115 protein-coding genes, 1 tRNA gene and 1 other RNA gene (2 of these 117 running past the window's edge) are annotated in these 114,197 nt (G+C 56.9%); 55 read left to right on the top strand and 62 right to left on the bottom strand.

Annotated features, from left to right (window positions below; genetic code table 11):
- From CU102_RS10045 to cbiE, 3 genes are all read right to left on the bottom strand, one after another.
- Positions 1–479 carry the 5' portion of a mechanosensitive ion channel family protein gene (locus CU102_RS10045; protein ID WP_106710956.1) on the bottom strand. The gene continues 319 nt to the left of window position 1, outside the view, so only the first 479 of its 798 coding nucleotides appear in the window; it begins with the start codon at positions 477–479; its stop codon lies beyond the left edge, outside the window.
- An 86-nt stretch (positions 480–565) separates the two neighbouring features.
- Complete coding sequence (locus CU102_RS10040; protein ID WP_106710955.1) at positions 566–1,612, bottom strand: DUF475 domain-containing protein; 1,047 nt, start codon at positions 1,610–1,612, stop codon at positions 566–568.
- A 187-nt stretch (positions 1,613–1,799) separates the two neighbouring features.
- Positions 1,800–3,014: a precorrin-6y C5,15-methyltransferase (decarboxylating) subunit CbiE gene (gene cbiE, locus CU102_RS10035; protein ID WP_106711066.1), complete on the bottom strand. Its 1,215-nt coding sequence runs from the start codon at positions 3,012–3,014 to the stop codon at positions 1,800–1,802.
- A gap of 80 nt (positions 3,015–3,094) precedes the next feature.
- On the opposite strand from cbiE, the gene cobG reads away from it, so the two are divergent.
- The 5 genes from cobG to purU all read left to right on the top strand — a co-directional run bounded on the left by cobG (position 3,095) and on the right by purU (position 8,352).
- Entirely contained in the window at positions 3,095–4,567 is a 1,473-nt protein-coding gene (cobG, locus tag CU102_RS10030) for a precorrin-3B synthase (RefSeq protein ID WP_106710954.1), read from the top strand.
- The gene (locus CU102_RS10025; RefSeq protein ID WP_106710953.1) at positions 4,560–5,186 is read left to right on the top strand and encodes a precorrin-8X methylmutase; all 627 of its coding nucleotides are present in this window, start codon (positions 4,560–4,562) and stop codon (positions 5,184–5,186) included. Before cobG ends, CU102_RS10025 begins: the two co-directional genes overlap by 8 nt.
- Positions 5,186–5,926 (top strand): precorrin-2 C(20)-methyltransferase, encoded by a 741-nt coding sequence (locus tag CU102_RS10020; RefSeq protein WP_106710952.1) that lies wholly within the window; start codon positions 5,186–5,188, stop codon positions 5,924–5,926. Before CU102_RS10025 ends, CU102_RS10020 begins: the two co-directional genes overlap by 1 nt.
- Positions 5,923–7,347 (top strand): precorrin-3B C(17)-methyltransferase, encoded by a 1,425-nt coding sequence (cobJ, locus tag CU102_RS10015; RefSeq protein WP_106710951.1) that lies wholly within the window; start codon positions 5,923–5,925, stop codon positions 7,345–7,347. Before CU102_RS10020 ends, cobJ begins: the two co-directional genes overlap by 4 nt.
- A 150-nt stretch (positions 7,348–7,497) precedes the next feature.
- Positions 7,498–8,352 carry a formyltetrahydrofolate deformylase gene (gene purU, locus CU102_RS10010; protein ID WP_106711065.1) on the top strand — a complete coding sequence of 285 codons (855 nt, stop codon included), beginning with the start codon at positions 7,498–7,500 and terminating at the stop codon, positions 8,350–8,352.
- Between the two features lie 11 nt (positions 8,353–8,363).
- On the opposite strand, the gene CU102_RS10005 is transcribed toward purU, so the two are convergent.
- The gene (locus CU102_RS10005; RefSeq protein WP_106711064.1) at positions 8,364–9,287 is read right to left on the bottom strand and encodes a 2-hydroxyacid dehydrogenase; all 924 of its coding nucleotides are present in this window, start codon (positions 9,285–9,287) and stop codon (positions 8,364–8,366) included.
- Positions 9,288–9,499: 212 nt separating this feature from the next.
- Here CU102_RS10005 and CU102_RS10000 point away from each other — a divergent pair, with 212 nt between their 5' ends.
- Positions 9,500–10,702, top strand: coding sequence for an alpha-hydroxy acid oxidase (locus tag CU102_RS10000; RefSeq protein ID WP_106710950.1), 1,203 nt, complete (start codon positions 9,500–9,502; stop codon positions 10,700–10,702).
- A 2-nt stretch (positions 10,703–10,704) separates the two neighbouring features.
- Here the strand turns inward: CU102_RS10000 and CU102_RS09995 are convergent, their stop codons facing one another.
- The gene (locus tag CU102_RS09995; protein WP_166648493.1) at positions 10,705–11,619 is read right to left on the bottom strand and encodes a glycosyltransferase family 2 protein; all 915 of its coding nucleotides are present in this window, start codon (positions 11,617–11,619) and stop codon (positions 10,705–10,707) included.
- A gap of 378 nt (positions 11,620–11,997) precedes the next feature.
- Here CU102_RS09995 and CU102_RS09990 point away from each other — a divergent pair, with 378 nt between their 5' ends.
- The gene (locus CU102_RS09990) at positions 11,998–12,699 is read left to right on the top strand and encodes a glycosyltransferase (RefSeq protein WP_106710948.1); all 702 of its coding nucleotides are present in this window, start codon (positions 11,998–12,000) and stop codon (positions 12,697–12,699) included.
- Between the two features lie 50 nt (positions 12,700–12,749).
- Here the strand turns inward: CU102_RS09990 and CU102_RS09985 are convergent, their stop codons facing one another.
- The 3 genes from CU102_RS09985 to CU102_RS09975 all read right to left on the bottom strand — a co-directional run bounded on the left by CU102_RS09985 (position 12,750) and on the right by CU102_RS09975 (position 14,153).
- Entirely contained in the window at positions 12,750–13,283 is a 534-nt protein-coding gene (locus CU102_RS09985; protein ID WP_245425279.1) for a membrane-anchored protein, read from the bottom strand.
- Positions 13,284–13,588: 305 nt separating this feature from the next.
- Positions 13,589–13,663 (bottom strand) — tRNA-Glu (locus CU102_RS09980).
- A gap of 91 nt (positions 13,664–13,754) precedes the next feature.
- The gene (locus CU102_RS09975; RefSeq protein WP_106710946.1) at positions 13,755–14,153 is read right to left on the bottom strand and encodes a fimbrial protein; all 399 of its coding nucleotides are present in this window, start codon (positions 14,151–14,153) and stop codon (positions 13,755–13,757) included.
- A 54-nt stretch (positions 14,154–14,207) separates the two neighbouring features.
- Between CU102_RS09975 and CU102_RS09970 the strand changes: the two genes are divergently transcribed.
- Together CU102_RS09970 and rpoH are read left to right on the top strand one after the other, a co-directional pair.
- Positions 14,208–15,212, top strand: a complete 1,005-nt coding sequence (locus CU102_RS09970; protein WP_106710945.1) for an RluA family pseudouridine synthase — start codon at positions 14,208–14,210, stop codon at positions 15,210–15,212.
- A 241-nt stretch (positions 15,213–15,453) separates the two neighbouring features.
- Entirely contained in the window at positions 15,454–16,365 is a 912-nt protein-coding gene (rpoH, locus tag CU102_RS09965; protein WP_106710944.1) for an RNA polymerase sigma factor RpoH, read from the top strand.
- 57 nt (positions 16,366–16,422) lie between these two features.
- Here rpoH and CU102_RS09960 read toward each other — a convergent pair whose 3' ends face one another.
- A complete protein-coding gene (locus CU102_RS09960; RefSeq protein WP_106710943.1) occupies positions 16,423–18,000 on the bottom strand; it encodes a transcriptional regulator in 1,578 nt (525 codons plus the stop codon).
- 54 nt (positions 18,001–18,054) lie between these two features.
- On the bottom strand, positions 18,055–19,347 hold the full coding sequence (locus CU102_RS09955; protein ID WP_106710942.1) for an adenylosuccinate synthase: 1,293 nt from the start codon (positions 19,345–19,347) through the stop codon (positions 18,055–18,057).
- Positions 19,348–19,539: 192 nt separating this feature from the next.
- Between CU102_RS09955 and CU102_RS09950 the strand changes: the two genes are divergently transcribed.
- Positions 19,540–20,451, top strand: a complete 912-nt coding sequence (locus tag CU102_RS09950) for a DMT family transporter (RefSeq protein ID WP_106710941.1) — start codon at positions 19,540–19,542, stop codon at positions 20,449–20,451.
- Here the strand turns inward: CU102_RS09950 and CU102_RS09945 are convergent.
- From CU102_RS09945 to ybgC, 14 genes are all read right to left on the bottom strand, one after another.
- The gene (locus CU102_RS09945; RefSeq protein ID WP_106710940.1) at positions 20,429–20,938 is read right to left on the bottom strand and encodes a GNAT family N-acetyltransferase; all 510 of its coding nucleotides are present in this window, start codon (positions 20,936–20,938) and stop codon (positions 20,429–20,431) included. The genes CU102_RS09950 and CU102_RS09945 overlap by 23 nt on opposite strands.
- An 18-nt stretch (positions 20,939–20,956) precedes the next feature.
- Entirely contained in the window at positions 20,957–22,552 is a 1,596-nt protein-coding gene (gene serA / locus CU102_RS09940) for a phosphoglycerate dehydrogenase (RefSeq protein ID WP_106711063.1), read from the bottom strand.
- 75 nt (positions 22,553–22,627) lie between these two features.
- Positions 22,628–23,803: a phosphoserine transaminase gene (locus tag CU102_RS09935; protein ID WP_106710939.1), complete on the bottom strand. Its 1,176-nt coding sequence runs from the start codon at positions 23,801–23,803 to the stop codon at positions 22,628–22,630.
- A 207-nt stretch (positions 23,804–24,010) separates the two neighbouring features.
- Positions 24,011–24,787: an outer membrane protein gene (locus CU102_RS09930; RefSeq protein ID WP_106710938.1), complete on the bottom strand. Its 777-nt coding sequence runs from the start codon at positions 24,785–24,787 to the stop codon at positions 24,011–24,013.
- 225 nt (positions 24,788–25,012) lie between these two features.
- Positions 25,013–26,356: a phosphoglucosamine mutase gene (gene glmM, locus CU102_RS09925; protein WP_106710937.1), complete on the bottom strand. Its 1,344-nt coding sequence runs from the start codon at positions 26,354–26,356 to the stop codon at positions 25,013–25,015.
- A gap of 216 nt (positions 26,357–26,572) precedes the next feature.
- Positions 26,573–28,507, bottom strand: coding sequence for an ATP-dependent zinc metalloprotease FtsH (gene ftsH / locus CU102_RS09920; protein WP_106711062.1), 1,935 nt, complete (start codon positions 28,505–28,507; stop codon positions 26,573–26,575).
- A gap of 95 nt (positions 28,508–28,602) precedes the next feature.
- Positions 28,603–29,967: a tRNA lysidine(34) synthetase TilS gene (tilS, locus tag CU102_RS09915; RefSeq protein ID WP_106710936.1), complete on the bottom strand. Its 1,365-nt coding sequence runs from the start codon at positions 29,965–29,967 to the stop codon at positions 28,603–28,605.
- On the bottom strand, positions 29,942–30,943 hold the full coding sequence (ybgF, locus tag CU102_RS09910) for a tol-pal system protein YbgF (RefSeq protein WP_106710935.1): 1,002 nt from the start codon (positions 30,941–30,943) through the stop codon (positions 29,942–29,944). Before ybgF ends, tilS begins: the two co-directional genes overlap by 26 nt.
- Before the next feature lie 163 nt (positions 30,944–31,106).
- Positions 31,107–31,610, bottom strand: a complete 504-nt coding sequence (gene pal, locus CU102_RS09905) for a peptidoglycan-associated lipoprotein Pal (protein WP_106710934.1) — start codon at positions 31,608–31,610, stop codon at positions 31,107–31,109.
- 233 nt (positions 31,611–31,843) lie between these two features.
- The gene (tolB, locus tag CU102_RS09900; RefSeq protein WP_208113850.1) at positions 31,844–33,157 is read right to left on the bottom strand and encodes a Tol-Pal system beta propeller repeat protein TolB; all 1,314 of its coding nucleotides are present in this window, start codon (positions 33,155–33,157) and stop codon (positions 31,844–31,846) included.
- A 39-nt stretch (positions 33,158–33,196) separates the two neighbouring features.
- Complete coding sequence (locus tag CU102_RS09895; protein ID WP_106710932.1) at positions 33,197–34,255, bottom strand: energy transducer TonB; 1,059 nt, start codon at positions 34,253–34,255, stop codon at positions 33,197–33,199.
- Between the two features lie 5 nt (positions 34,256–34,260).
- Positions 34,261–34,713, bottom strand: a complete 453-nt coding sequence (tolR, locus tag CU102_RS09890) for a protein TolR (protein WP_106710931.1) — start codon at positions 34,711–34,713, stop codon at positions 34,261–34,263.
- Between the two features lie 42 nt (positions 34,714–34,755).
- Positions 34,756–35,463, bottom strand: coding sequence for a protein TolQ (gene tolQ / locus CU102_RS09885; protein WP_106710930.1), 708 nt, complete (start codon positions 35,461–35,463; stop codon positions 34,756–34,758).
- 232 nt (positions 35,464–35,695) lie between these two features.
- On the bottom strand, positions 35,696–36,172 hold the full coding sequence (gene ybgC / locus CU102_RS09880) for a tol-pal system-associated acyl-CoA thioesterase (protein ID WP_106710929.1): 477 nt from the start codon (positions 36,170–36,172) through the stop codon (positions 35,696–35,698).
- Between the two features lie 151 nt (positions 36,173–36,323).
- Here ybgC and CU102_RS09875 point away from each other — a divergent pair, with 151 nt between their 5' ends.
- A complete protein-coding gene (locus CU102_RS09875) occupies positions 36,324–37,481 on the top strand; it encodes a glycoside hydrolase family 5 protein (RefSeq protein WP_133624602.1) in 1,158 nt (385 codons plus the stop codon).
- Positions 37,482–37,483: 2 nt separating this feature from the next.
- Here the strand turns inward: CU102_RS09875 and ruvB are convergent, their stop codons facing one another.
- The 5 genes from ruvB to CU102_RS09850 all read right to left on the bottom strand — a co-directional run bounded on the left by ruvB (position 37,484) and on the right by CU102_RS09850 (position 41,224).
- Complete coding sequence (gene ruvB / locus CU102_RS09870; protein ID WP_106710927.1) at positions 37,484–38,524, bottom strand: Holliday junction branch migration DNA helicase RuvB; 1,041 nt, start codon at positions 38,522–38,524, stop codon at positions 37,484–37,486.
- Positions 38,525–38,564: 40 nt separating this feature from the next.
- Positions 38,565–39,182, bottom strand: a complete 618-nt coding sequence (gene ruvA / locus CU102_RS09865) for a Holliday junction branch migration protein RuvA (protein WP_106710926.1) — start codon at positions 39,180–39,182, stop codon at positions 38,565–38,567.
- A complete protein-coding gene (gene ruvC / locus CU102_RS09860; RefSeq protein ID WP_106710925.1) occupies positions 39,179–39,703 on the bottom strand; it encodes a crossover junction endodeoxyribonuclease RuvC in 525 nt (174 codons plus the stop codon). Before ruvC ends, ruvA begins: the two co-directional genes overlap by 4 nt.
- Positions 39,704–39,789: 86 nt before the next feature.
- Positions 39,790–40,323, bottom strand: a complete 534-nt coding sequence (gene rcdA / locus CU102_RS09855) for a protease adaptor protein RcdA (protein ID WP_106710924.1) — start codon at positions 40,321–40,323, stop codon at positions 39,790–39,792.
- A gap of 370 nt (positions 40,324–40,693) precedes the next feature.
- On the bottom strand, positions 40,694–41,224 hold the full coding sequence (locus CU102_RS09850; protein WP_106710923.1) for an Lrp/AsnC family transcriptional regulator: 531 nt from the start codon (positions 41,222–41,224) through the stop codon (positions 40,694–40,696).
- An 84-nt stretch (positions 41,225–41,308) separates the two neighbouring features.
- On the opposite strand from CU102_RS09850, the gene CU102_RS09845 reads away from it, so the two are divergent.
- Complete coding sequence (locus CU102_RS09845) at positions 41,309–41,695, top strand: RidA family protein (protein WP_106710922.1); 387 nt, start codon at positions 41,309–41,311, stop codon at positions 41,693–41,695.
- An 11-nt stretch (positions 41,696–41,706) separates the two neighbouring features.
- Here CU102_RS09845 and CU102_RS09840 read toward each other — a convergent pair whose 3' ends face one another.
- The 3 genes from CU102_RS09840 to CU102_RS09830 form a co-directional block, all read right to left on the bottom strand.
- Positions 41,707–43,356 (bottom strand): acyl-CoA synthetase, encoded by a 1,650-nt coding sequence (locus tag CU102_RS09840; RefSeq protein WP_106710921.1) that lies wholly within the window; start codon positions 43,354–43,356, stop codon positions 41,707–41,709.
- A gap of 126 nt (positions 43,357–43,482) precedes the next feature.
- Complete coding sequence (locus tag CU102_RS09835) at positions 43,483–44,676, bottom strand: OpgC family protein (RefSeq protein WP_245425278.1); 1,194 nt, start codon at positions 44,674–44,676, stop codon at positions 43,483–43,485.
- Positions 44,677–44,814: 138 nt separating this feature from the next.
- A complete protein-coding gene (locus CU102_RS09830) occupies positions 44,815–45,582 on the bottom strand; it encodes a sulfite exporter TauE/SafE family protein (RefSeq protein ID WP_106710920.1) in 768 nt (255 codons plus the stop codon).
- Positions 45,583–45,858: 276 nt separating this feature from the next.
- Here CU102_RS09830 and CU102_RS09825 point away from each other — a divergent pair, with 276 nt between their 5' ends.
- The 7 genes from CU102_RS09825 (at position 45,859) to CU102_RS09795 (ending at position 52,592) form a co-directional block, all read left to right on the top strand.
- The gene (locus CU102_RS09825; RefSeq protein WP_106710919.1) at positions 45,859–46,515 is read left to right on the top strand and encodes a thiamine phosphate synthase; all 657 of its coding nucleotides are present in this window, start codon (positions 45,859–45,861) and stop codon (positions 46,513–46,515) included.
- Positions 46,516–46,521: 6 nt separating this feature from the next.
- The gene (locus tag CU102_RS09820) at positions 46,522–47,610 is read left to right on the top strand and encodes a tetratricopeptide repeat protein (RefSeq protein WP_245425277.1); all 1,089 of its coding nucleotides are present in this window, start codon (positions 46,522–46,524) and stop codon (positions 47,608–47,610) included.
- A 64-nt stretch (positions 47,611–47,674) separates the two neighbouring features.
- Positions 47,675–48,838: a M20 aminoacylase family protein gene (locus tag CU102_RS09815; RefSeq protein ID WP_106711061.1), complete on the top strand. Its 1,164-nt coding sequence runs from the start codon at positions 47,675–47,677 to the stop codon at positions 48,836–48,838.
- 147 nt (positions 48,839–48,985) lie between these two features.
- Positions 48,986–49,549 carry an elongation factor P gene (gene efp / locus CU102_RS09810; RefSeq protein WP_106710917.1) on the top strand — a complete coding sequence of 188 codons (564 nt, stop codon included), beginning with the start codon at positions 48,986–48,988 and terminating at the stop codon, positions 49,547–49,549.
- Positions 49,550–49,609: 60 nt separating this feature from the next.
- A complete protein-coding gene (locus tag CU102_RS09805) occupies positions 49,610–50,401 on the top strand; it encodes an inositol monophosphatase family protein (RefSeq protein WP_106710916.1) in 792 nt (263 codons plus the stop codon).
- Between the two features lie 134 nt (positions 50,402–50,535).
- Positions 50,536–51,558, top strand: a complete 1,023-nt coding sequence (locus CU102_RS09800) for a MotA/TolQ/ExbB proton channel family protein (RefSeq protein WP_106710915.1) — start codon at positions 50,536–50,538, stop codon at positions 51,556–51,558.
- Positions 51,559–51,560: 2 nt separating this feature from the next.
- Positions 51,561–52,592, top strand: coding sequence for a peptidoglycan -binding protein (locus tag CU102_RS09795; RefSeq protein WP_106710914.1), 1,032 nt, complete (start codon positions 51,561–51,563; stop codon positions 52,590–52,592).
- Between the two features lie 3 nt (positions 52,593–52,595).
- Here the strand turns inward: CU102_RS09795 and CU102_RS09790 are convergent, their stop codons facing one another.
- Entirely contained in the window at positions 52,596–52,946 is a 351-nt protein-coding gene (locus CU102_RS09790) for a DUF1304 domain-containing protein (protein ID WP_106710913.1), read from the bottom strand.
- 64 nt (positions 52,947–53,010) lie between these two features.
- Positions 53,011–54,816, bottom strand: a complete 1,806-nt coding sequence (locus tag CU102_RS09785) for an ABC transporter transmembrane domain-containing protein (protein WP_166648492.1) — start codon at positions 54,814–54,816, stop codon at positions 53,011–53,013.
- 204 nt (positions 54,817–55,020) lie between these two features.
- On the opposite strand from CU102_RS09785, the gene rpmE reads away from it, so the two are divergent.
- Both rpmE and CU102_RS09775 read left to right on the top strand, forming a co-directional pair.
- Entirely contained in the window at positions 55,021–55,242 is a 222-nt protein-coding gene (gene rpmE, locus CU102_RS09780) for a 50S ribosomal protein L31 (protein ID WP_106710912.1), read from the top strand.
- A 181-nt stretch (positions 55,243–55,423) separates the two neighbouring features.
- Positions 55,424–56,848 carry an APC family permease gene (locus CU102_RS09775; RefSeq protein ID WP_106710911.1) on the top strand — a complete coding sequence of 475 codons (1,425 nt, stop codon included), beginning with the start codon at positions 55,424–55,426 and terminating at the stop codon, positions 56,846–56,848.
- A gap of 71 nt (positions 56,849–56,919) precedes the next feature.
- On the opposite strand, the gene CU102_RS09770 is transcribed toward CU102_RS09775, so the two are convergent.
- From CU102_RS09770 to ssrS, 7 genes are all read right to left on the bottom strand, one after another.
- On the bottom strand, positions 56,920–57,669 hold the full coding sequence (locus CU102_RS09770; RefSeq protein ID WP_106710910.1) for a YebC/PmpR family DNA-binding transcriptional regulator: 750 nt from the start codon (positions 57,667–57,669) through the stop codon (positions 56,920–56,922).
- 167 nt (positions 57,670–57,836) lie between these two features.
- Positions 57,837–58,262: a DUF1284 domain-containing protein gene (locus CU102_RS09765; protein ID WP_106710909.1), complete on the bottom strand. Its 426-nt coding sequence runs from the start codon at positions 58,260–58,262 to the stop codon at positions 57,837–57,839.
- A complete protein-coding gene (locus CU102_RS09760; protein ID WP_106710908.1) occupies positions 58,259–58,840 on the bottom strand; it encodes a biotin transporter BioY in 582 nt (193 codons plus the stop codon). The genes CU102_RS09765 and CU102_RS09760 overlap by 4 nt, the downstream gene beginning before the upstream one ends.
- A 28-nt stretch (positions 58,841–58,868) precedes the next feature.
- Positions 58,869–59,624 (bottom strand): TerC family protein, encoded by a 756-nt coding sequence (locus CU102_RS09755; RefSeq protein WP_106710907.1) that lies wholly within the window; start codon positions 59,622–59,624, stop codon positions 58,869–58,871.
- A 76-nt stretch (positions 59,625–59,700) separates the two neighbouring features.
- A complete protein-coding gene (locus CU102_RS09750) occupies positions 59,701–60,525 on the bottom strand; it encodes a TIGR00282 family metallophosphoesterase (RefSeq protein ID WP_106710906.1) in 825 nt (274 codons plus the stop codon).
- A 64-nt stretch (positions 60,526–60,589) separates the two neighbouring features.
- Positions 60,590–61,207 carry a 5-formyltetrahydrofolate cyclo-ligase gene (locus tag CU102_RS09745; protein ID WP_106710905.1) on the bottom strand — a complete coding sequence of 206 codons (618 nt, stop codon included), beginning with the start codon at positions 61,205–61,207 and terminating at the stop codon, positions 60,590–60,592.
- Positions 61,208–61,255: 48 nt separating this feature from the next.
- Positions 61,256–61,412: non-coding RNA, 6S RNA (gene ssrS, locus CU102_RS09740), on the bottom strand.
- Positions 61,413–61,527: 115 nt separating this feature from the next.
- On the opposite strand from ssrS, the gene CU102_RS09735 reads away from it, so the two are divergent.
- The 3 genes from CU102_RS09735 to CU102_RS09725 are packed head-to-tail and all read left to right on the top strand — an operon-like array spanning position 61,528 to position 64,008.
- A complete protein-coding gene (locus CU102_RS09735; protein ID WP_106711059.1) occupies positions 61,528–62,367 on the top strand; it encodes an AAA family ATPase in 840 nt (279 codons plus the stop codon).
- A complete protein-coding gene (locus CU102_RS09730; RefSeq protein WP_106710904.1) occupies positions 62,368–62,814 on the top strand; it encodes a GNAT family N-acetyltransferase in 447 nt (148 codons plus the stop codon). It abuts the gene before it with no gap.
- A gap of 3 nt (positions 62,815–62,817) precedes the next feature.
- Positions 62,818–64,008 (top strand): vWA domain-containing protein, encoded by a 1,191-nt coding sequence (locus tag CU102_RS09725; RefSeq protein ID WP_106710903.1) that lies wholly within the window; start codon positions 62,818–62,820, stop codon positions 64,006–64,008.
- Here the strand turns inward: CU102_RS09725 and phoB are convergent.
- The 6 genes from phoB to CU102_RS09695 form a co-directional block, all read right to left on the bottom strand.
- Positions 64,005–64,691 (bottom strand): phosphate regulon transcriptional regulator PhoB, encoded by a 687-nt coding sequence (phoB, locus tag CU102_RS09720; protein WP_208113847.1) that lies wholly within the window; start codon positions 64,689–64,691, stop codon positions 64,005–64,007. The genes CU102_RS09725 and phoB overlap by 4 nt on opposite strands.
- A gap of 17 nt (positions 64,692–64,708) precedes the next feature.
- A complete protein-coding gene (gene phoU / locus CU102_RS09715) occupies positions 64,709–65,440 on the bottom strand; it encodes a phosphate signaling complex protein PhoU (protein WP_106710902.1) in 732 nt (243 codons plus the stop codon).
- Positions 65,441–65,562: 122 nt separating this feature from the next.
- Complete coding sequence (pstB, locus tag CU102_RS09710; protein ID WP_106710901.1) at positions 65,563–66,384, bottom strand: phosphate ABC transporter ATP-binding protein PstB; 822 nt, start codon at positions 66,382–66,384, stop codon at positions 65,563–65,565.
- Between the two features lie 17 nt (positions 66,385–66,401).
- Complete coding sequence (gene pstA, locus CU102_RS09705) at positions 66,402–67,718, bottom strand: phosphate ABC transporter permease PstA (protein ID WP_106710900.1); 1,317 nt, start codon at positions 67,716–67,718, stop codon at positions 66,402–66,404.
- Positions 67,715–69,181, bottom strand: a complete 1,467-nt coding sequence (gene pstC, locus CU102_RS09700) for a phosphate ABC transporter permease subunit PstC (RefSeq protein ID WP_106710899.1) — start codon at positions 69,179–69,181, stop codon at positions 67,715–67,717. The genes pstA and pstC overlap by 4 nt, the downstream gene beginning before the upstream one ends.
- A gap of 88 nt (positions 69,182–69,269) precedes the next feature.
- Entirely contained in the window at positions 69,270–70,316 is a 1,047-nt protein-coding gene (locus CU102_RS09695; protein ID WP_106710898.1) for a substrate-binding domain-containing protein, read from the bottom strand.
- Between the two features lie 432 nt (positions 70,317–70,748).
- On the opposite strand from CU102_RS09695, the gene CU102_RS09690 reads away from it, so the two are divergent.
- The 4 genes from CU102_RS09690 (at position 70,749) to ligD (ending at position 76,194) form a co-directional block, all read left to right on the top strand.
- The gene (locus tag CU102_RS09690; RefSeq protein ID WP_106710897.1) at positions 70,749–71,423 is read left to right on the top strand and encodes a FadR/GntR family transcriptional regulator; all 675 of its coding nucleotides are present in this window, start codon (positions 70,749–70,751) and stop codon (positions 71,421–71,423) included.
- Positions 71,420–72,709 (top strand): CynX/NimT family MFS transporter, encoded by a 1,290-nt coding sequence (locus CU102_RS09685; RefSeq protein ID WP_106710896.1) that lies wholly within the window; start codon positions 71,420–71,422, stop codon positions 72,707–72,709. Before CU102_RS09690 ends, CU102_RS09685 begins: the two co-directional genes overlap by 4 nt.
- 83 nt (positions 72,710–72,792) lie before the next feature.
- Positions 72,793–73,626 carry a non-homologous end joining protein Ku gene (ku, locus tag CU102_RS09680; protein WP_106710895.1) on the top strand — a complete coding sequence of 278 codons (834 nt, stop codon included), beginning with the start codon at positions 72,793–72,795 and terminating at the stop codon, positions 73,624–73,626.
- A gap of 12 nt (positions 73,627–73,638) precedes the next feature.
- Positions 73,639–76,194 carry a DNA ligase D gene (gene ligD / locus CU102_RS09675; protein WP_106710894.1) on the top strand — a complete coding sequence of 852 codons (2,556 nt, stop codon included), beginning with the start codon at positions 73,639–73,641 and terminating at the stop codon, positions 76,192–76,194.
- Positions 76,195–76,332: 138 nt separating this feature from the next.
- Here the strand turns inward: ligD and ku (CU102_RS09670) are convergent, their stop codons facing one another.
- Positions 76,333–77,139 carry a non-homologous end joining protein Ku gene (gene ku, locus CU102_RS09670; protein WP_106710893.1) on the bottom strand — a complete coding sequence of 269 codons (807 nt, stop codon included), beginning with the start codon at positions 77,137–77,139 and terminating at the stop codon, positions 76,333–76,335.
- 70 nt (positions 77,140–77,209) lie between these two features.
- Positions 77,210–77,509 carry a putative quinol monooxygenase gene (locus CU102_RS09665; RefSeq protein WP_106711057.1) on the bottom strand — a complete coding sequence of 100 codons (300 nt, stop codon included), beginning with the start codon at positions 77,507–77,509 and terminating at the stop codon, positions 77,210–77,212.
- A gap of 134 nt (positions 77,510–77,643) precedes the next feature.
- Here CU102_RS09665 and CU102_RS09660 point away from each other — a divergent pair, with 134 nt between their 5' ends.
- Together CU102_RS09660 and CU102_RS09655 are read left to right on the top strand one after the other, a co-directional pair.
- Complete coding sequence (locus CU102_RS09660; protein WP_166648491.1) at positions 77,644–78,654, top strand: DNA topoisomerase IB; 1,011 nt, start codon at positions 77,644–77,646, stop codon at positions 78,652–78,654.
- Between the two features lie 254 nt (positions 78,655–78,908).
- Entirely contained in the window at positions 78,909–79,208 is a 300-nt protein-coding gene (locus tag CU102_RS09655; protein ID WP_106710891.1) for a hypothetical protein, read from the top strand.
- A 16-nt stretch (positions 79,209–79,224) separates the two neighbouring features.
- Here the strand turns inward: CU102_RS09655 and CU102_RS09650 are convergent, their stop codons facing one another.
- Positions 79,225–80,982, bottom strand: a complete 1,758-nt coding sequence (locus CU102_RS09650; RefSeq protein WP_106710890.1) for a putative bifunctional diguanylate cyclase/phosphodiesterase — start codon at positions 80,980–80,982, stop codon at positions 79,225–79,227.
- A 250-nt stretch (positions 80,983–81,232) separates the two neighbouring features.
- Between CU102_RS09650 and CU102_RS09645 the strand changes: the two genes are divergently transcribed.
- The 7 genes from CU102_RS09645 (at position 81,233) to CU102_RS09615 (ending at position 86,364) form a co-directional block, all read left to right on the top strand.
- A complete protein-coding gene (locus CU102_RS09645; RefSeq protein ID WP_106710889.1) occupies positions 81,233–81,412 on the top strand; it encodes a hypothetical protein in 180 nt (59 codons plus the stop codon).
- Positions 81,413–81,532: 120 nt separating this feature from the next.
- Positions 81,533–82,294, top strand: a complete 762-nt coding sequence (locus tag CU102_RS09640) for a transporter substrate-binding domain-containing protein (RefSeq protein ID WP_106710888.1) — start codon at positions 81,533–81,535, stop codon at positions 82,292–82,294.
- Between the two features lie 14 nt (positions 82,295–82,308).
- Positions 82,309–83,673: a GGDEF domain-containing protein gene (locus CU102_RS09635; RefSeq protein ID WP_106710887.1), complete on the top strand. Its 1,365-nt coding sequence runs from the start codon at positions 82,309–82,311 to the stop codon at positions 83,671–83,673.
- Positions 83,674–83,712: 39 nt separating this feature from the next.
- Positions 83,713–84,342, top strand: a complete 630-nt coding sequence (locus tag CU102_RS09630) for a CDP-alcohol phosphatidyltransferase family protein (RefSeq protein ID WP_106710886.1) — start codon at positions 83,713–83,715, stop codon at positions 84,340–84,342.
- On the top strand, positions 84,335–84,757 hold the full coding sequence (locus CU102_RS09625; protein WP_106710885.1) for a hypothetical protein: 423 nt from the start codon (positions 84,335–84,337) through the stop codon (positions 84,755–84,757). The genes CU102_RS09630 and CU102_RS09625 overlap by 8 nt, the downstream gene beginning before the upstream one ends.
- A 19-nt stretch (positions 84,758–84,776) precedes the next feature.
- Positions 84,777–85,433 (top strand): lysophospholipid acyltransferase family protein, encoded by a 657-nt coding sequence (locus CU102_RS09620; protein WP_106710884.1) that lies wholly within the window; start codon positions 84,777–84,779, stop codon positions 85,431–85,433.
- Positions 85,426–86,364 (top strand): phosphatidate cytidylyltransferase, encoded by a 939-nt coding sequence (locus tag CU102_RS09615; protein ID WP_106711056.1) that lies wholly within the window; start codon positions 85,426–85,428, stop codon positions 86,362–86,364. Before CU102_RS09620 ends, CU102_RS09615 begins: the two co-directional genes overlap by 8 nt.
- Positions 86,365–86,372: 8 nt before the next feature.
- Here CU102_RS09615 and CU102_RS09610 read toward each other — a convergent pair whose 3' ends face one another.
- Positions 86,373–87,527 (bottom strand): fumarylacetoacetate hydrolase family protein, encoded by a 1,155-nt coding sequence (locus CU102_RS09610; protein ID WP_106710883.1) that lies wholly within the window; start codon positions 87,525–87,527, stop codon positions 86,373–86,375.
- A gap of 218 nt (positions 87,528–87,745) precedes the next feature.
- Here CU102_RS09610 and CU102_RS09605 point away from each other — a divergent pair, with 218 nt between their 5' ends.
- From CU102_RS09605 to CU102_RS09570, 8 genes are all read left to right on the top strand, one after another.
- Positions 87,746–88,642, top strand: a complete 897-nt coding sequence (locus tag CU102_RS09605) for a DMT family transporter (protein WP_106710882.1) — start codon at positions 87,746–87,748, stop codon at positions 88,640–88,642.
- Between the two features lie 102 nt (positions 88,643–88,744).
- Positions 88,745–89,365: a cupin domain-containing protein gene (locus CU102_RS09600; protein ID WP_106711055.1), complete on the top strand. Its 621-nt coding sequence runs from the start codon at positions 88,745–88,747 to the stop codon at positions 89,363–89,365.
- 163 nt (positions 89,366–89,528) lie between these two features.
- Positions 89,529–90,467 (top strand): ABC transporter substrate-binding protein, encoded by a 939-nt coding sequence (locus CU102_RS09595; RefSeq protein ID WP_106710881.1) that lies wholly within the window; start codon positions 89,529–89,531, stop codon positions 90,465–90,467.
- Between the two features lie 82 nt (positions 90,468–90,549).
- The gene (locus tag CU102_RS09590; RefSeq protein WP_166648490.1) at positions 90,550–91,353 is read left to right on the top strand and encodes an ATP-binding cassette domain-containing protein; all 804 of its coding nucleotides are present in this window, start codon (positions 90,550–90,552) and stop codon (positions 91,351–91,353) included.
- Positions 91,350–92,381: an ABC transporter permease gene (locus CU102_RS09585; protein WP_106710880.1), complete on the top strand. Its 1,032-nt coding sequence runs from the start codon at positions 91,350–91,352 to the stop codon at positions 92,379–92,381. Before CU102_RS09590 ends, CU102_RS09585 begins: the two co-directional genes overlap by 4 nt.
- Before the next feature lie 2 nt (positions 92,382–92,383).
- Positions 92,384–93,472, top strand: a complete 1,089-nt coding sequence (locus tag CU102_RS09580; protein WP_106710879.1) for a phosphotriesterase family protein — start codon at positions 92,384–92,386, stop codon at positions 93,470–93,472.
- A gap of 27 nt (positions 93,473–93,499) precedes the next feature.
- Positions 93,500–94,270, top strand: a complete 771-nt coding sequence (locus CU102_RS09575; protein WP_106710878.1) for a glutamine amidotransferase — start codon at positions 93,500–93,502, stop codon at positions 94,268–94,270.
- Between the two features lie 11 nt (positions 94,271–94,281).
- Positions 94,282–95,559, top strand: coding sequence for a Zn-dependent hydrolase (locus tag CU102_RS09570; RefSeq protein WP_106710877.1), 1,278 nt, complete (start codon positions 94,282–94,284; stop codon positions 95,557–95,559).
- On the opposite strand, the gene CU102_RS09565 is transcribed toward CU102_RS09570, so the two are convergent.
- A complete protein-coding gene (locus tag CU102_RS09565) occupies positions 95,532–96,278 on the bottom strand; it encodes a response regulator transcription factor (RefSeq protein WP_425351539.1) in 747 nt (248 codons plus the stop codon). The two genes, CU102_RS09570 and CU102_RS09565, sit on opposite strands and share 28 nt — an antisense overlap.
- Before the next feature lie 242 nt (positions 96,279–96,520).
- On the opposite strand from CU102_RS09565, the gene CU102_RS09560 reads away from it, so the two are divergent.
- From CU102_RS09560 to CU102_RS09540, 5 genes are all read left to right on the top strand, one after another.
- Positions 96,521–97,609 carry an ABC transporter ATP-binding protein gene (locus CU102_RS09560; RefSeq protein ID WP_106710875.1) on the top strand — a complete coding sequence of 363 codons (1,089 nt, stop codon included), beginning with the start codon at positions 96,521–96,523 and terminating at the stop codon, positions 97,607–97,609.
- Between the two features lie 27 nt (positions 97,610–97,636).
- The gene (locus CU102_RS09555; protein ID WP_106710874.1) at positions 97,637–98,797 is read left to right on the top strand and encodes a polyamine ABC transporter substrate-binding protein; all 1,161 of its coding nucleotides are present in this window, start codon (positions 97,637–97,639) and stop codon (positions 98,795–98,797) included.
- Between the two features lie 73 nt (positions 98,798–98,870).
- Positions 98,871–99,737, top strand: coding sequence for an ABC transporter permease (locus CU102_RS09550; RefSeq protein ID WP_106710873.1), 867 nt, complete (start codon positions 98,871–98,873; stop codon positions 99,735–99,737).
- Complete coding sequence (locus tag CU102_RS09545; RefSeq protein ID WP_106710872.1) at positions 99,737–100,549, top strand: ABC transporter permease; 813 nt, start codon at positions 99,737–99,739, stop codon at positions 100,547–100,549. The genes CU102_RS09550 and CU102_RS09545 overlap by 1 nt, the downstream gene beginning before the upstream one ends.
- A gap of 13 nt (positions 100,550–100,562) precedes the next feature.
- Positions 100,563–101,324 (top strand): SDR family NAD(P)-dependent oxidoreductase, encoded by a 762-nt coding sequence (locus CU102_RS09540; protein ID WP_106710871.1) that lies wholly within the window; start codon positions 100,563–100,565, stop codon positions 101,322–101,324.
- A 1-nt stretch (position 101,325) separates the two neighbouring features.
- Here CU102_RS09540 and CU102_RS09535 read toward each other — a convergent pair whose 3' ends face one another.
- Positions 101,326–102,273 carry a GlxA family transcriptional regulator gene (locus tag CU102_RS09535; protein WP_106710870.1) on the bottom strand — a complete coding sequence of 316 codons (948 nt, stop codon included), beginning with the start codon at positions 102,271–102,273 and terminating at the stop codon, positions 101,326–101,328.
- 103 nt (positions 102,274–102,376) lie between these two features.
- Here CU102_RS09535 and CU102_RS09530 point away from each other — a divergent pair, with 103 nt between their 5' ends.
- On the top strand, positions 102,377–103,174 hold the full coding sequence (locus tag CU102_RS09530; protein WP_208113849.1) for an SDR family NAD(P)-dependent oxidoreductase: 798 nt from the start codon (positions 102,377–102,379) through the stop codon (positions 103,172–103,174).
- 111 nt (positions 103,175–103,285) lie between these two features.
- Here CU102_RS09530 and CU102_RS09525 read toward each other — a convergent pair whose 3' ends face one another.
- A complete protein-coding gene (locus CU102_RS09525; protein WP_208113848.1) occupies positions 103,286–104,134 on the bottom strand; it encodes an aldo/keto reductase in 849 nt (282 codons plus the stop codon).
- A gap of 123 nt (positions 104,135–104,257) precedes the next feature.
- Positions 104,258–104,545, bottom strand: a complete 288-nt coding sequence (locus CU102_RS09520; RefSeq protein ID WP_106710868.1) for a hypothetical protein — start codon at positions 104,543–104,545, stop codon at positions 104,258–104,260.
- A 182-nt stretch (positions 104,546–104,727) separates the two neighbouring features.
- Here CU102_RS09520 and CU102_RS09515 point away from each other — a divergent pair, with 182 nt between their 5' ends.
- Positions 104,728–105,300 carry a MarR family transcriptional regulator gene (locus tag CU102_RS09515; RefSeq protein WP_106710867.1) on the top strand — a complete coding sequence of 191 codons (573 nt, stop codon included), beginning with the start codon at positions 104,728–104,730 and terminating at the stop codon, positions 105,298–105,300.
- A 13-nt stretch (positions 105,301–105,313) separates the two neighbouring features.
- Here the strand turns inward: CU102_RS09515 and CU102_RS09510 are convergent, their stop codons facing one another.
- On the bottom strand, positions 105,314–106,234 hold the full coding sequence (locus tag CU102_RS09510; RefSeq protein WP_106710866.1) for a GGDEF domain-containing protein: 921 nt from the start codon (positions 106,232–106,234) through the stop codon (positions 105,314–105,316).
- A 278-nt stretch (positions 106,235–106,512) separates the two neighbouring features.
- On the opposite strand from CU102_RS09510, the gene CU102_RS09500 reads away from it, so the two are divergent.
- Positions 106,513–106,929 (top strand): hypothetical protein, encoded by a 417-nt coding sequence (locus tag CU102_RS09500; RefSeq protein ID WP_106710864.1) that lies wholly within the window; start codon positions 106,513–106,515, stop codon positions 106,927–106,929.
- Between the two features lie 55 nt (positions 106,930–106,984).
- Here the strand turns inward: CU102_RS09500 and CU102_RS09495 are convergent, their stop codons facing one another.
- From CU102_RS09495 to CU102_RS09470, 6 genes are all read right to left on the bottom strand, one after another.
- Complete coding sequence (locus tag CU102_RS09495) at positions 106,985–107,773, bottom strand: DUF481 domain-containing protein (RefSeq protein WP_106710863.1); 789 nt, start codon at positions 107,771–107,773, stop codon at positions 106,985–106,987.
- Between the two features lie 26 nt (positions 107,774–107,799).
- A complete protein-coding gene (locus CU102_RS09490; RefSeq protein WP_106710862.1) occupies positions 107,800–108,729 on the bottom strand; it encodes a DUF2950 family protein in 930 nt (309 codons plus the stop codon).
- Positions 108,730–108,773: 44 nt separating this feature from the next.
- On the bottom strand, positions 108,774–110,258 hold the full coding sequence (locus CU102_RS30805) for a DUF3300 domain-containing protein (protein ID WP_106710861.1): 1,485 nt from the start codon (positions 110,256–110,258) through the stop codon (positions 108,774–108,776).
- A 76-nt stretch (positions 110,259–110,334) separates the two neighbouring features.
- A complete protein-coding gene (locus CU102_RS09480) occupies positions 110,335–110,640 on the bottom strand; it encodes a hypothetical protein (protein WP_106710860.1) in 306 nt (101 codons plus the stop codon).
- A 50-nt stretch (positions 110,641–110,690) separates the two neighbouring features.
- On the bottom strand, positions 110,691–111,383 hold the full coding sequence (locus CU102_RS09475; protein ID WP_106710859.1) for a L,D-transpeptidase: 693 nt from the start codon (positions 111,381–111,383) through the stop codon (positions 110,691–110,693).
- A complete protein-coding gene (locus CU102_RS09470; protein ID WP_342588748.1) occupies positions 111,380–112,423 on the bottom strand; it encodes an ABC transporter substrate-binding protein in 1,044 nt (347 codons plus the stop codon). Before CU102_RS09470 ends, CU102_RS09475 begins: the two co-directional genes overlap by 4 nt.
- Positions 112,424–112,600: 177 nt before the next feature.
- Here CU102_RS09470 and CU102_RS09465 point away from each other — a divergent pair, with 177 nt between their 5' ends.
- A complete protein-coding gene (locus tag CU102_RS09465) occupies positions 112,601–113,233 on the top strand; it encodes a response regulator (RefSeq protein ID WP_106710858.1) in 633 nt (210 codons plus the stop codon).
- Between the two features lie 154 nt (positions 113,234–113,387).
- Positions 113,388–114,197, top strand: the 5' portion of a protein-coding gene (locus CU102_RS09460; protein ID WP_106710857.1) for an alpha/beta hydrolase. The gene runs 444 nt beyond the window's last position; only the first 810 of its 1,254 coding nucleotides appear in the window; it begins with the start codon at positions 113,388–113,390; its stop codon lies off the right edge, out of view.

Below are 114,197 nucleotides of genomic sequence, written 5' to 3'. Positions count from 1 at the left end.
CCGTCAGCTGCGCGCAGCCTTGTTGCAAAGAGCCCGATTTCCTCGACTGTCCCTGCAACACTGCCCACTTCGACATACTCGCCAATACGCAGCGGGCGCAGGGCGAGAAGCATGATCCCCGCTGCAATATTCTGCAGCGTGCCCTGGAGAGCCAGACCGATAGCAAGACCGACGGCACCGATCGCGGCTATGACCGAGGCCGTCTGGATACCAAACTGGCCGAGCACCATGACCACGATGAGACCGAGCACGATATAGCGCGCAATCTTCGAAAAGAAGCGTCTCAGCGTCAGGTCAAAGCCGCTTACCTGTCCAAGTCCAGCATAGACCCAGCGCTCCACGAGGCCAGCAACGACAAACCCGATGACTAGCAGGAGAATCGCTCCAAGAACCGAAAACGAATAGGTTACAATCAGGGTGCTTGCCTGCTGAATGCCCGTTTGGATAGCGGAAATTGCATTCTCGGGATCAAGTTCCATAAGACAATTCTCCGTTTCGGCAAGAAGGGCCCGGTTGCTGAGGAGCCATTGGTTCCTCCAGGCCGAGCCTTCTTGTTAGCGGACCATCAGGCTTCCTGTGCCTCTCCATTTCGCCGGCGATAGACGATCGACGACCAAAGCGAAAAGAAGATCAGGGCAGCACCAATGAGGCCCGTAATTACTTCCGGGATGTGGAACAACGTTTGGCAATACATGATTACAGCCAGAACCAGGATGGCGTAGAAGGCCCCATGCTCGAGGTACCGGTACTGACCAAGCGTTTCCTTGTCCACCATCATGATGGTGAGCGCTCGCACGTAAAACGCGCCAATACCAAGACCTATCGCGATCACAAACAGATTGGTCGACAGTGCGAAGGCGCCGATGACGCCGTCAAATGAGAAGCTGGCATCGAGCATTTCCAGATAGAGGAAAGCGCCAAGGCCGCCCTTGTGAATGCTGTCCATCTGTTCCTGCGTCGCATCGAGTATGGCACCCAATCCTTCGACGACAAGGAAGGTCAGCAGCCCGTAAATTGCGGACGTCAGGAAAGTAATGGACTCCTCTCCTTCCAGCTGCTGCGAAAAGAAAATGATGAGGATGAGAGCTACGGCAACCTCGATGCCTTGCACCGATGCAAAACGCGACGCATGGGCCTCGACCACTCGAATCCAGTGCACGTCTTTCTCATGGTCGAAAAAGAACTTAAGTCCGACCATCAACAAAAACGTGCCGCCAAAAGCAGCAATGCCGACATGTGCCTCCTGCATGATCCGCGCATATTCTTCCGGGTTGGAGACCGCGAGCTTCAATGCGGAGATGGGATCGATCCACGCGGCGATCGCCACGATCGCCAGCGGAAATATGATTCTCATTCCGAACACCGCAATGATGATGCCCCACGTCAGGAAGCGATGCTGCCAGACAGGCGTCATGTCACGCAGTATCTTGGCATTGACGATCGCGTTGTCGAAAGACAGCGAAATTTCAAGAATACCAAGGACAGCACATATAAATAGAACCGAAAGCGCGCCCTGCACTGTTCCGGAATAGACGAAGCCTATCCATGTGCCGAGCACCAGTCCTACAAATGTAAAAACAATCGGCCATGTGAAATATTTATAGGTTGCCATATATAGATCCTGCTTGAGACTCCCTGATTGCTTTCAAAGATGGGAATTCAGCACAGCGATATCCACCGGAAGGCGGTGCTTATGCGCCGTTTGAACATGAATTCACATCAGATTGCAATCTCCCACCACCCTTAGACGCCACAAACCTGTCTTCATCCTGTCGTGTCGTTGGATTCAATCGATTCGATCAATCTGGCTTGTTCACTGAATAGACCGTCACCGGTAAGACGGCGCGCCACGTATCAAAGCTTCCAAGCGGCTGAGCATGCGAAACACCGAGTTTTGTCAGATCGCCGCCATAGGTATCGCGCCAACGGATCAGCGTCATTTCACTCTGGATCGTTACGGCATTGGCTACCAGCCGCCCGCCCGGTTTCAAACATTCCCAGCATGTTTGCATCACGCCATCATCCGTGACACCGCCACCGATGAAAATTGCGTCGGGAGCCATGAGACCCGCGAGCGCAGCCGGTGCTTTCCCCCGGACCAGTTTCAGATCGGGTACGCCGAGCGCGTGACTGTTGCGAAGGATCAGTTCCTGACGCTTGCTATCTGCTTCGATGGCCAGCGTCCGGCAGGCGGGATGGGCGCGCATCCACTCGATGCCGATTGAACCGCAACCAGCGCCAACATCCCAAAGCAATTGGCCCGGAAGCGGTGCAAGATGCGCCAACGTGACTGCGCGAATATCCCGCTTGGTCAATTGTCCGTCATGTTCAAAGGCGTCGTCTGGCAGTCCGGCCAATGTCGAATAGGCCCGAGCCGACGAGGCAGTAAATCCGCAATCCACCGCCAGAACGTTAAGGTCTGCGCAGCGAGGATGTCCCCATGCGCTGGCCATGCCCTCGATGTGCCGCTCCGCATCGCTGCCCATGTGTTCAAGCACGGTGAGACGCGCGGATTGAAATCCACTTTGGCTCAGCATTCGGGCCACCTGTTCCGGTGTACCTCCATCGTTGCTGAGAATGAGCAATCTAGCGCCCGGTACAAACGCCTTGAACAGTGTTTCTACAGGCCTGCCATGCACACTGAGCAGTTGGATATCCTGTATCGGCCACCCCATCGCTGCAGCTGCGAGCGAGAATGCAGAGGGTGCCGGAAGGATCCGCATTTCCTCAGCTTCGACATACCGCGTTAGCGCTGCGCCCATGCCGAAATGCATCGGGTCGCCGCTGGCCAGTACCGCAACAGGCTCCCCCCGCAGGGCAAGCAGCATGGCGTAGGCATCGGAAAATGGTGTCGGCCAGGTCACACGCCTGGCGACCACCTCAGCCGGCAGGAGTTCAAGATGACGCTTGCCGCCAAACACCGTCCTTGCACCGGCCAGGACTTGCCGGGCATTCTGGCCAAGACCGTCATACCCATCTTCACCAATCCCGATAACCGTCAGCCACTGCGTCATAATGCGTTCCATTGATTTAAAGCAATTCCAGGAAAAGTGTGAAGCGGTTTTCCGTCCGGAACTGCGTGAAAATAGTCGCTATGCATGCCCGAAAGCATCCTATGGGTCAACGAAGTGCTCAACGAGAACGATTGGCATGCCCCAAGCGATCCTGTAAAACCATGAACACCATGGACCAGCTATCCAGACATGCCCTGCCTTATTCCGTCGAAGACCGGCGTTCCGCCTGTCCGGGACTATTCCGGATGGCGAAAGCGCTCGACGGTTCGATCTGCCGGGTCAAGCTGACGTTCGGCAACCTTAGCGCCGGTCAAGCGCGGAGCGTGGCGGACGCGGCGCAACGTTTTGGAAACGGCGTCATTGAAATTACCAATCGCGCCAATCTACAGATCCGGGGGGTCCGTCCGGAGACAGAGAACGCGCTGATCGCACAGCTGTTGGCTGCAGGCCTTGGTCCACTGACTGACAAGGGCGATGATGTCCGCAACGTCATGATCAGCCCGATCGCCGGTCATAGCAAAGGCAAGATCGACGTAAGGCCACTGGCGACGCGCCTCTTGACCGAACTGCAAACCAATCCACGCTATGAAGGGCTGTCGCCAAAATTCTCTCTGCTCATCGATGGTGGCGAAGACCTCGCCATGGTTGATCACCCGCATGATCTCTGGTTGTGCCCGATCGATCCGGACAACCCATCATCCGCTTATGCCTTTGGTGCTGCCGGCGCACCGCCGACGCAGGCAGAAGACCAGCCTGCTCTCGGAGTTGTCGCTGGCAGCCAAGCATTTGATCTCATGACCATCACTCTCGATGCGTTCGTCGATTGGAACAAACGCCACCCGGCGGCTTCGCGCATGCGCCACATGATCACAGGCGCCAGAACCGAGGGCCTTGCCGAGCGCATCGAAACATGTGCCGGTTTCCCGGTCCGGAGCGAAGAACTTGCCGGTTGGCGAAGAGCATTGCCGAAGCCTAACGGTCATCTTGGTATCTGGAACGAATGCGATGGCGCGACCCGGCTAGTAGGAGCCATGCCCAAACTCGGTCGGCTGAATCCGGACCTCCTGCGATCGCTCGCCGGCCTCGCCGACAGATACAGCAACGGCATATTGCGCATGACACCCTGGCAGAGCGTCCTGTTGCCGGAAGTCTCTCGCGACGACGCGACAGCCGCCCTCACCGATCTCGTTTCGCTTGGGCTCGGCGCCGATCCAGAGCAGCCCCTCGCAACCATGATAAGTTGCTCCGGGTCAGCGGGATGCGGGTCGGCCCTCGCAGCAACGCAGGCCGACGGATTGAAACTTGCGGCATTGTTGGACGGGGAAGCGGACATTCCGCCTATTCATATGAGCGGCTGCAGCAAATCATGCGCCTCGCCATCGGCGAGACCGGTCACACTGGTCGCAACGTCAACTGGACATTATGACATCTTTCTTCGCGCGACCAATGGACCGTCGCGTTTTGGCAAGCTATTGGCTGCGAATGTTACTATCGAGGAAGCCGCCGAACTGATCGGCCGAAATTCCGGCTCTGGGGGGCCACTGCATGCTTGACTATATTCGCGACGGTCAGGCGATCTACGATCGTTCCTTCGCCATCATTCGTTCCGAGGCCGATCTTAGCCGCATCCCGGCCGATCTTGAGAAACTCGCTGTTCGCGTTGCCCATGCGTGCGGCATGGTCGATGTGATTCAGGACCTGGCATTTTCCGACGGAGCCGCAACGGCGGGTCGCAATGCGCTGCTCATTGGCGCACCGATCCTTTGTGATGCGCGCATGGTAGCGGAAGGCGTCACCCGTTCACGCTTGCCCGTCAACAACGAAGTGATCTGCACATTAAGCGATCCCTCGGTTACGACTCTGGCGAGCGATATGGGCAATACACGTTCGGCCGCAGCGCTGGAATTGTGGCGCCCGCATCTGGGGGGAGCCGTTGTCGCGTTCGGAAATGCGCCAACCGCTCTGTTCCGCCTCCTGGAAATGATCGATGACGGCGCTCCGAAGCCCGCACTTATTCTTGGCTTTCCCGTCGGTTTTGTCGGCGCGATGGAGTCCAAGGTTGCACTTGCCGAGAATAGCCGCGGTGTTCCCTATGTTGTTGTCCATGGGCGACGCGGTGGTAGCGCCATGGCGGCCGCAGCGATCAACGCGCTTGCTTCGGAGAAGGAATAATGCCGCAGAAGGGCCGGCTCTTCGGGCTGGGCGTTGGCCCCGGCGATCCTGAACTCATTACCTTGAAAGCCTTGCGCCTGCTACAGGCAGCGCCGGTGGTTGCCTACCATGCAGCGAAGGGCAAGAAGGGCAACGCCCTGACGATCGTTGAACGCTATCTCGACGAAAAGCAGCTGCTCGTGCCGCTCATCTACCCGGTGACGACGGAAATATTGCCCGCTCACATGAACTACGAATCCATCGTCAGTGATTTCTATGGCGAGATCACCGGTCTTCTGCGCGAGTATCTGGATGCTGGTAACGATGTGGCAGTCATCGCCGAAGGTGATCCATTTTTCTACGGCTCGTTCATGTACATCCATGACCGGTTGGCCGAGGACTATGAGACCGAAGTCGTGCCAGGCGTCTGCTCAATTCTGGGCGGCGCAGCTGTCCTAGGCGCCCCGCTCGTTTACCGTAACCAGACACTGACGGTCCTGTCGGGGGTATTGCCCGCCGAAGACTTGAGAACCAAACTCGCCGCGACCGAGGCTGCTGCCATCATGAAACTCGGCAAGAACCTTGCAAAGGTGCGCAGCGTGATTGGAGAACTTGGATTGATGGACCGCGCACTTTACGTCGAGCGCGCAACCATGGATGCTCAACGCATAGTGCCCCTGGCGGATGTCGACCCCGAATCCTCTCCTTATTTTTCGCTCATTCTGGTGCCTGGCGATAGATGGCAAGGTGGTGGCGAATGACCGCTGGACCAGTCATCCTTGTCCTATCAGCACTCGGCATGGAAACGGCGCTGCGTATCAAGGCGGATCTGCCCGAGGCGAGCATCCACGGGCTTGAGGGGCGCGTCGTCGGAGCCGACGTCCACTTCGGCAATTTTGGCGAGACCATCCGCCAGCAGTATCAGACGGGCCATCCAATCATCGCCCTGTGTTCTGCTGGTATTACCATCCGGTCATTGGCTTCAGTGTTAGGAAACCAGGGGGCAGAACCGCCCGTGCTCGCTGTTGCCGATGACGGCAGTGCCGTCGTGCCGCTATTAGGCGGAACAACAGGCGTCAACGTGCTCGCCCGGGAAATTGGGCGAACCCTCGAGGTAGCTCCTGCTATCACGACCTCGGGTGAACTCCGGTTTGGCACCTGTCTCTTGAACCCGCCTTCTGGTTTCCAATTGCAGAATCCTGGGGACGCCAAGACCTTCATCGCAGATATGCTTGCAGGCAAGACAGTCAGGATCGAGGGGGATGCGCCTTGGCTCCGGGACGCGCGCCTGCCTTTGGATGATCATGGCGAACTCCTTATCCGTGTGACTACGGAAAAGGTGACGCCACTAAAGGGTGAGCTGATTTTCCAGCCGGAAGCGTTCGCAGACCCCAGCGATGCCGGCCGCAAAAACGGAAGGCTTGCAGTCGTTGGTTTAGGCCCGGGTGATCCCAGTCTCATGGTTCCTGCCGTCAAACAGGAATTGCAGCGCGCCGAAGTCGTGCTCGGCTACGAAACATATGTACGGATGGCCGGCCCATTCCGCCCCGACCAGACTGTTCACATGACCGACAATCGCGAGGAGATGCAGCGGGCACGCCATGCGTTCGAACTTGCTGCAGCAGGTAGGTTTGTGGTGATGATTTCCTCTGGTGATCCTGGTGTGTTCGCCATGGCGGCCGCTGTAGTCGAAGCGCTGCACGAATCTGAAAATCCCGCCTGGCACGCAGTCGAGCTTGAGATCATTCCCGGTGTTTCGGCAGCCCTCGCGGCGGCGAGCCGCAGCGGCGCGCCACTTGGCCATGATTTCTGCATTCTATCCCTGTCCGACAATCTCAAGCCGTGGGACATCATCGAAAAGCGCATTGCGCTGGCGGCCGAAGCCGATCTCGCCATGGCTTTCTACAATCCGATATCGAAGCCCCGGCCATGGCAGTTGCCGCGCGCCATCGAGATCCTGCGCCATTACCGTAGTCCCGACACGCCAATCGTCCTTGGCCGCGATATAGGCCGGCCAGGAGAAACTTTGCGAGTCATTACACTTGCGGAACTGACACCGCAGCAGGTGGACATGCGGACGGTGATCATCGTCGGCTCTTCCCTCACCCGTAGCTTCGACCGCACCGAGGGCGGCAAATGGGTCTATACGCCGCGCTGGTACGGGACCAAGCCGAAGACCTGAGGCAAAGCTCATGATCTATTGAAGAAAGATCATTTGAGCCGTCCGCCAGATGCCGGAAAAAGGACTGAGCGCTTCGCTTTTGTGTCGACGCCGTTCAAAACCGCTCACTATGATCTCTCAAAGATCAGATCGGCTGCATCCGGAGTTCCCATGCCAGACAAGAATTACGTGCTTACTCTCTCCTGTGAAGATCGTCCCGGCATCGTCGCTTCGGTGACGACGGAACTTGCTGGTATGGATGCCAATATTGCCGAGAGCAACCAGTTCTGGGACCGGCAGACCAACCGCTTCTTCATGCGCATTGCCTTTACCGCTGCCGAAGGCACGACCAAGGACGACGTGGAACGGGCGCTCAAGCCGGCCATTGACCGCTTCGACATGAAGACGACCCTGGTCGATCAGGCCAAGAAGCCGAAGATCATCATCATGGTGTCGAAGTTCGACCATGCACTGCTGCACCTGTTCTACCAGATCAAGGTCGGCTGGCTCGATGCCGAGGTGGCGGCGATCGTCTCCAACCATGAGGACAGCCGCCGCTTTGCCGAGCATGAGGGCATCCCCTATCACGTCTTGCAGGTGAATAAGGACAACAAGAAGGAGCAGGAAGAGACGCTCTTGAAGATCGTCAAGGACAGTGGCGCCGATCTCGTCATCCTTGCTCGCTACATGCAGGTGCTGTCCGACAATCTCTCCAAGCGGCTTTACGGCAAGGTGATCAACATCCACCACTCCTTCCTGCCGAGCTTCAAGGGGGCGAAGCCCTATCACCAGGCGCATGAGCGCGGGGTGAAGCTGATCGGTGCCACGGCGCACTATGTCACCCCGGATCTCGACGAGGGTCCGATCATCGAGCAGGAGACCGAGCGGGTCAGCCATGCCATGAGCGCCGAGGATTTCGTCGCCACAGGCCGCGACATCGAAAGCCGGGTGCTGGCACGGGCGGTGAAGAAACACCTCGAATCCCGCGTCATGCTCAACGGCCACAAGACGGTGGTTTTCGGCTAGGGCGTTCGGCCTTATTTGGCCCCGAAATAGTTCTCGAGGTTGGAAACGACCCGGTCGGCCATGGCCTCCCGGGTTTCTACCGTAGCGCTGCCCATGTGCGGTTGAAGGACAACATTATCGAGGGCGAACAGCGCTTCAGGCGCCCTCGGTTCATCGGCGAACACGTCGAGACCCGCGCGGCCAAGTCCGCCCGATTGTAGCAATTCCACCAGCGCCACCTCATCCACCACGCTTCCACGGGCGATATTGATGAAGGTCCCCTTGGACCCAAGTGCCTGCAGGACCTCTCGAGAAATTATTCCCTGTGTCGCGTCGCCGCCCGGCAAAATCGCGATCAGCACTGCACAATCACGGGCCATCGCGACCAGATCAGCACAATGATTATATGACACGTCGGGCTTCTTGTTGCGGGTGTGGTAGGTGACATCACAGCCGAAAGCCAATAGCTTCTCGGCAATAACACTGCCAATGCGGCCGAGACCGACCAATCCGACCTTCTTGCCTTCTATCCCTTGCGCTAGCGGTGGAGTTTCGCCCCTCGCCCACCGCCCTTCCCGCACGAAACGGTCATTGGCAACGATATCGCGGGTCGTGGCGAGCAACAGCGCAATTGCCATGTTTGCCGTGTCCTCATTCAGTACATCTGGCGTGTTGGCGACCTTGATTCCCTTCTTGTTTGCATAGGCTACATCCAGCGAGTCCGTACCAACACCAAAGGAAGAGACAATTTCAACGGCGGGCAGCAGGTCGATCATGTCAGCCTTCAGTCCCGTAAACGTACTGGTCACCGCTGCGCGAAAACGTGCTGCATTCTGCTGCAAAAAGCCAAGGGCATCCTTCTCCTCGTACAGTCTCTCGACCGCATAGCGCCTTTCCAGCTCTTCGAGCAGATAGGGCATAAGCGGGCCGAGCACGAGAACCGGATGTTTTGCCATCGAATCACATTCCTTTGCAGCACAATTCAGCGTAGCGCCGACCATAGCGAAACTTCTGCGATGAACACAAATCCTTGTTTGTTGAATTTACCCATGAAGTGTGTCCCCGCATATGATTAATTGGACTGGATAGCAGGAATTTCCCGCTGGCACTTGCATTGCGGCATCCATTAGTATGAGAACAACAGACCAGAAGGCTTCGGGACGGAAAAATGCCAAAGACAGTTGAGATCGCTGACCTGAAAAGAATTGCGCAGCGCCGCGTACCAAAAATGTTCTTCGACTATGCGGATTCAGGTGCTTGGACAGAAAGCACCTACCGGGCCAATGAGGAGGACTTCCGCAAGATTCAGTTGCGCCAGCGCGTCGCTGTCGACATGACCGACCGGACGCTCGAAAGCACTATGATCGGTCAAACGGTTTCCATGCCCGTCGCCCTTGCTCCGACCGGTCTGACCGGCATGCAGCATGCGGATGGTGAGATGCTGGCGGCCCAGGCAGCCGAAGAGTTCGGCGTTCCATTTACACTTTCAACCATGAGCATTTGTTCCATCGAGGACGTTGCGTCTGCCACGACCAAGCCATTCTGGTTCCAGCTCTACGTGATGCGGGATCGTGATTTCATCTACAACCTGATTGACCGCGCCAAGGCAGCCAAATGTTCTGCTCTGGTGCTGACGCTCGATCTGCAAATTCTTGGCCAGCGCCACAAGGACATCCGCAACGGTCTTTCAGCTCCACCGAAGTTCACGCCGAAACACATCTGGCAGATGGCCACACGTCCCCGATGGTGCATGGGCATGCTCAAGACCGAGCGCCGCACATTCCGCAATATTGTCGGCCACGCCAAAGGCGTCGCGGATCTGTCGTCATTGTCGACCTGGACGGCCGAGCAGTTCGACCCGCGCCTTTCCTGGAACGACGTTGCCTGGATCAAGGAACGCTGGGGCGGCAAGCTGATCATCAAGGGCATTCTCGACGTCGAAGACGCAAAATTGGCTGTCACTACAGGTGCTGATGCAATCATCGTATCCAATCACGGTGGCCGCCAGCTCGACGGCGCCCCGTCGTCGATTTCCGTCCTGGCCGACATTGTCGATGCGGTTGGCGACAAGATCGAAGTCCTTTTCGATGGTGGTATACGCTCGGGACAAGACGTGCTGAAAGCGCTCGCTATCGGCGCCAAGGGCACCTTCATCGGTCGTGCATTTCTTTACGGTCTGGGTGCAGGCGGTAAGCAGGGTGTAACCGAAGCGCTGGAGATTATCCGCAAGGAACTGGACACCACCATGGCTCTATGCGGCGAAAGAGACGTGAAGAATCTCGATCGGAACAATCTTTACAAGAGCGGTCTGGAGACCAAGCCGCGTATTGCCGAAGTCAAGAAGAAGCGGGCGCGATCTGCTGAGGCGTAATCTCAGAATGCGCTTTTAAAGAAACCGAGGTCCAGCAACTGCTTTGAACCTTGGTATTGAACCGACACATTCGAGTTGAGGTTGTCGAGCTTACCGGCCGTAATAGCCTCCAGCATGGTCTTGTAGGCGCGAGAACCTTTAAAGTATTGACCGCCCGCTATCGCCTTCTTGACGAATTCCTCCGTTTCACTGAAAAACTTGAAGTGCAGGAGTGACCCGTAGATTGGCGAAAAGTTTCGATCGAACGGCCATGGCTTGTGGATGCTGATCGTGAACGCTATCTCATGCTCAACGAAGAGAAGCGGGTATTTCATCAATTCATCGTAGTGCTCAGGGTCATCCAGCAACCTGTCTCTAGGCCCTCCCATCATAGTCATGGCCGAACTGGTCCGGAACAGACGGTATCCTTGCCGGTCAAACGAATTGGCGATTTGCCAGGGCATGATATCCGTGGAGCCATCGAAAACCGCCGATTTGATTGAATTCGATGGATAACAATCGATCATTGGTGCCGGACAGTGCAGCACGCCCTTGGCTTCCAACGCGGCGATCAACTCAGGTAGTTTTCTCGTCTCACACCCGTCATAGACAAGATACTCATCGCAATCGACGTTCATGTACCAGCGTTTGGTTCCAAAAATGCGGACCAATGCCTCGCGCCAGAGATTTCCTCCATTTGCCTGGCGGTACCTTACATCCGAACCAAAAACGTCGACATCTTTCTCCTTGAGCAGGTTTTCTCGCGTGCCATCTGTCGACTGGTCATCCACACATAGGAACCGCGTAACACCCAGATTGCGGTAGTGTGCAAGAAATGACGGCAGAAACTGAATGCTGTTATGCGTCAGAAAAATGAGCGGTATGTCTTCCGGGCCCAGCGGACGGATATCGCCTGTTCGCAGCGGATATATCTTCACCGGATCGTGACGCTTCCTTACATTGATGTTGCGCCAACGCGTAAGCAGCGAATGGCTCTTGCTTTTAGGGAAAGCGGAGGGGCTGTCAGAACGGTACGGAAAAGGAATTTCCATCCTTGGGAACAAGAAAGATTGGTGTCGTTTCAATAGGTAATTCCGCCTTGAAAGAGAGCCGGTCCTTGCTCGATATGACCCCAGGAGATCGACCGATTAAACATGCGGGCGTGCAACGTCAAGTGTGACCGATGACCGTGGTTATATATCTGAACTGGTGTAAAAGCGGCAACGTCCACCCCAATTTGGCGGCAAGGAGGGTTTTTCTTTTCAGCATTTCGTTTAAAACCCTACTCGGACTCTCAGAATAAGAAGCGAGGCATTATGCAGAATGATCTTGATATCTACGTCGGATGGGACTCTCGCGAACCGATTGCCTATGACGTCGCCAAGAGCACCGTATTGAAGCATGCGACCATCCCCGTCCGGGTAGTACCGATCAAACTGGACGAACTCGTAGAAAAAGGCGCCTATACGCGTGATATCGATCCGCTGGCCTCAACCGAGTTCACCTACTCACGTTTCTTCACACCTTGGCTCGCCGGATATAAGGGCTGGGCATTGTTCTGCGATTGCGATTTTCTGTTCTTTGGCGACGTGGCCAAATTACTTGAATACCGGGACAAAACGAAAGCTGTGATCTGCGTCAAACACGACTACACGCCGAAGGAAGGCACGAAGATGGACGGCAAGGTCCAAACCAGTTACCCGAGGAAGAACTGGTCGTCGTTCATGCTGTTCAATTGCGACCATCCATCCACACGTAAGCTCACGCCGGAACTGATCAACCGCGAGAGCGGCGCCTACCTGCACCGGATGCAATGGGCTCAGGACGATGAGATCGGCGAGGTTCCGGTTGAATGGAACTGGCTGGAGGGTTGGAATGAAAAGCCGGCGACTGGCTATCCAAACGCTGTGCATTTTACCAACGGCGGGCCGTGGTTCAAGGATTGGCAGAATGTGGACTATGCCGACGAGTGGCGCGCTGCCGCTACCGCCGTCGATCCAAACTGGAAAATCATTTGATGGTTGAATAGGCTGATCTGAAATAAAGGTCGCCCGGCGGGCGGCCCTTTTTATGGTCCAGATCGTTCCCTTGGGCTGGCCGCGCCGAATCTCATGAGAGCCTCCTCTGTCCATAACGGCACGCCAGACGCCGTGGCAACTTCGAGATCTGCCGTGTAGATGGGGTAACCTCGATCAATGAGGGCCTGCAAAATCTGTTTGTCAGTGCCGGCATGCAGACGCTTGAGATTGGCATCGTTATAAACGTGTCCCGAGGAATCGGGATTGATGCCACTGATGATCACTGCCTTGGCACCGCTGATGATGGCATAGAACACCGCCGTGATGCCGTTCGAGAATTTCATATCATCATCGATTTCAACGTTGAGGCCTCCCATCACCGCCTCATACATCGCCATGCGCTTTAAGCGGTTGACCATTTTCACATCATCGTAGGCGTAGTTGAACGCGGCGATCCCTTGCTGAAGCGCGTCAAAGCTTTTGGGCCAGCGTACGACGTAAAGGAGCCCAGTCCGTCTTCCGTTCAGAACCTTGCGTACGTGGATGGCATTGGTTGTTTGCCCCTCGACCTGATTGAATTGCATGAAGGTCGCATCTGGAACGTCAATTCCCCACCGATCGAGGATGCTTTGCGACCCGTTGACCGTGATTACATGAAACTGGTTGCTGAACCCGACGGGCACCGTCGAAACGGGTGCCGACCCAACAACGACAACTGGTCCAGTGAACGCGACGGGATGCGAAGGCGCGCGAGGTCGCAATATTCTGTAGACCACAGACCGGCGAATTTTTGTTAGGATTTCAGACCAAGGCAACCTCATCGGGGTGCCGCCTTCCGAAAAGTCGTTTTGATCATCATTATCTTGGCAAGGACAATGTGAGGGAAGCCTGGTACGCCCAAGGGGAATCGAACCCCTGTTTGCGCCGTGAGAGGGCGCCGTCCTGACCGCTAGACGATGGGCGCGTAGCCGGTTGATCAGGCGGGTATAATCAAGCTCCCGAGAAAGTGCAATGGTGATTTGCTTGCCATTGACGTAAACACGCCGCCACTCGATCTAATTACCGGCGGCCTCCGATATACGCGCGACGACACGCTTGCTCGCCAAATCGTAGAGCAGAACCTGGCGGGTGCCATCTCCGAGCCTTGTTTCAAGGGACAGCGTATTGTCCGAAAGGTTATGCGAAAGTATGCGGGTACCGGGATCAAGTGTGATCGCCTCACCGGCAAGAGCCGCACCAAGTGGTTGCTCCGGGATATCGGAACGCGCAGCTGTCGCCACTTCCTGCACCGGCTGGTTAATCTTGTAGACAATGGCGGCAAGCACCGCCATAAGACCAATCACCATAATGCCGATGGAAACAGCGAGAAGCCGGATCATTTTGCGGCGTACCCGCTCCATAGTTGGATCGAGAGGTGCTTCTTCCGCATCCAAGTCTGGATTGATGTTGGCCATATAGGCATCTCCGAGGTTTCGAAACCAAGCCTCTGTAACGAAGGGACGAGGTCTTTGAAAGAGTTAATTACCGACAATGAAGCTTCCGGCAAAAGGCTGGACGCCTGGCTCTCAGCCCAATTGGCGCCGGACCTGTCGCGGAACCGCATTCAATCACTGATCAATGAGGGCCAAGTCAGTGTTGAAGGCAGGATCGTCACGGAGACCAAGCACAAACTGCGTGAAGGTCTTAATATTACTATCCAGATCCCCGAACCCGAAGATGCCACCCCGAAGGGCGAGGAAATTGCGCTTGATATTCTCTATGAAGATACTGACCTCATTGTCATCAACAAGCCTGCAGGGCTCGTCGTGCATCCGGGCAACGGCAATTGGACCGGCACGCTCGTCAACGCACTGATTCACCATTGCGGTGACACATTGTCGGGCATCGGCGGTGTCAAGCGACCCGGTATTGTGCATCGCCTCGACAAGGAAACCAGCGGCGTCATGGTCGTAGCCAAGAATGATCTTGCCCATCGTCACCTGAGCGCGCAATTTGCCGATCATGGTCGTACAGGCGATCTGGAGCGCGCATACCTTGCGATCGTCTGGGGCACCCCCGACCGGACGACCGGGACCATCGATGCCCCGCTCGGCCGCTCCCATCGCGACCGTACCAAACAGGCTGTGGTCCATGAAGAGCGTGATGATGCCCGCCACGCCGTAACGCATTTTGAGGTGCAGGAACGTTTTGGGGCAAAGGAAGATGCCACGGCCCTCGCTTCCCTTGTGGAATGCGTCTTGGAAACAGGCAGAACACATCAGATACGCGTGCACATGGCCCATATTGGTCATCCACTCGTAGGTGATCTGGAGTATGGCAGTGCCTACAAGACCAAGGCCAACAAACTCGCTGAACCGCTCCAAAGCATTGTCAAAGGATTTACGCGGCAGGCATTGCACGCCAGACTTCTCGCTTTCGAGCACCCATCAACCGGCGAGATTCTGCATTTCGAGGCTCCGCTACCGGATGATATGGCAGCATTGCTGGAAGCGTTTCAAAGCAGTATGGTCTAGAAAAAATGCAACAACAATGGAACCATTCAGCCGCTCGAGCATTTACACATCGCATGCGCAAAATCCTGACTGTATCGTTCACGTTTATGTGACAGATTATTTCGTCGCTTAACGCACCGTGTTTTTGACAAAATGCTACCTATATATTGATGGCACTACTCTGTTCGCGCCAAGCTATGGGCGGGCCGGTGGTGCGGCCTGCCGATAATGGGGGCTATTCCAAAATGAGGAGGGGTGCTCTGTGGCCCAAAGTCTTCCAAGTATCTTAGGTGGTGACGGTGGTTTGACCCGCTACCTTGAAGAAATCCGTCGTTTTCCCATGCTCGAACCGCAGGAAGAGTACATGCTCGCCAAGCGGTATCTGGAGCACGCTGATCCCAAAGCGGCGCACAAACTTGTTACAAGTCATCTAAGGCTCGTCGCCAAAATTGCGATGGGGTATCGCGGCTATGGCCTGCCAATTGGCGAGGTCATCTCCGAAGGTAATGTCGGCCTGATGCAGGCTGTAAAGCGGTTTGAGCCGGAACGCGGTTTCCGCCTCGCCACCTATGCCATGTGGTGGATCAAGGCATCCATCCAGGAATACGTGCTGCGCTCATGGAGCCTGGTCAAGATGGGCACGACTGCCAATCAGAAACGCCTGTTCTTCAACCTGCGCAAGGTCAAGAGCAAGATCCAGGCGTTGGACGATGGCGACCTCAACCCCGAACAGGTCAAGGAAATCGCGACGCGCCTCAGCGTATCTGAAGATGAAGTGATTTCGATGAACCGTCGCTTGTCCGGCGATGCGTCTTTGAACGCGCCAATTCGTTCTTCCGACGGTGAAGCTGGTGGCGATTGGCAGGACTGGCTCGTTGACGACCACGACAGCGCTGAAGAGATGCTGATCGAACAGGACGAACTGGAAAACCGCCGTGAGATGCTTTCCGGTGCCATGTCGTCACTCAACGAACGGGAACGCCGTATTTTCCAGGCGCGGCGCCTCGCCGACGATCCGGTAACGCTTGAAGACCTGTCAACGGAATTTGGCATCAGCCGTGAACGCGTTCGCCAGATCGAGGTGCGGGCCTTTGAGAAAGTCCAGGACGCAGTGAAGGCGGCCGCGGCAAAACAGCAGAAGGCCCTGGTTTCTACGGGCTCTGATGCCCGTTGATACATATGCCATCCGACTAAGAAAAAGGCCGCTTGATGCGGCCTTTTTTGTGACTTGCTAGCCCCCGGCCTTGGCGGCCCAGGCTTTCAACACATCATCAAAGGCCTTCTCCCCGGGGAGACCCTTTTCAAGCGTGATCAAAGCGCGACGCCCGGTCTTGTAAGCGATTGGAATATCGATCCATGACTGGCGGCGCATCAAGGACATGTTCGTGTCGATTGCCGTCTTGGCATCGTTCATCGCTATGATGAAGAAATTATCGGCGATCTTGGCCGGGATACCGACGAGCGGGCTACCCGGCGATTGCTCGGTATCTTTGAACGTCATGCGCGAGACATTATCAATCGAACCACCGGCAAAACCATCAGGAACGGTAAAGATCATCTCGACCAGATGACTTGCAGGGAGTGATTTATCGCCATTGCGCCGGATAATCATGCGCAGATTGATTCCACGGTCTGGGACCGTGACTTCCGCCCGGATGGCGGGTTCGGGTGGAAGATCGTTGCCAGGTGATTCCTGGACGACCGACCAGACAACGCCACCTGCGTCCGCTGTACCCGCGTCTTGGCCTGAACGCTCCTCGTAAAAGAACGCTTTCTGGCCAATCGGTAGCGCTGCGGGCGGTTGCGCTTGACCAGCGGCCTGCTGCTGACCGGGCGCCGCGGGTGGCTTTGCAGCCTGATCAGGCGTTGAGGCAGCAACGGACGTGCCTTCGCCGAGCGACGGGGTGTCATTGGCCGGCCCCGGATTGATCTCCTGACCGTCGGGCAACAGTCTTTGCGTCAGTTTTGGCTCGGGTTTCGGCTCCGCTGGTCCGGTTGCTGATGGAGCTGGCGCAGGCTGAGCTGGCTGCGCGGGCTCCGCTGGTTTGTTCGCTGCCGTATCCTCCGGCTTTGGCTGTTCCGGCGAGTTTGAGCTCGTAAGGCCCGCCAGATAGTCTTTCACCGCACTTGCCTCCTCGACAAGCTTGCCACGATAGGTCCAGCCCGCATAACCCGCTCCCGCAATCACGAGGAGCATGGCAAAGATACTAAGCAAAGGGACTAGCGAGCGCTTCAGCGCCGGCTCCTTGATAGTCCCGCGTCGCGTATAGACGCCATAGTCACTTGAATGGCTATCGTCAGTGGAGGTGTTTAGATTTGCTTCGTCACTGTTTTCGGCTTGAGGACCGCTCACGGCGTCGTTTTGACCAAAATTTTCCGCCTCGAGCTCGGCTTTGGCCTCGCTTGGGGTGTGGCTGATCAGAAAATCTTCAAGTGCATCCGGTTGCGAGCCCACTCTAGTGAAGGACGGGGCGGAGTTCGGCACCGATTTTTCTGGAATTGCAATTGACTGCGTAGAAGCCTCCACCGGAGGCGCTGATACCTCTGGCACGGGCGGCGACGCTGGAATGGGTGCAGGCGCTGCTGGTATAAAATCTTCGACGGCCGGCACGAAATCGGATTCGACCTCCGCAATTGCATCCTCGAGCGCCTTTACCTGACGCTTCGCCACAGCTTCGGTAGCATTCAACGCCGCAAGCTTCTGCTCAATCGTTGCGCGAGCCTTTGCATATACACGTTGACGAAGCTCCGGTGTTGGGTCCGCAAGCCCGCCAATTGTTTTCCTCAATACTGCAACGAAATCTGCCATTCACCCAAACCTATGGTTTTGTTGTGAGATTAACCTCGGGACGTGTTCGCGACTCTAATCATGAAACGGGTCGGTAACAAGTATTGTGTCATCGCGTTCCGGGCTCGTAGACAAAAGTGCGATCGGCGCACCGATTAATTCTTCCACATAGCGAACATATTTGACGGCCTGCGCCGGAAGTTCGCTCCAGCTGCGTGCGCCCGCAGTCGTCCCCTGCCAGCCTTCCAGTGTTTCGTATACGGGTTTGACGCGAGCCTGCTGCCCCTGTCCTGCTGGAAGGTAATCAATAATTTCGCCATCGAGTTCGTAACCTGTACAAACCTTGATTTCCTCGAGACCATCGAGCACATCGAGCTTGGTCAACGCGATACCGCTGATGCCGTTGTTCGCAACAGCCTGGCGCACGAGCACCGCATCGAACCAGCCGCAACGGCGCTTGCGTCCAGTTACTGTCCCGAATTCATGGCCACGTTCGCCGAGAAATTGTCCGACTTCGTTCTGCTGTTCTGTCGGAAACGGACCTTCGCCAACACGGGTTGTGTATGCCTTGGTGATGCCGAGAACGTAGTGAAGGGAACCTGGTCCAATGCCTGAACCTGCCGAGGCCTGTCCGGCAACGGTATTCGATGAAGTTACGAAGGGATAGGTGCCGTGGTCGATATCGAGCAGCGTTCCCTGCGCACCCTCGAACAGAATCCGTTCGCCGGCACGCTTCTTCTGGTCAAGGACGTACCAGACGCGATCCATAAAGGGCAAGATATGCGGCGCGGCTTCCTGGAGCTCTTCAAGCAGCTTCGCACCATCGACTTCCTCGATGCCGAGGCCGCGACGAAGCGGGTTGTGATGCGCCAGAAGTCGCTCGATTTTTGCCGGTAGCGTATCAGGATCGGCAAGATCAAGGACGTGGATTGCCCGGCGGCCAACCTTGTCTTCATAGGCTGGGCCGATACCGCGCCCCGTCGTGCCGATCTTGGTGCCTGCATTGGACGCTTCACGTCTGCGATCCAGTTCACCATGAATCGATAGGATCAACGTGGTGTTTTCGGCAATCTTCAGCGTGTCTGGTGTAATGACGACGCCCTGCGCTTCGAGCTTCTTTTTTTCCGCGATGAAAGCATGCGGGTCGAAAACGACACCGTTTCCGATGATGGACAGCTTACCCTGACGTACCACACCGGACGGCAACAGCGACAGTTTATAAGTTACGCCATCGACGACCAGCGTATGACCTGCGTTGTGACCGCCCTGAAAGCGGACAATGACATCGGCCCGTTCGGAGAGCCAATCGACAATCTTTCCCTTGCCTTCGTCACCCCATTGGGAACCAATCACAACAACATTCGCCATTCAAAACTCCTCGAGCCATAACCTCGTCGCGCATTTTTCCATAAATGCGGTGCTTCTATACAGGCTGGTTCACAAAAGCGCGACCATTCTTTCGGATATAGGCGAACCAATTTGCCTTTATTTACGGAATAAACCTATTGTCCGCACGTCCGCAAAGTCCATCGCTCCCCAGCTGGAAAAGTCTGCTGCATCATGAACCGCACTGCTTATGTTTTTCTCCTGATAACTGCCCTTTTCTGGGGCGGAAACGCGGTCGCGGGCAAATTTGCAGTTGGACACGTCTCACCGATGCTTCTGACTCTATTGCGCTGGCTTCTGGCTTTTCTGCTTGTTGCTGCGATCAGTTTCAGGCAGATCCGCCGCGACTGGAACGTCGTGCGCGAGCATCTCTGGCTGCTCGCCGCACTGGGCGCGTTCGGTTTCACCTTCTTCAATATGGCACTTTACAGCGCTCTGAACTACACATCAGCCATCAATGTTACGATCGAGCAGGCAGGCATGCCCATGGTGATTTTCGTCGCCAATCTATTGCTCTTTGGCACAGCCGTTAGGCTCGGCCAAATTCTTGGTTTCGGCCTTTCCCTCATTGGTGTTGCATTGACGGCCGGTCATGGAAGCTTCGCACAACTTGCGAGCTTGGACGTCAATTACGGTGATGCATTGATGCTTCTCGCTGTGCTTCTGTATAGCGGCTATACCGTCGCCCTGCGTTTTCGACCCGCCATCAACTGGCAAAGCCTGATGACTGTCATGACTTTCTTTGCCTTTGTGACAGCCATCCCCTTCACGATCTGGGAATGGCAAAGCGGTACACTGACCCCGCCGGATCTGACCGGAACCATTGTCGTGCTTTACACCGCCATCCTGCCGTCGCTCGCAGCACAAGTGCTGTTCATCAAGGGTGTCGAATATATCGGTGCGAACCGGGCCGGCCTGTTCATTAATACTGTGCCAATATTCGGTACGTTGCTGGCGGTTGCCCTGCTTGGCGAAGATTTCCGCCTCTATCACGCGATCGCGCTGGTTCTCGTTCTAGGCGGTATTTGGATTGCAGAACTCAGCGGTCGCAAGCACGCCGCGACTAGCGAAGCTGGCGCAGCATAAAGCAGGCATCGTCCGAGTAAGTCCTCAGTTTTTGCTGAAGAACCTGCCGGTTAACGATGTCAAATCCGTGCTTCTGCCAAAAGCCCGATGACCCGTTGACCGCCACGAGCGACATAGTCTGAAAGCCGGCGGCGGCCGCATGGGTGGCTAGAATAGCGACGATCCTGCCCGCCGCCCCACTGCCACGGGCCGCATCGAGCAATGCAATGTCGTGAATGTAGTAGGTATCGTATCCCAGCAGGGCTGGCAGCACTGTGTTCAGGGCAGGAACATCAAAGCTCTTCCAGGGATGCGTGATCGCATATCCGACGATTGATGTCCCGTTCTCAAGGACATGAGCACCTTGTCCATAAAGCGCGAGCCGATTGACGAATACGGCATCCTCTTCCGGAAAATCGGGATGGGCCACCGCGGCTACAGCGCTGACAGAAGCGAGATCGCCCGCCTCCATCAACCGCCAAATCAACGTATTTCCATCGGATGCCATTATGCGACATCCGTACTATCAAGCGATGTCAAATTCCAGCGGCTTGGCTGACACGATTGCCTTGTTAACCCGCAATTCTTCCAGAACATGTTCTGGAATGCGCTCGTCAAGATAGAGCATGGCAATAGCGTTGCCGCCGGGATGATCACGACCAAGCGAGAAATTGGCGATATTGACGTTGTTTTTCCCGCAAATCGTACCCAGCAGGCCGATCATACCGGGCGTGTCATTGTTGGTCGTGTAGAGCATGTGCTGACCAACCTCGGCATCGAGATTGATACCCTTGATCTGGATGAATCGCGGCTTGCCATCGGAGAAACAGGTGCCGGCAATCGAGCGTGTCAGTGAATCCGTCTTGACTGTGAGCTTGATGTAGCCATCAAACACACCGGATTTGTCGCGTCTGACCTCGGAGAGAATAATGCCCCGTTCCTTCACCATGATCGGTGCGGAGACCATGTTCACATCAGCAACCTGCGGACGGATGAGACCCGCCAAAGCTGCGCTCGCCAGTGCACGTGTATTCATGGACGCAGTCGATCCGTCGAAGAGGATCTCAACTTCCTGAATCGGATCTTCCGTGACCTGACCAACGAAAGCACCAAGGACTTCGGCAAGTTTCACGAAGGGCTTGAGCCGCGGCGCTTCCTCCGCCGTGATGGACGGCATGTTGATCGCGTTCGAAACCGCGCCCTTGATCAGGTAGTCGGACATTTGCTCCGCGACCTGCAGGGCAACGTTTTCCTGTGCTTCACTTGTGGAAGCACCGAGATGCGGCGTGCAGACGACGTTGGGAAGATGGAAGAGCTCATTCTCAGTTGCGGGCTCAACTTCAAAGACGTCAATACCGGCACCCGCAACCTTGCCGGATTTCAGCCCCGCTATCAGATCCTTTTCGACGATCAAACCACCACGCGCGCAATTGATGATGCGAACGCCATCCTTCATTTTGGCAATGGCATCTGCGTTGATGATTCCACGGGTCTTGTCTGTCATCGGTGTGTGCAAGCTGATGAAATCGGCTCGCGTCAAGAGCTCGTCGAGCTCGACCTTTTCCACGCCCAGCTCTTCTGCTCGTCCTTCCGAGAGGAACGGATCGAAAGCAACCACGTGCATTTTCAGTCCAATTCCGCGTGTGGCCACGATGGAACCGATATTGCCGCAGCCGATGACTCCGAGCGTCTTGCCCGTGATCTCGACACCCATGAAACGGTTCTTTTCCCACTTGCCGGCGCGGGTGGAAGAATCGGCCTCCGGCAATTCACGGGCAACGGCAAACATCAGGGCAACGGCGTGTTCGGCTGTGGTGATCGAATTGCCGAAGGGCGTGTTCATAACGATAATTCCACGGCGCGAAGCTGCGGGAATATCAACATTGTCCACGCCAATGCCGGCGCGGCCAATCACCTTGAGGTTTTTTGCGGCGGCGATCAGCTTTTCTGTGACCTTGGTCGCTGAACGGATGGCAAGGCCATCATATTGCCCGATCACTTCGAGCAATTTTTCCTTGTCCTTGCCGAGATCCGGCAAGTAGTCGACGTCCACGCCGCGATCCTTGAAGATCTGCACGGCAGTTGGCGAAAGTTTATCGGATACGAGTACGCGCGGTGCCATTATGGCCTCCATCGATGAAAGGAATGATTTGATTGAGGGTGGCCGCAATGTGTTGCGGCCACATTTGCCTAATGATCAGGCTGCCTGCTTCAGAGCAGCCTTCTGCAACTGGAAAGCCCAATCAAGCCATAGCGTGAGAACTTCGAGATCAGCCGATTCGACGGTTGCACCCGCCCAGATGCGCAGCCCTGAAGGAGCATCGCGGTAAGCGCCGATATCATAGGCGACGCCCTCCTTTTCGAGCACAGCCACAATATTCTTGGCGAAATTGGCTTGGGCATCGGCATCGAGAGCCGTGATCTCAGGATCCACGATGGTGAAACACACGGACGTATTGGACCGTGTTGCCGGCACCTTCGCAAGATTGGCGACCCAGGGTGTACGCTCTACGAATGCATCGAGGACAGCAAAGTTCCTGTCTGCACGCGCAACCAAACCATCAAGACCCCCGATCGACTTTCCCCAATTCAGGGCGTCGAGATAATCCTCGACGCAGAGCATTGATGGAGTGTTGATTGTCTCGCCGGCAAAAATACCCTCGATCAGTTTGCCGCCAGAAGTGAGGCGGAAAATCTTCGGCAGGGGCCATGCGGGCTTGTAGGAAAGAAGGCGCTCCACCGCACGCGGACTGAGGATCAGCATGCCGTGGGCACCTTCTCCGCCTAGGACTTTCTGCCAGGAGAAGGTGACCACGTCGAGCTTGTCGAAATCCAATCGCTGGGCAAATGCGGCAGAGGTTGCATCACAGATCGTCAGCCCCTTGCGGTCAGCAGGGATGAAGTCGCCATTGGGAACGCGCACGCCCGAGGTCGTGCCGTTCCAGGTGAAGACGACATCGCGGTCGAAATCGATTTGGGACAGGTCCGGCAGTTCGCCATAACCCGCTTCGATAATGCGGGCATCCGGGAGCTTGAGCTGTTTAACGACATCCGTCACCCAGCCGGCACCGAAGCTTTCCCACGCAACCATGTCGACGCCACGCTCACCAAGAAGCGACCAGAGGGCCATCTCAACAGCGCCAGTGTCCGAGGCGGGAACAATACCGATGCGGTATTCGGCCGGAACTTGCAGAATTTCACGGGTAAGATCAATCGCCTGCTTCAGCTTCGTCTTGCCAACCTTGGCGCGATGCGAGCGGCCAAGAGGCGCATCGGAAAGCGCGTCGAGCGACCATCCGGGACGTTTAGCACAGGGACCTGATGAAAAATTAGGGTTAGCCGGGCGCTGCGCCGGCTTCGATAGCGTCGTCATGTTTTCTCCTATCCTTACAGATAGCACGCCTCTCGTTGGGGAGAGGTGGCCCACTCCGGGAACTAGGAGAAATGTCGTTGGCAGTCAAGAAATTTGTTTGAGTGCGACACGGAAAGTCGACGAGAGCGTCCGATGAAGGTAACCGCACATCCAAACGAAAACGGCAGGAGGTAGCTCCTGCCGTTCGAAATTCACGTGCGCAATCAATCAGAAAGCGTAACGTACACCGACCTTAAAGTCATGCGACGCAATGTCTTTGAACTCGAACGGTGCATTGCGTGTGCCGACGCCATCATAGTTGTATGCCGTGGCAGTTTTGCCATCCCCAAGATCGACATAGCTGTAGCCGAGGTCAATGGTCATGCGATCGGTGGCCTTGATGCCAACGCCCGCGTGCAACGCCCAGGCAAATTCCCATTGTGATTCACTGCCTGCAAACCCGCCACCGCCGGTTATGATGTTGTCGTCAGTGAAACCGGAAATTGTGTTGCGCGATGCACCGATACCGGCACCGACATACGGGGTTATGCCGCCATACGTTCCCAGATCGGTGTAAGCATTAGCCAGGAGTAGCCATTCGGACTTCTTGGCGTGATAACTGTTCGTTGCTTCGTCGCCAGTCCCAGGGATGCCATCGGTATCATAGAAATCGAGCGCGCTGAACTCGGTCTTGCCGCGATATTGCGCCGTCACATCTGCACGGAACCAGTCATTGAACTGATAGCCGATACCGACCTGACCGGTAATGCCGGCGTCAAACTCGCCATCATTGTGCCAGCCGTGAACAACCGGATCATCGAAACCAACGTAATCCAGTTCATCGAAACGCTGATTGCTCATGCCAATGTCGCCGCGCAGATACCAGCCTCCGAAGGGCTGAACCTCGACAATGGGGGCTTCAGGCATATCTGCCGAATAGGCCGGGGCGGCACCCAGGCACAGGAGCGCTGCGCTCAGTGCAGCATAGTTGTTAAAAGTGCTCATTTCCGTTTCCCTCACAAGGCCCAAAGTGGAAGCGCAGCAATTGCTACTAAAGGTTGTAAGCCAATATGAGGGGTAAAAGTTAAATCCCGATTAACTGTGTTTCTTCACCATATCTATTAACGTTAACCAATAGAAAACAGTAACAGCCACGGCATCAAAAGCAAAAAGGGCCCGCTGCCCAGGCCCTTTTGCATTTTCAGCATAAGGTGAAAGTGTGTTGGTGCTCTAGGCGGCCGATGAAATGACCGAAATGATGTCGTTGACAACAGATTCGACCAATTTGCGGTCGTCGCCTTCCGCCATAACGCGGATCAGCGGCTCTGTGCCGGAGGGGCGGATAACCAGCCGGCCGGCATTGCCCAAACGATCGCGTGCTTCATCAATCGCGCTCTTCACTTTCTTGTTCTCCAGCGGCTTGCCACCCGTTGTGCGGACGTTCTTCAGGAGCTGTGGGACCGGCTCGAATTTGCGGCAAACCTCGCTGACCGGTTTTCCCAGCTCCTGAACCACCGCTAGAATCTGCAGAGCAGAAATCAGCCCATCGCCAGTCGTTGAATAATCCGACAGCACAATATGGCCAGACTGCTCTCCGCCAATATTGTATCCGTTGGCACGCATATGTTCGACGACATAGCGGTCGCCAACCTGCGTGCGCGCCAAGGTGAGGCCACGATCACCGAGGAAGCGCTCAAACCCAAGATTGGACATGATTGTCGCAACAACGCCGCCTCCAGCGAGACGATCGGATTCCTGCCAGGATTGCGCAATGACAGCCATAAGCTGGTCGCCATCGATAATGGCGCCGTTTTCGTCGACGATCAGCACCCGGTCGGCGTCGCCATCCAGCGCTATGCCTATATCGGCCCGCACTTCGTGCACCTTCTTGATCAATCCGAGCGGATGGGTAGAGCCGCAATCTTCGTTGATATTCGTACCATTGGGTTCATTGTTGATCGTGACGACCTCTGCACCAAGTTCCCACAAAGCAGCCGGCGCCACTTTGTAAGCCGCGCCATTCGCGCAATCGACAACGATCCGGAGCCCGGCCAGCGATATGTTCTTGGGCATCGTTCTTTTAGCGAATTCGATATAGCGGTAAATGTCGCCGTCAACACGTTTGGCTCGACCGAGCGCGTCGAAACTCGATAAACGGTCAGCCAGGTCCTCGTCCATCAACCGTTCGATTTCCAGTTCGATATCATCGGACAGCTTGAATCCGTCCGGCCCGAACAGCTTTATCCCATTGTCGTGGAACGGATTATGGGATGCTGAAATCATCACGCCTATATCAGCGCGTAACGAACGGCAAAGCATGGCCACCGCCGGCGTTGGGATCGGCCCGAGGAGAAACACGTCCATTCCAGTCGAGGTAAATCCGGCGACAAGGGCATTCTCAATCATATAGCCCGAAAGCCGAGTGTCTTTGCCGATCACAACACGATTGCGGTGTTCGCCTCGTTTGAATGCGAGCCCAACGGCCATGCCAACCTTCATCGCGATATCCGGTGTCATCGGATATGCGTTTGCCTGTCCGCGGATGCCATCAGTGCCAAAATACTTGCGAGCCATATTAGTCGTCCAATTCTATTGGCTGCTTGACTTCCGGCGGAACCGGAATGCAGCCTCGTTGTGCCCGGTGATAATCATTGCTTAGCGCAAAAGCGCTCCAATTTCACATCCCACAAATTGTGTAATCACGATAGCGATTATACTTACTTGCCATGCGTGAACAATTCGTACAAAAACGGCCGGTTCGCACCGGCCGTTTTTTGTATCATACCACAATTATGATTGCGGCTGCGGCTCAAGGCCCTTGTCCGGTTCATCACCCTTGCGTGGCTTTTTGGCCGAACCAGCTTTCGGAACTGCCGAGCCACGCGATGGCGGCGTATCATCACCAAGGTCACGGGCAGGCTTACCACCGGCCATCAACGCCTTGATTTCCTCGCCCGTCAGTGTCTCGTACTCGAGGAGACCTTCGGCTATGGCAATCCATTCCTTCTTCTTCTTGGTCAGAATGGTGCGAGCATGGTTATAGGCATCATCGATCAGCTTGCGCACCTCGGCATCGATCAGCTGCGCTGTCTCTTCGGAAACGTTCTGGGTACGCGCTACGGAGTGACCCAAAAATACCTCTTCCTGGTTCTCTCCATAAGCCACCTGGCCAAGCTTGTCGGAGAAGCCCCAACGGGTCACCATGGCTCGGGCAAGCTTGGTTGCCTGCTCGATATCAGATGAGGCGCCTGACGTGATGTTCTCCTTGCCGAATTTCAGTTCTTCGGCAATACGGCCGCCCATCATGATGGCGAGGCGTGAGATCATCCATTTATAGCTCATCGAATAACGATCTGCTTCAGGCAACTGCATGACCATGCCCAGTGCACGGCCACGTGGAATGATCGTCGCTTTGTGCAGCGGATCAGCAACTTCGACGTTCAGTGCTACGATCGCGTGGCCAGCCTCGTGATAGGCAGTCAGTTCCTTTTCTGCCTGGGTCATGGCTGTCGAGCGGCGCTCGGCACCCATCATGATCTTGTCCTTGGCATCTTCGAACTCAAGCATCGTCACAAGCCGTTTGTTACGGCGTGCAGCCATTAACGCGGCCTCGTTGACGAGGTTCATCAGATCGGCGCCGGAGAAGCCAGGCGTACCGCGTGCGAGGACTTTCAAATCGACGTTCGGTGCGAGCGGCACATTGCGTGCATGAACCTTGAGGATCTTCTCGCGGCCGATAACGTCCGGATTTGGTACAACAACCTGGCGGTCGAAGCGGCCGGGACGCAGCAGCGCGGGATCGAGCACGTCTGGACGGTTGGTCGCTGCAATGAGGATAACCCCCTCATTGGCTTCGAAGCCGTCCATCTCGACCAGCAACTGGTTCAATGTCTGCTCGCGTTCATCGTTACCACCACCGAGGCCTGCACCGCGGTGACGGCCAACCGCATCGATTTCGTCGATAAAGATGATGCAGGGCGCGTTTTTCTTGGCCTGTTCGAACATGTCGCGGACGCGGGATGCACCGACACCGACAAACATTTCGACGAAATCGGAGCCCGAAATGGTGAAGAAAGGCACATTGGCCTCGCCCGCAATAGCACGCGCCAGCAAGGTTTTACCGGTACCGGGAGGGCCAACAAGCAGCACACCGCGCGGGATACGCCCACCCAGCCGCTGGAATTTCTGCGCATCGCGCAGGAACTCAACGATCTCTTCAAGATCTTCCTTGGCTTCGTCGACGCCAGCCACGTCCTGGAACGTCACCCGGCCATGGGCCTCGGTCAAAAGCTTGGCCTTGGACTTGCCAAACCCCATGGCGCCGCGCGAGCCGCCCTGCATCTGGCGCATGAAGAAAATCCATACACCCAGAATCAGGATCATCGGCAGCCACGAAATCAACATGCCAACGAGCGATGTCGAGCCATCTGTCTCCGGCCGGGCAGCGATCTGCACATTCTTGCTTTCGAGGCGGCCAACCAGACCAGCATCTCCGGGAGAATAGGTCTGGAAGTTCGAACCGTTGTCGGAGTAAGTGCCCGTAATGCGGTTGCCGGAAATCGTCACCGATTTGACTCGGCCGCTATTCACGTCGCTGATGAACTGGGAATAGGGAACATCGCTCGATGCCGAACGCGAGGTGGGGCTTTGGAAAAGATTGAACAACGCAATCAGAAGCAAGGCGATAATCGCCCACAGTGCGAAGTTCCTGTAGTTAGGATTCATATCGGGTCCCATCAATCATAACCGCAAGGACGCGGAATTTATACGTAACATAGGTTCGAAGCATGGCCTTGCCAAGGCTGGCGTTCAAACAGAGGTCAATTCTTGTTAATCTGGTTTACAGGACAACGCTTGTAGCTTTGGGCCTGAAAGATTTCTGCAACGGATTGAGCCAGGATTTCATCATAGCCTGAAAGGATATGGTCGAACAGCGCAAGGTGCCGGGTCACGCTGATTTCCTGGGGCATATTCGGGGGCATAGCAACAATCTTGCCTCCATTCACCAGAGCTGGCCCGGACAATGCCGAACCCCGGTGGGACATGATGTGCCCGTCTTTCTTGAGAACATCCAATCCATCCGCGCCACATGCCGTGACATGGAGAGGGCAAGGCGTTTGGTTGCCGATCCGGTAGCGTCCATCCCAGACCGCGGTTTGATGCGGCTCAATTGTGATCTCCGGAAGCGATCGCATTTCGCGATAGATCAGCACACAGCCCTTTCGACGCTGGAGGATGCACCGGCTCAGGGTGATCCGCCCAGGCAGGTCGTCTGCTACAATGTGTCGTAACGCCTTGCCGCAGATGTCGGCTGCAGGTAGGAAGGAATGTCCGCCCACCATCGCAAGCAGCACGCCAATGGCCAGACGCTGCGCGTTGGCATTCTGCTGTAGCCAGCCCTCGCGGCGGATCTCCACGCGAAGTCCATCGTAGACAGTCACACAATGCCGCAAGAGTTTGGCGGATTGCTCATTCAATAACAGGCGTTGCTGAACCTTCTTGACGATTTCGTCGTGGACACGCTCGCGATCATCCTGCTCCAACGCCTTGCGTATACGCACACGCTCATACTTCGGATCGTCGTTGGAGGGATCTTCACACCAGGTAATCCCTTTCGACCCCAAATAGTTGCGCAGCGTTCCCCGCGACATCTTTAGCAGTGGCCTCACAAGCCAGATTTCCCGATCCAGCAATGTTGCGGGCGCCATCCCCGCCAAGCCCCGCTCGCTCCTTCCCTCACCTGTGCGAGATGAGCGCATGACAAACGTTTCGATCTGGTCGTCGAGCGTGTGGCCCGTAAGGATCATGTCAGTGCCTGAATCGCGGGCAGCCTCACACAGGAGGGCGTAGCGAGCGGCGCGCGCCTTCGCGGATAAACCGGTTGCGGGTTTTGGACCGGCCCAATTCAGGATGCGATGTGAGATACCGGTTTCATTGCAAAGCCTGGAGACATATCGGGCTTCTTCAGCGGATTCGGGACGAAGTCCGTGATCGATCGTCACCGCGACAATATCGGGAAAAGATGGACGTGACTTACTGAAGGCAATGAGCAGGTACAACAGTGCCAATGAGTCACTGCCTCCTGACACTGCAACGATGACGGATTTCAATCCTGTGAAATCGATCCCGTCAAAAACGCTGCCTGGATCAACACCCGGTTCAGCATTTGTTGGCGGCACGTTCATTCTTCACGCGCTCTTTGATCGCCGCAGAAATATTGGGGTAACGTGACGAGACGGATGCGAAGGTCGCGCAAGCAACTTCATGGTCACGCATCTTGGCGAGGGTCATCCCCAGCTTGAGCAGGTTCTCCGGGCTCTTTTTGGAGTCGGGAAACTGCTTGTGATTATCCAGAAAGACCGAGGCTGCTTCCTGATAACGGCCCTGTCCATAGAGGGATTCGCCAAGCCAGTAGCGTGCATCCGGGTCGGCCGGATCTTTTGGGAAGCGATCGACATGACTGCGGAACGCAACTTCCGCGCTCTTATAATCACCGGACAGGAACAACTGGTAGGCTTGGCTGTAGAGAGTCTTGGGATCATCGGTTTGCGGCAATGCGGCGACGGTCGTGTTGTCTGACATGGCCGGGTTATCGTTGGTCGTGCCACCAATTACGTTGCCATTGGCATCAAACTCGATCTGTCCAAGGTCACGCGGCTGCTCGCCAAGTTGCGGGGAATTGGAAGTATCGATTTGCGGGTCAATAGCAGCGGAATCGGTGGTGTCCGGCGACGTCATCGAGCCTGACTGGTTTGTAGCAGCGGAGGCATCGGTCGATGCCTCCCCCGTTGTCCGCGTATGTGTTGCCGACGCCACGGTGCGATTACTTTTGCCGCCTGCGTCCGATCGCTTGCCCTTCTCCAATTCCTGGAACCGGAACTCATTGTCTTCCTGTACTTTCCGCATCTGCTCCTGCATTTGCAGAAGCTGGAAGTTCAGTTCTTCGATCTTGCCCGTAAGTTGCCTGATCTGTTCTTCCAGCTGGCTGACACGAGGATCGCCGGCTTGAGCCATCAAAACCGGTGCATCGCTTGAAACGATGTCCGCTTTCGGCGCTCGCGGGAAAAACCCGCCGTCAAGACCAGCGGCATGGCTTGATCCGGTTGCCAGAAATGGCAGCACCGTCATTGCCAGTACCATTCTCTTCAGTCGTTTGTTCATTCCTTTTACCCGCCCCTGATATGGGAATTTGCAACACCGCTATGATTTACGGCAGGCCTATCTAACACGAGCAACGCGACTTCGGCCAAATTTTGTTTTGATTGAAATCAGAACAAAAAAAGCGGCCCGAAAGCCGCTTTTTCCAGGATAAATCGACCTCGGCTTAGCTGCCTGCGCCGCCCAGCACGGTGATGGCGCGGCGATTCTGCGACCAGCACGATTCGCTGTCGCAAACAGCAACCGGGCGCTCGTTGCCGTAGGACAAGGTCTTGATGCGAGCTGCCGGGACACCACGTGACGCGAGGTAGTTACGCGTTGCGGCTGCGCGGCGCTGGCCAAGGGCCAGATTGTATTCACGCGTGCCGCGCTCGTCGGCATGACCTTCAACTGTGATCGCGTAGTTCGGGTAACGCTGCAACCACTGGGCCTGCTTGGCCAGTGTCTGCTGCGCATCGGCACGAATGACGGATGAGTCGACATCGAAGAAAATGCGGTCGCCAACGTTAACCGTGAAATCCTGTGTCGAACCCGGGGTTGCGGCACCTGCTCCAAGGCCAAGATCACCGGCACTGTTAATATTTTTCTTCGAAGCACAGCCCGCAATTGCGAGAGACATGAAGAGTGCAACGACAACGGGACTGCGGGCGATCATTTCGAAGCGGCGCATAGCCTGGACTCCTTAAGAATTGAATTGTTTCGGTGAACAAGCAGTAACCATATCGAGGTTAAGGCCTGTTCAAGAAACAGGGTTAATCCACTCTTAACTCCAGGATTAACGGCGAATATCGATAGTGTACGGTGCACCCTTAAGGCATAAAATACGGCGGAAAAACGACATACGCGGCGATGTCTGGTAACACCGCCGCGTATGCACAAGGATTCGTTGCCTCATCTACGGGATCATTCGAGCAGTGGCGACCAGGCCGGATCCGAAGCCAGATTCGGGGTCTGGATCTGGCGAAGATTACGGCCAGTCAGATCGACCGTCACAAGGTGCGGACTGTTTGAACCGGGAGGCTGGCGGAAGAACATCAGCACACGGCCATTCGGGGCCCAGGTCGGGCCTTCATCATGGTAACCGCTCGATAGAATGCGTTCACCCGATCCATCGACCTTCATCACGCCAATGGAAAACTGCCCGCCGGATTGCTTGGTGAAGGCGATGAGATCGCCACGCGGAGACCAGACCGGCGTGGAGTAGGAACCATCGCCAAAGGAGATACGCTGGGGATTGGATCCATCAGCACCCATCTTGTAGATCTGGGGGCGTCCGCCACGGTCCGATTCAAAGACGACCTGGCTACCATCCGGCGAATAGGACGCGCCGGTGTCGATAGCAGACGTGCTGGTCAAACGTGTCGTCGTGCGGCTACGCAAATCCATCGTATAGACATTGGCGCTGCCATCTTCCTGCAGCAGGCTCATGACTACCTTCTGCCCATCCGGCGAGAAGCGCGGAGCAATGGTCATGCCGGGGAATTTGCCGACAAGTTCACGCTGCCCGGTTTCCAGCTGCAACAGGAAAATCTGCGGCTTGCCCTGCTCATAGGACATGTAGGTGATTTCCTGCCGGCTCGGCGAAAAGCGCGGTGTCAGGACAAGGTCCTTGCCATTGGTGAGATAGCGCACATTGGCACCATCCTGGTCCATGATCGCCAGGCGCTTGACGCGCTTTTCCTTGGTACCGGATTCATCGACAAAGACGACACGGGTATCGAAGTAGCCTTTTTCACCAGTCAGGCGCTCGTAGATCGCATCGGCGATGATGTGCGCCACGCGGCGCCAGCTGTCCGGGGAAGTGAAGAATTGCTGACCTTCCAGCTGCTGCCCGGCGAATGTATCCCACAACCGGAATTCCGCTTTCAGCCTGCCGTCGCCCTGCTTGGTTACACGTCCTGTGACAAGCGCCTGTGCATTGATAACTTTCCAGTCCTCGAAGCGCGGTGCAGCGTCAGGATTGGATATCTTCTCGATGAAAGCACCCTTTTCGATCGGAGCAAACAGACCGGACCGCTCGAGATCGGCCGCGATCACGCCAGAGATATTGGCGCCAAGCTGATCACCGGAGAGAAAATCGGTAATCGCAATTGGCAACGGCTCGACAGTACCTTTCGTAATATCGATTGTAACTTCTGCACGCGCCGGCAAGGTCGCCATCATCGCTACAGCGAGGATCGCAGCAAAGGTTGAAAGGATAATACGGAATATTTTCATCATGGCTAAGGGGCCCTCATCTGGCTGGCCAAATTAGTGTTAGAACATATCACGCGGATCGAAATTCACGGTTACGTCAGACCAGGTGTCATACTTGTCTTGTGGCAGGGAATACGGTGCGCAGCGCATGACCGCGCGACGGGCGCTCTCAATAGCGGCTCGTTGAACAGGCGAATTACCTGATCCGCTAACTTCAGGCGCACCTTCGATTTCGCCCTCTTTCGTCAACTTCATCTTGACCGTGACCTTCAGGCCCTCGGCATCTTCGGCTCCAGCGGGTACGTTCCAGCATTTCTGAATGGCACCCTTCAAAGCATCCAACTCACTCTGGCTCAGCTTGGCACCATTGCTTGGCTTGTCGGTACCCAAGGCCGCTGTGTCTGTTGATCGCTTTGCACCGCCGCCAGCCGGCTTCTGGTCGTTAAGCAGTGCCGCAACCTCATCCGCTATGCCCTTTTCCTTCGACGGAGCGGCAGCGGTTTGGGTCGGCTTTGGCTTTTCTGGTGTTTCCTTGCGGTCAGGTGTCTTCGCCGTCTGCGACGGTGGCGTTGGTTTGACCTCTGGCATTGCCACGTTTTCAGGCAGCTTGAATGTTTCTTCTGCCGGAGCGGGTTCCGGCTTGACCTCATTGATCGCCTCGGCCACCGGATCAGGTTTCACTTCCTGCTTGGGGGCGGGTTCCGGTTTCATCTCCGTGGCAGGAACTGGTACCGGCTTTGGCTCCGGCTTGACCTCAGGCTCAGGCTCGGGTTCCGGCTTTTCAACGGGCATCTCAGAAGGCTTTGGCGCTTCCGCGGCTTCAACAGGCTTGGGTTTCGGTTCTGGCGTCGGTTTGGTGGCAACGTCCGTGTCGCTGTCACCAAGATTTTGAGCTTCCGGAAGAGTTTGCGGTTTTTCCGTTGGCTTTGGCGCAGGCTTTTCAACCTTGGGTGCCTTCTTGTCGCCTTGCTGAGCCTGCGAGATGGATTCGACTGGCACAATATCGATCGGCATCGACTCAACGTCCGCAACCATTGGTGCGGGCGCGGAAAAGGACAGCAGCCCCCAGCCGAGTAATACGGCGTGGATAATAGCAGAGGATGTGATGCTGCCTCTCATTTCGATCAGCTATCCTGCTCCTGAAGACTGACGAGGCCGATATTCTTGAATCCGGAAGCGGAAATGCGGGCCATGACCTTCATGACGGCGCCATAGTCAGCGGTTTTGTCGCCACGAACAAAAATGCGCTCGTTGTAGCCGGTCTTGGCGATGGCCTGCAGTTTGGGCACGACTTCTTCAATCGGGATCTCCGTATCCTCGATGAAAATCTGCCCTTGCTGATTGACCGAAATTGTAATCGGCTTGGTGTCGGTATCGAGCGCCTTGGCCTGCGTGTCCGGCAGGTCGATCGGCACGCCGACCGTCATCAGCGGCGCTGCCACCATGAAGATGATCAGCAACACCAGCATGACGTCCACCAGCGGCGTGACGTTGATTTCGCTCATCAGCGCCTTGCTCGCTCGTCCGCGCCGGCGGCGTCCGCCTGAAGAACCGTTGTTACCTATCGACATGCCCATGGCATCAAATCCCGCAATTGCTTTATCGGTTTCCCGGACTGCTTAGGTCCGCGGCAGCTTCTCATCGATTTGCCGCGAGAGTATGGCGGAGAACTCGTCGGCAAAGCCTTCCATGCGCGCAGTCAGTTTGCCTGCATCGCTTGACAGTTTGTTGTAGGCAATAACGGCCGGAATAGCGGCAACGAGGCCGATCGCGGTTGCCAGCAGAGCCTCAGCGATACCTGGAGCGACAACCGCAAGACTTGTGGACTTTGAACCCGCAATCGCCATGAACGAGGTCATGATGCCGATAACGGTCCCGAACAGCCCGATGAAGGGTCCTGCCGAGCCGATCGTTGCAAGGAAGGTCAGCCGTGCAGCGAGATAATCGCTCTCGCGAGCCAGCGCTACATCCATCGCCTTGTCGATACGCATCTGCAATGCGATCGGCGAGCGTGCGCCCTTCTCGAAAGATTTCTTCCATTCCCGCATGGCTGCAATGAAAATGGAACCCATGCCTGTCGTCCGCTTATCACCCAGATTGCGATAAAGCTCTTCTAGAGACTGTCCGGACCAGAATATCTGCTCGAACCGATCGAAGGCGCGTTTCGCGCGGCCAAACCCGAGCGCTTTGTCGATGATGATCGCCCAGGTCCAGATGGATGCACCAAGAAGGCCCACCATCACCAGTTTGACGATAAATCCGGCCTGCCAAAATAGCCCCCACAGGGACGTATCCGATGTCTGAACGGCAACCGCTAAATTTTCCATATCCACTACCCTCGAATCCGAAAACCCGGCATGTTGACCGGGGCGCAATCGTCTCTCACTCCAGATGAGCCACGTTTTGAAACCGGATCTTTCCAGTAACCACCTGCGGCTTCTCACGGTTAATTTTGGTAAAACGAAGGCGTTAACGCGAAACACCTCGTTTGAACGCCTTTATTCATGGTTTGTTATGGTTAAGGATCAGTTATGATTCAGGCGAAAACGCCATTTTAAATTATCTGTCCTGCGATCCCGGCTTGAAGAGCTTGATCCACTCTGCAGGAAATCTTCGCGGACGGCCCGCGTCATTGACCGTGGCAGCCTCGACGGTAGCTGAAATGAGCAAGTCATCTCCGCGCTTGATGGCTTGCGCCATTTTCACGCGCGCCCCAGAGATTTCGGCGGTACGTGTCTCTACCGTCAATATTTCGTCGATGCGTGCAGCCGACCTGAAGTCGATCTCCATGCGCCGCACGATCCAAACAATACTTTCGCCAAGTTTGCCATCTGCAAGTTCTGAATGATGCACACCAAGCAGTCGCAAATAATCTGTCCGCCCCCGCTCCAGGAATTCCAGATAGCGTGCGTGGTAGACAATGCCGGAAAAATCCGTATCGGCATAATAGACACGTGCCATCAGGCGGTGCCCGACATCGGTCAGTTCTCCGGCCAGTCCGGCGGCAATCGTCGCTTGGGGATTGTTTTCTCTCATAGTCCTTCCCTTTTGCAGGGTTGACGGGCATCTTGTCCAGACCCACCGCAGGAAGGACGCCAAAGAATTGCACTTCTCATTGCTACGCGCCCTGTTCTGCATTGCTTGCTGGACTGCCGCGACCGTCGCGGCAACGGCCACGACGTTCACAATGCAACATGGTCTGAATCTCGATATTTGGACCACCTGGCCGGGACCCGAACGCTGGGATGAGGAGCCCGTGCTCGCCAACTTTCCCGAATGGCGGCAAAATGCGAACGCCAGCAATCTTCAGGATATAAGGAAAGCGGGCTTTGACTTCGTCCGAATGCCAATCGACCCAGCCATATTCCTTGAAGACGCCTCCGATAGACGGATCACAAGACTGATTGCTGAAACACTGAAGTCGGTCGATATGCTCCATGCAGTCGGGCTCAAGGTAATCGTTGATTTTCACTCGATTCCCAGTGATGTCCGCAAAGTCGGGACCAACCAGATTCTGGCGGACAAAGATTTGTTCGGCCGCTATTTGGAAGTCGCCGGACGTCTCGGCAAAGCATTGTCCGGCACGGATCCCGCAACCACCGCCTTTGAGCCGTTCAATGAGCCGGTCGTGGACTGCGATCCGACCCTCTTTCCCAAATGGCCTGCCATGCTTGAGCAGCTGCATGCGGCAGCGCGCAAGGCGATGCCCAAACACACGTTGATCCTGTCCGGTGGTTGCTGGTCCAGCGCGTTTGGATTGGCGAAAATCGATCCCGGGTCCGTTGCCGACGACAATATCATCTGGGCATTCCATACCTACGAGCCCTACGTCCTCACCCACCAGGGCGCTGATTGGACGGGTGACTCGATGAGCTATGTGGAAGGCCTGCCCTACCCGCCAGATCTGATGGGCGCTAAAGCTTTAGACGAGCGCCTCTCGATCGTCAGGAACACAATTGAAACGAAAGCACCCGAGGAACGGCGCGACGAACTGTTGACCGGGTTCAATGAGATGGCTGGCGGCGTGACAAATTACGGCATGGTTCTCGCAATGCTCAATGAACCGTTCGACAAGGCGGAAGCGTGGGGCAAGGAATACGGCATTCCCTCAAAGCGCATTTATCTCGGCGAGTTCGGCATGATCCGCCAGGAATATCGGAAGGAGTTCCGCATGCCTTCTTCGTGGCGCGCCGCCTATTTGAAGGATGTCATCACCGCCGCGGAAAAGCGCGGCTTTCCCTGGTCGGTCTGGTCATGGGGCGGCGCCTTCGGCATAACCCTTGACGATGAAAAACGGGCGTTCGACCCGGTGATCCTCAAAGGGCTCGGACTGAAGGCTCCTTAAACTCAGTCATCCTCCTGAAACAGGTTGATCTGCTGCTGGATGATTTCCGCTGGTGCATTCAGGCCCAAATGTTTCCATGCATTGGCAGTCAGAACACGTCCACGTGGGGTACGCTGGATAAAACCCTGCTGGATCAGATAGGGCTCGATAATATCCTCGATAGCGTCACGCGGTTCGGATAGACCTGCAGCGATCGTCTCGATGCCGACGGGGCCGCCACCGAAATTGTGCGCGATCATCGAAAGATACCGCCGGTCAAGCTGGTCCAGGCCAAGCGAATCCACCTCTAGCCGCAACAGGGCAGCATCGGCAGTCTCACGATCGATGCTGTCCTTGCCATCAACGATGGCGAAGTCCCGGACCCGGCGCAGCAAACGTCCAGCGATACGCGGCGTACCGCGTGCCCGGCGCGCCACTTCGAGCGCCCCGTCATCGGTCATGCCTATACCCATGATCCGCGCGCCACGCCGCACGATATGTTCCAGTTCTTCGACCGTGTAGAAGTTCAGCCGGATCGGGATGCCGAAGCGGTCACGCAACGGCGTGGTCAGAAGTCCGAGCCGCGTCGTGGCCGCTACCAACGTAAATTTGGCGAGGTCAATCTTCACGGAACGCGCAGCAGGACCCTCGCCGATGATCAGATCAAGCTGATAATCTTCCATCGCCGGATAGAGAATTTCCTCAACCGCCGGATTAAGGCGATGGATTTCATCGATGAAAAGGACGTCGTTCTCTTCGAGGTTTGTCAGAAGCGCGGCGAGATCACCCGCTTTGGCAATCACTGGCCCAGAAGTCGAACGGAAATTGACACCAAGTTCCTTGGCCATGATCTGCGCCAGCGTCGTTTTGCCGAGGCCGGGCGGTCCCACGAACAACACATGATCGAGCGCCTCGCCACGCGACTTTGCGGCCTCGATAAAGACTTTCAAATTGGCGCGCGCTGCCGCTTGACCGACAAAATCCGCAAGCGTTTGCGGGCGCAGTGTCGTATCGAGGTCTTCTCCGCGCTTGTCGGGCGTAATCAGGCGGGTTGCATCGCTCATGCGCCTGTCCTCGCATAACCGGCGTTATCAGACAACCGCATTAGCGTGACAATTCCTTCAGTCCAAGCCGGATAAGCTTGGTCGAGTCTGCGCCGTCGCCCGCATTCTTGAGGGCAGCTGCTATGGCATTGGCGGCTTGATCGCGTGAATAGCCGAGATTGGTCAGAGCCGACACCGCATCGGTCACTGGCGCTGAAGCAACGCCCTCGCCCAATTCCTGTTTCAGCCCGATTGTCCCTGACGCCTCGCCGGCAAAGGCAGGAGCCTTATTCTTGAGTTCCGTGACGATGCGCTCGGCAACCCGCTTGCCAACACCCGGTGCACGGCTGACCATCGCAATATCGCGCAGCGCGATGGCATTGGCGAGATCGGACGGGGTAAGCGTACCCAGCACACTCAACGCTACCTTGGCGCCGATGCCCTGAACGCTTTGCAGCAGGCGGAACCATTCGCGTTCGAGGGCAGTACCGAAGCCAAAAAGCCGTATCAGATCTTCACGAACATAGGTTTCGATAAGCAGTGCCACCGCTTCGCCCGGCCCTGGCAAATTGGAGAGTGTCCGCGCCGAGCAATAGGCAACGTAGCCAACGCCATGCACATCGACGATGACATGGTCCTCGCCGATCTCGTCCACTGTACCCTTCAGTTTCCCGATCATAGTGCCGCCAGTTTCCGTTCGATCGCGATGCGCCCGATCGCGCTTTGCCGATGATGCGCGTGGCAAATGGCAACAGCAAGTGCATCGGCGGCGTCGTCAGTGTCGAACGTCGCCTTGGGCATCAAGACTTTCACCATCATATGGATTTGCTGCTTTTCACCATGCCCCACCCCGATCACGGCTTTTTTTACTGCATTCGGGGCGTATTCAGCGACCTGCAGTCCCGCAAGCGCTGGGACCAGCAAGGCAATTCCGCGGGCTTGGCCGAGTTTGAGCGTGGCAGTCGCATCCTTATTGACGAAGGTGTGCTCAACTGCCGACTCGTGCGGCATCAGTTCGTGGATCACTGCGGCCAAGCCGTCATGCAACTGGCAAAGCCGGGAGGCAAGATCGAGCTTGGCATCGGAAAGGATTGTGCCGGCGGCCACGAAGCGCAATGAGTTGCCCAGCGTCTCGATGATACCCCAGCCGGTACGCCGAAGCCCGGGATCAATGCCAATGATGCGAATCGCTTCTTTCATGCCGAGACCTTATCCATGTGTCATGCATGTTGACAGCAGAAAGGTGAACAAAAGAGAAACAAATGCGAGTGATCGAAAGATTGAACTCAACGATGGCTGAACGCCGTCGCAAGCAACGTAATCTGATCAGAGACCGGATTGGCTGAAAGCACCCGCCTTTGCTCAGGTCCTGTCCGTTCATTGTAGATTTCATCGTCCATCTGACGAACGCGGGCCTGCAGACGCAAGGACCGATGCACGATATCGCAATAGGAAAGCGGGATTTCATTCCAGCCAGCTACCGTCTCAGGCGCCGAGTCCGTGTCGAGGCGGACCTTGGCCTTTTCCGAAAGCACCTGCTCAAGGGTCATCTCACCGCTGCGCGACGCGCGCTGTAGAAGCAGCCAGGATGCGACTTGCATCAACCGCGTTGTCAAACGCATCGATTCGGCCGCATAGAGGGTTGCAGCGGTTCGGGACAAACGCCTTGCTTCCTCACGGCCCTCGCCATCGAGATAGAATGCGGCTTCTTCCACGAGGCTCATACCTTCATCGTAAAGGTAATTGAAGCTCTCCGAGCGGACCATGCGCTCTGCGAGCCGTATCGTGTTGTCCACGTGGAATTCCTGTTCAGCCATCATATGCCCTGTTACCTAAATGCGCTGCCACAATCCGCAATTTTGCCAAAGCAGTACCCCCTTACTGGAACAGCAAGCTGAGCACCACAACAGTCGGCGGGCAGTATTCCCCAGCAACCTGCCTGCATCCTCACATGAGCGCAAGTTTATCCTTAATAAAGGGTTAACGGCAGGGTCGACGAAAAGATATGAACATAAAAAAAGAGCCGCAAAACATGGCGGCTCTCAGGAGTCTAACAGGGAGGCGTCAAACAAAGTGGCCAAACCACTTGGTAAGAATCCAGAAAACTGGATGATCAATTTATAGATTGTAATGCTTAACGATTGGTTAACGCTGACAATCAAGTTGAGGACACTTCTCTGCTTTCCACGGTCATTCCTTCGGTAAGGGGTGTTTGGGCCAATCCAGCGTGACGTCAGCTTGGACGGGACGGTCGAGATAAGTGGAGAGGACGACATAGCTGCGCGAGGCGGTCACGCCTGGGATTACATAGAGTTGTAAGAGAAGATGCTCCAGTGCCTGCGGACCCTGCGTGCGAACTTTCAGGATCATTCCGGTGTCGCCGGCGACCGAGTGCATTTCCTCTACCTCTGGAAATTCCCCCATGCGCATGAGCCGCTCGCTCTTGCCCCAGCCGGTCGTATCCACGTGAACAAAGGCGAGAAGCGGTTTACCTACCGACTCGCCATCAAGCCGCGCTGTGACGGATTCGATAACTCCGGCGCTACGCAAGCGCTTGACCCGTTCGAAGACCGCAGGCGCCGAGAGTCCCGCCCTTTCGCCGATCCGCGCATAGCTCAGGCCTGCATCCTCGACGAGCGCGCCTAATATCTTTCGGTCGAAAGCGTCGAGCACCAGTTTCGCCTTCCGTTTACCTCGAACGTCATTCGTATCTTCTTTCAAAGCGCGGTTTTTCCTTGTAACAGAATCTCCTTCAGCATTATCAATCTATCTCAGAAAGAATATCTGCAAAAAGGGAAAAACGCCGTGCAACATATCGTTCATGATCCCATCGAGAGAATCTACCCCACAACGCCCGACTATGTGCACGCCTTGGAGATCCGCAATCCGGAGCGAATCATCTACCTAAGCGGCACGATGGGCCTCGACGCCGCCGGGGCAGCAGGTACTGATCTTGCTCAACAGTTGGAACTGGTCTGGTCGAACATTCGCACGATCCTCGCGTCGGCAGGGATGACCGTCGCCAATATCGTCAGGGTCACGAGCTATTTGCGTGACGCGGCCTTCGCTATGGACAACCAGAATGCCCGTGTCGACGCTCTCGAGGGAATCATCGTTCCTACAACAGCAATCGTGGTTCAAACCCTAGCGGACGACTGGCTCGTCGAGCTTGAGATCGTCGCCGCAGCGTGACGACATGAAGCCTACCCGTCCGAGAGCAGTTTGGCCCGTTTACGTAATTCGAACTTCTGGATCTTTCCCGTAGAAGTCTTCGGAATAGATTCGAATAGCACGTGCCGGGGGCATTTGAACTTTGCCAGCAATTTGCGGCAATGCGCGATGAGCTCTTCCTCGCTGGCTTCATGCCCCGGCTTCAGCTCCACGAAGGCCAGCGGCGTTTCGCCCCATTTGTCATCGGGCCGGGCCACCACGGCACAGGCACTGACCGCTGGGAATTTGTAGATGGCATCTTCGACTTCGATGGACGAAATGTTCTCACCGCCCGAAATGATAATGTCCTTTGACCGGTCTTTGAGCTGGATGTAGCCGTCCGGGTGCATCACCCCCAGATCGCCAGAGTGAAACCATCCTCCAGCGAAGGCCTCGTCGCTGGCTTGACGGTTCTTCAGATAACCCTTCATAACAATATTACCCCGGAACATCACTTCGCCGATCGTTTCACCATCCGCAGTTACCGGCTGCATGGTTTCGGGGTCGAGAACCGCAAGATCCTCCAGCGCGGCATAGCGCACGCCCTGACGCGCCTTCTTGGCCGTCCGCGATGGCGTTTCAAGCACGTCCCATTCATCCTGCCATTCGTTCACAACCGCGGGCCCGTAAGTCTCAGTAAGTCCATAAAGATGGGTAACGGCAAATCCCGCATCCGCCATACCGGCAAGAATTGATTCCGGCGGCGGTGCGGCGGCCGTGTTGAATGTCACCGTTTGCGGAAATGTGCGCTTGTCGGATGCTGGGGCATTGATCAGTGTCGACATAACAATCGGCGCGCCGCACAGATGGGTGACGCCGTGATCGGCAATCGACTCATATATCTGCTTTGCCCTCACCCAGCGCAGACATACGTGCGTTCCGAACTGCAGTGCCAATGTCCAGGGAAAACACCAGCCGTTGCAGTGGAACATCGGCAGCGTCCATAGATAGACCGGATACCGCCCCATACCTGAAGCGATGATATTGCCATAGCCCATCAGCGCGGCACCTCGATGATGATAGACTACTCCTTTCGGATTGCCTGTCGTACCGGAGGTGTAATTGAGTGTAATGGCATCCCATTCATCGTCGGGCATCGACCACGCATGGTCAGGATCACCGGACTCGATAAACGCATTGTAATCTAAATCGCCAATGCGCTCCCCCTGTGGATAGGGCGCATCGGCCGGATATTGGTCATCTACAAAATCGATGACCGTTGGCTGGACCTTGGCAAGCTTCAACGCCTCGCGAAAGACCGTCGAAAATTCGCTGTCTACAATTGCGAGCTTGGTTTCGGCATGGTCGAGTTGAAACGCAATGACTGCCGCATCAAGCCGTGTGTTCAGGGAATGCAGGACAGCCTTTGTCATGGGTACGCCGAAATGCGCCTCCAGCATAGGAGGTGTATTTGAAAGCATAACAGTGACAGTGTCGCCCTTGCCAATGCCCTGCCGGGCGAGTGCGGATGCGAGCTGGCACGCTCGCCGATAGAAGGTCCCGTAATCTCTGTGTTGCGAGCCGTGGATGATCGCTGTTCGACTGGGATAGACCCTGGCCGCACGCTCAAGATACGACAATGGCGTCAACGGTTGATGATTTGCCGCACAACGCTCCAAATCCTGGTCAAAGATTCCACCCATACACGCCTCCCAACGCGATCATTGTTCAAGCTTAAACCATGCTCACGAAGCGAGGCCACCGATTTCTCGAATGCGAAAAGAAAAGCCCGCACAAGGCGGGCTGATGCGCGACCCTCAGAGGGGCTATCAGGAGGCCACAGCTCTCGTCGGAGGCGTCATATTGGCCGCCGCAACAGGTCTGCCAGTGACCACTGATTTCGGCTTTGTAAGCTGCTGAACCGGGCGCCCCCAACCGATGCGCGGCAGCCATTCGAGATAGTAAGCCAAGGCAAATTGCGCCATGATTCCGCTGGCGATGAGCAACGTGTCATCCAAAAGACCGCCAGGATTCATGACCTTTACCACCTGTGCCACCATGGCAAGGATAGTGCCTGCTACGAATACCGGCAGGGAGTGTTTGCCGAGGAGCGCCAGTGGGTGATCAACTGATGTGCGCGCCAGGTTAGAGATTGCCGGCACGGAAACGATGACATAAGCAAGGGCAAGCACATGGGCAAGCCGTGTAAGCGACAGGAAAGTCTTGTCGAAACCGGTAACGACCATCGGCAGACCGAGCGACGTATCGATACCCCATAGCGGCCATCGAACCCAGACCAGCGCGATCAGGATATAGGCAACCGAGAGGCCGAACAGATACTTGTTGAAAGCAATGCTGCCGCCGCGCCGCACATGCATGATTCCGGCGATACCGATGACGAACAGGAACTGCCACGACAATGGATTGAGGAACCACACTCCGTCTGTTGGATAGTTTGGTGGCGCGATCTGGTAGACCCCGGAAACCAGCCACAGAATGCCCGAAAGCGTGACCATCGCCGTAATGCTGAAGCTGGCGACCATGAGAAACAGCGGCAGCATCAGTAACAGCACGCCATACATTGAAAGAATATTGTTGTAGCCAAGTTGATGACCCATTGTGGCGAGGCCGATAAAGGCCTTGGCCGGTTCATCGACAAGCGGACCTATATTGATGAAGGACATGAAATCGGGACGCTTCAGATAGATTCCCGCTGCGCAAAAGATCGCCAAAGTCGCGATTGTCGTCAGGATATGGGTGCAATAGAGCGTAGCAGCCCTCCGCCACGCCTTGAGCGTTATCAGGAATCGGGTGCCGCTTTCGAATTTGGAGCCGTAGGCAAGTCCGACCGCAATGCCGGAAATCAACACAAACGCCTCGGCTGAATCCGAAAAGCCGAAGTTCTTATGGGTCAGGTTCTCGAAAACCGTGCCTGGAATATGATTGATGAAGATCGTCAGGAGAGCCAACGCTCGGAAAACATCGATACGGGTATCCCGCTGTTTCAGCTGAGTCTGTGTCATAGCGTTCACCGATATCCTGTCATGCAAATTCAATTTCGCTCCCGGCCTCGATGGAAGCGACTCGCTTGGGCGGTAGTGAGTTGGTAATGTTGACATAGGGCAAAAGTTGCGTTTCGCCCGATCAACTTTCGTTGAAAATTATAACAGGCTGAGGATTCCGTCATAGGTCAGCTTCAATCCCATGAGCAGGATCATCACGTACATGAACGGATAAAACACCTCAGCGCGCATGCGTTTTACGATCCAGGCACCAGCGAAAGTGGCTAGTGGGGCAAGCGGCACCAAGACAGCCGATGCCTGCAGATTCGCCGTATCGAATTGACCGAGCGCAAAATATGGGATGACCTTCACAGCATTGATGATGGCAAAGAAAATCACGCTGGTTCCGTTGTAGATTCTGGGGTCCTGGCGAAGCGGCAAGGCGTAGACCTGATAGGGCGGACCACCCGCATGCGCCACGAAACTTGTGAAGCCGGCAATCGTGGACCAAAATGTTGCGGCTCCCGCGTTATGCGGTTGCGCGATCGCGCGCTTGGCAGCACTCACAAATACATACCGCGCAAAAAACACGATCGCGATGACGCCGACAATCAGCTTCACCATGTCATCGGTGACAATCGAGGCGGTGAGCCAGCCTATCCCAACACCGAGCAGACCGCCCGGTAACATCAGCTTCAGAGTTTTGGCATCGCGATATCCGCGCCACGACCAGAGACTTGCCACATCCATGATAATCAGGATCGGCAGCATAATCGCTGCCGCCTGGACCGGCGGCATGACCAGCGCCATCAGCGGTACGCCAACTTGACCCATGGCACCGCCAAGGCCGCCCTTGGAAAGCCCGATCAGAATCGTGGCTGGAACGGCGGCAGCGTAGAACCATGGGTTCATCAGGAGATCAGGCATAGTGGGAGAATCCGGCAGGAGAGGACCCAAGAGCAAGTTCCGACCAGATGGACGCGTTGTGCCGGAGGGAATTCGCTCAGATGCTTTAACCCCACTCAGGCTAATTGAAAAATGCTTTTTGGAATTGTGCCCCGATTTGATACACAAAGCATTGAACACGCAAGAAGGAGAAGATGTCTGTTCGAGGAGGGACTATTCAAACCACCCGCCATCCTCTATGCCCGAATTCCATCACGATTGCCCATTCTATAGAGAACGATTGTAAGGTTGCAGCCCATGAACGCCCATTCAACACCCCAACGCTGCCGCATCGTTCTGATTGCGCCTCCGGCCACAAGTGCGGACGAACTCGCGAGGCGGCTTGGGGATGCGTTGTCGGGCGGCGATGTCGCATCAGTCTTGCTGCCAGCTTACGAAGCGGATGAGACCCTGTTTCAAACCATCGCCGAGGCTGCAGTTCCGGTTATCCAGAATGCCGGCGCAGCAGCCATAATCGTCGGTAACACCCAGATCGCTGGTCGAGTCAAAGCAGATGGTTTGCACATTGAGGGAGCTGTCGCGGACATCGCCGGCAACGTCGAACGCTTTTCACCGAAGCTGATTGTCGGAACCGGCAACATCAAGAATCGCCATACAGCGCTTGAAATTGGCGAAGCACAGCCCGACTATGTCCTTTTCGGCAAAATTGGCGCGGACACCAAGCCGGACGCTCATCCGCGCAATGTTGAACTCGCCGATTGGTGGGCATCAATGGTTGAGATTCCCTGCATTATCCAGGCGGGCAATACGCTGGAAAGCATTCCCGAGGCTGCCATGACGGGCGCCGAATTCATCGCGCTCGGTGCGGCGGTATTTGATGCGAAGGATCCGGCGGTTGCTATCAAGGAAGCCAACAGGCTTCTCGATGAGCACGCACCGAGATTTGAGGAATAAAGGTTGATGGCAGTGCTTCCTGGAAATCTTCGATCCATTCTAGCAGCGACGTTGACAGCCCTACCTATCATGGCGCCGCCGACGTTTGCCCAGACCACGGAAGCACCAGCTACGGCCGAACCGGCAAAACCAGCGATGATGCCCCCTCCTCCGGCCGCGGTTACCCCGGCGAAGCCTGACTCGCCAGAAACCACAGCAAAGCAGGACAAGCCCAAATCTCCGGGCGACCCCGCGCTAGAGGCCGTCAACCCCACACGTTTCGGCAAGGCGCCCGCTGATGAAGCTTTCGGCGCGTATCAACGGGGCCTCTACAAGACCGCTTACAATCTGGCTTTGCCCCGCGCCGAAGCCGGCGATGGCGCCGCGCAAATCCTGCTCGCCGAAATACTGGCGCGGGGTCTTGGCATGCCGGTCAATATGACAGAATCGGCGAAATGGTATGGCAAAGCTGCTGAACAGGGAATCCCGGAAGCGCAGTTCCGCTATGCAGCAATCCTGTTTCAAGGCAGATACGCGCCGAAGGATCCCAAGAAGGCGAAAGAACTGACGAAGGCCGCCGCAGAAGCCGGAAATGCCGCGGCACAGTTCAATTATGGGCAGATCCTGATGCAGGAGCGTCCAGGGCCTGCCGGTGTCGAAAATGCCTACCCCTGGTTCCAGAAGGCGGCCGAAAAGGGGTTGCCTGATGGCGAGTATGCAGTCAGCCAAGTGCTTGCCAACGGCACTCCGACCATTCCTCGCGACATGGCGAAGGCAAGACTTTATCTCATCAAGGCTGCAATCAAGGGTTACGACACTGCCCAGCTTGACCTCGGTAGCTGGCTTGTTGCCGGCCTTGGTGGCCCACACGAGTACAAGGCGGGCTTCGGGTGGATGTTGCGCGCAGCGACCGGCGGGAATGTTGCGGCTCAAGCGCGGCTTGCCAAGCTTTACCGTGACGGTATTGGCGTGGAAGGAGATTCAATCAAAGCCGCCGCCTGGTACATCGTTGCCAAGCGCGCTGGGCTGAACGATCCGGATCTCGACTCGTTCATGGATGGCCTCGACGATGCGCAAAAACAAGCAGCAATCGCGGAGGCGAACAAACTGCAGTGAGGCGACCTGTAATCGGGCTTGTTCCGACACACAACGACAAATGACCAAAGGAATGGAATTGAAAATGCCGCTGATTAACCGTGCTCATGAAATGCAACAACACGTGGCCGAGTGGCGCCACCACCTGCACGAGAATCCGGAAATTCTTTACGACGTGCACCAAACGTCGGCCTTCGTTGCGGAAAAGCTGCGGGAATTCGGTTGCGATACCATCGAGACGGGCATCGGGCAAACCGGAGTTGTTGGACTTGTTCGTGGACGCCATGGTGAGGGTCCTGTAATCGGCTTTCGCGCTGACATGGACGCCCTTCCGATAACCGAAGCAAGCGGCAAACCCTGGGCGTCGAAGACCCTGGGCAAGATGCATGCATGCGGTCACGATGGCCATACAGCCATGTTGCTGGGAGCGGCGCAATACCTTGCGGAAACACGTAATTTCAGGGGTACGATTGTCCTTATCTTCCAGCCTGCCGAAGAGGGCGGTGCTGGCGCGAGAGCCATGATTGATGATGGCCTGATGGACCGTTTCGCGATTGGCGAGGTCTACGGCATGCACAATGCGCCGGGTCTTCCCGTAGGCCAATTCGCGACCCGCAAAGGTTCGATCATGGCAGCAACCAACGAGTTTGAAATTACAGTCACAGGACGCAGCGGTCATGCCGCCAAGCCGCACACCGCGATCGACCCCGTGGTGATTTCAGCCCACATTATCCTTGCCCTCCAATCAATCGTTTCCCGCGAAACGGATCCCTTGAAGGCGCTTGTCGTTTCGGTGACGCAGCTCAATGGCGGCGACGCGACCAACGTGATCCCCGATGTCATCAAGCTCGGTGGCACCGTCCGCACCCTTGTACCGGAGATCAGGGAGTTCGCACAAAAGCGGCTGACGGAGATTGTTGAGTCGACTGCCGCCGTCTTCGGAGGCAAGGCGGAAGTGGTTTACCACCAGGGCTATCCAGTGACATTCAATCACGATCGCGAAACGGACTTTGCCATCGGCATCGCTCAAACCATCGTTGGAGAGGCCGCCGTCAACACAACCATGCCGCCTGTAATGGGCGCTGAGGACTTTTCCTATATGCTGGAGAGCCGCCCCGGAGCATTTGTTTTCCTCGGCAATGGCGATACGCCTGGCCTGCACAATTCGGCCTATGATTTCAATGATGATGCCATCCCCTACGGGATCAGCTATTGGGTTTCGCTGGCTGAAACTGCACTTGCCGCTTGAGGATCGGCGCGAGCTGCCAAGAGATAGCGCAAGCCTGTTTTTGCGCTTTCTCTTGCCTATCGCGCGAATTTGTGGTCTTGGAGGCGCCAATATTGGCCTCGCCGTGAAAATCGGCGCCAATTTTCCAACTCCAATCCGGATAGACAAATGAAAATCAACGGTAATGAAATCCGTCCAGGCAATGTGATCGAGCACGATGGCAGCCTCTGGGTCGCCGTCAAGACCAATGCCGTAAAGCCCGGCAAGGGTGGCGCATACAATCAGGTTGAACTGAAGAACCTTCTCAATGGAACCAAGCTCAACGAGCGCTTCCGGGCCGCCGAGACCGTGGAAAAAGTCCGACTCGAACAGAAGGATTTCTCCTTCCTCTATGAGCAGGGCGAAGCTCTGATTTTCATGGACACCGACAGTTACGAACAACTGGAGTTGCAGAAGGAATTCGTCGGCGATCGCGCGGCATTCCTGCAGGACGGCATGATGGTCACGGTCGAACTCTATGACGAACGACCCATTGGCATTTCGCTGCCTGATCAGGTGACGTTGGCGATCACCGAAGCCGACCCCGTTGTCAAGGGCCAAACTGCCGCGTCTTCCTACAAGCCGGCCGTCCTCGAAAACGGTATCCGCGTTCTCGTTCCGCCGTTCATTTCCTCGGGCGAGCGTATCATCGTCGATACCAACGAACTGACCTACATCCGCCGCGCCGACTGAGCGGCTTGGGCGCCGTCCTTTCGGCGCCCATTCTTTGACTTTACGGAGAAATAAACCGAAATGGCGCGTTCAGCGATTCTCAATGTAATGGTGCAGGCTGCCATGAAGGCAGGCCGCTCCCTGGCGCGCGATTTTGGCGAAGTACAAAATCTGCAGGTATCCTTAAAAGGCCCGGGCGACTATGTCAGCCAGGCTGACAAGAAGGCCGAGGAAATCATCCATGCCGAGCTGCGCCGGGCTCGACCCGACTACAGTTTCCTGATGGAAGAATCCGGTGTGATCGAGGGTAGCGACAGCCAACACCGCTGGTTGGTCGATCCGCTCGATGGCACGACCAATTTCCTGCACGGGATTCCGATCTTCGGCGTTTCGATCGCACTCGAACGCCAGGGGCAGATCGTAGCGGGTGTGATCTTCAATCCGGCCATGGACGAACTCTACACGGCCGAACGTGGTGGCGGTGCTTTCCTTAACGATCGCCGTCTGCGCGTTGCCGGCCGCGCCAAGCTGGTGGATGCCGTCATTGGCACGGGTGTTCCCCACCTCGGGCGAGGACACCATGGCAATTATCTCGTCGAGCTGCGCAATGTCATGGGTGAAGTGTCCGGCGTGCGCCGCATGGGCGCCGCGGCGCTCGATCTCGCCTATGTCGCCGCCGGACGTCTGGACGGCTTCTGGGAAAGCGGCCTTTCGCCATGGGATATCGGCGCCGGTATCATCATGGTCCGCGAGGCTGGCGGCTTCATCACCGATCTTGATGGCGGCCAGGATGTCGTTGAAAGCAAGACCATCGTTGCCGGCAATGAAGCCATCCAGCGCGCCCTTCTGAAGACGCTTAAGAAGCCAGTCTAATCAGGCATATCCGCAAGTCCGGTTGCATATTGTCCAAACAGAACAAATTCAACCGTTGCCCCATTGCACTTCCATTTTCACCACGAATTCGGTTAGGGTCGCAAAACCGATTTGGGTGATGCGGAGACGATGCAATGACTGATTTCAGTTCGACCCGCCAGGGTATGGACGGCGATGATTATGATCCTTACCGGCTCTCCAGCCCACGGTTCGTTCTTTTGTCCATGGCGATCTTCCTGGCGATCGTCGCTTTTCTGGCCGCGATCCTCTTTCGTCAGATTCACGGCTTCTTTGTCACCAATCCCGGGCTCAACAGCCTGATAATCGGCGTCCTTGTGGTGGGTATTCTCCTGGGCTTTGGGCAGGTTATTCGTCTTTTCCCGGAAGTTCGTTGGGTCAACTCGTTCCGCCAGGGCAACAACGATCCCAATGCCCGCCCCATCATGCTTGCGCCCATGCGTGCCTTGATCGGGCGACGCCAATCAATGGCGCTTTCGACCAGCGCGATGCGCTCGATGCTGGATTCGATCGCCTCGCGTCTTGATGAAACCCGCGACATCTCGCGATATCTGATCGGCCTGTTGGTGTTTCTAGGTCTGCTCGGCACATTTTGGGGTCTTCTCGAAACCATTGGTTCCATAGGTCAGACGATCCAGTCACTCGACCCGCGCGCGGGCGATGCCAACAGCGTCCTCGACTCACTGAAGGCAGGTTTGCAGTCTCCGCTCCGCGGTATGGGAACGGCCTTTTCATCGTCACTCTTCGGTCTTTCTGGCTCGCTGATCCTGGGCTTTCTCGATCTGCAGGCCGGCAGGGCGCAGAACCGTTTCTACACAGAGCTGGAAAATTGGTTGTCCAGCGTCACCGACCTTGGCTCTGATCTGCATGCGCTTGACGCTGCCAGCAGCGGTACATCCGACGAGTTGAAGGCCTTGTCCGAACGCCTTCAGAATATCCAAGAGACTGGCGGTTCGAGCCAACGCACTACCGCTGCCTTGGCGAGCCTGGCGGAAGGCATTCAGGGCCTTGTGAAGAACATGCGAACTGAGCAGCAGATGATGCGCGATTGGGTTGAGAAGCAGGCCGATGAGCAGAAGTCCATTCGGCAGACGCTTGCCAAATTGGGAGATGCAATCTCCCGTGATAAGGCGAACTAGCAATGGCTCTCGTCCGCAACCGTAAGGCCATCCGTCATGTCGATTATTGGCCAGGTTTCGTCGACGCACTATCGACCCTGCTGCTGTCGATCATGTTTCTGTTGTCGGTTTTCGTGCTGGCACAGTTCCTCTTGAGTCAGGAAATCACTGGCAAGGACGCTGTCCTCAATCGACTCAACTCGCAGATCAACGAACTCACACAGCTCCTGTCGCTCGAGCAGGGTAACAAGCAGGATCTGGAAGATACGATCGCCAATCTTCAGGCATCACTCACAAGTGCACAGAATGAGCAGTCCCGTCTGCAGTCCTTGCTGTCCCAGGGCGCGGGCGCGGGTGCCGCCGCCGAAGGGAAGATCAGTGAGCTCTCCACCGGCCTTGAGAACGAAAAACAGATCAGCGCCCGCGCCCTTTCGCAGGTTGAAATTCTCAACCAGCAGATCATGGCTTTACGCAAGCAGATTGGCGCCCTTGAAGAGGCCCTCAATGCCTCTGAAACACGAGACAAGGAATCCAATACCAAGATTGCCGACCTCGGCAAGCGGTTGAATGTGGCCTTGGCGCAGCGTGTGCAGGAACTTAATCGCTACAGGTCCGATTTCTTCGGCCGTCTGCGCGAAATCCTCTCCGACCGCGAAAACATCCGCATAGTCGGCGATCGTTTCGTGTTCCAGTCCGAAGTGCTTTTTCCTTCCGGCACAGCCGTTTTGAACGAAGCTGGTTCGGAGGAAATGAAAAAACTCGCCGTTGCCCTGATTGATTTGCAGAAGGAAATTCCCGACGAGATCAACTGGGTTCTGCGCGTCGACGGTCACACCGATAATGTCGCTCTTTCCGGAACCGGCCAGTTTAAGGACAACTGGGAACTCTCCTCGGCACGAGCCATTTCAGTGGTCAAGTTTCTGATCGCAAATGGTGTTCCCGCAAACCGCCTGGTCGCAGCTGGTTTCGGTGAGTTTCAACCGCTTGAGCCAGGGGACACGCCAGAGGTTCGCGCACGCAACCGCCGCATCGAGCTGAAATTGACCGAGCGCTGATACTTAAGCGTAGACCAGCGCCAGCAGGGCCAGCAGTGCAGGAAGCGCTTGCACGTATAGGATCTTCCGGCTGACTGTCAGTGCGCCAAAAATCCCGGCGGCAATCACGCAGCCGAGAAAAAACGCCTTGATCGCAAACCCGGCCTCGCCGAGCCACAGGCCCCAGACCAGTCCTGCAACCAGAAAACCGTTGTACAGCCCCTGGTTCATGGCGAGCGCCTTGGAGGCGGCGGCGAATTCCGGTGTCAACCTGAAGGTCTTCCGGCCCAGCGGCTTATCCCAAGCGATCATTTCCAGATACATGAAATAGAGGTGAAGCAGCGCCACCAAACCCGTCAGAACATTCGCAATCATTGCCGGCACTTCTCCTGACTATGAACCAAAGCATTGAAAGATTCGAATGCGAATGGGTAGAGAATTATTCGGCTGCCCCCATGAATGCATTTGCGCCTGCTTCAAATTGCAGTTTGGCAAGGCTAGCGTAGATCCCGTCCTTCTTGACCAGCGTCTGGTGTGTTCCCTCCTCGACGATACGGCCATCCTCCATGACAAGAATGCGGTCGGCACGCAGCACCGTCGCGAGGCGATGAGCTATTACCAGTGTGGTCCTGCCCTCCATCAAATGATCCAGCGCCTTTTGCACCAGCATCTCACTTTCAGCGTCGAGCGCAGAGGTTGCTTCATCGAGCAGCAGGATTGGCGCATCGCGCAGGATAGCGCGGGCGATAGCGATACGCTGGCGCTGGCCCCCGGACAATGTCACGCCACGCTCGCCGACCTGTGTGTCGTAGCCATGATCGAGAGCCATGATGAAGTCATGCGCGAGCGCCGCTTTGGCAGCACTTTCTATGTCGGCATCATTGGCGCCTGGCCGGCCAAAACCGATATTGTCGCGGGCACTGGCGGCAAAGATCGTCGTATCCTGCGGAACGATGGCAATACGCGACCGCACATCCGAGGGATCGGCTTGGCGAAGGTCAACCCCGTCCACCCGGATGCAGCCGGAGACCGGATCGTAATAGCGCAACAGCAGCGAAAACACGGTGCTCTTGCCAGCACCGGATGGTCCGACAATCGCGACTGTCTCGCCGGGCTGAACGATGAAATCGAGACCCTTCAATGCGGGCGCATTGGGTCGTGTCGGGTAGTTGAACCGCACATCCTCGAAATGGACGGAGCCAACCGGCGGCTGAGGCAATGCGAGGGGATTGGCCGGCGCGGTAATGGCAGGTACTTCGGCAAGTATCTCCATCAATCGTTCCGCAGCGCCCGACGCCTGGCTGAGTTCGCCCCACACCTCAGACAGCGCGCCCAGCGCACCCGCTGCAAACACTGAATAAAGCAGGAACTGGCCAAGCGTCCCGGGCGTAATGGCACCGGAAAGGACATCGCGCGAACCAAACCAGAGGACTGCGACCACGCTGGAAAAGATCATGAAGATGGCGAAGGCTGTCAGGATCGCCCTCGCCTTCACCGAGGCTCGCGCAGCAAGAAAGGCATCATCGACCGAAGCGGCAAACCGACCCGTTGCCAGCTTTTCGTTGGTGAAGGCCTGCAGCGTACGCACCGAGACGATGGATTCACTCGCATAAGCGGTAGCATGCGCCAACATGTCCTGCGCGGCACGCGAGCGTCGCCGGACCGACCGACCGAATGCAACCAGTGGAATGATGATCAACGGGATGGCAGCGATCACGAGGCCCGACAGTTTGGGGCTTGTGACGATCATCATCACGATCGCGCCGAAGGCGAGAATGAGATTGCGCAGCGCAACGGATGCAGTCGCGCCTACCGCGGATTTGATCTGCGTCGTGTCAGCCGTCAGCCGCGAGACAATCTCACCCGATTGCGTACTGTCGAAGAACGCAGGCGAAAGTCTTGTCAGATGGGTAAACACATCCCGGCGTAGATCTGAGACAATCCGCTCGCCGAGTGTGATGACAAAATAGTAACGGCCGGCGGAAGCGATGGCGAGCAGCGCAGCAAGCAGAACCAGCATGCCGAAGTAATTGTTGATGAATGCCCCGTTCGCGCCGGTAAAGCCGTGATCGATCATCCGGCGAACGGCGAGCGGCAGTATCAGTGTCGTCACAGCCGCGAGGATCAGCGACACCATTGCCCCGGCCATCATACCCTTGTAGCGGGACATATATGGGAAGATGCGGCGCAGCGGTTTCAATGAGCGCCGCTTCCTGTCCGCTTCTTCAAAAGCCATATCGGCCATTGTCTCTGTCTTCCTCACATCGCTTTGCGACTTTGCGGCCAGACGGCCTTGTTATTGCTTGAAGGCTGATGTATAGGCTCGCCAACAGTTTTGGAAGCCCACGCCCCTGTGACGTTTGGCTTCATCTCTACCAATCGGCTCCCGACCGGCATACCACATCGTCCGTGGCTCTGGTTTTGTGCCCTCTAGTTTAGGACAATACAGATGAAAGCCAATATTCATCCCGACTATCACACCATCAAAGTCGTCATGACCGATGGTACGGAATATATGACCCGCTCTACCTGGGGCAAGGAAGGCGATACGATGAACCTCGATATCGACCCATCTACCCATCCGGCATGGACCGGTGGTTCGCAGCAGCTGACCGACCGCGGTGGCCGCGTGTCGAAGTTCAAGAGCCGTTTCGCCAATCTCGGTATATAAGACCGGCGCAGGCAGGATTTCAAAACGGCCCCGTTCATCATTCGGGGCCGTTTTTGTTTGTTCAAAATTGGCAGTGACGCGATGCGGCGCAACGCAATGACGTGCGAGGTTGTTTGACAAGTTGCTGATTCGCCAATAGCTTTTTCCCACGCTTATCTGCTTTCAAGGGAGGGAAAACCCGATGACCGACACGACTTCAGGTAGCAACGCGGCTTCGGGGACGGCGATTGAGCCAAGTCTTCACAGGGTCATGGGCCCCTGGCTGCTACTCCTCTTCATCGTGGGTGACATTCTCGGCACCGGCATTTACGCCCTCACTGGACAGGTAGCAAAACAGGTTGGCGGCGTCGTCTGGCTGCCCTTTCTTGTGGCGTTCATCGTGGCAGTCGTCACTGCGTTCAGCTATCTGGAGCTGGTTACAAAATATCCCAAGGCAGCCGGCGCGGCACTCTACACGCACAAGGCGTTCGGCATCCATTTCGTCACGTTCATTGTCGCCTTCACTGTCATGTGCTCAGGCATCACATCCGCATCGACGGCGTCTCGCGCTTTCGCGGCCAACCTCTCCGGAGCATTCCAGCTCAACCTTGAGACGGGTGTCGGGATCACGCTCGTCGCGCTCGGTTTCATGGCCCTCGTGGCTGCCGTGAATTTCCGCGGGGTTGGCGAGAGCGTGAAGGCCAATGTTGTCCTGACCGTCGTCGAACTAACCGGTCTGCTGATTATTATCTTCATTGGACTCTGGGCCATTTTCGGGGGCCAGGGTGATGTATCGCGCATTACCCAATTCGCCACCACGCCTGATTCCAGCGTCTTCTGGTCCGTCATGGCCGCCACGACCCTCGCCTTCTTCGCCATGGTGGGATTCGAAGACTCTGTCAATATGGCCGAGGAATGCAAGAACCCGTCAGGCATCTTCCCAAAGGTTCTCCTCGCGGGTCTGTTTATAACCGGGGCAATCTATGTACTGGTATCGATATCGGCGATCACCCTGGTTGCACCCGCTGATCTCGGACAAGGAGAGACACCCTTGCTTAAGGTTGTGCAGGCCGGTGCACCCAATTTCCCGTTGTGGATTTTCGGCTTCATCACCATGTTTGCTGTCGCCAACAGCGCGTTGATCAATATGCTGATGGCGAGCCGCCTGGTATACGGCATGAGCCGCGAACATGTGCTTCCACCTTTGTTCGGCAAGGTACATCCAACGCGTCGCACACCTTATCTGGCAATTGCTTTCACAACGCTCCTCGCATTTTGCCTGATCATGTTCGTCGGAGGGGTTCCGGCGTTGGGCGGTACAACTGCGCTGCTGTTGTTGTTCGTCTTCACAATCGTCAATATCGCCGTCCTCGTGCTGCGGCGCGAAACAGTTGACCACGAGCATTTCCGCACGCCGACATTCCTGCCGGTCCTGGGTGCCATCTCCTGCGCCTTCTTTGCAGGACCATGGACCGGGCGCGATCCGGTGCAATACAAAATTGCCGGGATATTAATCGGCATCGGTGTCGTCTTGTGGGTGGTGACCATTCTCATCAACCGCGCCACAGGTGTCGTGCCCGCGGAACCGGATATGGAAGCCATTGGCGGCGATGGCCCTGTAAACTGAACCCAAAAACGCAAATCCCGCCAGACTTTCGGCTGGCGGGATTTGTTTAGACAAGAGTTGTCTGTCTGGGATCAGGCAGCACTCAACTTTGCCAGGACCTCGTCGCTTACCTCGAAATTCGCATAGACGTTCTGAACATCGTCATCATCATCGAGCGTCGAGATCAATCGCAGGACTGACTGGGCCTTTTCCTCATCGACTGGAGCAGTCGTCTGGGGCTTCCAGATCGCCTTGATCGATTCCGCTTCGCCAAGCACGCCTTCCAGCGCCTTTGATACCTCGCCGATATCTTCGAAAGCGCACAGGATGACGTGGCCATCCTCATCGCTCGAAACGTCATCAGCGCCGGCCTCGATTGCAGCTTCCATGACCTTGTCAGCACTGCCGGCTTCCGGCTTGTACGTGATTTCCCCGACCCGGTTGAACATGAAGCCAACCGATCCGGTCTCGCCCATGGCACCACCGGCCTTGGTGAAGGCAGCCCGAACATTCGAGGCAGTACGATTGCGATTGTCCGTCAAGGCCTCGACGATGACAGCCACACCGCCCGGGCCATAACCTTCGTAACGCACTTCTTCGTAGTTGTCGGCATCGCCGCCTGCGGCCTTCTTGATAGCGCGCTCAATATTGTCCTTGGGCATCGACTGCGCCCTGGCATTTTGAACGGCCAGGCGCAGTCGCGGGTTCATTGCCGGATCAGGCAGACCCTGCTTGGCAGCGACAGTGATTTCGCGCCCGAGCTTGGAGAAGATTTTCGACCGAACGGCGTCCTGACGCCCTTTGCGGTGCATGATGTTCTTGAACTGTGAATGGCCTGCCATGGCACCCCTGCGAGCTTAATACGGTTGCTGATGTTCCGCGTCAGGGGCCCTGCAAAATATAGCTGCGGGCGGCACCGAGCGGAGACATGCTTCTGGAATGGCGCCCTTATAGGTAAAAACCGGCGTCTCGTCCAGCGCACAAGCGTGTTTAGCTGTCACAGTATTTTTCAGGATAGCTTGAGACGGGTATCGCGGTAGCCGGTTGCTGAAACGGCCGAGCAAAGGTCAAACCACTCGCAACCGCTGCACGCAGCTCGCGTCCTGCCGTTCAGGAAGGCCTCGCGCATGTGGCCGAGCATTCTGTTGTCGAGCTTGACGACATCGCTGGCATGGAGAGATCGGCCGAGCAGGTGGCCAACGTCGTGCCTTGCCTTGGCATCGCGCTCAACGACGCTGTCAAGCAAGCAGTGAGGTTCATCCGAAGCCAGGAGAGGCTGGCATATATCGTCAGGTCCGTCCTGGATCAGGATACCTTCGCCCGCTGCAAGCCTGGAAATGACCTTGTCGTAATTGGCGGTAAAAGCCGGGCTGTATCCTTTACCGACATAGGTCAGCACGCAGAGCAGGTGATGCGGGCGAAGTCTTATCGTCAAGAGAGACGGACCATGATTCCTGAGCGGCGAAGAAGTTCGATCGTTGCCGCTGCCAGAGCTGATTTGAGTACACCGCCAATGATGAATGGTGCGACGCCAAACGTCCAGGCCTTCTCAAAACCGATCATGTTTGCGAGCCACGATGCGCCGAGCGCAAGGCACAGCACGTTACCGAGTAGCATCACCGCGAATGAGACGAACGGGTTGCGCGTCAGGCCACGCTCAGCGAGGAAACCAACGAAAGCAGCTACGACTGGAAACGCAAAGAGGTATCCCGCCGTCGGTCCGGCAAAATGCGCCAAGCCGCCTGCCCCGCCAGCAAGCACCGGAAACCCGATCAAAGCTTCTGCGAGCCACGCCATAACCGTCAAGCCTCCAAGGCGCCAGCCGTATAGCGCGCCGACCATGGTCACCACGAATGTCTGCATCGTCACTGGCACCGGATACATTGGCACCTCGATCCAGGAACTGACGGCAAGAAACACCGTGCCGATCAACACCGCCAGCGTCTTGTACGCAAGCGAGCGATCGGCAAGTTTCAGGGGAACGAAAGCGCCGGAGAGCATGTGATGATTCATTGAAATGGCGTCCTTATACAAATGTTGATTACTTTGCAGCTTGCGCTTTCTTCCTTCTTCGACGTGCCAGCATGTTGAGCCCCTCGACAAGAGCCGAGAACCCCATCGCCGCGTAGATGTAACCTTTCGGCACGTGGAAGCCAAATCCGTCGGCGATCAGCGTCATGCCGATCATCAAGAGAAAGCCAAGGGCGAGCATGACGATGGTTGGATTAGCGGCAATGAATCTCGACAGTGGTTCGGCAGCGAGCAACATGACCGTAACAGCTGCCAGCACCGCAATCACCATGATGGCGATTTCATCGGTCATACCAACCGCTGTAATGATCGAGTCCACCGAAAATACGAGATCGAGCACCAAAATCTGTGTGATCGCCGCGCCCATCGTCAGATTGACCGCCTTGCCGATCACATCATCCTTGGCATCCTCATGATCGACTGTGTGATGAATTTCCTTCGTCGCCTTCCACACCAGGAAGAGACCGCCAGCGATCAGGATCATGTCGCGCCACGAAAAGCCATGACCGAAGGCTTCAAACACTGGCTCCGTTAACTGCACGATGATCGAAATGGTGAACAACAGGGCCAGGCGCAAAATGAGCGCTGCGCTGATGCCGAGACGACGGGCACGCGCCTGCTGTTCCTGCGGCAGCTTATTGGTAAGGATCGAAATGAAGATGAGATTGTCGATGCCTAGCACAACCTCCATCACAACAAGCGTGACAAGGGCAATGAGGCCGGCAGGCTGAAAGATGAAATCGAAGTGGGAGAGAAGCGCTTCCATGGGGGTCGTTCCTATGTTGGCCCGGATGGTGCAAACCGAAGGCACGACTTAAAGGGCCGCGCCAGCGTCGGTCGACTCATTTCCAGAAAGAGGGGATTGTTTCTTCAAGTCTCGGGCCAAGTCGCAACGGCGCGATCTTTTCAGCCAGCCCGGTGCGGTCGGAAATCTCGACCCCGACGCCGCAGATCGTGGCCTTGCCGCTTGCCGCTTCAAACCTGCCCTTCGGCACTTTTGACAGAAAGCGGTTGAGCGGCTCTTCCTTGTCCATTCCCAGCGATGAATCGTAATCACCGCACATGCCCGCATCGGACATATAGGCGGTGCCACCGTTCAGGATCTGGGCATCTGCCGTAGGCACATGCGTGTGGGTACCAACGACAAAGCTGGCGCGGCCGTCGACAAAATGACCGAAACACTGCTTTTCACTGGTGGCTTCCGCATGGAAATCAAAGACCACTGCATCGGCCTGTTCGCCCAGCGGACATGCGGCCAGGATTTCCTCGGCGATCGTGAAGGGGTCATGCAGGTCCGGGTGCATGAAAACCCGGCCCATGATGTTTGAAACGAGAACCCGGGCGCCGTTCTTGGCAAGAAACACCCCCGAACCCTTTCCCGCCGTGCCGAGCGGAAAATTCGCCGGACGCAGAAAGCGTTGTTCCCGCGCCGCGAAGACCAGCGCCTCGCGCTGATCCCAGACGTGATTACCCGTCGTGACGACGTCAGCGCCGGCATTGATCGTATCGTGGAAGATTTCCTCGGTGATGCCAAAGCCGCCCGCGGCGTTCTCGCCGTTGACAATGGTGAAGTCGAGTTTCAGATCGGATATCAGACCCGGTAATTGCTCATAGACGGCCGTTCGGCCCGAGCGCCCAACCATGTCACCAAGAAAAAGTAATCTCACGCGTGCACATCCTGATACGACACTCCCGTTTCCAAAGCCTCTAAGCCTCGCGGGTTTGCAATTGTTAACTGGCTTTATCGGTCCTGCCAAATCGGCGCAACCCGCTTTCAGTCAGGATGGCCTCCAGTGGCATGTCGTGCGGCTCATCGGGTACGATTTCGACCTCCTGACAGTCGAACGCCACGCCGATCAGCCGCGGATTGACACCTATCTCCTGCAAGCGCGCAATTGCGCGGTCATAATAGCCCGCTCCATAGCCGATACGATGCCCGCGCGCATCAAAGGCCGCGAGGGGCACCAGCATGAAAGTAGGGTCAAGAACAACAGCATCCTCCGGCGGCCCCGCCGTGCCAAATCCGGTCTCGACCATGGGCACTCCCCGCACCAGCTCGCGGAACAGAATAGTCTGCTTGTCGATGATTACCGGTAGGCAGAGCCGGGCTCCACGCTCACGAAATCCGAAAAGCAATGGGCGCAAATCCACTTCCGAGCGGATGGGCCAGAATCCGGAGACGATGGCTCCCCTCTCAAGTTCAAAATCTGACAGGCCAATGTCCGCGATCCGCATCGACGCCTCGATTCGATATCCGACATCAAGGATATCGCGCCGGCCCAAGGCTTCCAGCCGCAGATTTTTCTTCAGTTCTTTGATGGGGGAATGGTGCTTCACAGTGAATCTCATGAGGCGCCGGCAGCAAACGCCAGCTCGGGATGAGCACGGAATAAAAAGCGGCGTCCACACAACCGATGGAGAAGTCGATCCCGGGTACCTACAAAGTAGGTGGGCGCCGTGTGAAGAAGCCCACGGGCCTCCTCAGTGACAGCTCCCTAAGGGATCATTAAGGCCCCGGGGAATAAGTCTCTCCTGTCGAGAAGCGCAGAGCGCCGACGCAAATATAGGACGGATGCCTGTGTTGTACTAGTGGCGTTGTCGGCTAATTTCATACTCTTGCCCTTGTTTCACTACGCCCCTAATCTCGCCCCATCACGAAAGGACCTATGATGCGGTTTGAAGGAACAGCGGCCTATGTGGCCGACAAGGATTTGATGGTGGCCGTCAATGCGGCAATCGCCCTGGAGCGCCCGCTCCTTGTCAAGGGCGAGCCTGGAACCGGTAAGACAGAACTTGCCCGTCAGATTGCCTCTGCTCTCGGCCTCGACTTGATCGAATGGAACGTCAAATCCACGACGAAGGCACAGCAGGGCCTTTATGAATATGATGCCGTCAGCCGCTTGCGGGATTCGCAGCTTGGCGACGCACGATTCAACGACATAACCAACTACATCAAGCCCGGGAAGCTGTGGGATGCCTTCACGGCCGACCGGAAAGTCGTCCTTTTGATCGACGAAATCGACAAGGCGGACATCGAATTCCCCAATGATCTGCTGCAGGAACTCGACCGCAATGAGTTCTATGTCTACGAAACCGGAGAGACGATCCGCGCCGCGCATCGCCCGATCGTGGTCATAACATCGAACAACGAAAAGGAATTGCCCGACGCATTTCTGCGCCGCTGCTTCTTCCACTACATCAAGTTCCCCGACGTTGACATGCTGACAAGGATTGTCGAGGTGCACTATCCCGGCATCAAGCAGAACCTTGTTCGCGCCGCCCTCACTCAATTTTACGAAATTCGTGAGGTCCCGGGTCTCAAGAAGAAACCCTCCACATCCGAGGCGCTGGACTGGATAAGGTTGCTCGTCGCCGACGATATCGCCCCCGAAGATCTGCGCGCCGACCCGAAGAACGCTTTGCCCAAACTGCATGGGGCACTGCTCAAGAATGAACAGGACGTACATCTTTTCGAGCGGCTGGCATTCATAGCGAGGAGACAAGGATAAATGAGTGTAACAATCCGCCCCTTACAGAAGTCTGACGAAGCCGATTGGCGCCGGCTGTGGACTGGCTATCTGACCTTTTACGAAACGACCGTTCCGGAAGAGGTTTATCAGACAACATTCGCCCGGCTGACTTCAGGCGGCGATCATGAATATCGCGGCTTTATCGCCGAACTTGACGGCAAGCCGGTCGGCCTGACCCACTATCTGTTTCATCGGCATTGCTGGAGCATCGAGAACGTCTGCTACTTGCAGGACCTCTTTGCCGATCCGGACGTACGTGGCCAAGGTATCGGCCGTGCCCTTATCGAGGCAGTCCATACTGAGGCAACCAAGGCCGGTGCACACTCTGTCTACTGGACGACCAACGAGGAGAATGTCACCGCGCGCCAGCTCTATGACCGCATCGCCAAGGTCACGCCGTTCATCAAATATGTAAAGATGGTCTGATTAATGTTCTTCCCCTTCTTCCTTGAACTCAAAGCGGCGAAAGTTCCCGTTTCCTTGCGGGAATATCTGACGCTGCTCGAGGGCATGGATGCAGGGCTCGTGACCTATGATGTCGAGGCTTTCTACTATCTGGCGAGATCCGCGCTCGTGAAGGACGAACGGCACATGGACCGCTTCGACCAGGTTTTCGGTCATTTTTTCAAGGGCATCGAAGCCCTCGGCGGTGAAAGCGGCATCGACGTGGCCAATCTTCCCGAGGAATGGCTGCGGCGGCTGGCGGAAAAACATCTGACCGAGGAAGAGAAGAAACTCATCGAAGCGCTGGGCGGTTTCGACAAGCTTATGGAAACCCTGCGTCAACGTCTTGAGGAACAGAAAGGCCGCCACCAGGGTGGATCGAAATGGATAGGCACGGCCGGCACATCGCCCTTCGGCGCCTATGGCTACAACCCCGAGGGCGTCCGGATCGGCCAGGATGAAAGCCGCCACCACCGCGCAGTCAAGGTTTGGGACCGGCGGGAGTTCAAGAATTTCGATGACAGCGTCGAGCTCGGAACACGCAACATCAAAGTCGCCTTGAAACGGCTGCGGCGCTGGGTCCGCGAGGGCGCCGAGGACGAACTCGATTTATCAGGAACCATAAGATCCACGGCCGAGCATGGTTTTCTTGACGTCCTGACCCGGCCAGAACGGCGCAACCATGTGAAACTCCTGATGTTCTTCGATGTCGGCGGCTCGATGGACGAGCATGTCAAGATAGCAGAAGAGCTGTTCTCGGCGGTACGCTCCGAGTTCAAGCACATGGAATACTTTTACTTCCACAATTGCCTCTACGAGAGTGTGTGGAAGGACAACCGCCGCCGCTATACCGAGAGCATTCCCACGCTCGATGTCATCCACAAATATGGCTCGGACTATAAAGTCATCTTCGTCGGTGACGCGGCAATGGCCCCCTATGAGGTCTCGCATCCCGGTGGCTCGGTCGAGCACTGGAATGAGGCGGCCGGCGCGGTCTGGCTCACGCGTGTTCTTGAACAGTGGAAGAATACGGTCTGGCTCAATCCCACCAAACAAGACTACTGGGACTACACGGCGTCAACGGCCATGATCCGCAAAATCTTCGCGCACCGCATGTACCCGCTTACCCTTTCGGGCATTGAGAACGCGACGCGCGAACTATCGCACAGGCATTAACCGAACGAGTATCCGGCACCGCGTACCGTGCGGATCGGGTCGATCGAACGCCCGATATTGATCGCCTTGCGCAGGCGGCCAACATGCACGTCAACCGTGCGGTCGTCGACATAGATGTCGGCGCCCCAGACATTGTCGAGCAGCTGGCCGCGCGAGAAAACCCGCCCGGGAGACTGCATCAGGAATTCCAGCAGGCGAAATTCCGTCGGCCCGAGTTTCAGTTCGCGTTCCTTACGGAACACCCGGTGCTGCTCGCGATCCAGCTTGAGATCGCCGAAGCTCAAGACATGCGACAGGAGGCTGGGATTGACCCGTCGCAGCATCGCCTTGATGCGGGCAAGAAGTTCCGGGGTCGAGAACGGCTTGACCATATAGTCGTCAGCGCCGGTCGCAAGACCCCGTACCCGCTCGCTTTCCTCGCCGCGTGCAGTCAGCATGATGATGGGAAGAATTTCTGTCTCGCGCCTGGCTCTCAGGCGGCGGCAGAGTTCGATACCGGACAGTCCGGGCAGCATCCAGTCGAGGATGAGTAGGTCAGGCACTTTTTCGCGCAACGCAATTTCTGCTTCGTCGCCGCGCGAAATCGTCTCAACAATATAGCCTTCAGCTTCAAGATTGTACCGGAGGAGAACGCTCAAAGCTTCCTCGTCCTCCACAACGGTGATTTTGGGGGCTATTGCCATAGTTCGTTTATCCTGGATTACGGTTGTCTGGCTTCATCGACAATGATGGTGTGCGTCTGGTCTTCCTTCGGCCGTTCAGTGGGCAGTTGTTCGCCGGTGACGATATAGTAGACCGTCTCGGCAATGTTGGTGGCATGGTCGCCGATACGTTCGATGTTCTTGGCGCAGAACAGAAGATGCGTGCACGCCGAGATGTTGCGCGGGTCTTCCATCATGTAGGTCAGGAGCTCGCGGAACAGCGACGTATAAAGAGCGTCGATCTCGTCATCGCGCTCACGCACAATGTTAACCTGCTGAACTGATCGCGTCGCATAGGCATCGAGCACGTCCTTCAGCTGCGTCAAAGCGAGCTCCGCAATTGTCTGCAGCCCACGATAGACTGAGATCGTCTGGCGGGTGTCAGTCACGGCAACGACGCGTTTGGCGATATTCTTGCCGAGATCGCCAATACGCTCGAGATCAGAAGATATGCGGATCGTGCCGATGATCTCGCGGAGGTCGATCGCCATCGGCTGACGCTTGCCGATAATGGTTATGGCCTTCTCGTCGATTTCCCGCTGACCGGCGTCAAGGATCAGGTCATCCGAGATGACCCGCTGCGCCAGCGCATTGTCAGAATTGACCATGGCAGTAATCGACTGCTCGACCATGCGCTCTGCATGACCGCCCATCTCGGCGATCTTGTGGGTCAGAAACTTCAGTTCATCGTCGTAGGAACGGACGGTGTGCTGCGATTGCGATTCGGTCATTTCTTTTCCTCGTTCCCTTCAAAGCAATTCCAGGAAAAGTGGGAACCGGTTTTCCGGCTGGAATTGCGTTAAATCAAAGAACTGGAGCATTCCATCATGGAATTGCTCCAGTCGAAGCTCGATCAGCCGAAGCGCCCGGTGATGTAGTCCTGCGTCCGCTTTTCGGTCGGGTTGGTGAACATCATTTCCGTATCGCCCACCTCGACGAGATTCCCAAGATGGAACATCGCGGTCCGCTGCGAAACACGGGCAGCCTGCTGCATCGAGTGGGTTACGATGACAATCGTGTAGTTCTGCCTCAGTTCATCGATCAATTCTTCCACTTTGGCAGTGGCGATGGGATCCAGCGCCGAACACGGTTCGTCCATGAGGATGACTTCCGGGCTGACTGCGATGGCACGCGCAATGCAAAGGCGCTGTTGCTGACCGCCGGACAGGCCCGTACCCGCCTCGTGCAGGCGATCCTTCACCTCGTCAAACAGGCTGGCGCGGCGAAGGCTCTTCTCGACAATTTCATCAAGCTGCTGGCGGTTCTTGGCCAATCCGTGTATCCGCGGGCCGTAAGCCACATTCTCGAAGATGGATTTCGGGAATGGGTTGGGCTTCTGGAAAACCATACCCACACGAGCGCGAAGCTCGACGACATCGATCTTCGGATTGTAGATGTCCTCGTCATCGAGCGTGATCTTGCCACCGATTTTGCAGCCCTCAATTGTGTCGTTCATGCGGTTGAGACTGCGGAGAAACGTGGACTTGCCGCAGCCGGACGGGCCGATAAGCGCTGTAACCATCTTCTCGGGCACATCGAGGCTGACACCGAACAGGGCCTGTTTGTCACCATAGTGAACGGTGACTTCCTTGCCTTGCATTTTGATTGCATTGGGCTGGGCGTTCATTTTGTCGTTTACCGCTTTTTCGAGATTTCGTTCTGTCATCAGGTTCATAGCCAGAGCCTTTCCCTTTACCAGCGACGCTCAAAGCGGCGACGCAGAATGATTGCTGTGATGTTCATAACCGCGAGGAAAAGCAACAGCACGATGATAGCGCCGGAGGTCCGCTCAACAAAGGCCCGTTCCGCCTCATTGGCCCACATGTAGATCTGCACCGGAAGCGCCGTGGCAGGGTCGAGCGGGGTGACCGGACTGTTGGCAACAAAGGCCACCATGCCGATCAGGAGCAGAGGCGCTGTTTCACCGAGTGCGTGGGCAAGTCCGATGATTGTACCTGTCAGGATGCCAGGCGCCGCGAGCGGCAACACGTGATGGAACACCATCTGTGTCTTCGACGCTCCGATCCCCAGCGCCGCAGCGCGGATGGAGGGTGGAACGGCGCGAAGGGCAGCGCGCGTGGCAATGATGATTGTGGGCAACGTCATCAGTGTCAGGACAAGTCCGCCGACCAGCGAGGCCGAACGCGGCATGTGGAAGAAGTTGATGAAGACAGCTAGCCCCAAAAGACCGAAAACGATTGAGGGAACAGCGGCAAGATTGTTGATGTTCACCTCGATAATATCGGTGAGCCGGCTCTTCTTGGCGTATTCTTCGAGGTAGATCGAAGCAGCGACACCGATCGGAAGCGAAAGAAACAGCACGATCAACATCATGTACAGCGACCCGATCAGCGCGACGCCAAGGCCGGACGTCTCAGGACGACTGGATGCACCATAGGTGAACAGGCCCGTATTGAAGCGCTGTGCCATGACACCTTCGCTCTTGAGCTTGTTCATCCATTCGACTTGTTTGTCGGAAACTTTGCGGCGGCTCTGATCGACGCCCAGATCGATCTGCCCCTTGAAGGCAGAGTCGATGTCGGCGCCAGTCAGCACCCAGACATTCTGCGTCGTGCCGATTAGCGAAGGATTTTTGACCACCAGTTCGCGCAATTGTCCGCGAACGCCTTCAGAGAACAGTTTGCTAAGTTCACGCAGACCTGCCCGGTCGCTCGAGCTCACGCCGAGCTTTTCGGCAAGCGCATTACGCGCCAACACCGGATAGTTCGCGGTCAGGAGAACATTGGGATCCGTCGCCCGCTTGTTGTCGGGATCAATGATTTTCGGATCAAGATTGATCGAAAGATTGACCTCGGTCTGCCAGAATGCGGTGTAGCCGTTGGACAGCACCGAATAGAGCAAGGCGCACAGGAAGAAAATGCCGATCGCGATCGCGGTGATACCGTAGAGCTTGAACCGGCGTTCGGCCGCATAGCGACGTTTGAGACCAATGTCACGACGGGTTGGTTTGGCTGAGACGGCAGCAGGATTGAGGGCTATGTCGGTCATTCGTACTGCTCCCGGTATTTGCGCACGATGTAGAGCGCGAAAATGTTCATCGCCAGCGTAATGAAGAAGAGTGTGAGGCCAAGGGCAAAAGCGACCAGCGTTTGCGGTGAGTTGAACTCCAGGTCGCCCGTCAACTGATTGACGATCTTGACGGTGATTGTTGTCATCGCATCGAATGGATTGATGTTGATATTGGCCGCAACACCGGCCGCCAGCACCACGATCATCGTCTCGCCAATCGCACGCGATGCGGTCAGCAGCAGCGCGCCGACGATGCCGGGCAAGGCAGCTGGCAAGACCACGCGGCGGATCGTTTCCGAGCGCGTTGAGCCAAGCCCGAGCGAGCCGTCGCGGAGGGATCCCGGAACAGCAGTAATGATATCGTCCGAAAGTGATGAAACGAAGGGGATCAGCATGACACCCATCACGATACCGGCAGTCAGGACGCTCTGCGCCTGGATGAAGGCATAGCCGCCGGAAAGCGCCGCACTGAGGTCGCGTAGGAACGGGCCGACGGTAACAAGCGCAAAGAAGCCGTAGACGATGGTCGGGATACCGGCGAGCACTTCAAGCAGGGGTTTGACGACCGAACGCACCCTTGGGCTGGCATACTCGGCCATGTAGATCGCAGAGAACAGCCCAACCGGTACGGCGAACAGCATGGCCACGAAGGCAATGTAGATTGTACCCCCCAGCAGCGGGATCAGACCGAACTGGCCTTGCGATCCCTCCGCTCCCGCTGCGGCGAACCGAGGATCCCAAACCGTGCCGAAAAAGAAGCCCGCAGGCGAAACCGATTGGAAGAATGTCATCGTCTGGAAGAGCATCGAAAGGATGATACCGACGGTCGTAAGGATCGCGATTGTCGAGGCAGCAAGCAGTGCGCCTAGGATGATGCGCTCGACATTGTTGCGGGCACGGGCCCTCACATGGACACCGGAAAGACCAAAAATGGCGCCGGCAACGGCGAGAGCGAGCGCAATAACACCGCCAATGGTATTCGCCCGTACCGAGTTCTTGTTCCACTCGACGGCAATGGGGATCATGTAGTCCTGACCGTCCTGCGCGAGCGCGACGCCCTTTGCCGAGAGCAGCGGGCGCAACTCGGCGAAGGTCTGCGGAAGGTTTGCTTTCTCTTCGCTGCTGAGCTTATTGAGTCCGCGCGCTATGCCGCTGACCATGCCAAGTTCAAGACTTTGGCTGGCAATGACCGTGTCGGCTGTGCGTGCCGGCAGTTCAGAGATTGCGGTGCGTTCCAGATAGAGGCTGGTGGCCGCTGCCCAGACAGCAAGGAACAGGATCGCAGGTAAGGCAGAAGCCAGAAAAACCCACCAGCCATGATAATGGGGCAGGGAATGTAGTTTGACGCTTCCACTATCTTTGCTAAGCGCCCGTTGGCGCCCGAGGAAGTATCCGACAACACCAATCGCAACGACAATCAAAAATACCAATGAAGTGGACATCAAAGCTTCCCCGATCTGTCCCGCAAATTCATAAGTTCTTGGCAGGCATGCGGGCGGGCAAACGCCACCCGCATACGCAGTTTCAGTCTTACTTCAACTTCATTGTCGTGCCAGCAGCAAAGGCATCGCGCTGGGCTTTGCGTTCTGCTTCTGGTGCGGCAACCAGGCCATATTCGACGAGCGGGCTGTCCTCGCCGATCATCTGGTCGTTAAGGAAGAATTCGACATATTCCTTCAGGCCAGGAATGACACCAAGATGTGCCTTCTTAACATAGAAGAACAGAGGGCGCGAAACCGGATACTTGCCCGACGAGATTGTCTCCGTGCTCGGTACAACGTCCGATACCGTAGCAACCTTCAGCTTGTCGGCATTGTTCTCATAGAACGCGAGGCCGAATACGCCGACACCGGTCTTGTTGGCGTCGATGCGAGCCAATGTTTCAGCATAGTCGCCATCGATGTCGATTGCCTTGCCATCCTTGCGGACCTTGACGCAGGCCGCAGCGGCAGCCTTCTCATCCAGGCCCAGTGTCTTGATGGTATCGGTAGCACCACTTGCCTTGCAGCCGGCGCTCAGGAGCCTCTCTTCGAAGACTTCGCGGGTGCCGTGCTTTTCGCCAGGAATGTAGGCGGCGATATCCCAATCAGGAAAAGCCGGATTGACCTGGTTCCATTTGGTATTCGGGTTGTTGACGAGCTTGCCGTCAACGATTACCTGGGCAGCAAGCGCCAGATAGACGTCCTTCGGTGTCAGCTTCCAGTCCGGACCCTTGATGTCTGTCGCAAAGACGATGCCATCATAGCCGATGCGGACTTCCTGGACGTCCTTGACGCCTGCGTCAACGCAGGACTTCAGCTCAGTGTCCTTGATCGGACGGGAAGAATTTGCAATGTCGATGGTCTCTTCGCCAACGCCCTTGCAGAATTCCTTGATGCCTGCACCCGAACCGCCGGATTCAACGACTGGCGTCTTGAAATCTGGGAATGTTTCGCCGAAAGATTCAGCAACGATCTTGGCATATGGCAGCACCGTCGAGGAGCCTGAAACCTGGATTTGGTCGCGGGCAGATGCGCCAACTGTCGATGCGGCCACCGCAATTGCTAGCAAAGCGGCCGTGGAAAATAGCTTGTTCATAGGAGCAGCTCCTGTTGGTTTAATTCTTGTGACGCCTCCGACGCCGTCTGCGGTCTATAGAACGTTTATTACAGTCATATGACAGCAATGTAACAGTTCTGTAGCACCGTTTTTGGCCATCCAGACGGGACGCCAGAATCGAAAATCTCTCTAAAACCATTAAGTTACCCGTCTACCGAATTTGATGTGGGAGGGGCAAAGCCAGATGCTCAACGATTCCAGTTACTTCTTGTCACTCCCATTTGCGACGAACACCATGAATCCAGTTCTCCCTTGGCGCAGGGCATCAGTCCTGTCACTTTGACCGCTCCCAGAGGTCCCTGACTTGATCAACTTTGGTTTCAATGCACCTGTCGATGTCACAATTACGTGTTGACTTCCCATTCGTGAATTCCTATTAGTCAAGTCATCAGATGACTTTAGGACTTGACGATGCAACCCGCAGCCCGCACAAATTTGGCAGACACCGCGGTTCATAATATTCGCGCGGAAATCACAGCCAATCGCTGGCAGATCGGCGACCGTATTCCGAATGAAGCCACTCTTGCCGAGATGCTCGGTGTCAGTCGGGGCACAGTACGAGAAGCCGTCCGGGTTCTCGTTGCCCAAGGCTTCCTTGAGACAAGGCAGGGGTCCGGTACTTATGTCCGTTCGGTAGTCGACATCGATGAACATTTTTTGCGAATCCGGCGGACCGGACTTCGCGACCAGGTCGAGACCCGATGCGCCCTGGAGGTTGAGGCGGCACGCCTCGCTGCAACACGTCATACGCCCGAGATCATCTCAAGGTTACGCCAACTGCTGGCCAGCCGCGGTGAATATGACGCCGCCCGGCATGACCTCTATGTTGAGCGCGATCTTGCCTTCCACAAGGCGGTTGTCGCGGCATCAGGCAATCATACTTTCGTGGAGGTTTACGAATTTTTCTCTACTTCGATCCAGGAAGTTATTAAGGCGACCGTTACGGGCGAACTTCCGGAACCGGATATGGCGTCACACGTATCCATTGTCGATGCAATCGCCTCAGGCGATCCCGACCGAGCTGCTTCCACGACCCGCGCTTTCATGGCCCCCATATTGAGCGAACTCGATCGGCTTCTCGCATGAACAAACATCTTTCCACCGACGACACGCTGCACGAGAGCATAATCAGCGACCAGCTGATAGATGCTGAAACCGACAGCGTTCCGCAGCCCAGGCCACCGGTATTCACGAGCCGCACTGTAAAGATCCTCACGGGCCTCAGTCTTGTTCTTATTGCTTTCAATCTCCGTCCGATCTTTTCGAGCGCGTCGGCGTTGCTGCCAGAGATCATCGAGCAAACAGGCCTGTCCTCTTTCGGGGCTGGTGTATTGACGACCCTGCCCGTCGTCTGCCTCGGTGTATTCGCCCCGCTCGCTCCGAGGCTGGCACAGCGTCTTGGCGCTGAGCGCACGCTGTTGGGCGTCCTGCTGCTTCTCGCCCTTGGCACCGCTTTGCGCGGTTTCGGATCCTTGCCTTTGCTTTTCCTTGGAACCGCACTTGCCGGCGCTTGCATTGCTACTGGCAACGTTCTGCTCCCGGGCCTCGTAAAACGCGACTTCGCCAGCAGAACAGGAATGATGACGGGGCTCTACACCATGGCGCTGTGCGCGGGAGCGGCCAGCGCGGCTGGATTTACGGTACCCCTGCAACGCATGCTCGGTGGCTCATGGTCGCTGGCGCTTGGTGCCTGGGCCTTGCCGGCGCTCCTTGTCGCGCTGATCTGGTTCCCGCATGCCTTCTTCAGAAAAGTCAGAACAAAACATGCCGGGTTCAGGGTTGAAGGCCTTTGGCGCGATCGGCTCGCCTGGCAGGTCACCCTGTTCATGGGCCTTCAGTCGGCCTTGGCCTATTGTGTCTTTGGCTGGCTTTCACCGATCCTCCGCGATCGTGGACTCGACGGGGTCACGGCGGGCGTTGTCGTTTCCGTTTCAGTCATGGCACAGGTTTTCACCTGCCTGCTCGTGCCGTCGATCGCTGTGCGCTGCAAGGACCAGCGGCTCATCAACGTCGCGCTGATCACACTGGCCGTAGCGGGTTTGCTTGGCTTCCTGTTCGCTCCCTTGTCGACGGTTTGGCTCTGGGCCATTGTGCAAGGCATGGGACAAGGCGGGCTCATTGCCGTTGCCATGACCATCATCGTGCTCCGGTCTGGTGATGCCCACGTAGCCGCCCATCTTTCGGGGATGGCGCAGTGTGTCGGCTACATCCTGGCGGCAGTTGGCCCACTCCTTGTCGGCCTCATTCACAGTCTAACCGGGACCTACGGCGCAACGGCAATCCTCTTCGTTCTCCTCGGTCTCGGAGTCGCCATATTCGGCTGGGGCGCCGGGCGCGCCACGCATGTGAAAGCACGCACTATCCAAATCTAGATGATTTCGGCATAATGGGGTCCTGTCATCGGAACCAAATGCAGTCTCCGGCATTCCTCACGGTAGCCAAAGGGAGTTGAGTATTGGCGCCACGTGCGAACTGGAAGGGCTTTCTGAAGGTTGCGGAGCTTACCTGCCCCGTTGCCCTTTACACCGCCGCTTCAACATCTGAACGTATAGCTTTCCACACCCTTAATCGCGCGACCGGTCACCGCGTCCAGCGCCAGTTCATCGACACCGATACTGGCAAGCCAGTGGAGCGTGAAGATCAGGTCAAGGGCTATGAGGTTGGCAGCGGTGAATACATCGTGCTGGAACCCGAAGAGGTTGCGGCTGCCGTTCCCGAAAGCGACAAGACCCTGGCAGTCGAAGCCTTCATTCCCTACGACGAGCTCGATCATATCTATTTCGACAAGCCTTACTACCTCACGCCGAGTGACAAGCTTGGGCAGGAGGCCTTTGCACTTATTCGAGATGGACTGAAAGCCAGGAACGTGGCAGCTCTTGCCCAGACGGTGCTTTTCCGGCGTGTTCGTACCCTCCTGATCCGCGCCGAAGATTCCGGGCTGATCGCCACCACACTCAACTTCGACTACGAAGTGCGCTCGGCCAAGGATGCCTTTAGTGACGTTCCAGATATGAAGATCAAGGGCGAGATGCTCGACCTTGCCAAACACATCATCGAGACGAAGCACGGCACCTTCGACCCATCAGAGTACAAAGATCGGTACGAGGCCGCTCTGACCGAGCTGGTCAAAGCGAAACTTGAGGGCAAGCCAATTCCGGCAAGAAAGCCCGCGAAATCTGAAAAGGTTGTCGATCTGATGCAGGCTTTGCGCGAAAGCGCAGGCTTGGCAAAGAAACCGGCCGCGACGAAGAGGGCCAAGACGGAGCCTGCGCGGCGAAAAGCGAGTTAGAGGCTCTAATCCATGGTCGCGCTTGAAACCTACCGTAAGAAACGTGATTTCAAGACAACATCCGAGCCCAAAGGCCGCAAGGCGCGCAAATCGGGAAACAGCTTCGTCGTCCAAAAACACGACGCAAGACGGCTGCATTATGATTTCCGCCTGGAAATGCATGGCGTTCTGAAGAGCTGGGCCGTCACCCGCGGTCCCAGCCTTGTTCCCGGAGAGAAACGGCTGGCGGTTCATGTCGAAGATCATCCGCTCGAATATGGTGACTTTGAAGGAACGATCCCCAAAGGCGAATATGGCGGCGGCACCGTGATCATCTGGGACAGCGGTACCTGGACTCCAGTGTTCGATCCCGACCGCGGCTATGCCAAGGGCCATCTGGAATTCGAACTGCACGGCAAGAAACTCTCCGGCCGCTGGCACCTGGTTCGCATGCATGGCAAGCCGCGTGAGAAACGCGAGAATTGGTTGCTGATCAAAGGTGAAGACGAAGCTGCCCGGTCAGAAAGCGATCCAGATATTCTGGAAGAAATGCCCAAGTCCGTGAAGACCGGCCGTCAGCTTGCCGATGTCGCAAGCGAAGCACCGGGATGGTCGTCGAAGACTGGCAAGATCGACAAGAGTGCGGCAAAGCCAAAGACCGCAAAAGAAGCAGCAGCCGAAACCAGCGTTCCGGATCCATCAAGTATCAAGGGAGCAAAGAAAGCCCGCCTTCCTGATTTCGTCGAACCGACACTGGCTACGCTCGCCCCGAGCCCGCCAAAAGGCGAACGCTGGATCCATGAAATAAAGTTTGATGGCTATCGCCTGCAGGCCCGGATCGAGGCTGGCCGTGTTAAACTCCTGACGCGGACCGGCCTGGACTGGACCAAGAAATTCGGCAAGCAGATCATGGCGGCCTTTCAGGACCTGCCCATTGGCACCGCAATGATCGACGGTGAAGTGGTGGTGGAGAACGCAGCCGGTGCATCGGACTTTTCCGCGCTGCAGGCCGATCTCAGCGCGGACCGGACAGACCGGTTCATTTTCTATGTGTTCGACCTCCTCCATCTCGATGGGTATGATTTGCAGGCGCTGCCCCTCATCGAGCGCAAGGCCATATTGCAAAGCCTCGTTGCCAACGCTTCGACGCAGATACGCTACAGCGAGCATTTCGAAGGCGATGGCGTTCTTATCCGCGACCACGCCTGCCGTCTCGGCCTCGAGGGCATTGTTTCCAAATTGCATAACGCGCCATACCGATCTGGCCGCGGCAAAAGCTGGCTCAAATCCAAATGTTCACAGCATCAGGAATTCGTCATTGCCGGTTATGTGCCATCCACGACGTCCCGTAAGGCCATCGGATCGCTCGTCATGGGTGTCTACAATGGCAAGAAGCTCGAGCATGTCGGCCGCGTGGGCACAGGATACAGCGCTTCCGTCGCCGAAGACCTTTACCGCAGGCTCGAACGTATTCGTGTTTCCGAAAGCCCATTTGCCGAACGCCTGAGCGCAGATGCGGCGAGACAGGTGCGCTACGTCAAACCTCAGCTTGTCGCTCAGGTCGAATTCCGCGCTTGGACGGCCGACGGCAACCTGCGGCATGCCGCGTTTCGGGGCCTACGCGAAGATAAGCCGGCACATGAAGTGGTGCGGGAAACAGCAAGACCGGCTGCCCAACCCAAAACCCAATCTAAGACTAGACCAGAGGGGCGCACCGTGAAACTTACCCATCCGGATCGCATCTATTGGCCCGAACAGGGCGTCACCAAAGAGGGTCTCGCGAATTATTATACCGACGTCTGGCCGTATATATCCCCCTTCGTCGTTGACCGGCCGCTTGCGCTTCTGAGAAGCCCGGAAGGCATTACCGGTCAGTCCTTCTTTCAGAAACATGCCTGGAAAGGGCTTAATCCGAACATCGCTCTCGTAAAGGATCCGAAGGACAAGGACGACGAGCCCCTCATCAGCATCAACGACCTTGACGGACTGATAGGGCTGGTCCAATCCGCCGTGCTCGAAATTCATCCTTGGGGATCGACCATCAAGGACTGGGAACATCCGGATATGATCATCATGGACCTCGATCCCGGCGATGGCGTGCCTTGGGAAAGGGTGATCGAGGCCGCGCATGAGACGCGCCAGCGGCTCGAGCAGGCCGGCCTGAACGCTTTCGTCAAGACATCGGGCGGCAAGGGCCTGCACGTCGTTGCTCCGATCAAGCCCAAGGCAGCGTGGCCTGAGGCCAAGGCTTTCACCAAGGCCATTGCCGATGCCATGGCCGCCGATAGTCCTGACCGCTACGTCGCGACCATTACCAAGTCAAAACGCGGGGGAAAAATCCTCATCGACTATCTGCGTAACCAACGCGGCACCACCGCTGTGGCACCCTACTCCACCCGTGCGCGTCCAGGTGCTGCCGTTTCGATGCCGCTTGAATGGGGCGAGCTAACGTCCGGCATCGGGCCGGCTTATTTTACAGTGCTGAACACGCCGATCCGGGTTGCATCCTACAAGGCCGACCCATGGGCTGATTTCCGTGCAGCGGCCGTTCCTATCGAAAAGCCGAAAACGCCCCGCAAGAAGGTGTGAGCCCGCTCGGAAAGTCACTGCGGTGAGGCATATGGCGTGGTTTTGGAGAACCCGAGCGGAGCGTACTTAGTACGTGAGCACCGGAAGCGCAGAAAATCGCGTCAGATGACCGCCGCAGTAGAGTTTACAAACAGTCTCTTAGCGTTTTTTGGTCGGCTTGCTCTCACTGGCAATGCTTTTGCGCAAGGCGTCCATGATGTTGATGACGTTGCTGGCTGGTTCGGGTTCGGCCGCCTTCGCGACTGGTCGCTTTTTGCCCTTCTTCTTCGCGGCAATGATTTCAAGGAGCCGGTCCTGGACCGGGTCATCGACCATCTTCGGGTCCCAGGGCTTGGTCCGCTCGTCGATCAGCGTCTGCACCAGCGTCATCAGCTGCGCGTCGGTCGTCCCGCTCTTGATATCACCGAAATAAGCATCGCGGTCGCGAACCTCATCCCCATAGCGCAGCGTCCACAGGACAATGCCAAGGCCACGCGGTTCGAGCATCACTGCCCGTTCGCGCCTGTACATGACCAGCCGGGAAATACCGACTCTGCCAGTCGCTTCCATCGCGTCGCGAATGACGGAAAAGGCCTCCTCGCCCACCGGATCGTCCGGGGTCAGATAATGGGGCTTGTCATACCATATCCAGTCTATGCTCTCGCGCGGCACGAACATTTCGATATCGATCGTCCGCGTGCTTTCGAGCGCCACCGCGTTGATCTCGTCATCCTCGAGCATGACGTACTCGTCTTCGCCGCGCTGGTAGCCCTTGACCTCATCATCCTCGTCGACTGGCTTGCCACTTACGGAATCAACATATTGACTCACGACACGATTGCCGGTTTTCCGGTTCAGTGTGTGAAAGCGGACCTTTTCTTCCTCAGTCGTGGCCGGAACCATTGCGACCGGACAAGTCACGAGCGAGAGCTTGAGATACCCCTTCCAGAATGAGCGTGGCGCCATGGCGTACCTTCCCTTGAAATTGGCATGAACGGAGCGGCTGTTATTTGGTTCCAGACGATCGATAGACGTTTCAGGGCAGCTTTGCCGCGAGCACGTCGAGTTTGTTGATCTGCGGCGGGCTTGCAAACAGCTCGTCAGCCCGTGCCATCAGCGCGGCAGCAACCTTGCCTGACAGATGCGCACCCCGCCCCTCTTCATCCGGAAACGCATCGAAAATTGCAAAGGAGCTTTTGCCGAGCCGGACGCCGAACCAGGCAACGGTCCCGGGCTCCTCATTCACAAGTGGCAGGCCGGCACGCAAAAACGCAGCAACCTCCTCTTCTTTTCCGGACTTCGCTTCGAGTGGTACGTACAGGGCGAATTTGACCATGATCGTTCCTCCATCGCTTGCCAACGGGGATCGTATTCCGCAGCGGATTCCGCACCACCATGCACCTTTTTGGTTGCGCAGGGAACTGCTCTGCGTACCACGACGTTCCTCGCCCGCAGCAACAGGGTGAAGACATGCAGCCGGATTATGCAGATTACGCGAAAGAACTCGGGCTTGAGCTGGTCGATCCGGAAACATTCAGCCTGAAACGCGAACCTTACAAGGGCAGGTTTCGGTACATCCGTACGAATGGCCGGCCAATTTCTCATAAGCACATTGAGCGTTTGGTGTCTCTGGTCATACCTCCAGCATGGACCGAGGTTTTCTGCTGCGACAGCGAGAACGGGCATATTCAGGCCGTCGGCAAGGATGACCTTGGACGCCGTCAGTATATTTATCACCCGAGTTGGGAGTCGGTGCGCAACAGCATCAAGGCCCACCGCCTGCTCGCCTTCGGCAAGGCACTTCCTGGTATCCGCAAACGCATTCTCCATGACATGCGACGCGCCCCGACCTCGAGCCGCCCGCTGGCCGCACTTGCCATAAAGCTGATAGACCAGAAAGCCTTCCGTGCGGGACACGAGAAATACGCCAAGGATGGCGGCCGTGGCATCGCATCGCTGAGGACCGGTGACCTCAGGATCAACGGCAACGTTGCCAATTTCGTTTTTGCCGGCAAGTCCAAGAAAAAGCAGGAGATAACAATCAAGGATCAGGTTGCAGTGAAGCGATTAAAGGCGTTGAAGCGGCGCGGAAGGCTATTCCAGTACAAATTCGAACGCCGCTGGCGTACCCTGCGCGCTAGCGAACTCAACAACTACTTGCGCGAGATCTCTGGCTCGAAGGTGAGCGCCAAGGATTTTCGCACGTTCCATGGTTCGGCACGCGCACTTGAGTTTCTTGCCCAAGTCGACGCAACAACTGATGCGGCCAAAAAACGCGCGATCGCTGCAGCCATGCGCAACGTCAGCGAGTTTCTACGCAACACACCCGCCGTAACACGATCGAGCTATGTCCACCCTTTGATCACCGACTGCTTTAATGCCGGTGAACTCGACACGTCGCTTCTGCGGGCTCCACTTCGCAAAGGCCTCAGCGGTGCCGAAACCGGACTTATGCGCCTGCTGGAACGAGCAAATACGTGAATGTCTTAGCCCCATCAACCAACCGGCTTAGCGTACTTCGTCGGGCTTAGCCCACAGGTTGGATGGGTCTTCGTCCGTTTTGATGGTACCACCCATGATTTCGCATTGCGGTAAGTGGTGCGGAAGATTGCACAATTAAATTCGAATTGCGGCTGCTCCGGAAATGCGCTTAGCTTTTCTCAGTATTGCCAGTCTGCGGGAACGGCGACCCGCAATTTCTGATGTGTTCTCGCCCAGACAGATGGGAGCGTGTCATGGCATTTTCGGATCGAGACCGACGTATCTTTGCGACTACCGATTGGGAAATTATGCAGCGAGCTCACAACCAGGCATCTCGCTTGCTGGACCGTTGTCCCAAGACGCACGAGCGCTGCAACGACCTCGCCCGCATTATCATGGCCATATTCGAAAGCGGCGTTCGCGATGAAGACGAGCTTGCCGCAATGGCAGCAAATCGTGAACTCAACGTCCTGGCTGGACGCGGTCATTTCCAGAAGCCGTTTCCCCTCAGGAACGTTCCGATTGCGGCAAGTGAGTCCCGAACGGAGCACTGACGCAGATAGGTGAGGCTTATCCTGCTAGCCTGACCCTCTGCGCCGCAGCCAGACGAGCGCATAGGTCCAGCGATGAGACTGGATGCGCGATCGCGTAGCCTTGTAACGTATCGCACCCTAGCCGGCGCAAGAGCCTTGCGTGCGCCTGCGTCTCGACGCCTTCGGCGATGACGCCTATCCCGAGTGTTTTGGCTATACCGACGATCGCCCGGATTAGGCTTCTCTGTTCGCGTGATTTTATGATCGGCATGACCAGTCGTTGGTCGATCTTGAGCCGTTTCGGCTTGAGCTTCAACAAGCCGATGATCGACGCGTGCCCTGAACCGAAGTCATCGACTTCAATATCGATCTCCATCTGCTTGAGCGCAGCGATATTGGTGAGAACATCGTCCTCTATCTCATCGAGAAAAACTGTCTCCAGAAGCTCGAAGGACAGTGTGTGCGGTTCGATCTGCAATTGCTTGAGCTGATCGACGAGGGTCGGGTCTGACAACCGCGCGGCCGATGTATTGACGGCGATCCGCGGTACGGTGACCCCCAGCGTTTCCCAGCTTTGCCGGTCACGTATGATTGCCCTGAGGATTGCTGCGTCAAACTCGGCGATCAGCCCCAGTGTGGCCGCCACCTTCATGAAGGATTCGGGTGCGAGTAATCCCCGTTGCGGATGTCTCCAGCGCGCGAGTGCCTCAATGCCCACAATGCTTTGCGTGCGCGCGTCGACCTGCAACTGATAGAATGGAATAAACTCGCCCCTCTCCAAACCAACTTTGACATGCTCCGCGATCCGCCGATCGCGCGACAACCCCGTTTTCAGATGTGGCGCGAAAAATTCCACCCTGTTTCGTCCGAGATTCTTTGAGCGATAGAGAGCGACGTCGGATTCGGCCAGCAGGCCTGCCGCACTTCCGTCATTCGTCCAGGCCACACCGATTGAAGCACCTGTCTGCAGCAACGAACCTCCGTAAGAAACACCCTGCCTGAGCAGCCTGACAATATGTTGCGCGACGATCTCCAGTTCGCCGAGCGTCGAGAAATTCGGGATCAGAACCACGAATTCGTCACCACCCATGCGCGCCACAAATCCATTCTCCGGGACAACCGATGCGATCATGAGCGCTGCGGATTTCAGCACTGCATCGCCGGCGGCATGGCCAGCTGTGTCGTTGATTTGCTTGAAGTAATCCAGATCGACATGCAGAATTGCCAGCCGTTCGACACTGCAGTCGGCAGACAGCTCCGAAAGCCGTTTGTCAAAAAAACGCCTGTTGGGCAGGCCCGTCAGGTAATCGTGTTCGGCAGCATATTCGATCTGGGCAGTGCTCGCCTCAAGCGCCAGCGCCCTGGCCTCGGCGATTGCCTTTTGGGCAGAAAGCTCGCGCGTCAGCATCACGTCCGCTGTCACATCCCATTCGGCACCGATGAACGTTGCAGTCTCACCGTCTTCATAATAGTGTGCCCTCGATCGGATGTGACGGATATCCCCATCAGGCAGGACAATCCTGAACTCGGACGAATAGTCCCCTTTACGCCGGATAGCCTCCTCGAAATCCTCCTCGGCTCGCGCACGATCGTCCGGATGAATGGCGTCGACCCACTGGTCGGCCATTACATTTCTTTGCGTTTTGCCTGTTGCATAGAGGCGGTGCATCTGCAGGTCCCAGAGGACCTCATTCTCGGCGTTGTGCTCCCAAACCCCGATTTGCGAAGCGTCAAGCGCAAGCTCCAGCCGCCGTAGAATATTCTGAAATTCCTGCTCTGATCTGGCCGGTTTCATTTGTTTTTATTATAACTCCACCCTCAAACTCGACTCTTATCCTGAATACTCTCCCATGAAAATATTGTTGCAATATTTACCTGTTGGACTTTTTCCATTCATACCGCGCGCCACAACCCCCGGTTACGCTTCAAATGACCACGTTCACGGAAAATCAGAGAAATCTTAACAGTCCCGATGTCATTAATAGCCAACGCATGCTTACAGACCGGCGTCTCGATTTGTACAGCAAGCTTGGGGGAAATTCTGAATGTCTCGCTATCTCGACCGGCGATGGTTCTTGGCAACAATGACTGTTGTGCTGATTACCGCCGGCGCTGTCTGCGGCATGTGGATCAGCCGGCTCGTCGTCATATCGGGCGATCGGGGCCAGACTTTGGAGGAAGTCTCTCCCGTTTTCAGTGCCATGTCAGCCAGTATTTCCAAATAATATAATGCAACAAAATCTTTTCATGATAAATCAAGCATGTTCACGCTTATTGACCAGCGCTCACAGTTTATTCATTTCGACTGCATCATTCTGTCATCCTGAAATGTGGAGAACAGCCATATGAAAACGACATCTTTTGCAGTGGTAACGATCGCGGTTCTCACCTTTGCATGTGTGGCAACCGCAGATGAACTGAAGTTGAAGATAGCAACCGAAGGTGCTTATCCCCCATTCAATTCTATCGATGCTTCGGGAAATCTGGTCGGGTTCGATGTCGACATCGCCAAGGCTGTGTGCCACGAAATGAAAGCCACATGTTCTTTCATTGCCGTGCCTTGGGACGACATCATCCCGCGGCTCGAAAACAATCAATACGATCTCATCGTCGCCAGTATGTCATACACCGACGCCCGTGCCAAACGGATGGAATTCTCGGACTCCTACTACCGTTCGCATTCGGCATTTGCCGGTGATCCCAACAGATTCAAGGACATATCGCCTGCCGCATTGAAGGGCTTGCGCATCGCAGCCGGCAGTCAGACAATCCAGTCGGAATACCTGCAGAAGGCCTATACCGAAAGCACGATCGTGTTGACGAAGGACCAGCCGGAGGCACAGAAACTGCTACAGGCGGGTGAGGTGGATCTGGTCCTGGCCGATTCCATCGACTTGCTGACCTTCCTGCAGGCGCCGGAAAGTTCGAAGTTTGACTACGTAGGCGACCCGGTTACCAACGATTTTCTGAAGAGTTCCGCCCACATCACCGCACACAAGGGCAACCATGCACTGATTGCCAAAGTCAATGAAGCAATCAGTCAAATCCGGCTTAACGGTACCTACGACCGCATCAACAACACCTATTTTCCCTTTAGCATCTATTAGGTCACAACGAGAGCATGACAGCAACGACGAAAGGCTTTCAAATATCGATGGCTGCAGCCGGCAGGCTGCTCATCGGTTTTGTGCTTCTTTACGCGATCATTGCTGCAGGCTTCTCCATCGTCTTCCTGCGCAAGATCGAGAACGATGCTCGGTACACCCAGGAACAACAATTGCCGCTGGTCATGAGCCAGAACCGCAACGCAATTAAAGTCGAACGATTGGCGTCGCTTGCACGGTCGATCTATCTCGCCAAGGACCGGGAACTCGAGCGGCAACTTCAGCTGCAGACTCATGTGCTTGCCCAGAGCTTCACGCTCGACGAGAACAATGAACTGGCTAAAGGTGTCCTGGACGTTGGCGCTTCCGTCAAGAAGATCGTCGCCATACGAGAGCAAGTCCGCAAGATGGATTCGGGTGCGAGCGCCGCCATGGACCCCGGCATTCGGGCGGATCTGGAAAAGCAGGCCCTCGAAATCTACCAGAATGCGATGCGGATTACCGATAAGCTGAGCCAGTCCATGATCAGTGACGCCGCGGTTCTTGCCTATGGCATGTCAGGCGATATCCAGCGCACCGCCCGCATGATCCAGATTGCGTGGATCATCATCTTGATCCTGCCGGTCATCACAGCCGTCGGCGCCATCTACATCGTCGCGAGACACATCATCAGCCCCATAAACTCTGCCATTGAGGGCCTCCAATCGATCGATCGTTATGAAACGCGCGGTTTCAAGCTCCGTCGGCCTCTGTTCCGCGAACTGTCTACCATCTACGAGGCCATTGAGGCGTACGGGCGCGTTTCGCATGATCTCTTGCGAACGAATTCCATTCTCCAGGCACTATCGGAAGAAGATGGCCTGACCACCCTTGCAAACAGGCGAAGTTTTGAAAAGCGCCTTGAAGACGAGTTTGCCAAGGCCATGGGAGGTGAAACTGATCTCGCCATACTCATGGTGGATCTCGACCACTTCAAATCCATCAATGACCAGTACGGTCATCAAATGGGTGATACTTGCCTGAAAATGACGGCGAATGTGCTGCGCAGTGTTGCTGCCGAGCGCGAATGCCACGCCGCCCGCTATGGCGGTGAAGAATTCTCCGTGGTTTTCCCGGGTTGCAGCTTGCAGGATGCGATCGCCGAAGCAGAAAAGATCAGGCTCTCAATCAGCAGTCTTATTATCAAGACAACCCACGATGAGGTCATCCGTATCACGGCCAGCGTGGGCGTCGCATCGGTCCGAAGCGCGACCTTCCAGGGTTCGGCCGAACTGCTTGAAAATGCCGACAGGGCTCTCTACCTCGCCAAGCACTCTGGACGGAATATCGTCAAAGCCCTCCCCTCGTCCGGTCGAACGGATTTGAAATCCATACCCGCCTAAGTTTATGTAGAGACATGCGGCACAATCGGGAGACGATCCATGCCAACGCTCTATTCCATCAAGCCTGCGTTCCAAAATCTCCTGCGCCCGCTTGTGGGCCGCCTGGTCGCGAGGGGTGCTACAGCCAACCAGGTGACTGTCGCTGCAACGGTGCTCTCCATACTTGCGGGCGGGCTGATTGCTCTGTTTCCGACGGCGACTTTGCTTTTCTGGACATTGCCGGTGGTGTTGTTCGTGCGCATGGCGCTCAATGCGATTGATGGAATGATGGCGCGGGAATTTGGCCAGGCATCGAAGCTCGGCGCCTACCTTAACGAGATCGGTGACGTGATCTCCGATGTGGCGCTCATCCTGCCTTTTCTGCTGGTCGCGCCATTTTCCGCAACAGGCGTCGTCGCTTTCGCAATTGCCGCGATCCTCGCGGAATATGCGGGACTGCTGGGCGCAATGGTTGGCGGCGGTCGTGCTTATGATGGCCCCTTTGGCAAGAGTGACCGGGCGCTGGCACTTGGCATCATTGCCGCACTGATAGGCTGCGGTGTCGTGCTGCCAACCTGGTTCGGCTGGGCTTTTCCGCTGATGGCACTGTTATCGCTCTATACCATGGTCAATCGTATCCGCGCCGGTCTCCGGCGTGCAGCGGGAGAGGAAGGAGACCACAATGGATGAGGATGCCGCAACATTCGCTGCGCGCCTGAAGCACCGCGCCCATACCTACGGCTTCCTGACCTGCCTCCTATTGGTTGCGTCGTCCATCGTCGGCGACGCCGGTGGGCCCCTGTTCAGCTGGCTCTGGCCACTCATGATCGTAGGCGGGCTGATTACGCTTTTTCTTGCCATCTACCTTCGCTTTGACGCGGCCTTGTTCAATTTCATCGCGTCGCATGAGGACGAAACGGCTGGCTGCAGGGCCGCGGATGACCTGCTTGAGCGCATGCACATTCGCAAGTGCCCGAAAGTAACGCGACCGCTTCGTGTGCGAATCGCCGCGACGAACAACCTGCTGATGAAACTGCACCTTGCATTTGCGGCTTCTCTTGCTCTATTCGCTGCTTTGACTGCCTATGGATTGTGGATTGTCTAGCGTCAGTCTGGGGGACGAAATGAACGCGAAGCCATTGTTGCGTCGCATGGCCGCCATGGTGCTAGCCGGAATGGCGCGCGCAATCACAGGCGTGCGACCGATCTGGCAAGGTTGTGCGCCGTCTGACCGGCAGCGCATATATTTTGCCAACCACGCCAGCCATGGCGATTTCATCCTGCTTTCCGCGTGTCTTCCGCCGCAAGAACGGGAACGGACAAGAGCAGTCGCGGGGGCCGACTACTGGCGCAAGAACAAAATCCGCCATGTCCTTGCCCGCGACGTGCTCAACACCGTCCTCGTGGAGCGCAACTGGGTTGAGCGGAGGGAAGATCCGATGGTCATCATGCTCGATGCCCTGAATGATGGGCATTCCCTGATCATCTTCCCCGAAGGCACGCGCAACATGACAGAGCAACCGCTCCTGCGCTTCCGCTCCGGCATTTACAATCTTGCCTTTGCCCGTCCCGATGTCGAACTCGTGCCCTGCTGGATCGAAAATATGTCGCGCGTTCTGCCGAAGGGCGCATTCCTGCCCGTGCCGCTGCTGTGCCGCGTCGTCTTTGGCGCGCCAGTCGCTCTTGAATCCGGCGAAGATCGCCACGCTTTCCTGCATCGGTCTCAGCAGGCACTGCTCGACCTTGATCCCGAACATCAAAGGGCGCTCGACCGTGGCTGAAACGATCTGGCTATTCCTTGGTCTGCTCGCCGTTCTGACTGTCGCCAGCACCATTGCGACCGTCCTGAACTGGAAGAGCACGCGCAAGGGTGATGCCCTCCCCTCGACGCTGGTCAATCTGAATTCGCGCATCAAGGCGTGGTGGATCATGGTCGCCGCCATTTCCATTGCCTTCCTGTTTGGCAAGGGCGGCGTCATCCTGCTGTTTGCCTTCGTGTCGTTCGCGGCACTGCGCGAATATGTGACGCTGACCCATACAAGACGTGGTGATCACTGGATCCTGCTCGGCATGTTTCTGGTGATCATTCCGGTGCAATACTACCTGCTCTGGATCGACTGGTACGGGCTCTTTGCGATCTTCGTTCCGGTTTATTGCTTCCTTGCCATGCCTGCCCTTACGGCGATCTCTGGCGACACTGCCCGCTTCCTTGAACGCGTCAGCGAACAGCAATGGGGCATCATGCTGTCGGTCTATTGCATCAGCCATGTACCGGCATTGCTGACACTGGCCATACCGGGCTTTGCGGGTAAGGGTCTGTTGCTCATTGCCTTCCTGATTGCCACAGTCCAGGGCAGCGATGTGCTGCAATATGTGTTCGGAAAACTATTCGGCAAACACAAGGTAGCGCCCAAAATATCACCTTCCAAGACCTGGGAGGGCCTGATTGGCGGCATCATCAGCGCCTCGTTGCTCGGCGCTGTGCTTTTCTGGCTCACCCCGTTCACCCCGCTGCAAGCCGGACTTATGGCAGCGCTGTCCTGCGTGATGGGCTTCTTTGGTGGTTTGGTTGCCTCCGCGATCAAACGCGATCGCGGCGTCAAGGATTGGGGCCACATGATCGAGGGCCATGGCGGTATGCTCGACCGGGCGGACAGTCTGGTCTTTGCCGCTCCGATTTTCTTTCACATGGTCCGTTATTTCTGGACGTAAGGTCGAACTTACAATAGATCCGCCTTGCCGAGATCGCGCATCAGATGGCTGGCACCATAGGTCCACGGTGCGCATTCCGTCGAAAGCAACACCCGGTTCGACAGCGTTCCCAGTGAGGGAGTCGAAATGGAAACGACATCTCCGATCTTGTGAGTGAAGCCCTTGCCCGGCCCATCGCGGTCCTTGACCGGCGCGAACATCGTTCCGAGAAAGAGGACAAGTCCGTCCGGATACTGATGGTGCCGCCCGATGGTTGCCTCGACCAGCGATTCTGGCGTTCGCGAAATCTTCGCCATATTGGAGTGTCCATCAAGCACGAAACCATCCTCGCCCTCGACGCGCATGCTCAGTTCCGCAGCCTTGATCGTTTCAATGGTGAAATCCCCGTCAAACAGGCGAATGAACGGTCCGACGGATCCGGAGGCATTGTTGTCCTTCGCCTTGCCGAGCAGCAGGGCCGAACGACCTTCGACGTCCCGCAGGTTGACATCGTTTCCGAGCGTTGCGCCGATGATGCGCCCGGCACTCGAAACGACGAGTACGATCTCCGGCTCCGGATTGTTCCAGCTCGAAATTGGGTGCAGTCCGACGTCTGCGCCAAAACCCACCGTCGACATTGGCTGGCCCTTCGTGAAGATTTCAGCATCCGGCCCGATGCCCACTTCCAGATACTGGCTCCAGACACCGCGAGCGATCAACGCTTCCTTCACCTGCATCGCGGCGGGCGATCCGGGCACGATCTTGGAGAGGTCCGCACCAATGAGTTTGAGAACATCGTCTCGCAGCGAATCGGCCTTGGCCTTGTCGCCTTTTGCCTGTTCCTCGATGACGCGTTCCAGCAAAGATGCAACGAAGGTGACACCCGACGCCTTTACGGCCTGCAGATCGATCGGCGAAAGCAGTGCTGGAACGGCAGGATCGAATTTCTTGGTCCAGCTGTTCTGAACGATCGCATCGACGTCGCCAAGCGCTGCCCCGGTCGAACCGGCCACATAGGCGGCCGGATTACCAAGTTCGACGATATCCCGCACCGTTGGCGCAGTCTTGTTGGTGATGTCGAACACCTTGCCATCCCGGACCGTGACGATCCTCGGATGGTCGTGACCGGTAACCCGTGCCCTTCCGACAAGAACACCTGAGCTGGGGACGATGGCATGTGACATGGTTCGGGTTCCTGACATGGGGATGGGAGACGAAGGTTTCGAGGGCCGCATTTATGCGGCAGGGCACCCGGCCAATCAAGACCGCACGTCGCAATCTCTCGCGGCTTGTCCCCTGACGCAGCATTGTCGGAGACCGTCGATTTTCCGCGCCACTGCCTTGCCATCGGTGCCGAACAAGGAGCTAGATCGACACCGCGGAACAAGTCACAGGATAGCACATGAACCCGGCGGCAGGATATCGACTCGGATTGATCCTGGTGACGGCGTCCACGGTGGCGTGGAGCCTGGCAGGGTTGTTCACGCAGGTCATTCCATTGGACAGCTGGACGATCCTCGCGTGGCGCGGCATCTTCGGTTCACTTGGAATTGCGGCTGTGATCGTGCTCACCGAAAACGGCCCGATCTGGAAAAGCTTCTGGAATATTGGCCGTGCTGGCTGGCTTTTCGTCGCGGTATCTGCGCTTGGCATGGTGTTCCTGATCAATTCGCTCAAGGAGACGACCGTCGCGCATGTGGCGGTGATTTACGCCACCATCCCTTTCGTTGCCGCTGTCCTCGGTTGGTTTGCGATGGGCGAACGGTCGACAGTCAGCGCAATCCTTGCCAGCGTGGCCGCACTGATCGGCGTTGTCATCATGGTTGGCGTCGGCGCTGAAGGCACACTCTTCGGCGACCTATTGGCCTTTGGTATGACCTTGTGCATGGCGGTGCTGATGATCATCGTCCGGCGGTCACCCGACATTTCCGTCTTGCCCGCCGCCTGCCTGTCAGCCCTTGTCAGTTCGCTGATCTGCTGGCCTCTTGGCAGCCCGCTTACCGTGTCCGCATATGACCTCCTGCTCATCGCCATGTTCGGCATTCTGGTCTCCGCAGTCGGCCTTGCTCTGTTCACACTCGGCGCCAAGCATTTGCCAGCCGTAGAAACCGCGCTCATCGGTTCGTTGGATGCTCCATTGGCGCCGCTGTGGATATGGCTCGCATTCGGTGAAGTGCCGGGCAGGAGTACGCTTATCGGTGGCTCGATCGTATTCGCCGCTGTTATTGCTCATGTCATCACAGGGACACAGACAAAGGCGAAGGAGCAACGCTTGATGCAAGAGAAGCGTTTGTCCTGATCCCTTCCCCTGGAGCCTCGACGCGGAAGAACTTGCATTGTCATTGCTTGAGCGCGAATGTATGCCGACGACCGGTTGAAACTGCAGGTCACGGCAAGGCACATGAACAAGATCGAACTGGACAAACAGGCTCGCGACAATTCGCGGGAGATTGCCGATGCCAATCCGGCCAGGCTTGGTACCAGGCTGAAGCTGGCGCGCCAGACCCGCGGCTTGACACTGAAGGCGCTCTCCGAAGCTGCCAACTGCTCGGAAAGCCTGCTGTCCAAGATCGAGAATGGCAAGGCGTCGCCATCCTTGCCAATGCTTCATCGTCTCGTTCAGGTGCTTGAAACCAATATTGGCTGGATGTTTGAAGAATCCGATGGTGAGGAGGGCATCGTCTTTCGTGCCGGGACGCGGCCGCTCATCGCGCTCGATCCGCTGCGGCGCGGCGAAGGCATTTCGCTCGAACGCATTATCCCCTATTCGCAGGGGCATTTGCTTCAGTGCAATATCCACCACATCGAAAAGGACGGGGCGAGCGCCGGCCCCATACAACACGCCGGCGAGGAGGTTGGCTATGTCCTCGCTGGGGAAATTGAACTGATCATCGGTGAGCGCCAGTTTCGGCTGGCGGCTGGCGATGCCTTCGTTTTCAACTCGGACCTGCCCCATCACTACCGCAACATTGGAAGCGAGCGGGCGAGCATTTTCTGGGTAAACACCCCGCCAACATTCTAGGCTGGAGCCGGCCCGGGACTGATTTTTCTCATATTTCTAGATAACTGAATTTCATCATTTCAAATTACTTGACATACATTCAAGTCTCTTGAATTATGCCTCTGCGTTCAGTTTACGTGCGCCCTCACACGGGCCGATTTAATCAGAAAAAAGGGGAATCGGAATGCGTCTTACCAAGCTACTCTCCGGCTGCGCCGCAGCAATTGCTATTACGCTGGCTGTCGGCTCGTCCGCCCTCGCCGATACGTTCGCGCTTGTTACAATCAATCAGCAGGCACTGTTCTTCAACCAGATCAATGAGGGCGCACAGAAGGCCGCGGATGCTGCCGGTGCCAAGCTCGTCATCTTCAATGCCAACAATGTTCCGAGCGCCCAGAACGACGCGATGGAAAACTACATCACCCAGAAGGTCGATGGCATCATTCTTGTCGCCATCGATGTCAACGGCGTCAAACCGGCCATCACGGCAGCGAAGGCTGCCGGTATCCCGGTCATCGCTATCGATGCGCAGATACCTGATGGCGACAATGTCGCGTTTGTCGGTGTCGACAACACCAAGGCGGGTGAGGACATTGGCAAGGCCTATGCCGAATACGTCAAGACCAATATGGATGGCACTGCCAAGATCGGTGTGATAGGCGCCCTCAATTCGTTTATTCAGAACCAGCGCCTCGACGGTTTCAAGAAAGCCGTCGCGGACAGCGGCCAGAAAATCACCTTCCTCGATACGGTTGACGGCCAGAACGTTCAGGACGTGGCCCTCACGGCCGCGGAAAACCTGATGACCGCCAATCCGGATATGACGACGCTTTACGCCACCGGCGAACCTGCACTGATCGGCGCGGTCTCGGCGGTGACGAGCCAGGGCCGCACCGGCGACGTCAAGGTCTTCGGCTGGGACCTGACCAAGCAGGCCGTGGAAGGCATTGATGCCGGCTGGGTTGCGGCTGTCGTGCAGCAGGATCCCGCCGGAGAAGGCAAGGCTGCTGTCGAAGCGCTCACCAAGCTGAAGAAGGGCGAAAAGATCGAGCCAATCATCAACGTACCGGTTACGATTGTGACCAAGGAAAATGTCGATCAGTTCCGCGGCATGTTCAAATAGAGCAAAGTCCGCGACGGGCGCGGCCGCACATGCCGCGCCCCCTCCCGAGGTGAGAGCCCTTCTTGAACCCAACGGTATTGCGATGAACAGTATTGACAGTGAAACATACCGGGTCCGCATGACCGGCATATCCAAGCGGTACAACACGATCCAGACGCTCGATAACGTCTCTCTCAACCTGAAACCCGGCGAAGTGCTCGGCCTTGTCGGCGACAACGGCGCCGGCAAGTCGACCCTGAGCAAGGTGCTCTCGGGGGCGGTCATCCCCGATTCAGGCACGATCGAGATCGACGGCAAGGTTGTTTCCTTTTCCTCTCCTGCCGACGCCAGATCGGAGCATGTGGAGATGGTCTATCAGGACCTTTCCCTGTGCGACACGGTCGATGTAGCGGGCAACATATTCCTTGGGCGCGAGCCGCGGCGGCGCGTGTTGGGCGTGCCGTTCCTCGACAAGAAGCGCATGCATGACGAAGCGCGCATCATGTTGGATCGTCTTGGCATCGTTATCGCCGACACCCGCTTGAAGGTTGAGAACCTTTCCGGCGGCCAGCGCCAGTCCATCGCCATCGGCCGCGCTGCATCCTTCGAGCCGTCGGTCCTCATCATGGACGAGCCAACCGCTGCCCTTGCGGTCGCCGAGGTCGAAGCGGTTCTTGATCTCATCCGCGCCGTCAGCGCGCGCGGGGTCAGCGTCATTCTCATTACCCACCGCCTGCAGGATCTGTTCCTCGTCTGCGATCGCATCCAGGTGATGTATGAAGGCCGCAATGTCGCCGAACGGCGCATCGAGGAGACCAGCATCGAGGACGTCGTCAATCTCATTGTCGGGCGAAAGTTCCAGGCGCGCTCTGCCCGCCGCAGCGAAGACAATGGAGCACGGCCATGAGCAATTCATCGACCTCCGGCGACAACACTGCCCTTCACCCGGTAGCGGCCCAATCCCGCGTGCGTGAAAGCACGTTGCGCGACCGGTTCATGGCCAATGGCAGCGTCGTTTCCATAGCGATTTTCTTCCTCGTCGTTTGCCTGCTTTTCTCGGTGGTGACCGACGCCTTTCTCACGGCGCCAAATCTGCTCAACATCGTTCGCCAATCCGCGCCGTTGCTGATCGTCGCCGCCGCCATGACCTTCGTCATCACCACTGGCGGAATCGACCTTTCGGTCGGCTCTGTGTTGGCGCTGGTCGCCACCCTCTCAGCAGCCACATTGCAGGCGGGCCTGCCTTGGCCATTGGTGATCATCGCCATGCTGCTGCTCGGTGCTGCCGTCGGTGCGATTCAAGGTTTCTTCATTGCCTATGAGCGCATCCCTGCCTTTATCGTCACGCTAGCCGGCCTCTCGGTTATCCGAGGCATCGCTCTGCTGATTACCGGCGGCTATTCGATCCCGGTCGAGGCGACAAGCCCGTTCACCGTCATTGGCCGTGCCTGGTTCCTTGGCGTACCAGTGCCTGCGCTGATCGCACTTGTCGTGCTCGTCATTGCCTATCTCGCCTTCAACGAGACACGCTTCGGCCGCTACGTCACCGGCATTGGTGCCAATGCCGAAGCGGTTCGCCGCGCCGGCGTCGATACGCGCCTGACGACACTGATGGTCTATGTGCTTTCCAGTACGGCTGCCGCCGCGGCAGGCATCATCCTTGCCGCCCGGCTAGGTTCCGGTTCATCCAACGCCGGACAGGGCTTCGAGCTCGAGGTCATTGCGGCTGTTGTCCTCGGCGGCACCAGTCTGTTTGGCGGCCGCGGCACGATCATCGGTACCATACTCGGTGCCATGACGGTGGCTGTAATCGCCAACGGCCTGATCCTTGCCCATATGTCGCCATTTCTCACGCCAATTGTCACCGGCACGATCATCCTCATCGCCATCTGGCTGAATTTCCGCCTGTTCCGCGGTGCGATCAGGAGCCGTTGATCATGGGTCTCGACTTCGAAGCAAGCGAACGTAGCAGGGTGCCCATTGGCGTAAAATCCGGAACGGTAATGACCGTCCAGGGTCCGCTGCCGGTCGGTGAGATGGGCGTCACCTTGATGCACGAGCACATCCTGCTTGATGGCGCGAGTTCATGGAAATGCCCCTGCCACCCGGACGAGCTTGCCATCGCCGAGCGGCCGGTCTCGATCGAGATCATCGGCGAACTGCGCATGAACCCTTATATCAACCGGGACAATGTCTCGCTCACTGACACCGATCTTGCGCTCAGCGAACTCAAGCGCTTCCAGGTGCTGGGCGGCCATACCGTCGTCGATCCGACCAATTTCGGCATTGGCCGCAATCCGGTGAAGCTGCGGCGCATTTCGCGCATGGCCAACCTCAAGATCGTCATGGGCTCCGGCTTTTATCTTCAGCACACCCATCCGGGGTGGTTGAAAGACATGCATGTCGACGCGGTCACCGAATTTCTCGTCAATGATGTCGGTGGCGGCGACAGCCAACCCGAGATCATGGCAGGCATTATCGGCGAAGTGGGCATCAGCAAGGATTTTACGCCGGAGGAGCGCAAATCCCTGCGCGCTTCGGCACGCGCTTCCCGCATCACCGGCGTTCCCCTGTCAATCCACCTTCCAGGCTGGGAGCGGCTGGCCAATGAAGTGCTCGATGTCGTCGAGGAGGAAGGCGCTGACCTGAAGCACACCATCCTCTGCCACATGAACCCAAGCCATGAGGATCTTGACTATCAGACAGGCCTCGCCCGGCGCGGCGCCTTTCTCGAATATGACATGATCGGCATGGACTATTACTACGCCGATCAGGATGCCCAGTCGCCGTCAGACGAACAGAACGCCCGGGCAATCCGATCCCTTGTCGATATGGGCTTTGGTGACCGGGTGCTGCTGTCGCAGGACGTGTTCCTGAAGATGATGCTGACCCGTTTTGGCGGCTTCGGCTATGGCTACATACTCAAGCATTTCGTGCCCCGCCTGAAGCGGCACGGTGTCGATGCCGAAATCATCGATCGCATGCTCACCGACAATCCAAGATCTGTATTTTCTGCGGCGGCCTGATCGCCCCATAATGCACAAGGAGTTTTCATGTCCAAACACAAGGTTCTACTCGCGGGCGAGTCGTGGGTGTCGACCGCTACCCATATCAAGGGCTTCGACCAGTTCCCCACCGTCACATACCACACTGGCGCGGACGAACTGCTCAAGGCGCTGAAGGACAGCGATTTCGATGTGAAATTCATGCCGGCGCATGAGGCGCAGCGCGATTTCCCGCAGACCATGGAGGCCCTGTCGGAATATGAGGCCATCATCCTCTCCGATATCGGCGCGAACACACTGCTGCTGCACCCGGACACCTGGATCCATTCGAAGACGACGCCAAACCGCCTGCGCCTGCTTCGCGACTATGTCCGCAACGGCGGTGCACTGCTGATGTTCGGCGGCTATTACAGCTTCCAGGGCATCAATGGCGGCGCGCGCTATCACAAGACGCCCGTAGAAGAGGTACTGCCCGTCTCCTGCCTATCTGTCGATGACCGTATCGAGGTTCCGGAAGGCTTTATCCCCGTGGTAACCGGCAATGCCGGTCATCCGATCCTGCAGGGGCTCGGCAAGGACTGGCCCGTACTGCTTGGCTATAATGAAGTCACCGTCAAGGATGGCGCCGAGGTCTTGGCCACCGTTTCGACCGACTACGGGTCGCAGCCGTTGCTCGTCACCGGCACCTACGGCAAGGGTCGCACACTCGCCTGGACCTCCGATGTCGGGCCGCACTGGCTGCCTTCGGACTTCATCGCGTGGAAAGGCTACAAGACGCTGTTCGAACAGATGCTTGTCTGGGCCGTTGCTAAAACTTGACCAGCAAATCCATGAAAACGGGCATCAAGATCAATGGCGAGCGCCTGCTTGGCAGGCTGGAACGGTTTGCCACGATTGGCGGCACTCCGGCCGGCGGCGTCAACCGCCAGGCTCTTTCCCCAGAAGACAGACTAGCCCGTGCTGAACTGGCGGGCCTGGCCGCTGATCGCGGCTTTGCCGTGTTCCAGGACGCCATGGCCAATCTGTTCATTCGCAGGGAGGGACATTCGCCCGACCAGCCGCCATTCCTCATCGGCAGCCATCTCGACAGCCAGCCGATGGGCGGGCGTTTTGACGGCGCGCTCGGCACACTTGCCGCCTTCGAGGTGCTGGAATCCCTGGACGATGCAGATATTCGCACGCCTATAGCAGTGGAAGTCGTCGCCTGGACCAATGAGGAAGGCAGCCGGTTTGCCCCAGGCGCCATGGGATCAATGGCTTTCGCTTCCGGTGCAATTCCGGAAGAATGGTATGGGAGGCAAGCTGCCGATGGCGCGCTTCTGCAGCATGAACTCGCCTCCACGCTTGCCGCGTCACCTGGTGCACATCATCGTGCGCTTGGCACGCCGATTTCGGGTTATCTTGAATTGCACATCGAACAGGGCCCTGCGCTCGAGCGAGAGAACATACCGATCGGTATCGTTCATGGCATTCAGGGAACCCGCTGGCTCGAGGTTGTCATTACCGGGCAAACGGCGCATGCAGGAACCACGCAGCTGGCATTCCGCCGCGATCCGCTTGTCGCGGCGACCGAGGCGCTTCAATCGCTCTATGGCTCAATCATGCCCAATGACGAACAGGCGCGCCTGACCGTCGGTCGCATCTCGGTCGAGCCCGCTTCGATCAACGCCATTCCCGGCAAGGTCGCATTCAGTGTCGATCTTCGCCATCCGAGTGTTCTGGAACTGGACAGGCTGGAAAGCCGGGTGCGGGCAATCTGCGAAGAGAAGGCATCGGGTCTTGGTTGCCAAGCAACCGTCCGGCGCACGTTCGACATGCCCCCAGCGCAGTTCTCACCGAACCTGCTGGATGCCGTGGAACAGGCGGTGGCCCGTCTCGGAATTGCCCACAAACCAATGTTGTCGGGCGCATTTCACGACGCGCTGTTTCTGGCGCGCGTCGCGGATGCCGCAATGATTTTCGTGCCGTGCCGGGATGGCCTCAGCCACAATGAGGCTGAGTATGTCGAACCTGAACATTCGGTGCTGGGCGCCCAGGTCCTGCTCGAATCGACGCTGATTGCACTCGACAGAATCGGAGGTCAGTGCTCGTTGAGTTTCTTGAGGTAAATCGACAGGAGTTGTGTCTGCGAGGAAATGCCAAGTTTGCGATAGACGTTGCGTCGATGGACTTTGACTGTCCCGGTCGTGATATTGAGCCTCAGTCCGATCGACTCGGATGAATGGCCTTGCAAAACAAGCTCGATGATCGCTGCCTCGCGGTCCGTAAGATTGAGGTCGCGCCAAACCGTGTCGGCAGCATTCAACTGGACCTTTCGCCGTCCTCTGCCCTGCTTTGCGACCGCCGCATCAAACAGATGGCCCAAACCGGAGCAATATTGCCGGACCAACGTCGCGACCAACGGGTCGGCCTTGCGGAGCAGCGCAAGCTCCTGCGCCGGGAAATATCCCGTCTCTCCTCGCCGCATCAGCGACAATACGATTGTAATACCGGCTTCGACTGGAACGAAAAAGCCGACCTCCTCCGCAAGGCCGGTCTGAACATAATAAGTCCGGTAATATTCGCTCGAAAAGAACCGGTCGGGCGCCAGTTCGCGCATACGCCAGACACCGGGCTTGGGTGCCCGTGCCGTGTGGTAGAAGGGATCCAGCAAATAGGGCCCCGCCTGATACATGCTGACGAAGATCACGTGCTCGTCCACGTCGAACGTGCTGTAGATATCGATCGGCCGCTCATTGCCGCGATAGGCAAACACGACGATATAGTCGAACTTGACCATCGCGCGCATCGATTGATGGAAAAGTTCCCCGAATTCCTGCGGCGCCATCGATGATCTGCCGATGAACTGGCGGAACGCATCGAACAGCGCCTCAACGTCAACGCTCATTCGCCCCTCCCGTCCAATGCTTTCCCACGCCGGAGCATACACCTTACATTGATGCCATCCGGTTAAAATACCTCTTTCGGGGTATATACCGCGATATGGCTTGTTGACTAGTTTGTGATCAATGACGGTGGCAACAAGGCAGCGAAGACTGCCCCTACCAACTCAAGCCGCAGGGGACTAACGTGACATCCGCCTCCACGAACGACATCGAATTCCGGTCGGTCAGCAAATCCTATGGCGCCGTGACCGCGGTATCCGACATTAATCTTCAGGTACCCAAGGGAGCCTTCGTTGCGTTGCTTGGTCCCTCAGGGTGCGGCAAAACCACTTGCCTCAGGATGATTGGCGGCTTTGAACAGCCCACGTCCGGCGACGTCTTGATCAATGGCCAACCGATGAACGGTGTTCCCGCCTATCGTCGGCCAGTGAACATGGTGTTCCAGCAATACGCGCTTTTTCCTCATTTCGACGTCGAGCAGAACGTCTCCTACGGTCTGAGGCAGGCGCGCCCGCGAATCAATGCCACCGAAATATCCCGCCGCGCCAACGATGCACTGGAGATGGTCCGCCTGGGCGGGTTCGGCAAACGGCGCATCCACGAAATGTCCGGCGGCCAGCAACAGCGTGTTGCCCTGGCGCGTGCTCTCGTCAACAAGCCTTCCGTCCTGCTTCTCGACGAGCCGCTCGCCGCGCTCGACAAGAAATTGCGAACCGCCATGCAGATCGAATTGCAGACCTTGCAGCGGGAGCTTGGCATCACTTTCGTGCTGGTAACGCACGATCAGGAGGAGGCCTTGTCGATGAGCGACCTCGTCTGTGTGATGAATGCGGGCCGGATTGTTCAGCTGGCGGCGCCACGGGAGGTCTATGATCATCCATCCGATCTTTTCGTGGCCGATTTTGTCGGCAAGACCAATCGTATCGCAGCGACAGTCGAAGGAGACGGGTCAACAGTCCGCCTCGCCGACGGCAGCAAACTGCTCATACCCGGTAAAGGCGACCTCCGATCCGGCTCGGCCACGCTTGCACTGCGCCCGGAAGCTATCACCTTGCACCGGCAGAATGGCTCGGCTACCGGCAAGCTTTCGGGTGTCGTCACGCACCGTATCTTCCTCGGATCATCCGCCGAATATTCCGTCGCCGTCGATGGGCTCGGCGATTTCCTGGTCACCGCCGACAGGCGTGACCTTTCCGACGGTGAACTCGTCGAACCGAGCGAAAGGGTCGTGCTGAATTTCGACCCCGGCGCTGTGCATATCTTTCCGGCCTGAACACACAAAAACAAAGGGAACATCTTCATGTCCAAGTCATACAAAGAGAATGCCCCCATTTCCGCCGAACAGTTCATGGATGAACTGATGCGCCTTAAGCGCGGCTCGGTCACGCGCCGTCATTTCCTTGGTGTCACTGGCCTTGGCCTGGCGACGGCCGTGTTCGCGCGCGAGAGCGGCCTGCTCGCGACGCCCGCCTTCGCAGAGGACCTCGGCAAACAAATGTCGATCGCGACATGGCCGAACTATCATGATCCTGCGACGTTTGAAGCCTTTACGGCAGCTACTGGGGTCGCGGTCGAGGTCAATGTCTTCGGCTCGAACGAGGAAATGCTGGCAAAACTGCAAGCAGGCGGTACGGGCTGGGACCTGTTCGTTCCGACAAATTACACGATCTCGACCTATACCAAGCTTGGGCTGATCGACGCGCTGGACATGGCAAAACTGCCGAATTACAGCGCGGCAACGGAAACTGCCCGATTTACCGCCGAAGGCGTCATCGATGGCACGACCTACGCGGTACCCAAGAATTGGGGCACGACAGGCATCGCCGTCAACTCGACAAAGATCAAGTCTCCGGTCACCAGCTGGAAGGATTTCTTCGAGATCGCCCAGGGAGAAGGCGATACGCGCGTCATGGTGCATGACTATCAGCTGACTACGATTGGCAACGCACTCGTCTCGCTCGGCTACTCCTTCAATTCGATCAAGCCCGAAGAGCTTGCCAAGGCCGAAGAACTGCTCGTGAAGGTCAAGCCGCACCTCTACGCCATCAACAGTGACTACCAGCCCGCCATGCGGGCCGGCGATGCCTGGATGACCATGTGCTGGACCAATGATGGTGCACAGCTCAACCGTGACATTCCGGAGATCAAGTTCGTGCTTGGCAAGGACGGCGGCGAGATCTGGTCCGACTTTTATGCCATCCCGAAAAGCGCCGCCAACAAGCCAGCCGGATATGCCCTGCTGAATTATCTGATGGATCCGGCCAATGCCGTGAAGGAGCACATCGCCAATGGTGCGCCGACAACGGATAGCCGCGTGCTTTCGCTCCTGCCAAAGGAAGTAACTTCCAACACCATCGTCTATCCGCCGGATGCCGAGCTGACGCCGCTGGAATTCGGGGCTGCAGTCACGCTCACGGATCCGGCGCGCGCCGAAGTCATGGCACGTTTCAAGTCAGCCTGACACAACATTCCTGCCTTCCCTTTTTGCTTGCCCGAAAGGGAAGGCAGGACCCAGCTGACCAAAGAGGCGCTCAATGGCATTGGCAACCAATACAAAACGAGGGATCGTGACGGCGGCGCTTGTCGCGCCGGCTTTGGCATGGCTGTTCATTTTCCTTGTGCTGCCATTCATCGCCATACTGGTCTTTTCGGTTGGCGAGCGCGCGCCCGAAGGCGGCTATCAGGCGGCCTTCACGTTCGCCCAATTCGCCAACCTTCCATCTCGCGCTGCAGCCTACTGGAACACTCTCATCCTCGCGCCTGTCGGCTCCTTTCTCTGCCTGATCATCGCCTATCCAGTGGCCTACTATCTGGCCGTCAAGGCTAGCCCGCGCTACCGGTTGATCCTTGTCTCTCTGGTCGTCGTACCGTTCTGGACGAGCCTTCTGGTCCGAACCTACGCGTGGATGTATCTGCTTGGATCGCGCGGTATTCCCAATCTTCTAGGAATGATCGGTATTGAGGATGTCCGCATTCTCAATACGCCGGGCGCTGTGCTTTTGGGCATTGTGTATGGATATCTGCCGCTGATGATCATGCCGATCTATGTCAGCCTCGAAAAGCTCGATCGTCGTCTCCTCGAAGCATCTGCCGATCTCGGCGCAAAACCGGTCTCGACCTTTTTCAGTGTGACGCTGCCGCTCTCACTGCCGGGTGTCATGACCGGTCTGGCGCTTGTCACCATTCTTTTGCTTGGTGAATACCTGATCCCCCAATTACTGGGTGGCGGCAAGGTTTTCTTCATCGGCAATGCACTGGTCGATCTCTTCCTGCAATCGCGTAACTGGCCGTTTGGTTCGGCGATTGCTGTTACACTCGTGGTTGTCGTGGTGTTGGTGCTCTTGATCGCCATGCGCATCGCCTGGAGGATCGCCGGAACCAAACAAGTGGACCTCGTCTGATGCGCGCCTTCATCTCAGCCGTCTACCTGTTCCTCTATGCGCCTATCGCACTTGTCGTGCTGTTCTCGTTCAATGCGGGGCGCAGTGCGAGCGAGTTCACCGGATTTTCGACCATGTGGTACGGCAAGGCGCTAGACAACACGTTCCTTGTCGCAGCCCTGCAGAACAGCCTGATCATCGCCCTTACCAGCGCGGCGCTCGCTGCCATTTTCGGCACCATGGCCGCGCTTGGCATGGAACGCCTGCGTCCTGGCGCCCGCGCTGTTCTCGATGGTCTGCTTGCAGCCGCCATCGTGGTGCCCGGCGTCGTCATTGGCATCGCCACGCTCGTCGCACTTGTAGAGGTGTTCTCCTTCCTGAACCCGGTCCTCGCATCCATATGGCCCGGCGGAAATCCACCGCAGCTTGGCCTGGGTTACGGGTCGATTGTTGCAGCACACGGCCTGTTTTCGATGGCATTGGTGACGATGATCGTTAAGGCTCGCATCGCCAGCCTTGGCCGAGATATCGTCGAGGCCTCGAGTGACCTCTATGCAACGCCGCTGACCACATTCCGCCTGGTCGTGCTTCCGCAGATACTCCCGTCAATTCTGGCCGGTTTCCTGCTCGCCTTCACGTTCTCGTTCGATGATTTCATCATCGCCTTCTTCGTTGCCGGTTCAAAGACGACCTTGCCAATCTATGTTTTTGCTTCCATCCGCCGGGGGGTCACACCTGAAATCAACGCCATCGCCACACTGGTTCTCGTCGCCTCGCTGATGATGATCCTGATTGCGCGCATACTCATGCGTGAGAAGAAACCAACAAACTGATGCAGGAAACACCATGATCCTCAGAGATCGCGTTGCTATCGTCACCGGAGCGGGTTCGGGTATAGGTCAGGCCGGCGCCGCAATTCTGGCGCGCGAAGGCGCCCATGTGGTGGTCGCCGATCGAAACACCGAAGGCGCAGGGGCCACCGTCGAAATCATTGCAAAAGCGGGCGGCAGAGCCGAAACGTTGATCGTCGATGTTACCGACGACCAGGCACTCGAGGCTGGGATTGCCTCAGTCGTTGCCCAGCATCGACGTATCGACATTCTCCACAACCATGCTGGCGCGCAAGTTGCGGGTGACCTTGAACAGGTTCCAGTGGACGGATTCGACAAATCCTGGAGCCTCAACGTCCGTGCCCATTTCATCGCTGCCCGGCTTGTCATGCCGGTGATGAAAGCGGCCGGTCGCGGCGTCATTCTCAACACCTCATCATCATCCGGCGTGCTCTACGACCGCGAGATGATCGCCTACACCACGACCAAGCACGCCGTTATTGCGATGACGCGGCAGATGGCGGGTGATTACGCGAAATTTGGCATTCGTGTGAACGCCCTTTGCCCTGGTTGGGTCGATACGCCCTTTAACGAACCCTTCATCGGCCAGATGGGCGGCCGCGCGGCGATCGAAACCTATGTCCGCCAGCAAGTCCCGCTTGGCCGTTGGGCCAGCGTCGATGAAATCGCCGAATCCATCCTGTTTCTGGTGTCGGATCGCTCGTCCTATATCACAGGCCAAGCGCTTGTGGTCGATGGCGGTGAAACGGTAGTCTGATCTATCCCGCCACCGTCTCGGACTGCGCAAGCCTTTGCATGAACCGCGGCGGCTGCCCGAATGCGCGCAGGAACGCGCGGCGCATCCGCTCGCGATCACCGAAACCAACATCCCGGGCGATGGAATCAATCGGTATCCGGCCAGACTCGATCATCAGCCGCGCCGCTTCGACACGCAAGTTTTCGACAGCCTTGGCAGGCGATTGCCCGGTCTCCGCATGGAACGCCCGGCTGAATTGCCGCGGGCTGAGATGCGCAACTTCAGCCAATTGTTCGACCGACAACTCCTTGTGCAGGTTCTCCTTGGCGTATGCCAGCGTGGACTGGATACGATCCGACTTCGGATTGAGCTCCAATAGGGCCGAATATTGCGATTGTCCGCCCGCACGGCGGTGATACACCACAAGCTTCTTGGCAACAGACTTCGCCAGCTCGGCCCCCAGGTCCTTCTCGACCAGTGCCAGAGCCATATCGATGCAGGATGTCATGCCTGCAGAGGTCCATACCGGCCCGTCTATGATGAAGATGCGGTCTTCCTCCACCTTTACCTGTGGATAGGCGCGCTGGAAATCGCGGGCGTGGAACCAGTGCGTGGTGGCGCGGCGCCCATCCAGCAACCCCGCCTCGGCTAGGAAGAAAGCGCCTGTACAGATCGATCCGATACGACGCGATCGCAGCGCGACCTCGCGCAGGAAGTCGAGGAGGCGGGGAGATACCGGCTCTGCATGATTATTGCCCACGACCAGCACCGTATCAAAGGGCGCATCATTGAACGGAACTGTACCAACAGAAAACCCCGCGGAGCAGGCGACAGGACCACCTTCCTCCGACAACAGGCTGACCTCATAAACCGGATCGCCAACAGTCACGTTGGCGAACTCAAACACCGTAGCCGCAGCGAGGTCGAGCAACTGAAACCCGGGAAAAAGGATAATGCCAATGTTCTGCATCGCGAATACATATGTCCTAAAGAGTGGCAAATATGACATTTATGCCAAGACACTATGCCTGTAAGTTCCGGCAGTCAATATTAACTTACGGAACAGGAAAATGATCAGTACTTCATCCAAGGGCACAGCCCTCATCACTGGCGCATCGTCCGGCATCGGTGCGATCTATGCCGACCGGCTTGCACGTCGCGGCTATGATCTTATCCTCGTCGCCCGCAACCGCGATCGGCTCGACAGCCTTGCCACACGTTTGACCACTGAAACCGGCCGGACGGTGGAGGTTGTTCCCGCCGATCTCGGTGCCGATGAGGGGATTGCGCGCGTTGCGGAAATCCTGCGTACAGATGCCAGCATAACCATGCTCGTCAACAATGCAGGCGTTGGCGCGACAGCACCGCTCCTTCAGTCTGACCCCGACAAGATGGATGCGATGATCGCACTGAACGTTGTTGCACTTACCCGGCTTACCGAAGCGGTGGCACCTAAGTTCGTCGAGCGTGGTACCGGAACGATCATCAATATCGCCTCGATCGTCGCCATCGCGCCCGAAAGGCTCAACGGCGTCTACGGCGGTACGAAGGCTTTCGTTCTTGCCTTCAGCCAGTCCCTGCATCACGAACTGGCCAGCGAAGGTGTCCGCATACAGGTGGTTCTCCCCGGCGCAACCAGCACGGAGTTCTGGGAGATTGCAGGTCGGCCAGTTAGCCAGCTTCCCGAAGCCATCGTAATGTCCGCCGAGGATATGGTGGATGCCGCCTTGGCAGGTCTCGATCAGGGTGAACTGGTAACGATCCCCGCCCTGCCGGACGTTTCTGACTGGAATGCCTTCGAGGGGGCACGTCAGGCTCTTGGTCCAAACCTCTCACACCGCAAGCCTGCACAGCGGCTGCTGGCGAGCTGACCTGCTCGCCAGAAAAATCATTGGCCATATCGATTTTGTGAAACTTCGCTCGACGTTGCAGGAGAGTGAGGTTTCACAACACTGCGACGCCCGATGCGGGTTAAAGGCGGGTCATAACATCTCTAGCGGCCGTTTTCGCTGCGGCGCCGGAAAGGCCTTATCGAGAACGGCCAGCTGTTCGGGTGTCAGCCGTAGATCGACGGCGCTGCGATTATCCCTGATGTGCGCAGGCGTGCTCGATTTTGGAATGGCGATGACGCCGTCATGCATCAGCACGAACGCGAGAGCCACAGCTGCCGGTGAGGTTCCGCATTCCTGGGCAACTTGCGCAAGCGCTGGATGCCCCAGCACCCGTCCCTGTTCGATCGGCGAATAGGCCATGACCGGAATGCGGCGTGTCCGGCACCATGGCAGGAGGTCATATTCCGTGCCGCGCCGTGCAAGATTGTAGAGGACCTGATTGGTTGCAACAGCCTTGCCGCCATTGAACGCCTCCAGCGCGTCGAGGTCGTCAGTATCGAAATTGCTGACCCCCCAATGCCGGATTTTTCCGGCCCTTACCAGATCCTCGAAACCGGCAATCGTTTCGGCCAAAGAATATCCACCGCGCCAATGCAGAAGATAAAGATCGATCGTCTCGCACTTCATGCGCTTGAGGCTGCGCTCACAGGCGAGCATCGTGCCCTTGTGCGACGCATTCGACGGCAGGACCTTGCTGACAAGGAACGCCTCGTCACGCCGCCCGCTGATCGCCTCGGCAACCACTTCCTCAGCCCGGCCATTGGCGTACATCTCCGCCGTGTCGATCAGGGTCATGCCGAGATCGAGGCCAAGCCGCAAAGCGTCCGTCTCCTGATGAAACTGCCGTCTGTCCTCCCCCATGTACCAGGTACCCTGGCCAAGCACAGGAACCGACTCGCCCGAGGGAAGTGCGGCTGACTTCATATCCGCGTGTTTCATCATTTTTCCTGCAATACTTCAGCCTGGCCGCCGCGGAGGGCGCCTTCGCCTTGGCAGTCCAGCATCGAATACTGTTTCATGCAAGGGATTCGAGCCGGTCGGCCAACTGGAGCCTTTGAAGCTCTAGGCGCTGTCCCGGATTTCGCTGAGTTTTTCCGCCGCAGCCGCCGCTAGATTGTTGAATATGTTGTCGAGATCTTCGGCGACCTGGTAATAGGACTCGGGCAGGTCGTCCTGTTCCATCTTTTCGAGGATTTCTTCCATTCCCCGGGCGTGTCCCTCGAGGAGCTTGTACAGTTCCGTCGCCTGGCCGAGCGTCAATGGCTCATGCGTGAGCATCTGGGGAATCTTTTTTCCCAACATCACAGCCAGTTCGTTCTTCTCGCGCAGAACCTCCAGCCAGTTCGCCACCAGTTTTGTTCCTCCCTGTTCAAGCCTTGCAGAGGAATGGATAGACTTCAACTAAGCCTTTCGACTTAAATAGGGCCTTCAACTTACACGAGAAATATCGTATTGTGCAGTGCGTAAAATTTCCATTCGCACTTGCGAAGTGTATTGCGGCAGGGTGAACAACCTAATTCCAGGAGCATTTGATGATATCGAAATTGCTGCAAAACATTGTCGAGTCGGAGACCGCGACACTGCCATCAAGCGACACAAATGCCTTGAGCGTAAAGTCCGGTGGTCGAGCCACACATACGACGGTTATCACGCATTTCGAGCTGGCCAGGACCCTGGAACGCGCCAACCGGCGATTTGCTTCATTTCTTCAGGCGGAAATGACCCGGCGCGGCGTTCAGGAGATTGGCCCCGCCCACGCGATGCTGTTGCTGACAATCGGCCATGACGAGCTCTCTGTCGGTCAGCTGATGGATCGCGGCCCCTATGGCGGTACCAATCTTTCCTATTATCTCAAGCAGCTTGGCGAATGCGGATATATCGAACGTATTCCTCTGGCGCGTGACAGGAGAACAGCCCGCATCCGCCTGTCTGAAAAGGCCCGTCAGCTGTGCGATGACCTGACTGAGGTTGCGGCGAAATATCATCGACTTGTTGCCGGCGATCCGGAGAACATCCGTAATATCGAAGTGGCATTCGCAACCCTCGACCGGCTTGAGCGGGCGTGGGCGACAGCCGCCATTTTCGGACCTCCCAGCGAGCGATAGTCCTATCACTCCACTAGGTCACGCTGACACGGTTTCGCCCTTCGAGCTTGGCCTGATACAGGCCTCTGTCCGCTCGCGCGAAGGCCTCATGGGGCGTATCGCCCGGTCGCAAGGCCGTGATGCCCGCAGAGCAGGTGTAGGAGAATTCCGGACATGCCCTCAATGGTCGCGCTGACCTTATTCTGTCGAGCACACGTTCCAGAAATTGGACCCCATCGCCAAGTGTAGTATCCGGCAAAATGAACATGAACTCCTCGCCGCCAATCCTGCCGAAGCAGTCGAGACGGCGCACGAACGAATGGGCGTGCCTGGCAAAATCGAGCAGCACTTCATCTCCGGACTGATGGCCATACCGGTCGTTGATCGCCTTGAAATGATCGATGTCGAGAACGGCGACACAACCGCTTACGCCGTCTGGCGTCAGATGTCGGCTGACCAGTGCTTCAAGTCTCGCCATGATGAAGCGGCGGTTCGCCACGCCTGTGAGTTCGTCGGTCTGTGACGCGCGCAACGCCAGATCCCGATCTTGCCGCAGCCGGCGATCATCCGGGCGCAGCTGCGTGATGTCGCTGGCAATGCACAGCATCCATCCATTCGGCTGCACGGTTTCCGTCATCCATAACCAACGGCCATCGACAAGGTCGGTTTCGAAAGCCCGGAAAGCCACTTTCCCACGGCGTGATTGCGTGGAAACCAGCCAGTCATCGAAATTATCGGTCGTCAGAACGGTCCCAAGACCTGCCTCGTAATTTCTGCGCATGATGGCGCCCCAGCTCAGCTGCTCATCAGGCTCGAGATGGTATGCGGAACGAAAACTCTTGTTCGCATAACGCAGAATATCGTGCTCGTCATACGCCGCGGGCAGGACAAGACTATCGGCCTGCAATGACAGGAGATTCTGTAGGATCTCATCCGGGATCTTGGCAGGATTCATGCTCACCGTATGGCAATGGACGCATTAACACGAAGACGATACCGCACATCCGAGTCGGATACACTCAGACCATTCTTACAATAATCCATCGTGATAATCTGCGGTTCCATCGTGACGCCCAAGAAATGCTGAGCCAATTTCCCCAATGACGCCCTCCACAGTTCTAAAAATAGCCCGCGCATTTACTGTATCGTAGCCGTATATTTGTGATGGTTCCATTTCCGGAACCGGAACGATCGCGTATCCTTGCAACCGTAGAACCATCTCGGAGCTTGGTAATGAATAGCAAACTCGGCAAAATCATCTTAGCTGGCGCGGTGCTCGGCTTTTGCATGACCACGGGCGCCACAGCAGCATCCATCAAGGAACTGCAAGGCGCATGGACAATGGACGGTACTGAATGCTCGGACACGTTCAAGAAGACGGGCAAGAAGGTCGAGTTCAAAGACCGCACGGCATCGACATCGACAGGATTGCTGGTCAACGGGAGCCGGATCGTGTCGCCCAATGCCGCGTGTACAACAGGAACTGTCCGTAAGCAGAAAGATCGGCTTACGGCAAACCTGACATGTGTCGATTCGATGATCGAGTACGGCCAGACGGTGACCTTCAAGATTGTTGACAGCAAGACGCTCCAACGGTTCGATCCGTTTGGTGACAACATGTTCATCACCTATCACAAGTGCGACATGTGAGGACACGCCGTCTCGCCTTCAAGTCGTTTAGCCGGGCACCAATTGAATCGGCGCGTCAGAAATGCATGACGACGCCGAAAATCGGTCCCTGCTGGACGACGTCCATGACGAAACCGTCACTGCTGTAGTCGACACCAAGCGCACGGTAGCCTGCGACAGCAGAAAACCTGTCATTGAACTCATAGCCGATCCCACCGGCAACGTCCCAGTCGAGATCCGCACCACCTGCGCCGACGAGTCCCCAGCCGGTGAAATACACCTTGTCTGTGATCGAATATTTGGCCCGGACGCCAGCCAGGCCATCGACCCAGGTCGCGCTGTCTTCACGGCTCACACCATCGAGAATGCCGCCGCTGAACGAAATCTCCGTACTTGCGTGCCAAACCCTGGCGCCGGCGACCAGGTCGAGGTTGCCCCGGTCATCCTGCAGCACCGAATACCCTGCACCCACAAGGCCGGCAAACGTCTCGGATGTGACACCGACGTGGTCGGCGATGATGCCCCTCGGCGTACCGGAGCCGCTGGATATCTTGGTATACATGATATCGGTGAAAATGCTGTAACGGTCGTAGCGGGCTTCGCCAATTGCCATGGCGGCGAAATCAAGCTCGTTCAGGATGTCGCTGAAATCCATGTCCAGGTGCACGGTCGGCAAACCGAACAGGCCCGTATCGCCTGACATGCCCGCCGCCCAGAAATATGGACTTACCGCGAAGGTCCATCCCTCCCCCTCGGTCTGTTTCAGTTCCGGCGCCATCGGCGAAGTGATATCGGCGGCCCGGACAGGGCTGGTGATCAGAAGACCAGCAGCCAGCGCCGATGCCAACGCCATGGAAAGTTTCATCGCTGTTCCCCTTTTGAACGTCGCGATCAATCGTCAACCGGATCCCATGTTTGATCCGGATTGAACGACCTTATCTCTTTCACCGCCTTGTCGGTAGCCGGTCCAAGGTCCTTTTCGTAAATAGTCCCATGATGACTTACGACGAATGTCTTGATGCCGGTCTCGCCATATATTGCGGGCCAGGCAATCAACGCATGTCCGGCGATCATGTTGCCATTGATGACAAAGCCATATTTGCCACCGGCAATGTTGCTGCCCTGGGCCCTGAGTATCCGGTAGCGATAACCGAAATACCCGCGGTCTGACGCCGCGCTGGCTTCGATCTTGGCGTCGTCTCCGAAACTGCCCGCAGGGCTTTCCTCACCGCCGGCCGATTTCCAGTAGAGCCCGTCCTGCTTTCCTTCGTCGCTGACAGTTTTCTGAGCGAATTCGAGGACGCCATCGCCATCGTGATCGTCCTGTGCATAGGCAGTTTGGGCGAGGATGTAGTTACGGCATGTCCGTATTGCCTCGTTTTCATTCTCGCCAATCCGCCGTGCCAGAATCTCCTCAAGCCCTTTTTGCGTGTCGAACTGCCAGCCGGCATCGTCCTTGACCAGGGGAAATGGAAATGGCCAGGCTAGACTACCGAGAATGACTTCCTTGCTGCCATCTTCCCTGTCTCTCAGTTCGGCGCGCTCCCCGGAGGCCTTCTGAAGGTCGCTCAGCCGTTCGTCGAAGTCTTCAGACTTCTTCGCCGCTTCGGCGTTGAGACCAAGGACCTTGGCCAGAGCGTCGACATCCTTGGCGCCGAGATCCTTCTTCAAAGCCTCCAGAGCCTCTCCCGGTTCCTTGAATGTTTCGGACTCTGCGCCAACGAAACGTTCAAGCGAAGGCTCCGCCGCAAGCAAGGGAGAAGACGCCGCGATCGAGAGGAATGCGGAGGCGAGAAGTGTTTTCAGAGTTGAGCGATACATTTTCGTAATCCTTTCACAAGGAATTGGTGATGGCTATTGACTGGTCAGCGACGGCCGCCTCGGCCTCCGCCACCCCGGCCTCCGCCGCCTCTGCCGCCTCCTCCGCGCTGCACCCTGGGGCCGCCACCGCCCCTGGCGCGCGCGCCACCGCCCTGGACCCTGGCACCGCCACCACCCTGGACTCTGGCACGACCTCCGCCGCCGCCCAGGCTGGCATTGCCGCGCTGTGACGAGGCGCGGGCATCCCGTCCGGAACCATAATTGCCGATGGCACTTGGCTGCCTCGCACGGTTATCGACGCGGCCTGCTGGCTTTTGCCGCGGGCGATCGGGACGACCGGCATTGGGTCTATCCCGATTTGGGCGGTTGGCCCCTGCGCCTTGTCCGATGTTGCGGTTGCCCGCTCCTGCTCCTTGCCCGATATCGCGATTGCCCGGACGATTTGCACCCTGGCCAGGACGATTGCCGCCGTCCCTTTGTCCCAGCTGGTTCTGCACATCGCGGCGTACATCGCTGCTCCGGATTCTCGATGCGGCGGCGCCAGCGCCTGCGAGCCCGGCACCTGCAAGCCCGGCGCCTGCGAGCCCGCCAAGGTTGCCGAGCTGGCCATCGCTCCTCAGATCGAGCCGGTTTCCCCTGTTCTCGCGAATATTGTTCGCGACCGAATCCCGGTCGAAATTGAACCTGCTGCTATCGAAATTGAGGTTGTTGATATTGTTCTTGTCAAAGTGGAAATCGTTACGATTGATTTCACCGATATCAATATCGACGTCCTCACCTCCCCATGAGTGCCAGTTATCCCAGTCGATGGCAGCGCCAAAGACCGCTCCGGTGATAAAACCCGACCAATAAGGCGCGTAGGGGTAATAATACGAAGGATAGGGATCGCCATACACGATCGGTGCCGTCGCTACGTAGGTCGGGCTGGTCAGGATGACAGGGTCATAGGTCGGAACGTATGTCACTTCCTTCTTGGCCGGACGAATGACGACGTTGTTGTCGACGTTTGTCTCTACGACAACCTTGTCATCCGACTTGATGGAACCATTGTCCACTGCCTTGTCGCGTAGTTCCTGTATCGCAACAAGCACGTCCTTTTGCTGATTGACGACCGCTTCGCCCAGCTGTTCCGTCCAGTCGAGATCGTCGTTCATCATCGTCAGAACTGTTGGATAGTTGAGAAGCGATATGACGCTTCCGTCCCATGATGGATCGGGCTTCGCATCAGGCTTGGCTTTTGCCTGATCCAGGAACCGTGCCGCCTGGACGATCTGCAGAGGGTTGAGCGCGGCCGAGAGCACGAGCGCCACAAGGTCGTCGGGATAAAGCGCGATGCGCGCGGTCAGCGTTTGTAGCTCTGCCGCAGTCAGCAGTGCCGGCGCCGGTGTTGCCGGCTCCGTCGTTGCCGGTGCAGCCGGCGCCGTTGCAGCGGGCGCAGGCTGCGTTTGCGTCCATGCTTGCATACCCGGCCCGCATATCAGCAGCGCTGCCGAAGCGACGACGGCAATCGTTTTTTGGTGCAATGACATAGCGGCTCTCCTCAAATTCCACGTTCCAGCGACGTGCGGCTACCGGATAATTTCTTGTAGTCGGTGCGTTTGGGCCTCAAGCCTTCTCCAGCGACAGGACCGTTCCCGCCTGATCGATCAGGCAGCTCGATCGCTGGCCCTTGGCTTCAAGGATGATCTGGTACTTACCGCCATCGACGGCGCTTGAGCTCACCGGAAGCGCCGACGCGTGGTCTGCACCAAATTTGGTCGCTGCCGCGCTTGAACATGCCAACTGCAGGTCGGCAGGCGCCGTCTGCGCCGTGTTTCTTGCCATGTTTTCGGGCGTAGGACTGTTGTCCGACACACATCCCGCGAGCGCCAATATACCACCCGCAACGACAATCAAGTTGATATTTTTCAAATGTCCTCGACCTGATTTGCAAAGCATCGTTTTCCCCCTGACTTTGCTACTCAAACACCTTTGTAAAGTGACGCGCCCTGCATGAGCACGATCACCTTCGCTCCGACCTCTATCTGCGAATGGAGGTCGACAATGTCTTCATTGTTCATCCTGATGCAGCCCGACGACACATTCAGGCCGATCGACCATGGTTCGGGCGTGCCATGTATGCGGTAGATCGTGTCCTGATCGCCCTCGTAGAGATACAGCGCACGCGCGCCGAGCGGGTTATCAGGCCCGCCTGGCATACCGCCGGCAAATTTCACGGCGTTCGGATCACGCGCTACCATTTCGGCTGGAGGTGTCCAGGTCGGCCATTCGGCAACGCGGCCCACACGCACAATGCCTGCCCAGCCGAACCCTTCACGGCCGACCCCGATGCCGTAACGCACGGCCTGTCCTCCACCCTTCACCAGATAAAGGAAATGCTGGTTGCCATCGATGATGATCGTACCGGGCTTCTCGGCTGTGCGAAACGGCACAACCTGCCGGCGGAACGCCTCCGGCACTTGACCATTGGCGGCATAATATTTGCGGGCCTTCTTGCTGTCGTAGGCGACCCACTGCCGTGTCTTGGTATCGTAGATCTGCGTCTTCGGGACCTGAGCCCAACCTATGCCGGCCACGGAAGCAGCAAGAAATCCGGACAGCACAAGTCCAACCGTCAGCTTTCTGCTGCAAGGGAATTTTGGTTCCGGTTTCATTGACCTCTCCCCTTCAACCACTTGCCGACGCGGTCGCTGTTCTTCTCCACCCACGACGCTGCATAGTCGGCAGGTGACCTTCGCTCGACTTCGACAGCATAACTCATCTCGGTGATCTCATCCGGGGTAAAGTCAATGCTTTCAAGGAATTTGGTGACTTCGGGCTTCCGGGTAGCCAAGGTCTTTGCATAGGCGATGTGGAAATGCGCCCGGTCCCAGGCGACGGGCGCGCTCGATTTGGACAGCCACATCGGATCGTCCGCTGGAAGCACAACATGCCACTTGGATGCATCATAGGCAGGTTCGTCGAGTTTAACGATGTTATGCAGCTTGAAGACAACATGCGGACTGTAGCAGGCAAATATGATTGGCTTGTCGGTCGCCTCGGCAGCATCAACCGCTGCCATGCCCATCTCTTCGGGCATTTCAAGCAGGCGCATGGTCTTGGCATAGCCGTAGCTGTTGGCGCGAATCCGCTCGATAGCCGTCGATGACCAAGTCTCCGCGCCGATCCACATCTCGCCCTGGCCATCGCCATCTGTGTCGAAGGCAGCGGTCTTCTTCGGGTCGAGGAGATCAGCGACAGCACGAATGCCGGTTTTGTCGACAGTCTGTTGGGTCGCGCAGATCCCTTGCCAGGCAGACACGCCCGTGTCGGCGAGCTGAACCGGGCCATCCTTGCCCGCATATTTATCAACCAATGAATTGAGGTTCGGCAGCCAGACTTCCGGATGGATGTCGACTTGCCCGGAAGCGAGTCCGGCAAAGGCAGTCATCGTGCCCATCTCGCGGACCTCCACATCAAGGCTGAGATCCTTTTGCAGAGCTGATTTGATGATGTTTGCCGTTACCTGACCCGATGGCCAGTTCGGCATCGCGACGACAAGATCGGCGGCAAATGCTGCCCCTGCTTGCCCGAAAGATGCGAGAACCATCAAGGCCGTCAGGCGGCCAAACATCCGTGCCCGGCGACGTTTCACGGTGTTGCCAGAGTCATGTCCGACCTGCAAACGCCGGTTCTTGAACGATGGTTGCGCCATCAGCCGTCCTCCCCGTTGATTCACTGCGGCCATTAGCGTTCATCGGGAAGGATACCGGAAGTACGTAACTGTTAATTTTTGCCGGAAGCGGCTTTCCAGTGTAGGAGTGAACGGTGCGGCTACCAACACTCTGCCTGTCATGAGGTGTTCGAAGCCGGGCCACAAGCAGGGGTGACGATGACACGAATTCTGATTGCGGATGACCACGAGATCGTCCGTCAAGGCGTCAAGGCGATCCTGTCGAAGCGGGAACGCTGGGAGATCGTTGGTGAAGCTGCCGATGGGCGCGATGCCGTCGAGCAGGCACGCCTCACGCAACCGGAAATCGCAATCCTAGACTATGCCCTGCCCTACATCAACGGCGTCGAAGCCGCCCGGCAGATTCGGCTCAATAGCCCCAAGACCGAAGTTCTGATCTTCACGCAGCATGACAATGAGGCGTTGCTGCGTAATATTCTCGAGGCGGGTGTCCAGGGATATCTGCTGAAATCCGACGCGACACAATACCTGGTCCAGGCCGTGGAGGCGTTGGAATTCCACCAGCCATTCTTCACGAAGACCGTCTCGGACATCTTGGTTTCGTCCTATCTCGCCAAGGCCGGCGGTGCGCCGAGCGTTCTCACGGCACGGGAAACTGCCGTCGTCAAGCTGATCGCCGAGGGGCATAGCAACAAGGAGTCGGCGGCAATCCTTGGTCTCAGCGAAAAGACCGTCGAGAGCCACCGATCGGCTGCCATGCGCAAACTCGATGCAAAATCAACTGCTGCACTCGTTCGATATGCCATTCGCAACCGGCTCATCGAAGCATGATCTGCTCGTTCGTCTTCGCGTTAAAACGATCGGGGGAAAAAAACCGTGCCAAACCATGCACTTTCATACCATACTCGCGCAACGGGAGTGACGTGCTGTCATATGCGTCCTCTATGGTTCGGTTGAAATTGTCTGCCTTGTCGAAAGCGTTAACATGAAGCGTCACACTGTAATCATCGACCGTTCTCACCTCCACGCTGCCCTCTTGGTAGTTGCACTGGCATTAGCTGGTTGCGCCGGACATGCCAAAGGCGTCATGGCGCCGGTGATGCTTACGAGCGCGACAGGGGGATCAACCGTCGATATGCTCGTCGTAACGAGCCGGGTGCCATCCGATGACCCGGCGACCTTGTTCACCGGCGAACGCAGCCCCCGCCCCTATTTGACCGATATCACTGTGTCGATCCCGCCCGACAGCAAGCGCAAGGCCGGCAGCGTCCAGTGGCCAAAGAGATTGCCCCCCAATCCAGAAACCGAGTTTGCCGTTGCGGGCGTGAAGCAGTTGAATTCCGTCGCGGAGGGCCGGGCCTGGTTCCGGCAGCACGCACAGGGCGGACACGCACTGGTCTTCGTCCATGGCTTCAACAACCGCTACGAGGATTCGGTGTTCCGCTTCGCGCAGATCGTCCACGATTCCGGCGCGAAAGTTGCGCCGATCCTCTTCACCTGGCCATCACGAGCCAGTGTGTTCGACTACAATTATGATAAGGAAAGCACCAACTACTCGCGGGTCGCTTTCGAACAGACGCTGCGGACACTCGCCAAAGACCCCGACGTCAAGGATATCACAGTCATGGCCCACTCCATGGGCACGTGGCTCGCAATGGAATCCTTGCGGCAGATGGCGATCCGCGACGGCAAGGTGAACCCGAAGATCGACAATGTGATCCTCGCCTCACCCGACATCGATGTCGACGTGTTCGCACGTCAGTTCACCGAGATGGGCGACAAACGCCCGCAATTC

It is taken from the genome of Phyllobacterium brassicacearum (assembly GCF_003010955.1).
GTDB classification, from domain to species: domain Bacteria; phylum Pseudomonadota; class Alphaproteobacteria; order Rhizobiales; family Rhizobiaceae; genus Phyllobacterium; species Phyllobacterium brassicacearum.
The sequence above is the reverse complement of the archived record's forward strand: the minus strand, read 5'-3'. Positions and strand labels throughout refer to the sequence as shown.

Bases quoted from the DNA above. Each gene is read 5' to 3' on its own strand.
- ruvC (WP_106710925.1), bottom strand. From the start codon at position 39,703: ATGAAAGAAGCGATTCGCATCATTGGCATTGATCCCGGGCTTCGGCGT.
- CU102_RS09805 (WP_106710916.1), top strand. From the start codon at position 49,610: ATGGCGCGTTCAGCGATTCTCAATGTAATGGTGCAGGCTGCCATGAAG.
- CU102_RS09655 (WP_106710891.1), top strand. From the start codon at position 78,909: ATGGCATTTTCGGATCGAGACCGACGTATCTTTGCGACTACCGATTGG.
- CU102_RS09795 (WP_106710914.1), top strand. From the start codon at position 51,561: ATGGCTCTCGTCCGCAACCGTAAGGCCATCCGTCATGTCGATTATTGG.
- CU102_RS09650 (WP_106710890.1), bottom strand. From the start codon at position 80,982: ATGAAACCGGCCAGATCAGAGCAGGAATTTCAGAATATTCTACGGCGG.
- CU102_RS09775 (WP_106710911.1), top strand. From the start codon at position 55,424: ATGACCGACACGACTTCAGGTAGCAACGCGGCTTCGGGGACGGCGATT.
- CU102_RS09990 (WP_106710948.1), top strand. From the start codon at position 11,998: ATGCAGAATGATCTTGATATCTACGTCGGATGGGACTCTCGCGAACCG.
- CU102_RS09625 (WP_106710885.1), top strand. From the start codon at position 84,335: ATGGATGAGGATGCCGCAACATTCGCTGCGCGCCTGAAGCACCGCGCC.
- CU102_RS09540 (WP_106710871.1), top strand. From the start codon at position 100,563: ATGATCCTCAGAGATCGCGTTGCTATCGTCACCGGAGCGGGTTCGGGT.
- CU102_RS09935 (WP_106710939.1), bottom strand. From the start codon at position 23,803: ATGACGACGCTATCGAAGCCGGCGCAGCGCCCGGCTAACCCTAATTTT.
- CU102_RS09955 (WP_106710942.1), bottom strand. From the start codon at position 19,347: ATGGCGAATGTTGTTGTGATTGGTTCCCAATGGGGTGACGAAGGCAAG.
- rcdA (WP_106710924.1), bottom strand. From the start codon at position 40,323: ATGATGGCTGAACAGGAATTCCACGTGGACAACACGATACGGCTCGCA.
- CU102_RS09665 (WP_106711057.1), bottom strand. From the start codon at position 77,509: ATGGTCAAATTCGCCCTGTACGTACCACTCGAAGCGAAGTCCGGAAAA.
- CU102_RS09640 (WP_106710888.1), top strand. From the start codon at position 81,533: ATGAAAACGACATCTTTTGCAGTGGTAACGATCGCGGTTCTCACCTTT.
- serA (WP_106711063.1), bottom strand. From the start codon at position 22,552: ATGGCACCGCGCGTACTCGTATCCGATAAACTTTCGCCAACTGCCGTG.
- CU102_RS09800 (WP_106710915.1), top strand. From the start codon at position 50,536: ATGACTGATTTCAGTTCGACCCGCCAGGGTATGGACGGCGATGATTAT.
- CU102_RS10020 (WP_106710952.1), top strand. From the start codon at position 5,186: ATGCCGCAGAAGGGCCGGCTCTTCGGGCTGGGCGTTGGCCCCGGCGAT.
- CU102_RS09735 (WP_106711059.1), top strand. From the start codon at position 61,528: ATGCGGTTTGAAGGAACAGCGGCCTATGTGGCCGACAAGGATTTGATG.
- cbiE (WP_106711066.1), bottom strand. From the start codon at position 3,014: ATGACGCAGTGGCTGACGGTTATCGGGATTGGTGAAGATGGGTATGAC.
- CU102_RS09950 (WP_106710941.1), top strand. From the start codon at position 19,540: ATGAACCGCACTGCTTATGTTTTTCTCCTGATAACTGCCCTTTTCTGG.
- pstC (WP_106710899.1), bottom strand. From the start codon at position 69,181: ATGTCCACTTCATTGGTATTTTTGATTGTCGTTGCGATTGGTGTTGTC.
- CU102_RS09760 (WP_106710908.1), bottom strand. From the start codon at position 58,840: ATGAATCATCACATGCTCTCCGGCGCTTTCGTTCCCCTGAAACTTGCC.
- CU102_RS10000 (WP_106710950.1), top strand. From the start codon at position 9,500: ATGCCAAAGACAGTTGAGATCGCTGACCTGAAAAGAATTGCGCAGCGC.
- ku (WP_106710893.1), bottom strand. From the start codon at position 77,139: ATGGCGCCACGCTCATTCTGGAAGGGGTATCTCAAGCTCTCGCTCGTG.
- CU102_RS09975 (WP_106710946.1), bottom strand. From the start codon at position 14,153: ATGGCCAACATCAATCCAGACTTGGATGCGGAAGAAGCACCTCTCGAT.
- CU102_RS09695 (WP_106710898.1), bottom strand. From the start codon at position 70,316: ATGAACAAGCTATTTTCCACGGCCGCTTTGCTAGCAATTGCGGTGGCC.
- tolR (WP_106710931.1), bottom strand. From the start codon at position 34,713: ATGGGCATGTCGATAGGTAACAACGGTTCTTCAGGCGGACGCCGCCGG.
- CU102_RS09475 (WP_106710859.1), bottom strand. From the start codon at position 111,383: ATGAAACCGGAACCAAAATTCCCTTGCAGCAGAAAGCTGACGGTTGGA.
- CU102_RS09620 (WP_106710884.1), top strand. From the start codon at position 84,777: ATGAACGCGAAGCCATTGTTGCGTCGCATGGCCGCCATGGTGCTAGCC.
- CU102_RS30805 (WP_106710861.1), bottom strand. From the start codon at position 110,258: ATGTCATTGCACCAAAAAACGATTGCCGTCGTCGCTTCGGCAGCGCTG.
- CU102_RS10005 (WP_106711064.1), bottom strand. From the start codon at position 9,287: ATGGCAAAACATCCGGTTCTCGTGCTCGGCCCGCTTATGCCCTATCTG.
- CU102_RS09755 (WP_106710907.1), bottom strand. From the start codon at position 59,624: ATGGAAGCGCTTCTCTCCCACTTCGATTTCATCTTTCAGCCTGCCGGC.
- ybgC (WP_106710929.1), bottom strand. From the start codon at position 36,172: ATGAGAGAAAACAATCCCCAAGCGACGATTGCCGCCGGACTGGCCGGA.
- CU102_RS09645 (WP_106710889.1), top strand. From the start codon at position 81,233: ATGTCTCGCTATCTCGACCGGCGATGGTTCTTGGCAACAATGACTGTT.
- glmM (WP_106710937.1), bottom strand. From the start codon at position 26,356: ATGGCTCGCAAGTATTTTGGCACTGATGGCATCCGCGGACAGGCAAAC.
- CU102_RS09945 (WP_106710940.1), bottom strand. From the start codon at position 20,938: ATGGCATCCGATGGAAATACGTTGATTTGGCGGTTGATGGAGGCGGGC.
- phoU (WP_106710902.1), bottom strand. From the start codon at position 65,440: ATGACCGAATCGCAATCGCAGCACACCGTCCGTTCCTACGACGATGAA.
- CU102_RS09515 (WP_106710867.1), top strand. From the start codon at position 104,728: ATGATATCGAAATTGCTGCAAAACATTGTCGAGTCGGAGACCGCGACA.
- CU102_RS09500 (WP_106710864.1), top strand. From the start codon at position 106,513: ATGAATAGCAAACTCGGCAAAATCATCTTAGCTGGCGCGGTGCTCGGC.
- CU102_RS09930 (WP_106710938.1), bottom strand. From the start codon at position 24,787: ATGAGCACTTTTAACAACTATGCTGCACTGAGCGCAGCGCTCCTGTGC.
- CU102_RS10025 (WP_106710953.1), top strand. From the start codon at position 4,560: ATGCTTGACTATATTCGCGACGGTCAGGCGATCTACGATCGTTCCTTC.
- CU102_RS09840 (WP_106710921.1), bottom strand. From the start codon at position 43,356: ATGGGTGGAATCTTTGACCAGGATTTGGAGCGTTGTGCGGCAAATCAT.
- ligD (WP_106710894.1), top strand. From the start codon at position 73,639: ATGGTCGCGCTTGAAACCTACCGTAAGAAACGTGATTTCAAGACAACA.
- CU102_RS09570 (WP_106710877.1), top strand. From the start codon at position 94,282: ATGAAAACGGGCATCAAGATCAATGGCGAGCGCCTGCTTGGCAGGCTG.
- CU102_RS09580 (WP_106710879.1), top strand. From the start codon at position 92,384: ATGGGTCTCGACTTCGAAGCAAGCGAACGTAGCAGGGTGCCCATTGGC.
- CU102_RS09610 (WP_106710883.1), bottom strand. From the start codon at position 87,527: ATGTCACATGCCATCGTCCCCAGCTCAGGTGTTCTTGTCGGAAGGGCA.
- CU102_RS09790 (WP_106710913.1), bottom strand. From the start codon at position 52,946: ATGATTGCGAATGTTCTGACGGGTTTGGTGGCGCTGCTTCACCTCTAT.
- CU102_RS09985 (WP_245425279.1), bottom strand. From the start codon at position 13,283: ATGCAATTCAATCAGGTCGAGGGGCAAACAACCAATGCCATCCACGTA.
- CU102_RS09495 (WP_106710863.1), bottom strand. From the start codon at position 107,773: ATGAAACTTTCCATGGCGTTGGCATCGGCGCTGGCTGCTGGTCTTCTG.
- CU102_RS09470 (WP_342588748.1), bottom strand. From the start codon at position 112,423: ATGGCGCAACCATCGTTCAAGAACCGGCGTTTGCAGGTCGGACATGAC.
- CU102_RS09745 (WP_106710905.1), bottom strand. From the start codon at position 61,207: ATGAGATTCACTGTGAAGCACCATTCCCCCATCAAAGAACTGAAGAAA.
- CU102_RS09575 (WP_106710878.1), top strand. From the start codon at position 93,500: ATGTCCAAACACAAGGTTCTACTCGCGGGCGAGTCGTGGGTGTCGACC.
- CU102_RS09690 (WP_106710897.1), top strand. From the start codon at position 70,749: ATGCAACCCGCAGCCCGCACAAATTTGGCAGACACCGCGGTTCATAAT.
- CU102_RS09895 (WP_106710932.1), bottom strand. From the start codon at position 34,255: ATGAGAGGCAGCATCACATCCTCTGCTATTATCCACGCCGTATTACTC.
- CU102_RS09635 (WP_106710887.1), top strand. From the start codon at position 82,309: ATGACAGCAACGACGAAAGGCTTTCAAATATCGATGGCTGCAGCCGGC.
- CU102_RS09815 (WP_106711061.1), top strand. From the start codon at position 47,675: ATGCCGCTGATTAACCGTGCTCATGAAATGCAACAACACGTGGCCGAG.
- tilS (WP_106710936.1), bottom strand. From the start codon at position 29,967: ATGAACGTGCCGCCAACAAATGCTGAACCGGGTGTTGATCCAGGCAGC.
- CU102_RS09685 (WP_106710896.1), top strand. From the start codon at position 71,420: ATGAACAAACATCTTTCCACCGACGACACGCTGCACGAGAGCATAATC.
- purU (WP_106711065.1), top strand. From the start codon at position 7,498: ATGCCAGACAAGAATTACGTGCTTACTCTCTCCTGTGAAGATCGTCCC.
- CU102_RS09820 (WP_245425277.1), top strand. From the start codon at position 46,522: ATGGCAGTGCTTCCTGGAAATCTTCGATCCATTCTAGCAGCGACGTTG.
- pstB (WP_106710901.1), bottom strand. From the start codon at position 66,384: ATGAACCTGATGACAGAACGAAATCTCGAAAAAGCGGTAAACGACAAA.
- CU102_RS09960 (WP_106710943.1), bottom strand. From the start codon at position 18,000: ATGGCAGATTTCGTTGCAGTATTGAGGAAAACAATTGGCGGGCTTGCG.
- ybgF (WP_106710935.1), bottom strand. From the start codon at position 30,943: ATGAACAAACGACTGAAGAGAATGGTACTGGCAATGACGGTGCTGCCA.
- cobJ (WP_106710951.1), top strand. From the start codon at position 5,923: ATGACCGCTGGACCAGTCATCCTTGTCCTATCAGCACTCGGCATGGAA.
- CU102_RS09565 (WP_425351539.1), bottom strand. From the start codon at position 96,278: ATGGCGCCGCAGGAATTCGGGGAACTTTTCCATCAATCGATGCGCGCG.
- cobG (WP_106710954.1), top strand. From the start codon at position 3,095: ATGCATGCCCGAAAGCATCCTATGGGTCAACGAAGTGCTCAACGAGAA.
- CU102_RS09550 (WP_106710873.1), top strand. From the start codon at position 98,871: ATGGCATTGGCAACCAATACAAAACGAGGGATCGTGACGGCGGCGCTT.
- CU102_RS09510 (WP_106710866.1), bottom strand. From the start codon at position 106,234: ATGAATCCTGCCAAGATCCCGGATGAGATCCTACAGAATCTCCTGTCA.
- CU102_RS09730 (WP_106710904.1), top strand. From the start codon at position 62,368: ATGAGTGTAACAATCCGCCCCTTACAGAAGTCTGACGAAGCCGATTGG.
- tolQ (WP_106710930.1), bottom strand. From the start codon at position 35,463: ATGGAAAATTTAGCGGTTGCCGTTCAGACATCGGATACGTCCCTGTGG.
- CU102_RS09585 (WP_106710880.1), top strand. From the start codon at position 91,350: ATGAGCAATTCATCGACCTCCGGCGACAACACTGCCCTTCACCCGGTA.
- pal (WP_106710934.1), bottom strand. From the start codon at position 31,610: ATGCGCCGCTTCGAAATGATCGCCCGCAGTCCCGTTGTCGTTGCACTC.
- CU102_RS09555 (WP_106710874.1), top strand. From the start codon at position 97,637: ATGTCCAAGTCATACAAAGAGAATGCCCCCATTTCCGCCGAACAGTTC.
- CU102_RS09770 (WP_106710910.1), bottom strand. From the start codon at position 57,669: ATGGCAGGCCATTCACAGTTCAAGAACATCATGCACCGCAAAGGGCGT.
- pstA (WP_106710900.1), bottom strand. From the start codon at position 67,718: ATGACCGACATAGCCCTCAATCCTGCTGCCGTCTCAGCCAAACCAACC.
- CU102_RS09525 (WP_208113848.1), bottom strand. From the start codon at position 104,134: ATGAAACACGCGGATATGAAGTCAGCCGCACTTCCCTCGGGCGAGTCG.
- ftsH (WP_106711062.1), bottom strand. From the start codon at position 28,507: ATGAATCCTAACTACAGGAACTTCGCACTGTGGGCGATTATCGCCTTG.
- CU102_RS09630 (WP_106710886.1), top strand. From the start codon at position 83,713: ATGCCAACGCTCTATTCCATCAAGCCTGCGTTCCAAAATCTCCTGCGC.
- CU102_RS09830 (WP_106710920.1), bottom strand. From the start codon at position 45,582: ATGCCTGATCTCCTGATGAACCCATGGTTCTACGCTGCCGCCGTTCCA.
- CU102_RS09545 (WP_106710872.1), top strand. From the start codon at position 99,737: ATGCGCGCCTTCATCTCAGCCGTCTACCTGTTCCTCTATGCGCCTATC.
- CU102_RS09490 (WP_106710862.1), bottom strand. From the start codon at position 108,729: ATGTATCGCTCAACTCTGAAAACACTTCTCGCCTCCGCATTCCTCTCG.
- CU102_RS09825 (WP_106710919.1), top strand. From the start codon at position 45,859: ATGAACGCCCATTCAACACCCCAACGCTGCCGCATCGTTCTGATTGCG.
- rpmE (WP_106710912.1), top strand. From the start codon at position 55,021: ATGAAAGCCAATATTCATCCCGACTATCACACCATCAAAGTCGTCATG.
- CU102_RS09465 (WP_106710858.1), top strand. From the start codon at position 112,601: ATGACACGAATTCTGATTGCGGATGACCACGAGATCGTCCGTCAAGGC.
- CU102_RS09590 (WP_166648490.1), top strand. From the start codon at position 90,550: ATGAACAGTATTGACAGTGAAACATACCGGGTCCGCATGACCGGCATA.
- ruvB (WP_106710927.1), bottom strand. From the start codon at position 38,524: ATGAGCGATGCAACCCGCCTGATTACGCCCGACAAGCGCGGAGAAGAC.
- phoB (WP_208113847.1), bottom strand. From the start codon at position 64,691: ATGGCAATAGCCCCCAAAATCACCGTTGTGGAGGACGAGGAAGCTTTG.
- CU102_RS09785 (WP_166648492.1), bottom strand. From the start codon at position 54,816: ATGGCCGATATGGCTTTTGAAGAAGCGGACAGGAAGCGGCGCTCATTG.
- efp (WP_106710917.1), top strand. From the start codon at position 48,986: ATGAAAATCAACGGTAATGAAATCCGTCCAGGCAATGTGATCGAGCAC.
- CU102_RS09660 (WP_166648491.1), top strand. From the start codon at position 77,644: ATGCAGCCGGATTATGCAGATTACGCGAAAGAACTCGGGCTTGAGCTG.
- CU102_RS09875 (WP_133624602.1), top strand. From the start codon at position 36,324: ATGCAACATGGTCTGAATCTCGATATTTGGACCACCTGGCCGGGACCC.
- CU102_RS10040 (WP_106710955.1), bottom strand. From the start codon at position 1,612: ATGGCAACCTATAAATATTTCACATGGCCGATTGTTTTTACATTTGTA.
- tolB (WP_208113850.1), bottom strand. From the start codon at position 33,157: ATGAAAATATTCCGTATTATCCTTTCAACCTTTGCTGCGATCCTCGCT.
- CU102_RS09535 (WP_106710870.1), bottom strand. From the start codon at position 102,273: ATGCAGAACATTGGCATTATCCTTTTTCCCGGGTTTCAGTTGCTCGAC.
- CU102_RS09835 (WP_245425278.1), bottom strand. From the start codon at position 44,676: ATGACACAGACTCAGCTGAAACAGCGGGATACCCGTATCGATGTTTTC.
- CU102_RS09725 (WP_106710903.1), top strand. From the start codon at position 62,818: ATGTTCTTCCCCTTCTTCCTTGAACTCAAAGCGGCGAAAGTTCCCGTT.
- CU102_RS09600 (WP_106711055.1), top strand. From the start codon at position 88,745: ATGAACAAGATCGAACTGGACAAACAGGCTCGCGACAATTCGCGGGAG.
- CU102_RS09595 (WP_106710881.1), top strand. From the start codon at position 89,529: ATGCGTCTTACCAAGCTACTCTCCGGCTGCGCCGCAGCAATTGCTATT.
- ruvA (WP_106710926.1), bottom strand. From the start codon at position 39,182: ATGATCGGGAAACTGAAGGGTACAGTGGACGAGATCGGCGAGGACCAT.
- CU102_RS09605 (WP_106710882.1), top strand. From the start codon at position 87,746: ATGAACCCGGCGGCAGGATATCGACTCGGATTGATCCTGGTGACGGCG.